The sequence below is a fragment of the Pseudomonas sp. PB101 genome (assembly GCF_009764265.1).
In the GTDB taxonomy this organism is placed as follows: Bacteria; Pseudomonadota; Gammaproteobacteria; order Pseudomonadales; family Pseudomonadaceae; genus Aquipseudomonas.
The window spans coordinates 1-112663 of sequence record NZ_RWIR01000080.1 but is presented as its reverse complement, the minus strand read 5'-3'; the positions used below and the strand labels follow the sequence as shown (position 1 = coordinate 112663).

General features: G+C 60.4%; 113 protein-coding genes, 4 tRNA genes, 1 pseudogene and 1 riboswitch (1 of these 119 cut by a window edge). Of the genes and pseudogenes, 64 read left to right on the top strand and 54 right to left on the bottom strand.

What is annotated here, in order from left to right; genetic code table 11:
• On the top strand, window positions 1-270 hold the 3' portion of the coding sequence (locus tag EI969_RS25410; protein WP_160390188.1) for an MAPEG family protein. 132 nt of this gene lie to the left of the window's left edge; the window shows 270 of its 402 coding nt (coding positions 133-402); its start codon lies off the left edge, out of view; the stop codon is at window positions 268-270.
• A 67-nt stretch (window positions 271-337) separates the two neighbouring features.
• Here EI969_RS25410 and EI969_RS25405 read toward each other — a convergent pair whose 3' ends face one another.
• Window positions 338-601, bottom strand: coding sequence for a hypothetical protein (locus tag EI969_RS25405; RefSeq protein ID WP_160390187.1), 264 nt, complete (start codon window positions 599-601; stop codon window positions 338-340).
• Window positions 602-759: 158 nt separating this feature from the next.
• Here EI969_RS25405 and EI969_RS25400 point away from each other — a divergent pair, with 158 nt between their 5' ends.
• The 4 genes from EI969_RS25400 to EI969_RS25385 all read left to right on the top strand — a co-directional run bounded on the left by EI969_RS25400 (window position 760) and on the right by EI969_RS25385 (window position 4468).
• Window positions 760-1236, top strand: a complete 477-nt coding sequence (locus EI969_RS25400) for a PaaI family thioesterase (protein WP_160390186.1) — start codon at window positions 760-762, stop codon at window positions 1234-1236.
• On the top strand, window positions 1233-1685 hold the full coding sequence (locus tag EI969_RS25395; RefSeq protein ID WP_160390185.1) for a PaaI family thioesterase: 453 nt from the start codon (window positions 1233-1235) through the stop codon (window positions 1683-1685). The genes EI969_RS25400 and EI969_RS25395 overlap by 4 nt, the downstream gene beginning before the upstream one ends.
• A gap of 82 nt (window positions 1686-1767) precedes the next feature.
• Window positions 1768-3672, top strand: a complete 1905-nt coding sequence (gene htpG / locus EI969_RS25390; RefSeq protein WP_160390184.1) for a molecular chaperone HtpG — start codon at window positions 1768-1770, stop codon at window positions 3670-3672.
• A gap of 67 nt (window positions 3673-3739) precedes the next feature.
• On the top strand, window positions 3740-4468 hold the full coding sequence (locus EI969_RS25385; protein ID WP_160390183.1) for a dienelactone hydrolase family protein: 729 nt from the start codon (window positions 3740-3742) through the stop codon (window positions 4466-4468).
• Between the two features lie 150 nt (window positions 4469-4618).
• On the opposite strand, the gene EI969_RS25380 is transcribed toward EI969_RS25385, so the two are convergent.
• The 5 genes from EI969_RS25380 to purM all read right to left on the bottom strand — a co-directional run bounded on the left by EI969_RS25380 (window position 4619) and on the right by purM (window position 8531).
• Complete coding sequence (locus EI969_RS25380; RefSeq protein WP_160390182.1) at window positions 4619-5479, bottom strand: pirin family protein; 861 nt, start codon at window positions 5477-5479, stop codon at window positions 4619-4621.
• Between the two features lie 62 nt (window positions 5480-5541).
• Window positions 5542-5958 (bottom strand): OsmC family protein, encoded by a 417-nt coding sequence (locus EI969_RS25375; RefSeq protein WP_160390181.1) that lies wholly within the window; start codon window positions 5956-5958, stop codon window positions 5542-5544.
• Between the two features lie 142 nt (window positions 5959-6100).
• Entirely contained in the window at window positions 6101-6814 is a 714-nt protein-coding gene (locus EI969_RS25370; RefSeq protein WP_160390180.1) for a DUF3108 domain-containing protein, read from the bottom strand.
• A gap of 8 nt (window positions 6815-6822) precedes the next feature.
• Window positions 6823-7473: a phosphoribosylglycinamide formyltransferase gene (purN, locus tag EI969_RS25365; RefSeq protein ID WP_160390179.1), complete on the bottom strand. Its 651-nt coding sequence runs from the start codon at window positions 7471-7473 to the stop codon at window positions 6823-6825.
• Complete coding sequence (purM, locus tag EI969_RS25360) at window positions 7473-8531, bottom strand: phosphoribosylformylglycinamidine cyclo-ligase (RefSeq protein ID WP_008033526.1); 1059 nt, start codon at window positions 8529-8531, stop codon at window positions 7473-7475. Before purM ends, purN begins: the two co-directional genes overlap by 1 nt.
• 385 nt (window positions 8532-8916) lie before the next feature.
• Here purM and EI969_RS25355 point away from each other — a divergent pair, with 385 nt between their 5' ends.
• The 7 genes and pseudogenes from EI969_RS25355 to EI969_RS25325 all read left to right on the top strand — a co-directional run bounded on the left by EI969_RS25355 (window position 8917) and on the right by EI969_RS25325 (window position 14562).
• Window positions 8917-9969 (top strand): DUF2066 domain-containing protein, encoded by a 1053-nt coding sequence (locus tag EI969_RS25355; RefSeq protein WP_160390178.1) that lies wholly within the window; start codon window positions 8917-8919, stop codon window positions 9967-9969.
• A gap of 36 nt (window positions 9970-10005) precedes the next feature.
• On the top strand, window positions 10006-11079 hold the full coding sequence (locus EI969_RS25350) for an AI-2E family transporter (RefSeq protein ID WP_160390177.1): 1074 nt from the start codon (window positions 10006-10008) through the stop codon (window positions 11077-11079).
• 230 nt (window positions 11080-11309) lie between these two features.
• On the top strand, window positions 11310-12014 hold the full coding sequence (gene hda / locus EI969_RS25345) for a DnaA regulatory inactivator Hda (protein ID WP_007898944.1): 705 nt from the start codon (window positions 11310-11312) through the stop codon (window positions 12012-12014).
• A gap of 221 nt (window positions 12015-12235) precedes the next feature.
• Window positions 12236-12868, top strand: coding sequence for a C40 family peptidase (locus EI969_RS25340; protein ID WP_150715613.1), 633 nt, complete (start codon window positions 12236-12238; stop codon window positions 12866-12868).
• A 165-nt stretch (window positions 12869-13033) separates the two neighbouring features.
• On the top strand, window positions 13034-13570 hold the full coding sequence (locus EI969_RS25335) for a C40 family peptidase (protein WP_150715614.1): 537 nt from the start codon (window positions 13034-13036) through the stop codon (window positions 13568-13570).
• 54 nt (window positions 13571-13624) lie between these two features.
• Window positions 13625-13741, top strand: a pseudogene (locus EI969_RS25330) (hypothetical protein); the annotation flags it as partial.
• Between the two features lie 200 nt (window positions 13742-13941).
• A complete protein-coding gene (locus tag EI969_RS25325; RefSeq protein WP_160390176.1) occupies window positions 13942-14562 on the top strand; it encodes a DUF1120 domain-containing protein in 621 nt (206 codons plus the stop codon).
• Window positions 14563-14671: 109 nt separating this feature from the next.
• On the opposite strand, the gene EI969_RS25320 is transcribed toward EI969_RS25325, so the two are convergent.
• Window positions 14672-15985 (bottom strand): sorbosone dehydrogenase family protein, encoded by a 1314-nt coding sequence (locus EI969_RS25320; protein ID WP_160390175.1) that lies wholly within the window; start codon window positions 15983-15985, stop codon window positions 14672-14674.
• Window positions 15986-16051: 66 nt separating this feature from the next.
• Entirely contained in the window at window positions 16052-16636 is a 585-nt protein-coding gene (locus EI969_RS25315; RefSeq protein ID WP_160390174.1) for a hypothetical protein, read from the bottom strand.
• Between the two features lie 153 nt (window positions 16637-16789).
• Window positions 16790-17023: riboswitch (cobalamin riboswitch) on the top strand.
• Between the two features lie 81 nt (window positions 17024-17104).
• Between EI969_RS25315 and cobO the strand changes: the two genes are divergently transcribed.
• The 14 genes from cobO (at window position 17105) to EI969_RS25250 (ending at window position 28670) form a co-directional block, all read left to right on the top strand.
• Window positions 17105-17716: a cob(I)yrinic acid a,c-diamide adenosyltransferase gene (gene cobO / locus EI969_RS25310; protein ID WP_057715808.1), complete on the top strand. Its 612-nt coding sequence runs from the start codon at window positions 17105-17107 to the stop codon at window positions 17714-17716.
• Between the two features lie 10 nt (window positions 17717-17726).
• Window positions 17727-19109 carry a cobyrinate a,c-diamide synthase gene (locus tag EI969_RS25305; protein WP_160390173.1) on the top strand — a complete coding sequence of 461 codons (1383 nt, stop codon included), beginning with the start codon at window positions 17727-17729 and terminating at the stop codon, window positions 19107-19109.
• A complete protein-coding gene (bluB, locus tag EI969_RS25300) occupies window positions 19106-19756 on the top strand; it encodes a 5,6-dimethylbenzimidazole synthase (protein ID WP_160390172.1) in 651 nt (216 codons plus the stop codon). The genes EI969_RS25305 and bluB overlap by 4 nt, the downstream gene beginning before the upstream one ends.
• Window positions 19753-20661, top strand: a complete 909-nt coding sequence (cbiB, locus tag EI969_RS25295) for an adenosylcobinamide-phosphate synthase CbiB (RefSeq protein WP_160390171.1) — start codon at window positions 19753-19755, stop codon at window positions 20659-20661. Before bluB ends, cbiB begins: the two co-directional genes overlap by 4 nt.
• The gene (cobD, locus tag EI969_RS25290; protein WP_160390170.1) at window positions 20654-21646 is read left to right on the top strand and encodes a threonine-phosphate decarboxylase CobD; all 993 of its coding nucleotides are present in this window, start codon (window positions 20654-20656) and stop codon (window positions 21644-21646) included. The genes cbiB and cobD overlap by 8 nt, the downstream gene beginning before the upstream one ends.
• Window positions 21643-23094 carry a cobyric acid synthase gene (locus EI969_RS25285; RefSeq protein ID WP_160390169.1) on the top strand — a complete coding sequence of 484 codons (1452 nt, stop codon included), beginning with the start codon at window positions 21643-21645 and terminating at the stop codon, window positions 23092-23094. The genes cobD and EI969_RS25285 overlap by 4 nt, the downstream gene beginning before the upstream one ends.
• Window positions 23095-23215: 121 nt before the next feature.
• Window positions 23216-23737 carry a bifunctional adenosylcobinamide kinase/adenosylcobinamide-phosphate guanylyltransferase gene (gene cobU / locus EI969_RS25280; RefSeq protein ID WP_160390168.1) on the top strand — a complete coding sequence of 174 codons (522 nt, stop codon included), beginning with the start codon at window positions 23216-23218 and terminating at the stop codon, window positions 23735-23737.
• Complete coding sequence (gene cobT, locus EI969_RS25275) at window positions 23734-24789, top strand: nicotinate-nucleotide--dimethylbenzimidazole phosphoribosyltransferase (RefSeq protein WP_160390167.1); 1056 nt, start codon at window positions 23734-23736, stop codon at window positions 24787-24789. The genes cobU and cobT overlap by 4 nt, the downstream gene beginning before the upstream one ends.
• Window positions 24786-25361 carry an alpha-ribazole phosphatase family protein gene (gene cobC, locus EI969_RS25270; protein WP_160390166.1) on the top strand — a complete coding sequence of 192 codons (576 nt, stop codon included), beginning with the start codon at window positions 24786-24788 and terminating at the stop codon, window positions 25359-25361. The genes cobT and cobC overlap by 4 nt, the downstream gene beginning before the upstream one ends.
• A 2-nt stretch (window positions 25362-25363) precedes the next feature.
• Window positions 25364-26095: an adenosylcobinamide-GDP ribazoletransferase gene (locus EI969_RS25265; protein WP_160390165.1), complete on the top strand. Its 732-nt coding sequence runs from the start codon at window positions 25364-25366 to the stop codon at window positions 26093-26095.
• 159 nt (window positions 26096-26254) lie between these two features.
• Window positions 26255-26659 carry a MarR family winged helix-turn-helix transcriptional regulator gene (locus tag EI969_RS25260; RefSeq protein WP_160390164.1) on the top strand — a complete coding sequence of 135 codons (405 nt, stop codon included), beginning with the start codon at window positions 26255-26257 and terminating at the stop codon, window positions 26657-26659.
• Between the two features lie 52 nt (window positions 26660-26711).
• A complete protein-coding gene (locus EI969_RS25255; RefSeq protein WP_160390163.1) occupies window positions 26712-27920 on the top strand; it encodes an MFS transporter in 1209 nt (402 codons plus the stop codon).
• Window positions 27917-28039 (top strand): hypothetical protein, encoded by a 123-nt coding sequence (locus tag EI969_RS30685; RefSeq protein ID WP_256678363.1) that lies wholly within the window; start codon window positions 27917-27919, stop codon window positions 28037-28039. The genes EI969_RS25255 and EI969_RS30685 overlap by 4 nt, the downstream gene beginning before the upstream one ends.
• Window positions 28040-28109: 70 nt before the next feature.
• On the top strand, window positions 28110-28670 hold the full coding sequence (locus EI969_RS25250; protein ID WP_160390162.1) for a glutathione peroxidase: 561 nt from the start codon (window positions 28110-28112) through the stop codon (window positions 28668-28670).
• A gap of 81 nt (window positions 28671-28751) precedes the next feature.
• Here EI969_RS25250 and EI969_RS25245 read toward each other — a convergent pair whose 3' ends face one another.
• From EI969_RS25245 to EI969_RS25235, 3 genes are all read right to left on the bottom strand, one after another.
• Window positions 28752-30023: an OmpP1/FadL family transporter gene (locus EI969_RS25245; protein ID WP_160390161.1), complete on the bottom strand. Its 1272-nt coding sequence runs from the start codon at window positions 30021-30023 to the stop codon at window positions 28752-28754.
• Between the two features lie 145 nt (window positions 30024-30168).
• Entirely contained in the window at window positions 30169-30651 is a 483-nt protein-coding gene (locus tag EI969_RS25240) for a hypothetical protein (RefSeq protein ID WP_160390160.1), read from the bottom strand.
• Window positions 30652-30926: 275 nt separating this feature from the next.
• Window positions 30927-31151: a hypothetical protein gene (locus EI969_RS25235; protein ID WP_007898912.1), complete on the bottom strand. Its 225-nt coding sequence runs from the start codon at window positions 31149-31151 to the stop codon at window positions 30927-30929.
• Window positions 31152-32101: 950 nt separating this feature from the next.
• On the opposite strand from EI969_RS25235, the gene EI969_RS25230 reads away from it, so the two are divergent.
• Window positions 32102-32425, top strand: a complete 324-nt coding sequence (locus EI969_RS25230) for a sel1 repeat family protein (RefSeq protein ID WP_160390159.1) — start codon at window positions 32102-32104, stop codon at window positions 32423-32425.
• Between the two features lie 175 nt (window positions 32426-32600).
• Window positions 32601-33965, top strand: coding sequence for a DNA recombination protein RmuC (rmuC, locus tag EI969_RS25225; protein WP_178120819.1), 1365 nt, complete (start codon window positions 32601-32603; stop codon window positions 33963-33965).
• 94 nt (window positions 33966-34059) lie between these two features.
• On the opposite strand, the gene EI969_RS25220 is transcribed toward rmuC, so the two are convergent.
• Both EI969_RS25220 and EI969_RS25215 read right to left on the bottom strand, forming a co-directional pair.
• On the bottom strand, window positions 34060-37530 hold the full coding sequence (locus tag EI969_RS25220; protein WP_160390157.1) for a PAS domain-containing hybrid sensor histidine kinase/response regulator: 3471 nt from the start codon (window positions 37528-37530) through the stop codon (window positions 34060-34062).
• A 218-nt stretch (window positions 37531-37748) separates the two neighbouring features.
• Window positions 37749-38285 carry a TetR/AcrR family transcriptional regulator gene (locus EI969_RS25215; protein ID WP_160390156.1) on the bottom strand — a complete coding sequence of 179 codons (537 nt, stop codon included), beginning with the start codon at window positions 38283-38285 and terminating at the stop codon, window positions 37749-37751.
• 114 nt (window positions 38286-38399) lie between these two features.
• On the opposite strand from EI969_RS25215, the gene EI969_RS25210 reads away from it, so the two are divergent.
• The 4 genes from EI969_RS25210 (at window position 38400) to EI969_RS25195 (ending at window position 43177) form a co-directional block, all read left to right on the top strand.
• Entirely contained in the window at window positions 38400-39590 is a 1191-nt protein-coding gene (locus tag EI969_RS25210) for an MFS transporter (protein WP_160390155.1), read from the top strand.
• Window positions 39591-39637: 47 nt separating this feature from the next.
• On the top strand, window positions 39638-39949 hold the full coding sequence (locus tag EI969_RS25205; protein ID WP_160390154.1) for a cupin domain-containing protein: 312 nt from the start codon (window positions 39638-39640) through the stop codon (window positions 39947-39949).
• A 105-nt stretch (window positions 39950-40054) separates the two neighbouring features.
• Window positions 40055-41206, top strand: a complete 1152-nt coding sequence (locus tag EI969_RS25200; RefSeq protein ID WP_160390153.1) for a TDT family transporter — start codon at window positions 40055-40057, stop codon at window positions 41204-41206.
• Between the two features lie 96 nt (window positions 41207-41302).
• Window positions 41303-43177 carry an MFS transporter gene (locus tag EI969_RS25195; RefSeq protein WP_160390152.1) on the top strand — a complete coding sequence of 625 codons (1875 nt, stop codon included), beginning with the start codon at window positions 41303-41305 and terminating at the stop codon, window positions 43175-43177.
• A gap of 123 nt (window positions 43178-43300) precedes the next feature.
• Here EI969_RS25195 and sugE read toward each other — a convergent pair whose 3' ends face one another.
• The 3 genes from sugE to rdgC all read right to left on the bottom strand — a co-directional run bounded on the left by sugE (window position 43301) and on the right by rdgC (window position 45769).
• Complete coding sequence (gene sugE, locus EI969_RS25190; RefSeq protein WP_110660101.1) at window positions 43301-43615, bottom strand: quaternary ammonium compound efflux SMR transporter SugE; 315 nt, start codon at window positions 43613-43615, stop codon at window positions 43301-43303.
• Window positions 43616-43732: 117 nt separating this feature from the next.
• Window positions 43733-44698, bottom strand: a complete 966-nt coding sequence (locus tag EI969_RS25185) for a bile acid:sodium symporter family protein (RefSeq protein WP_160390151.1) — start codon at window positions 44696-44698, stop codon at window positions 43733-43735.
• A gap of 150 nt (window positions 44699-44848) precedes the next feature.
• A complete protein-coding gene (gene rdgC / locus EI969_RS25180) occupies window positions 44849-45769 on the bottom strand; it encodes a recombination-associated protein RdgC (protein WP_110662726.1) in 921 nt (306 codons plus the stop codon).
• A 159-nt stretch (window positions 45770-45928) separates the two neighbouring features.
• On the opposite strand from rdgC, the gene EI969_RS25175 reads away from it, so the two are divergent.
• The 4 genes from EI969_RS25175 (at window position 45929) to EI969_RS25160 (ending at window position 46471) form a co-directional block, all read left to right on the top strand.
• Window positions 45929-46004 (top strand) — tRNA-Val (locus EI969_RS25175).
• 19 nt (window positions 46005-46023) lie between these two features.
• Window positions 46024-46100 (top strand) — tRNA-Asp (locus EI969_RS25170).
• Window positions 46101-46299: 199 nt separating this feature from the next.
• Window positions 46300-46375, top strand: a tRNA-Val gene (locus EI969_RS25165).
• A gap of 19 nt (window positions 46376-46394) precedes the next feature.
• Window positions 46395-46471, top strand: a tRNA-Asp gene (locus EI969_RS25160).
• Between the two features lie 191 nt (window positions 46472-46662).
• Here EI969_RS25160 and EI969_RS25155 read toward each other — a convergent pair.
• Window positions 46663-47799 carry a catalase family protein gene (locus EI969_RS25155; RefSeq protein WP_160390150.1) on the bottom strand — a complete coding sequence of 379 codons (1137 nt, stop codon included), beginning with the start codon at window positions 47797-47799 and terminating at the stop codon, window positions 46663-46665.
• Window positions 47800-47827: 28 nt separating this feature from the next.
• On the bottom strand, window positions 47828-49630 hold the full coding sequence (locus tag EI969_RS25150; RefSeq protein WP_160390149.1) for a di-heme-cytochrome C peroxidase: 1803 nt from the start codon (window positions 49628-49630) through the stop codon (window positions 47828-47830).
• 269 nt (window positions 49631-49899) lie between these two features.
• On the opposite strand from EI969_RS25150, the gene EI969_RS25145 reads away from it, so the two are divergent.
• The 5 genes from EI969_RS25145 (at window position 49900) to EI969_RS25125 (ending at window position 52596) form a co-directional block, all read left to right on the top strand.
• On the top strand, window positions 49900-50616 hold the full coding sequence (locus EI969_RS25145) for an FKBP-type peptidyl-prolyl cis-trans isomerase (protein WP_160390148.1): 717 nt from the start codon (window positions 49900-49902) through the stop codon (window positions 50614-50616).
• A 292-nt stretch (window positions 50617-50908) separates the two neighbouring features.
• On the top strand, window positions 50909-51364 hold the full coding sequence (locus tag EI969_RS25140; protein ID WP_160390147.1) for a YkvA family protein: 456 nt from the start codon (window positions 50909-50911) through the stop codon (window positions 51362-51364).
• 114 nt (window positions 51365-51478) lie between these two features.
• Entirely contained in the window at window positions 51479-51820 is a 342-nt protein-coding gene (locus EI969_RS25135; protein ID WP_160390146.1) for a helix-turn-helix transcriptional regulator, read from the top strand.
• Window positions 51817-52188, top strand: coding sequence for a hypothetical protein (locus EI969_RS25130; protein WP_003223109.1), 372 nt, complete (start codon window positions 51817-51819; stop codon window positions 52186-52188). The genes EI969_RS25135 and EI969_RS25130 overlap by 4 nt, the downstream gene beginning before the upstream one ends.
• Window positions 52189-52596 carry a sel1 repeat family protein gene (locus tag EI969_RS25125; protein ID WP_160390145.1) on the top strand — a complete coding sequence of 136 codons (408 nt, stop codon included), beginning with the start codon at window positions 52189-52191 and terminating at the stop codon, window positions 52594-52596.
• 103 nt (window positions 52597-52699) lie between these two features.
• Here EI969_RS25125 and EI969_RS25120 read toward each other — a convergent pair whose 3' ends face one another.
• The 3 genes from EI969_RS25120 to EI969_RS25110 form a co-directional block, all read right to left on the bottom strand.
• Complete coding sequence (locus EI969_RS25120; RefSeq protein ID WP_160390144.1) at window positions 52700-55480, bottom strand: RHS repeat domain-containing protein; 2781 nt, start codon at window positions 55478-55480, stop codon at window positions 52700-52702.
• A 148-nt stretch (window positions 55481-55628) separates the two neighbouring features.
• Complete coding sequence (locus tag EI969_RS25115) at window positions 55629-57419, bottom strand: bifunctional diguanylate cyclase/phosphodiesterase (RefSeq protein ID WP_160390143.1); 1791 nt, start codon at window positions 57417-57419, stop codon at window positions 55629-55631.
• A 145-nt stretch (window positions 57420-57564) separates the two neighbouring features.
• Window positions 57565-59646, bottom strand: a complete 2082-nt coding sequence (locus tag EI969_RS25110) for a carboxy terminal-processing peptidase (protein ID WP_178120809.1) — start codon at window positions 59644-59646, stop codon at window positions 57565-57567.
• A gap of 138 nt (window positions 59647-59784) precedes the next feature.
• On the opposite strand from EI969_RS25110, the gene EI969_RS25105 reads away from it, so the two are divergent.
• Complete coding sequence (locus EI969_RS25105; protein WP_160390141.1) at window positions 59785-60747, top strand: zinc-binding dehydrogenase; 963 nt, start codon at window positions 59785-59787, stop codon at window positions 60745-60747.
• Between the two features lie 104 nt (window positions 60748-60851).
• On the opposite strand, the gene EI969_RS25100 is transcribed toward EI969_RS25105, so the two are convergent.
• The 6 genes from EI969_RS25100 to EI969_RS25075 form a co-directional block, all read right to left on the bottom strand.
• Complete coding sequence (locus EI969_RS25100; RefSeq protein WP_160390140.1) at window positions 60852-61505, bottom strand: HAD family phosphatase; 654 nt, start codon at window positions 61503-61505, stop codon at window positions 60852-60854.
• 34 nt (window positions 61506-61539) lie between these two features.
• The gene (locus EI969_RS25095; RefSeq protein WP_160390139.1) at window positions 61540-62529 is read right to left on the bottom strand and encodes an ABC transporter ATP-binding protein; all 990 of its coding nucleotides are present in this window, start codon (window positions 62527-62529) and stop codon (window positions 61540-61542) included.
• Window positions 62526-63326 carry an ABC transporter permease gene (locus tag EI969_RS25090; protein ID WP_160390138.1) on the bottom strand — a complete coding sequence of 267 codons (801 nt, stop codon included), beginning with the start codon at window positions 63324-63326 and terminating at the stop codon, window positions 62526-62528. The genes EI969_RS25095 and EI969_RS25090 overlap by 4 nt, the downstream gene beginning before the upstream one ends.
• Complete coding sequence (locus EI969_RS25085) at window positions 63313-64149, bottom strand: ABC transporter permease subunit (protein WP_160390137.1); 837 nt, start codon at window positions 64147-64149, stop codon at window positions 63313-63315. Before EI969_RS25085 ends, EI969_RS25090 begins: the two co-directional genes overlap by 14 nt.
• A 5-nt stretch (window positions 64150-64154) precedes the next feature.
• Window positions 64155-64961, bottom strand: coding sequence for an alkaline phosphatase family protein (locus EI969_RS25080; RefSeq protein WP_160390136.1), 807 nt, complete (start codon window positions 64959-64961; stop codon window positions 64155-64157).
• A 126-nt stretch (window positions 64962-65087) separates the two neighbouring features.
• Window positions 65088-66152 (bottom strand): ABC transporter substrate-binding protein, encoded by a 1065-nt coding sequence (locus tag EI969_RS25075; RefSeq protein ID WP_160390135.1) that lies wholly within the window; start codon window positions 66150-66152, stop codon window positions 65088-65090.
• Window positions 66153-66515: 363 nt separating this feature from the next.
• Between EI969_RS25075 and EI969_RS25070 the strand changes: the two genes are divergently transcribed.
• Window positions 66516-67229, top strand: coding sequence for a UTRA domain-containing protein (locus EI969_RS25070; protein WP_150715655.1), 714 nt, complete (start codon window positions 66516-66518; stop codon window positions 67227-67229).
• A 13-nt stretch (window positions 67230-67242) separates the two neighbouring features.
• Here EI969_RS25070 and EI969_RS25065 read toward each other — a convergent pair whose 3' ends face one another.
• The 7 genes from EI969_RS25065 to minC all read right to left on the bottom strand — a co-directional run bounded on the left by EI969_RS25065 (window position 67243) and on the right by minC (window position 74173).
• On the bottom strand, window positions 67243-69399 hold the full coding sequence (locus EI969_RS25065) for a mechanosensitive ion channel family protein (RefSeq protein ID WP_160390134.1): 2157 nt from the start codon (window positions 69397-69399) through the stop codon (window positions 67243-67245).
• Between the two features lie 78 nt (window positions 69400-69477).
• Window positions 69478-69654, bottom strand: a complete 177-nt coding sequence (locus EI969_RS30305) for a hypothetical protein (RefSeq protein WP_015096128.1) — start codon at window positions 69652-69654, stop codon at window positions 69478-69480.
• 178 nt (window positions 69655-69832) lie between these two features.
• Window positions 69833-71122, bottom strand: a complete 1290-nt coding sequence (locus EI969_RS25060; RefSeq protein ID WP_160390133.1) for a M18 family aminopeptidase — start codon at window positions 71120-71122, stop codon at window positions 69833-69835.
• A 213-nt stretch (window positions 71123-71335) separates the two neighbouring features.
• Window positions 71336-71971: an RluA family pseudouridine synthase gene (locus EI969_RS25055; RefSeq protein ID WP_150715659.1), complete on the bottom strand. Its 636-nt coding sequence runs from the start codon at window positions 71969-71971 to the stop codon at window positions 71336-71338.
• A gap of 192 nt (window positions 71972-72163) precedes the next feature.
• Window positions 72164-72418 carry a cell division topological specificity factor MinE gene (gene minE, locus EI969_RS25050; RefSeq protein ID WP_007974947.1) on the bottom strand — a complete coding sequence of 85 codons (255 nt, stop codon included), beginning with the start codon at window positions 72416-72418 and terminating at the stop codon, window positions 72164-72166.
• A 3-nt stretch (window positions 72419-72421) separates the two neighbouring features.
• Window positions 72422-73234 carry a septum site-determining protein MinD gene (minD, locus tag EI969_RS25045; protein ID WP_060541535.1) on the bottom strand — a complete coding sequence of 271 codons (813 nt, stop codon included), beginning with the start codon at window positions 73232-73234 and terminating at the stop codon, window positions 72422-72424.
• A 201-nt stretch (window positions 73235-73435) separates the two neighbouring features.
• Complete coding sequence (gene minC, locus EI969_RS25040) at window positions 73436-74173, bottom strand: septum site-determining protein MinC (protein ID WP_150715660.1); 738 nt, start codon at window positions 74171-74173, stop codon at window positions 73436-73438.
• 118 nt (window positions 74174-74291) lie between these two features.
• Between minC and EI969_RS25035 the strand changes: the two genes are divergently transcribed.
• The 3 genes from EI969_RS25035 (at window position 74292) to EI969_RS25025 (ending at window position 79325) form a co-directional block, all read left to right on the top strand.
• Complete coding sequence (locus tag EI969_RS25035; protein ID WP_160390132.1) at window positions 74292-75224, top strand: lipid A biosynthesis lauroyl acyltransferase; 933 nt, start codon at window positions 74292-74294, stop codon at window positions 75222-75224.
• A 63-nt stretch (window positions 75225-75287) separates the two neighbouring features.
• Window positions 75288-76457 (top strand): patatin-like phospholipase family protein, encoded by a 1170-nt coding sequence (locus EI969_RS25030; RefSeq protein WP_160390131.1) that lies wholly within the window; start codon window positions 75288-75290, stop codon window positions 76455-76457.
• A 72-nt stretch (window positions 76458-76529) separates the two neighbouring features.
• The gene (locus tag EI969_RS25025; RefSeq protein WP_160390130.1) at window positions 76530-79325 is read left to right on the top strand and encodes an RHS repeat-associated core domain-containing protein; all 2796 of its coding nucleotides are present in this window, start codon (window positions 76530-76532) and stop codon (window positions 79323-79325) included.
• 44 nt (window positions 79326-79369) lie between these two features.
• Here the strand turns inward: EI969_RS25025 and EI969_RS25020 are convergent, their stop codons facing one another.
• The 9 genes from EI969_RS25020 to EI969_RS24980 form a co-directional block, all read right to left on the bottom strand.
• On the bottom strand, window positions 79370-80155 hold the full coding sequence (locus EI969_RS25020) for an outer membrane protein OmpK (RefSeq protein WP_160390129.1): 786 nt from the start codon (window positions 80153-80155) through the stop codon (window positions 79370-79372).
• Window positions 80156-80532: 377 nt separating this feature from the next.
• Window positions 80533-81318: an outer membrane protein OmpK gene (locus EI969_RS25015; protein ID WP_160390128.1), complete on the bottom strand. Its 786-nt coding sequence runs from the start codon at window positions 81316-81318 to the stop codon at window positions 80533-80535.
• Window positions 81319-81488: 170 nt separating this feature from the next.
• Complete coding sequence (locus tag EI969_RS25010) at window positions 81489-82847, bottom strand: nucleobase:cation symporter-2 family protein (RefSeq protein ID WP_160390127.1); 1359 nt, start codon at window positions 82845-82847, stop codon at window positions 81489-81491.
• 166 nt (window positions 82848-83013) lie between these two features.
• Window positions 83014-84315 (bottom strand): urate hydroxylase PuuD, encoded by a 1302-nt coding sequence (locus EI969_RS25005; protein WP_160390126.1) that lies wholly within the window; start codon window positions 84313-84315, stop codon window positions 83014-83016.
• 51 nt (window positions 84316-84366) lie between these two features.
• Window positions 84367-84870, bottom strand: a complete 504-nt coding sequence (locus EI969_RS25000; RefSeq protein WP_085723223.1) for an ureidoglycolate lyase — start codon at window positions 84868-84870, stop codon at window positions 84367-84369.
• 124 nt (window positions 84871-84994) lie between these two features.
• Window positions 84995-85990: an allantoicase gene (gene alc, locus EI969_RS24995; protein ID WP_160390125.1), complete on the bottom strand. Its 996-nt coding sequence runs from the start codon at window positions 85988-85990 to the stop codon at window positions 84995-84997.
• A 90-nt stretch (window positions 85991-86080) separates the two neighbouring features.
• Entirely contained in the window at window positions 86081-86596 is a 516-nt protein-coding gene (uraD, locus tag EI969_RS24990; protein ID WP_160390124.1) for a 2-oxo-4-hydroxy-4-carboxy-5-ureidoimidazoline decarboxylase, read from the bottom strand.
• A complete protein-coding gene (gene puuE / locus EI969_RS24985) occupies window positions 86593-87519 on the bottom strand; it encodes an allantoinase PuuE (RefSeq protein ID WP_108218982.1) in 927 nt (308 codons plus the stop codon). The genes uraD and puuE overlap by 4 nt, the downstream gene beginning before the upstream one ends.
• A gap of 145 nt (window positions 87520-87664) precedes the next feature.
• Window positions 87665-87847 (bottom strand): hypothetical protein, encoded by a 183-nt coding sequence (locus EI969_RS24980; RefSeq protein ID WP_160390123.1) that lies wholly within the window; start codon window positions 87845-87847, stop codon window positions 87665-87667.
• A 106-nt stretch (window positions 87848-87953) separates the two neighbouring features.
• Between EI969_RS24980 and uraH the strand changes: the two genes are divergently transcribed.
• Window positions 87954-88307 (top strand): hydroxyisourate hydrolase, encoded by a 354-nt coding sequence (gene uraH, locus EI969_RS24975; RefSeq protein ID WP_008017679.1) that lies wholly within the window; start codon window positions 87954-87956, stop codon window positions 88305-88307.
• Between the two features lie 211 nt (window positions 88308-88518).
• Here uraH and EI969_RS24970 read toward each other — a convergent pair whose 3' ends face one another.
• The 3 genes from EI969_RS24970 to EI969_RS24960 form a co-directional block, all read right to left on the bottom strand.
• Window positions 88519-89145 (bottom strand): LysE family translocator, encoded by a 627-nt coding sequence (locus EI969_RS24970; protein WP_160390122.1) that lies wholly within the window; start codon window positions 89143-89145, stop codon window positions 88519-88521.
• Window positions 89146-89217: 72 nt separating this feature from the next.
• The gene (locus EI969_RS24965) at window positions 89218-90567 is read right to left on the bottom strand and encodes an NCS2 family permease (RefSeq protein WP_160390121.1); all 1350 of its coding nucleotides are present in this window, start codon (window positions 90565-90567) and stop codon (window positions 89218-89220) included.
• 329 nt (window positions 90568-90896) lie between these two features.
• Window positions 90897-91331, bottom strand: coding sequence for a MarR family winged helix-turn-helix transcriptional regulator (locus tag EI969_RS24960; protein WP_160390120.1), 435 nt, complete (start codon window positions 91329-91331; stop codon window positions 90897-90899).
• An 82-nt stretch (window positions 91332-91413) separates the two neighbouring features.
• On the opposite strand from EI969_RS24960, the gene EI969_RS24955 reads away from it, so the two are divergent.
• Window positions 91414-92580: a PLP-dependent aminotransferase family protein gene (locus tag EI969_RS24955; RefSeq protein WP_160390119.1), complete on the top strand. Its 1167-nt coding sequence runs from the start codon at window positions 91414-91416 to the stop codon at window positions 92578-92580.
• Between the two features lie 97 nt (window positions 92581-92677).
• On the opposite strand, the gene EI969_RS24950 is transcribed toward EI969_RS24955, so the two are convergent.
• From EI969_RS24950 to EI969_RS24930, 5 genes are all read right to left on the bottom strand, one after another.
• Entirely contained in the window at window positions 92678-93049 is a 372-nt protein-coding gene (locus EI969_RS24950) for a glutathione S-transferase N-terminal domain-containing protein (RefSeq protein ID WP_160390118.1), read from the bottom strand.
• Window positions 93050-93149: 100 nt separating this feature from the next.
• Window positions 93150-93695: a GTP cyclohydrolase I FolE gene (folE, locus tag EI969_RS24945; RefSeq protein ID WP_003204506.1), complete on the bottom strand. Its 546-nt coding sequence runs from the start codon at window positions 93693-93695 to the stop codon at window positions 93150-93152.
• Window positions 93696-93772: 77 nt separating this feature from the next.
• On the bottom strand, window positions 93773-94330 hold the full coding sequence (locus tag EI969_RS24940) for a Smr/MutS family protein (protein WP_160390117.1): 558 nt from the start codon (window positions 94328-94330) through the stop codon (window positions 93773-93775).
• A 78-nt stretch (window positions 94331-94408) separates the two neighbouring features.
• Window positions 94409-94729: a hypothetical protein gene (locus EI969_RS24935; protein WP_150715677.1), complete on the bottom strand. Its 321-nt coding sequence runs from the start codon at window positions 94727-94729 to the stop codon at window positions 94409-94411.
• A gap of 131 nt (window positions 94730-94860) precedes the next feature.
• Window positions 94861-95451 carry a cysteine hydrolase family protein gene (locus EI969_RS24930; protein WP_160390116.1) on the bottom strand — a complete coding sequence of 197 codons (591 nt, stop codon included), beginning with the start codon at window positions 95449-95451 and terminating at the stop codon, window positions 94861-94863.
• Window positions 95452-95690: 239 nt separating this feature from the next.
• Between EI969_RS24930 and prmB the strand changes: the two genes are divergently transcribed.
• Window positions 95691-96599 carry a 50S ribosomal protein L3 N(5)-glutamine methyltransferase gene (gene prmB / locus EI969_RS24925; RefSeq protein ID WP_160390115.1) on the top strand — a complete coding sequence of 303 codons (909 nt, stop codon included), beginning with the start codon at window positions 95691-95693 and terminating at the stop codon, window positions 96597-96599.
• Window positions 96600-96727: 128 nt separating this feature from the next.
• On the opposite strand, the gene EI969_RS24920 is transcribed toward prmB, so the two are convergent.
• Both EI969_RS24920 and EI969_RS24915 read right to left on the bottom strand, forming a co-directional pair.
• The gene (locus tag EI969_RS24920) at window positions 96728-97519 is read right to left on the bottom strand and encodes a hypothetical protein (protein ID WP_160390114.1); all 792 of its coding nucleotides are present in this window, start codon (window positions 97517-97519) and stop codon (window positions 96728-96730) included.
• A gap of 99 nt (window positions 97520-97618) precedes the next feature.
• Complete coding sequence (locus EI969_RS24915; RefSeq protein ID WP_160390113.1) at window positions 97619-98617, bottom strand: alpha/beta hydrolase; 999 nt, start codon at window positions 98615-98617, stop codon at window positions 97619-97621.
• Window positions 98618-98700: 83 nt separating this feature from the next.
• Here EI969_RS24915 and aroC point away from each other — a divergent pair, with 83 nt between their 5' ends.
• From aroC to mtnC, 5 genes are read left to right on the top strand one after another with little or no spacing between them, the layout of a single operon-like run.
• Window positions 98701-99792, top strand: a complete 1092-nt coding sequence (gene aroC / locus EI969_RS24910; RefSeq protein WP_160390112.1) for a chorismate synthase — start codon at window positions 98701-98703, stop codon at window positions 99790-99792.
• A gap of 29 nt (window positions 99793-99821) precedes the next feature.
• On the top strand, window positions 99822-100973 hold the full coding sequence (locus EI969_RS24905; RefSeq protein WP_160390111.1) for an MFS transporter: 1152 nt from the start codon (window positions 99822-99824) through the stop codon (window positions 100971-100973).
• Window positions 100970-101590, top strand: a complete 621-nt coding sequence (locus EI969_RS24900; RefSeq protein WP_160390110.1) for a methylthioribulose 1-phosphate dehydratase — start codon at window positions 100970-100972, stop codon at window positions 101588-101590. The genes EI969_RS24905 and EI969_RS24900 overlap by 4 nt, the downstream gene beginning before the upstream one ends.
• 20 nt (window positions 101591-101610) lie before the next feature.
• Window positions 101611-102156 (top strand): acireductone dioxygenase, encoded by a 546-nt coding sequence (locus EI969_RS24895; RefSeq protein ID WP_160390109.1) that lies wholly within the window; start codon window positions 101611-101613, stop codon window positions 102154-102156.
• A 4-nt stretch (window positions 102157-102160) separates the two neighbouring features.
• Entirely contained in the window at window positions 102161-102844 is a 684-nt protein-coding gene (gene mtnC / locus EI969_RS24890; protein WP_160390108.1) for an acireductone synthase, read from the top strand.
• Between the two features lie 56 nt (window positions 102845-102900).
• Here the strand turns inward: mtnC and EI969_RS24885 are convergent, their stop codons facing one another.
• The gene (locus tag EI969_RS24885) at window positions 102901-103179 is read right to left on the bottom strand and encodes a DUF3509 domain-containing protein (RefSeq protein WP_160390190.1); all 279 of its coding nucleotides are present in this window, start codon (window positions 103177-103179) and stop codon (window positions 102901-102903) included.
• 344 nt (window positions 103180-103523) lie between these two features.
• Here EI969_RS24885 and EI969_RS24880 point away from each other — a divergent pair, with 344 nt between their 5' ends.
• From EI969_RS24880 to EI969_RS24835, 10 genes are all read left to right on the top strand, one after another.
• Window positions 103524-105362, top strand: coding sequence for a long-chain-acyl-CoA synthetase (locus EI969_RS24880; RefSeq protein ID WP_160390107.1), 1839 nt, complete (start codon window positions 103524-103526; stop codon window positions 105360-105362).
• Between the two features lie 97 nt (window positions 105363-105459).
• Window positions 105460-105978 (top strand): ankyrin repeat domain-containing protein, encoded by a 519-nt coding sequence (locus EI969_RS24875; protein WP_126046577.1) that lies wholly within the window; start codon window positions 105460-105462, stop codon window positions 105976-105978.
• A 110-nt stretch (window positions 105979-106088) separates the two neighbouring features.
• Window positions 106089-106619, top strand: a complete 531-nt coding sequence (locus EI969_RS24870; RefSeq protein ID WP_160390106.1) for a hypothetical protein — start codon at window positions 106089-106091, stop codon at window positions 106617-106619.
• Between the two features lie 83 nt (window positions 106620-106702).
• A complete protein-coding gene (locus EI969_RS24865) occupies window positions 106703-106894 on the top strand; it encodes a PLDc N-terminal domain-containing protein (RefSeq protein ID WP_160390105.1) in 192 nt (63 codons plus the stop codon).
• A gap of 255 nt (window positions 106895-107149) precedes the next feature.
• Window positions 107150-108025 carry a polyamine aminopropyltransferase gene (gene speE, locus EI969_RS24860; RefSeq protein ID WP_150715691.1) on the top strand — a complete coding sequence of 292 codons (876 nt, stop codon included), beginning with the start codon at window positions 107150-107152 and terminating at the stop codon, window positions 108023-108025.
• Window positions 108026-108241: 216 nt separating this feature from the next.
• Window positions 108242-108475 (top strand): hypothetical protein, encoded by a 234-nt coding sequence (locus EI969_RS24855; RefSeq protein ID WP_160390104.1) that lies wholly within the window; start codon window positions 108242-108244, stop codon window positions 108473-108475.
• 211 nt (window positions 108476-108686) lie between these two features.
• Window positions 108687-109031: a ribonuclease E inhibitor RraB gene (locus tag EI969_RS24850; RefSeq protein WP_007971898.1), complete on the top strand. Its 345-nt coding sequence runs from the start codon at window positions 108687-108689 to the stop codon at window positions 109029-109031.
• 357 nt (window positions 109032-109388) lie between these two features.
• A complete protein-coding gene (locus EI969_RS24845; RefSeq protein ID WP_056853817.1) occupies window positions 109389-110798 on the top strand; it encodes a circularly permuted type 2 ATP-grasp protein in 1410 nt (469 codons plus the stop codon).
• Between the two features lie 12 nt (window positions 110799-110810).
• Entirely contained in the window at window positions 110811-111761 is a 951-nt protein-coding gene (locus tag EI969_RS24840) for an alpha-E domain-containing protein (protein WP_150715692.1), read from the top strand.
• A complete protein-coding gene (locus EI969_RS24835) occupies window positions 111758-112567 on the top strand; it encodes a transglutaminase family protein (RefSeq protein WP_160390103.1) in 810 nt (269 codons plus the stop codon). Before EI969_RS24840 ends, EI969_RS24835 begins: the two co-directional genes overlap by 4 nt.
• Window positions 112568-112663: the final 96 nt, after the last annotated feature.

The following is a 112663-nucleotide window of genomic DNA, read 5'->3' as shown; positions in this document are numbered from 1 at the left end:
ACGGGCCTGGGGGCCCGGGCACTGGCGGCGCATCAGAATAGTTTCGAAGCATTCATCCTGTTTGCGGTGGGTGTGTTGATGGCGCACACCACGCAGACGGCCGGTTGGCTCATCGATTTGCTCGCGATCATCTTTGTGATCTCGCGGATCATTTATCTGGCGTGTTACTGGAAAGACCTGACCTGGCAACGCAGCCTGGTTTGGCTGGTGGGATTTATCTGTTCGATGTTGCTGATGATTAGTCCGACTTTTAGAACGATTTTGCTCTAACCGTTTTTTTGAGGACAAAAGAAAACCCGCACTTGGCGGGTTTTCTTTTACAGCTCTAAAAACCGTATTAGTTCTTAGGTGCTTCCGGAGCAGCTGGAGTGGCCGGTGCGGCCTCTTTTGCCGCTTCCGCGTTCGATTCAGCCTGATCTTTGGCGGCTTCGGCGTTTTCTTTCGCGGCGTCGTTCACTTTATCCTGAGCTTTGCTCATGTCTTGCTGAGCTTGCTCAGCATGTTTGGCAGCATCTTGAGCTTTGTCCTCGGATTTTTTATCGCAGGCAGCGAGACCGAGGGAAGCGGTCAACATCAAGGCAATAGCTAAAGTCTTACGCATGGGGTGTTTCTCCTGATGAAAAGCATCTACTGGCCTTAAGAACCCACGCATCAGGGTTAAGTTCCTTAATTCTGTGAGATATATAAGTTTTATTCTAATGCGGAACTTTTACCCGACCGTCAGCGCATTGAATGGAGCTAAACAAGAGTGTTTATCAAATGGCGGAAAACCCCATTTTTGAGCGTGCGACGCGCTTCCTGTCGGCGTTGCGACATTGTCAGGTACTTGGACTAAGCGTTCACAGCGCCAGCAGCGAAGGGTTGACGGTCGTGCTGCCATACAGCCGGCAGATCGTCGGCAATCCCGAAACCGGCGTGATTCATGGCGGGGCGCTGACCTCGCTGATGGACACCGCCTGTGGCATGGCGACGCTCTGCGTACTCCCGGAGTTCGAAGTCTGCCCGACCCTCGACCTGCGCATCGACTATATGCACGCCGCCGAGCCACATAAGGATGTCTATGGTTTTGCCCAGTGCTACCGGGTCACCACCGACGTGATTTTTGCCCGTGGCTTCGCCTATCAGGACGACCCCGAACAGCCCATTGCCCATGTGATGGGCACTTTCATGCGCATGGGCAAGGGCATCAAAGGTACCAAGGGCTTTGGTGGCGTGGTAGCCGGAGGGGCGCAATGAGCGAATCCTTGAGGGACCAACTGCAAAAGGCCCACGAGCAGGGCGATTACGCCTCGCTGCTGGATTTGATTCCCTATGCCCGGCTGATCGGTGTCGAGTGCTCCAGGGTGGGAGATGAGCTGCTGTTCAAGCTGCCGGCGAACAAGGACAACATTGGTAACCCTTTGTTGCCGGCAATTCACGGCGGAGTGATTGCCGGTTTCATGGAATTGGCCGCGGCGCTGCACCTGTTGGTGTTTACCGGAACGTCCGGGGTGCCGAAGATCATCGACTTCTCCCTCGATTACCTGCGTGCCGGGCAGTTTCGCGATACGTGGGCCCGATGCCAGGTCTGGCGCCAGGGGCGGCGGGTCGCCAATGTGGCGATTACTGCCTGGCAAAGCACCGAAGCCGAACCCATAGCCACGGCCCGTGCGCATTTCAAACTCGAAGAGCCCTTGAAATCCTGAACTCAGCCCCAAACTCAGATGACAACCCGCCGTCGATCGCTCAAGGTCGCGGCCAATGCCATCTGATTGGAGTTTGATGACCATGAGTGTGGAAACTCAAAAGGAAACCCTGGGCTTCCAGACCGAGGTGAAGCAACTGCTGCACCTCATGATCCATTCGCTGTATTCCAACAAGGAAATTTTCCTTCGCGAATTGATCTCGAACGCCTCTGACGCTGTCGACAAATTACGTTTCGAAGCCCTGGCCAAGCCCGAGCTGCTGGAAGGTGGCGCCGAACTGAAAATCCGCGTGAGCTTCGACAAGGACGCTAAAACCGTCACTCTCGAAGACAACGGTATCGGCATGAGCCGCGAAGATGCGATCACCCACCTGGGCACCATCGCCAAGTCCGGCACCGCCGACTTCATGAAGCACCTGTCTGGCGATCAGAAAAAAGATTCGCACCTGATCGGTCAATTCGGCGTGGGTTTCTACTCCGCATTCATCGTCGCCGACAAAGTCGACGTGTTCAGCCGTCGTGCCGGTGCTGCCGCCAGCGAAGGCGTGCACTGGTCGTCCAAGGGTGAAGGCGATTTCGAAGTCGCGACCATCGAGAAAGCCGAGCGCGGCACTCGCATCGTCCTGCACTTGAAATCCGGCGAAGACGAATTCGCCGATGGCTGGCGCCTGCGTAACATCATCAAGAAGTACTCCGACCACATCGCCTTGCCGATCGAGCTGCCGAAAGAAGTGGCTGCTGCCGAAGGTGAAGAGAAACCGGCCGTTGAATGGGAAACCGTCAACCGCGCCAGCGCTTTGTGGACCCGTCCGCGTACCGAGATCAAGGACGAGGAATACCAGGAGTTCTACAAGCACATCGCCCACGATTTCGACAACCCGCTGAGCTGGAGCCACAACAAGGTCGAAGGCAAGCTCGAATACAGCTCGCTGCTGTACGTGCCGACCCGCGCTCCGTTCGATCTGTACCAGCGTGAAGCGCCGAAAGGCCTGAAGCTCTACGTACAGCGCGTATTCGTCATGGATCAGGCCGAGTCCTTCCTGCCGCTGTACCTGCGCTTCATCAAGGGCGTGGTCGATTCCAACGACCTGTCGCTGAACGTGTCGCGGGAAATCCTGCAGAAAGACCCGATCATCGACTCGATGAAGTCGGCGCTGACCAAGCGCGTGCTGGACATGCTGGAAAAACTGGCGAAAAACGAGCCTGAGCAATACAAGGGCTTCTGGAAAAACTTCGGTCAGGTCATGAAAGAAGGCCCGGCAGAAGATTTCGCCAACAAGGAAAAAATCGCCGGTCTGCTGCGTTTCGCATCGACCCATGGCGACGATGGCGAGCAGGTTGTCGGCCTGGCCGAGTACCTGGCGCGCGCCAAGGAAGGTCAGGACAAGATCTACTACCTGACCGGCGAAACCTATGCGCAGGTCAAGAACAGCCCGCACCTGGAAGTCTTCCGCAAGAAAGGCATCGAAGTGCTGCTGTTGACCGACCGCATCGACGAGTGGCTGATGAGCTACCTCAGCGACTTCGACGGCAAGAGCTTCGTCGACGTGGCGCGCGGTGACCTGGACCTGGGCAACCTGGACTCGGAAGAGGACAAGAAAGCCGCGGAAGAAGTCGCCAAGGCCAAAGAAGGTCTGGTCGAGCGCCTGAAGGCCGCGCTGGGTGAATCCGTTGCGGAAGTCCGGGTGTCCCATCGCCTGACCGATTCCCCGGCGATCCTGGCCATCGGCGAGCAGGACCTGGGCCTGCAGATGCGCCAGATCCTTGAAGCCAGTGGTCAGAAGGTTCCGGATTCGAAGCCGATCTTCGAATTCAACCCGGCTCACCCGCTGATCGAGAAGCTCGACAACGAGCAGAGCGACGAGCGCTTCGGCGACCTGTCGCACATCCTCTTCGATCAGGCGGCCCTGGCGGCAGGTGACAGCTTGAAAGATCCGGCCGCATACGTGCGCCGTTTGAACAAGCTGTTGGTCGAACTATCGGCTTAACTGTGTTGCAGAAAAACCCGCTTCGGCGGGTTTTTTCATTCTGGTGTTCAACAATCAGGAGTCAGAAATGAGCCAAATCACTGTACGTTCCGTTGCCTATCAGATTGATGGTCGGGATTACGAAAGCCGTCTGGCCTTCGACGCCGACCATAAGGGTCCACGCCCGGGTTTGTTGATGGCGCCGAACTGGATGGGCGTCAGCGCCGGTGCCGAGGAGATCGCCAAATCGGTGGCCGCCAAGGGGTATGTGGTGTTGATCGCCGACCTTTACGGGCAATCGGTTCGTCCGACGAACAACGACGAGGCGGGCGCGGCAATGATGCCGTTGAAGAATGACCGTCCGTTGTTGCGCAAGCGCATGCAGGTGGCGTTCGAGCAGTTGCAGAAGCAGGGTGAGGCCCAGATCGATACTTCGAAACTGGCGACCTTCGGTTTTTGCTTCGGTGGTTGCTGTGCTCTTGAGTTCGCCCGTACCGGTGCGCCGGTGAAGGCCGCGGTGTCTTTCCACGGCACGCTGGACACACCGAACCCGGCTGATGCGAACAACATCAAGGGCAAGGTCCTGGTGTTGCACGGTGCCTCTGATCCCCTGGTGCCGAAGGAGCAGTTGCCGGCGTTCGAAGATGAAATGAACGCGGCCGGTGTGGACTGGCAGTTGCTGAGCTACGGCGGTGCGTTCCACTCGTTCACCGACCCGCACGCCAACGTGCCGGGCATGATGATGTATGACGCCAAGATCGCCGCTCGGGCGTTCACGTCGATGCACAATCTGCTGGATGAAGTGTTCAAGGGTTGATCGCAAGCCTGTAGGAGCCGGCTTGCCGGCGATGGCGTTCTCGGGGCCGCCATCGCTGGCAAGCCAGCTCCTACAGTTAACCGAGTCGACCACCATTCCTCTGTGGGAGCGAGCTTGCTCGCGATGGCGATGTAACGGACACCGAAGAGCTTAAGGCAATTCGATCCTCTCACTTTCCCCCGGCACCGTCGGCCAATCCCCGGCCGCCCAGCGCCGACGTGCTTCATCAATTGCCGCCGGATCGCTCGCGACAAAATTCCAGTTGATCCGCCGTGGCCCGTCCAGCGCCGCGCCGCCAAACAACACGGCGTGACTGTCGCTTTCGGCAAACAGCGTCATCTCTTCCCCCGCAGGCAAGACCACCAGCGAATGCGGCTCCACCGGTTCGCCATCCAGCTGCACCTCACCGCTCAAAACATACAACGCACGTTCTTCATGCTCGGTGGGGATCAGCAATGTGGTCGCCGTTTGCAGCTGCAATTCCGCGTACAGCGTAGGAGAAAGCACCGGCACTGGCGATTCCAGGCAAAAGCCCGACCCGGCAATCATGCGAATCTTCACCCCCAGGTTGTCGCTGACCGGCAAGGTCGATGCCGGATGATGGCTGTAATGCCCCGGCCCTTGTTCCTTGTCCTTGGGCGATGCCAGCCAGATCTGTAAACCGTGCATCGTGAAGCCGCTTTCTTTCAGGGCCGCAGGTGTGCGTTCGACGTGGGCAATGGCGCTGCCGGCCGTCATCCAGCTGACATCGCCGGTATCAACGACCTGATCGGAGCCGAGGCTGTCCTTGTGCTGGATTTGCCCCTGGAACAAGTAGGTGAGGGTGGACAGGCCGATGTGCGGATGCTGGCGGATGTTCATACCTTTGCCTGGCGGATAACGGGTTTCCAGCATGTGATCGAAAAACACGAAGGGGCCGACGCTGCGGCACTTGGCGGATGGCAGCGGGCGGAGAATCGGCTGGCCTTCGACATCTTCGGCGCGGGGGCGGATCACGAGTGGAGAGTTCATGGTGCGTTCCAGGCTGGGCGGGTAATGCGTTCGAGCATAACCCGCCTGCGCAAGCCTTGCCGCTATTGGCTGAAGGCGCCTTCGGACAAATGCGTTTCGATGCTGACTTCAGACGTGGTCATCAGCTTGTGGATCGGGCAACGATCGGCCACGCGGTGCAATTCATCGCGCTGGGCGTCGGTGAGCACGCCCTTGAGGGTCAGTTTGACGTGCAGCGCGTATTTGCCTTTTTGCTCTTCACTGTTGTCGCGCTTGACCTCCACACCGACACCGGTCAGTGGGATGTTTTTCTTCCTGGCATACAACTTCAGGGTCAGTGCCTTGCACGCTCCCAGCGCCGCATCGAAATAATCGTGCGGCTCCGGGGCCGAGCCTTCTCCGCCTGCCGTGACGGGCACGTCGGCGAAGAGTTCATGGTCATCGATTTGTACGCTGTGGCGAAAACCTTCGGCGGATACGGTGTTGACGGTGACAGTCATGGCAAACCTCGCAAGCGGCTGGAAATGGCATTCGATCAAAAAAGACCTTGAAGGTATAGAGCCATCACGCTTGTCGGGTGTTCCAATTTTCGCGCCCACAAAAAAGCCCCGCAATGGCGGGGCTTCATGATGTCGATCAGGATCAGCTGCCTTTGACAGCCTTGCCGTTGACCGTGCCGTCCAGGAGCATGATGTTGTACTCCTTGCCGTCGGTTTCGACCTGTTGCAGGCGGACCAGCAGGTAGTCCCAGTCCTTGGCGAACCACATCACGGTGATGCGTTTGCTTTGCGTCGGGTCGCGCACGCGCTCGACCTTGATCGCATCGATCTGGCCGGCCTTGGTGTCGACTTTTTCCGAACCCAGTACGCGGAAGTCATAGGTGTCGACTTCACCGCCATCGACCACTTGATAGCTCATGGTCTTCTTGCCGGCAGCCACATCGTGTTGCAGCGCCAGCTGGTAGGTGGATTTGTCGACCATGCCGCGGTTGAGTGGGAGCTTGACGGCGTCACCGCGATCGGTGCCGGTGACCATCTTGGTGTTCCAGTCGAAATCCAGATCCGCTTTCCTGGCCTTGCCCAGGCCGCCACGTTCAAAGTGGTACGACTGCGGAAGAAGGGTGTCCTTGTCCACGGTCAGGGTGCTTTCCTCGGACAGGCTGGCGATCATCATCGACGCCTTGAAGCTCAGTTTCCATTTGCCGTCGCCGGTTTTTTCCAGGCTGCGCTCGGCGGTGCCGCTCATGGGCAGCTGTTTCCAGTCGGCGGTGTAGCTGGCGGAGAAGGGTTGAAGGTCTGCCGCCTGGGCGAAGGGCAAGGCAAGCAGAGCGCAAGCGAAGAGCAGGGCGCGACGCATAAAATCTCCTAGTTTCGAATCAAGTGGCCGCTGGCCGCGAGTAGCTGTCCATCCAGTAAAGCACCTTGCTCGCCGAGGGCTATACGGCCTTCGGCAAACCAGCGTACGGCCATCGGGTAGATCAGGTGTTCCTGAACATGGACCCGCTGCGCCAGACTCTGCGGCGAATCCTGTAACTCTACCGGTATTACAGCCTGTACGACCAGTGGTCCGCCATCGAGTTCCTCGGTGACGAAGTGCACGGAGCAGCCGTGCTCGGCGTCGCCGGCTTCCAGCGCGCGCTGATGAGTGTGTAACCCTTTGTATTTGGGTAGCAGCGAGGGATGGATATTGAGCAGGCGACCCTGATAGTGGCGCACGAAACCAGCGCTGAGAATGCGCATGAATCCGGCCAGTACCACGAGTTTGGGGTTGAAGGCGTCGATCAGTTCGATCAGCGCGGCGTCGAAGGCCTCGCGACCTTCGAAAGCCTTGTGATCCAGGGTGCGGGTGTCGATACCCGCGTCCCTGGCGCGTTGCAGGCCGTAGGCGTCGGCGCGGTTGGAAATCACCGCAGCGATGCGGACCGGGCTGTCGCCGGTCCGCGTGCTGTCGATCAGGGCCTGCAAGTTACTGCCGGTGCCGGACAACAGCACCACCACATCACAGGTTGCGGACATTAATGAGCCTTAAGGTTCTTCAGTTCTACCTGAGCCGCGCCTTCGGCAGCGGTGGCGATCTGACCGATGACCCAAGGCTGCTCGCCGGCTTCGCGCAGAACGTTCAGCGCGGTTTCAACGTGCTCTTGAGCCACGCAGATGACCATGCCGACGCCGCAGTTCAGCACGCGGTGCATTTCGTTCTCGTCGACGTTGCCTTTCTCTTGCAGCCAGTCGAACACCGCCGGGCGGTTCCAGCTTGCCACGTCAACCACGGCCTGTGCGCCTTTTGGCAGTACGCGCGGGATGTTGTCCAGCAGGCCGCCACCGGTGATGTGGGCCATGGCTTTGACAGCGCCGGTTTCCTTGATCAGCTTGAGCAGCGGCTTGACGTAGATGCGGGTCGGGGCCATCAGCAGGTCGGTCAGCGGCTTGCCGTCGAGCTGGATGTTTTCGATGTCGGCACCGGACACTTCGATGATCTTGCGGATCAGCGAGTAGCCGTTGGAGTGCGGGCCGGAAGACGGCAGGGCGAGCAGGGCATCGCCGGCAGCGACTTTGGAACCGTCGATGATTTCGGATTTTTCCACGACACCGACGCAGAAGCCGGCCAGGTCGTAGTCTTCGCCTTCGTACATGCCAGGCATTTCAGCGGTTTCGCCGCCGACCAGGGAGCAACCCGACAGTTCGCAGCCGGCGCCGATGCCGGTCACGACCTGGGTCGCGGTTTCGACGTTGAGTTTGCCGGTAGCGTAGTAGTCGAGGAAGAACAGCGGCTCGGCGCCACAGACCACCAGGTCGTTCACGCACATGGCAACCAGGTCGATGCCGATGCTGTCGTGCTTGTTCAGGTTCAGTGCCAGGCGCAGCTTGGTGCCGACGCCGTCAGTGCCGGAAACCAGCACAGGCTGCTTGTAGCCGGCCGGGATTTCGCAGAGGGCGCCGAAACCGCCCAGGCCGCCCATGACTTCCGGGCGCGCAGTGCGCTTGGCGACGCTCTTGATGCGTTCGACCAATGCTTCACCGGCGTCGATGTCTACACCGGCGTCCTTGTAGCTCAGGGAGGGTTGCTTGCTCATGATCCAGGCCTTTAGGGGGGATTCAGGGGTAACGACCGAGTTCAGCGGGGCCGCCGAAATCGACGAAGGCGATTGCCTCACGCGAATTTCGAGGGTGCCCGGCTGTTGCCGGTCTGCGAAGGCGCGCGATTTTATCAGGCTTGAGCCGCAGCGGCCATCCTCAGGCCGACAGCAGGGCCATATCCGTTCAAAAAAAACCGTCGATGCGCGGTGTCGGTGGCATCCTGCATGGCTGTATAAGGTATCGCGATTAACCGTCTATCGTTATGACAGTGCGAAAACTTACCCGGGACGCGTGAATGTTTTGCGTCGGGCGATGGTCACAGCCTTGCTCGATCGTCTTCATGCGGTCTGTTCCAGCCGCTCTTGTCGTCAGGAATCTTCCATGCGTTTTTGTAAATTCTTGCTTGTGGGTTGTTTGTCATGGGTCAGTCTGGTTTGCCATGCCGAAACCGTCAAAGGCCTTTATCAGGTGCGCGAGCCGGTGAATGGCCAGTCGCCCGAGGAGCGTGAACAGGCGACCATACGCGCGTTGGACACGTTGGTGCTGCGCCTGACCGGCGACCCCAAGGCCGCTCAAAGTCCGGGGCTGGCCGCGATTCGCAAAGACCCGCAACAGATCATCAGCCAATACGGCTTCGAAGCCGGGCCGCCGGAAGTCCTGAAAGTCGATTTCGATCCCGGCACCACCGAGCAAGCCTTGCGCCGCGCCGGCCTGGCCATGTGGGGGGCCAATCGGCCGTCGATCCTCGGATGGTGGCTGAACGATTCCACCGAGGGTTCAAGCCTGGTCGGCGACGGTCAGGCCAGCGCGGTGCCGCTGCGTCGGGCGGCGCAACACCGTGGCTTGCCATTGCGTTTGCCGTTGGCGGACCTGAACGAGCAGATCGTCGCGACCGCGCCGAATCTTGAGGGCACGGATCCCGCGCCGTTGCAGGCGGCATCGGAACGCTACAACGCCGACGCCCTGCTTGCTGTACACGCCAAGGAAGAGGGCGGGCAGTGGCAGGCCAAGTGGCAATTGTGGCTGGGGGATAAAAAAGAGGCCGGCACCGTGCAGGGCGCCGATCAGGCCGCCGTGGCCGATGCGGTGATGCTGGCGGTCAACGAGCGCCTGGCGCCGCGGTTCGTCGCCAAGCCTGGTGCTTCGAGCGCGCAATTGCTGGAAGTGCAGGGCATGAACCTTGAGCATTATGCGTCCCTTGGCCGCTTGCTGGAGCCATTCGGCGGGCGTGTGCAAAGCGTCGACGGCGACCGGATCGTCTACCGGGTCAATGGCAGTACCGAGCAGTTGCGTGCACAACTGTCGCTGGCAAGGCTGCAGGAAACACCGGCGGGTCAAACCCCGGCTCCGGCCGTGCCGGTTCAGCCTGCCGTCCCTGGTGCCGCGCCTGCCCCGGCACCGGCCCCGACACCGCAACTGCGTTTTCGCTGGTAGTTTTTCTTTCTTTATATAGAAGCAATGGAGTGGTTCATGGCCGATTCGCGGCGTTGGTTCTGGCTCGGTGGGGTGGTCCTGCTTTGCGCGTTTGTATGGTTGTTGCATCCGATCCTGACGCCGTTCCTGGTGGCGCTGCTGTTGGCTTACCTCTTCGACCCGCTGGTGGATCGACTGGAGAAGGCGGGGCTGTCGCGAACCTGGGGTGTAGTGGCGGTGTTTACGCTGTTTACCCTGATCTTTACCGCGCTGCTGCTGGTCCTGGTGCCGCTGCTCGCTCGCCAGCTGTTTCGTTTGTATGAGTTGGCCCCGCAGATGCTCGATTGGCTGCAGCACACGGCGTTGCCCTGGGCGCAATCGAAGTTCGGCCTGTCGGAAGGCTTCTGGAAGTTCGACAAGCTCAAGGCGGCCATCAGCGAGCATATGAGTCAGACCACCGATGTTGTCGGGGTGGTGCTCAGTCATGCTACGGCCTCGGGCCTTGCATTGATTGGCTGGCTGGCGAATCTGGTGTTGATTCCGGTGGTGAGCTTCTACCTGTTGCGCGATTGGGACCTGATGATGGCCAAGATCCGCAGCTTGCTGCCCCGCGATCGTGAAGAGCGTGCGGTGTCGCTGGCAGGTGAATGCCATGAGGTGCTCGGGGCCTTCGTTCGCGGACAGCTGCTGGTCATGGTGGCCCTGGGAGTGATCTACGCGGCCGGCCTGATGCTGGTCGGGCTGGAGCTGGGCTTGCTGATCGGCCTGATTGCAGGGCTGGCGGCGATCGTGCCGTACATGGGATTTATCATCGGTATCGGCGCGGCGCTGATTGCAGGGCTGTTCCAGTTTGGTGGCGATCTGTACCCGATGCTCGGCATTGTCGCGGTGTTCATGGTCGGCCAGGCGCTGGAGGGCATGGTGCTGACGCCGTTGCTGGTCGGTGACCGGATCGGCCTGCACCCGGTGGCGGTGATTTTCTCGATCCTGGCCGGGGGCGAGCTGTTTGGCTTCACCGGTGTGCTACTGGCATTGCCGGTCGCCGCGGTGATCATGGTGCTGGTGCGTCATGTGCATGATTTGTATAAGGACTCCGAGATCTACGGCGGGGTCGACGAGGTGGAGCTGTAAGGGGTGTCGACGGACGCTTGCCGGCTGCCCGGGTTCACGCCGGGTCAGCCTGTTTGCATCGGGTGACTGTCACATGCGCCGCCAAAGAAACTGTCATAAAACCGGTGCATTAACGCAAACCTTTGATTTTGCTTGTGGTCTGTCGCATTGTGCGGCCCGCTTCACGGGTATAAACTTCGCAAACTTTACACAGAGGCCACTAACGGTTCCTTTGGAACTGTTCAGTCAGCATGAAACCGATTCAGCTGCCCCTAGGTGTGCGTCTGCGTGACGACGCCACCTTTATCAACTACTACCCAGGCGCCAATGCCGCTGCACTCGGCTATGTCGAGCGGCTATGCGAAGCCGACGCCGGCTGGACCGAAAGCCTGATCTATCTTTGGGGCAAGGATGGAGTAGGGCGTACGCACCTGTTGCAGGCTGCCTGCCTGCGCTTCGAGCAATTGGGCGAGCCTGCGGTGTACCTGCCGCTGGCCGAGCTGCTCGATCGCGGCATTGAGATCCTCGATAACCTTGAACAGTACGAACTGGTCTGTCTCGATGACTTGCAGGCGGTTGCCGGCAAGGCGGACTGGGAAGAGGCGCTGTTCCACCTGTTCAATCGCCTGCGCGACAGCGGCCGGCGCTTGTTGATTGCCGCGTCGACATCCCCGCGCGAGTTGCCGGTGAAGCTGGCGGACCTCAAGTCGCGCCTGACCCTGGCCTTGATCTTCCAGATGCGCCCGCTGTCCGACGAGGACAAACTGCGTGCCCTGCAATTGCGCGCCTCCCGTCGCGGGCTGCACCTGACCGACGAGGTCGGGCATTTCATCTTGACCCGCGGTACCCGCAGCATGAGTGCGCTGTTCGAGTTGCTCGAGCGTCTCGACCAGGCCTCCCTCCAGGCTCAGCGCAAGCTGACGATCCCGTTTCTGAAAGAAACCCTCGGCTGGTAACCCCGCTGAAACCGTTGGTTTTAATGGGTTTGGCATATTTCAGGCGCCAGAAATCCCGCTTTCCTGCCAGGTTGCAGGCTGCGCACATATTTAAAATAGGCTTAAGCGCTTAGATGTAATCGAGAAACCGGGAAGTCACAAAAAGTTCGATTGAATTTGCAAATGGGTTTGATAGCGGGCATAGTCTCGACTTCTTTACAACTTCAGCCACGGTCGTGCCCATGCTAAATCGCTTCGCACCCCTCGTGCCTCTCGCACTCGTCACCCTGCTGTTCGGTTGCGCTGCCCACACTCCAGTGGTCCAGCAAGCTCCGCAACCGCAGGTGCAAAACTCGGTTACCGCCCAGTCTTCCACTCTCTTTCAGGAAGAGCTGGCTACCGAAAAGGAACTCGCCGACTTCGCTGGCGGCAAGTCCTACCAGCTTCCGGTCCTGGCCGACAGCATCCTCGAACGTGGCATGTCCCTGATCGGTACCCGTTACCGTTTCGGCGGTACTTCTGAAGCCGGCTTCGACTGCAGCGGTTTCATCGGCTACCTGTTCCGCGAAGAAGCGGGCATGAACCTGCCACGCTCCACCCGCGAAATGATCAACGTGGACGCTCCGCTGGTCTCGCGCAGCAAGCTTGAGCCGGGTGACCTGCTGTTCTTCGCAACCAACGGCCGTCGCGGTCGCGTCAGTCATGCCGGGATCTACCTGGGTGACAACCAGTTCATCCACTCCAGCAGCCGCCGTAGCGGTGGTGTGCGCATCGACAGCCTGGGTGACAGCTACTGGAGCAAGACCTTCATCGAAGCCAAGCGCGCCCTGGCAATGGCACCTAACGCGTCGCCAATCGTCACCGCTCGCAAATAAGCGCACAGTTTGTAAGGCAAACTTAAAGTCTTACTTGAAGTTTGCCATATAACCGCTAGAATCCTGATATATGAATGATGGCAAACCGCCTGCGCCCCGCGCAGGCGGTTTTCTTTTCTGCATTCCCGGCAGAAAACGCCGCAGCCAGATCAGGATGCTCTGCTTATGACGACGTCGGCCCGCCTCGCAATCATGTTCTTCGCAGCGCTGCTCAGTGCCTGCGCCAGCCGTACACCGCCACCTGCACCGGTGGTTCGCGCCCCCATCGTGTTTGGCTCCCCGCAAGCATTTTCGCCCGAGGCGGAAGACGTGCTGTTTCGCGCGCTCGGCCTGGTGGGCACCCCTTATCGCTGGGGTGGCAATACGCCGGATTCCGGATTTGATTGCAGCGGCCTGATCGCCTACGTGTACCGCGATGTCGCCGGTATTTCCTTGCCGCGCACCACTCGCGAGATGATCTCCATGCAGGCGGCGAACGTTGGCAAGGAAGGCCTGCAAACCGGTGACCTGCTTTTCTTCGCCACCAATGGCGGCTCCCAGGTCAGCCATGCCGGTATCTACGTGGGAGAAGGGCGCTTCGTCCACGCGCCGGCCACTGGCGGCACGGTGAAACTTGACAGTCTGTCCAAGAATTATTGGCAAAAAGCCTATCTTAGCGCCAAGCGTGTTCTGCAGCCTGAGCATCTGGCACGCAACCCGTAGCGTCTGGAGCTGTTGTTCGAACTGACGGGCGCCAGGCGCTTGCTCGAAGTCGGCACCTGCGCCATCCAGGCGCTCAGTCGTGCCTTGAGGAGCGATGCAAGGGTGGATTTGTCGTTATTGCCGTTAGGCGACGGATTGACGTTGTATCGTAAACGCCAAGTGTCCTTGTGAAAAAAACAGCTCCCTTCGGCAGCTCCCACGCTGCGTGAGCTGGATACCATGCTGGCGCCCAAAGTGCTTTGATACAAAGCGCGCTGCCTTTTCGTATTTGTTGCATTCCTTCCTTCTGCCCCGCTCGCTAGATTGCGCTTATCCAGCAGTCCGGTCGTCTTGGTTCGAGCTGCAATCACCGAAAATACAAAGAGCAGTACATGAAAAAGACACTGACCCTACTTGGCAGCGCATTCCTTCTCGCGGGAGCGACTTGTGCTTTCGCTGCCTCCAGTACGAACCTGACGGTCACCGGCATCATCACTCCGGTTGCGTGTACACCGAGCCTGTCGAACGGCGGTCTCGTGTACAACGGCAAGATCTCGGCAGGGGACCTCAATCCAACCAGGTCGACTCTAGTCGGCAAGCACCCCCTGCAATTGACCGTGGCTTGTGATGCACCAGCTCGGTTCGCACTGGACCCCATCGATAATCGTGCCGGTACGGGAATAGTGTCGGGTATGTTTGGCCTGGGATTGACCGACGATGGGGAAAAACTGGGGTACGTTCAGGTGGCGGTCAAAAACGCTTTGGCGGATGGGCAGCCGGCACAGGCGATCGATTCCGACGACGGCGGTGCGACCTGGAACAGAACTCCGGTCACCAGCCCCGGGTACCTTCTGTCAGTTGGTTCGGCCACCGACTCTAGTGTGCCGATTGCGGTGGCAGACCTCACGATGGATTTCGAGGTGTGGACCCTCATCGCCCCCGCCGACAGCCTGACCCTGACCGACGAAGTCGTCATGGACGGCTCGGCGACATTTGAAATGAAGTACCTGTAAGTCCCCGGTGCTGAACCAGTCACGGTGTCAAAACCGCTGACTGGTTCACCGCTGACTGTCATTTCTCCAGAGCATCCACCGGTAGCTGCCGACACCGCACTTTTTTCGTTCATCTGGCCGCCGACACCCGCCACACCTTGTTCCCCACATCATCGGCCACCAGCAGATCGCCCTGCTGGTCGATCACCACGCCTACCGGTCGGCCCATGGCTTGTTCCTTGTCGTTGAGGAAGCCGGTGAGTACTTCAACCGGTTTCCCCGCAGGTTTGCCAGCGCTGAACGGCACGAAAATCACTTTGTAGCCGCTGTGGGGCTTGCGGTTCCACGAGCCGTGCTGGCCGATGAACGCGCCTTGGGTGAACGGTGCCGGCAGCTTGCTGTTTTGCGCAAAGGTCAGCCCCAGTGACGCCGTGTGCGGGCCGACGGCGTAGTCCGGGGCGATGGCCTTGGCCACCAGTTCGGGGTTTTGCGGCTCGACACGAATATCGACATGCTGGCCGTAGTAACTGAAGGGCCAGCCATAGAAGCCGCCGTCCTTGACCGAGGTGATGTAGTCTGGCACCAGGTCGCTGCCGATTTCATCCCGTTCGTTGACCGCGGTCCATAGCGCGCCAGTGCTCGGCTCCCAGGCCATTCCGTTGGGGTTGCGCAGGCCGGAGGCGAAGATCCGGTGCTGCCCGGTGGCACGGTCCACTTCCCAGATCGCGGCGCGACCTTCTTCCTTGTCCATGCCGTTTTCCGCGACGTTGCTGTTGGAACCCACGGTGACGTAGAGCTTGCTGCCGTCCTTGCTGGCGATGACGTTTTTGGTCCAGTGGTGATTCAGCGGGCCACCCGGCAGGTCGATCACCTTGATCGGTGGAGATTTGATCTGCGTATCGCCATTTTCATAGTGAAAGCGCACAAGGCGATCGGTATCGGCCACGTACAGGTCATTGCCGACCAGCGTCATGCCAAAGGGTGAATTGAGGTTTTGCACAAACACCGTGCGGGTTTCCGCGACGCCATCGTGGTCCTTGTCGCGCAGCAGGGTGATGCGGTTCGGGCTCGGCACCGTAGCCCCGGCACGGCCCATGACTTTTTTCATCACCCAGCCGCGAATGCCTTTGCCGTCCTCGGGTTTGGGCGGTGCGTTGGTTTCCGCCACCAATACGTCGCCATTGGGCAGCACATAAAGCCAGCGCGGGTGATCCAGGTCTTCGGCAAACGCTGCCACTTGAGTACCCGTGGCAGCGACGGGTTTCGCACCCTGCGGCCAGCCGATGGCCGGTGCGATGTTCAGGGTCGGAACCAGGGTCTTGTTGGGTTCGGGCAGTTGAGGTGACGGGCCGGTGCCGTCGGAGACTTGCAGTCTGGAGGTCTCACCACAAGCGGCAAGCCCTCCGGAGAGCGCGATAACGAGAACGAGCGGGATCGTGCGCATGCTGATGTTCCCTATGAATGCCTTGTTCTAATCATAGAGAAGCGTTGCCGTGCGATGGTTCAACCCTTAGCCGCGTGCTTCCTTGAACAGCACGGCAATGCCTGGGTGATAGTTGCCGGCTTCGTTGCGCAACTTGCGGTAGGCATACGGGAAATACCAGGCGACCGCGCAGGTGTGTTCCTTTTGCAGGTCGTCGACCATGTCCTGCAGTTCTTCCGGTGTTGCGCCTTGCTGGGCTTTTTGCGGGGCGACGAACAGGCAACCGAGTTTCAGGTCGCTGGCGTGGCTCAGGCGCTTCGCATCGCTGGCGATGTCGAGCAGGGCCTGGGTCAGGTTGAGGCTGTTGACCCGTGGCCAGCGTTGGCTGGTCTGGATGTAGGCGCGGGTTTCGGCCGAGGCGAGGAGCAGGTCGGCGCGGCTGTTGCGTTCGCCTTCTTCGGTCTGTTTGCGGGTGGGCGTCTGTTGCAGCGTGACCATCTCGGCCATCCAGGCGGCGGCGGACAGCAGTCCGAGATTGGCTTTTTCGTCGTGCCAGTAGGGTGTGTCGCCATCACCGCGAACGGCGTTGTAGCGGTCGATGCATTCGAACCAGCGCTCGAGCACCGGGCGCAGGAATTCCAGCTTTGGATTGCTGATGATCATGCCTTGCATGGGCTCACCCTTATTATTGTGTTGTGAGGTTGTGGCTCTTTGATATCACTGCTGAGGGCGAGGCACAAGATTGACGTCAGTTTTTTGATTGACGACAGTTATTCGGCCGCTGGCCGCCCGGCTTTAATTGACGCTCCACCCCCAACCCTCTAACCTTCGCGGCTTGTTTCAGGTGCTCTGTGACTTGGGTCGACAGAGTGAAACAGGGAAGCCGGTGAGCGAGTCCTTCTGTTGGTCGAAGGCCTGCAATTCCGGCGCTGCCCCCGCAACGGTAAATGAGTGAAAGCTGTGTCTATGCCACTGTGTCGATTCGATGCGGGAAGGCGCACAGTCTGGCCCCGCGGCCACTCATGAGCCCGGAGACCGGCCTGATTCATCCAGCGGCATCACGGTGGGCGATGCCAGGCTTGTTGCCTTCTATTCTTGTGCCTGCCCGCCGTTATTCCTGCCTCAACGGAGAGCTCCCCCATGACTGATACCCCCGATCGTGATGAACGCCACCTGGCGCGCATGCAGCGCAAAAAAGCCGTGATCGACGAGCGCATCGCCAATTCCCCGAACGAGTGTGGCCTGTTGCTGGTGCTGACCGGCAACGGCAAAGGCAAGAGCAGTTCGGCCTTCGGCATGCTTGCCCGCGCCATGGGGCACGGCATGCAATGCGGCGTGGTGCAGTTCATCAAGGGCCGCAACAGCACGGGCGAAGAGTTGTTCTTCCGACGCTTTCCCGAGCAGGTGCGTTTTCATGTGATGGGCGAAGGTTTTACCTGGGAAACCCAGGATCGCCAGCGCGACATCGCCGCCGCCGAAGCTGCCTGGGCTGTGTCGCAGCAGCTGTTGCGCGACCCGTCCATTGGTCTGGTAGTGCTCGATGAGCTGAACATCGCCCTCAAGCATGGCTACCTCGACCTCGATCAGGTACTCAGCGACTTGCAGGCCCGGCCGCCGATGCAGCACGTGGTGGTCACCGGCCGTGCCGCCAAGCCGGAAATGATCGAGATGGCCGACACCGTCACCGAAATGGGTGTGATCAAACACGCCTTCCAGGCCGGGATCAAAGCGCAGAAAGGCGTCGAGCTGTGAGCCGCACTCTATGAATAGCCCTCGTCAATGTCCGGCGGTACTGATTGCCGCGCCGGCTTCCGGCCAGGGCAAGACCACCGTCACCGCCGCCTTGGCCCGATTGCACCGCAATCAGGGGCGCAAGGTCCGCGTGTTCAAGTGCGGCCCCGATTTTCTCGATCCGATGATCCTTGAGCGCGCCAGCGGTGCACCGGTGTATCAACTGGACATGTGGATGGTCGGCGAGCGGGAGAGTCGCCGCCTGTTGTGGGAAGCCGCGGCTGAAGCCGACCTGATCCTGATCGAAGGCGTCATGGGGCTGTTCGACGGTACGCCGTCGAGCGCCGATCTGGCGCGGCATTTCGGTGTGCCGGTGCTGGGTGTGATCGATGGCACCGCCATGGCCCAGACCTTTGGCGCACTCGCTCTGGGGCTGGCGCGTTATCAGCCGGACCTGCCGTTCGCCGGCGTGCTGGCCAATCGCGTCGGCACGCTGCGCCACGCGCAACTGCTCGAAGGCAGCCTGACCGAAGGGTTGCGCTGGTACGGCGCGCTGTCCCGGGAGACCGGGATCGAACTGCCGAGCCGGCACCTGGGGCTGGTGCAGGCCAGTGAGTTGAACGATCTCGACCTGCGCCTCAATGCGGCAGCCGATGCCCTGGCCAGCAGCTGCGAGGTTGCGTTGCCCCCGGCAGTCGAATTCGCCGCGCCTGATGTCATCACGGCCGAACCGCTGCTGGCCGGTGTGCGCATTGCCGTTGCCCGGGATGAAGCCTTTGCATTCACCTACGGCGCGAGTCTGGACCTGCTGCGGGCGATGGGTGCCGAACTACGGTTTTTCTCGCCGATCCGTGATGCGCAATTGCCGGAGGCAGACAGCTTGTATCTGCCGGGCGGTTATCCGGAATTGCACCATGTGGCTCTCTCGCAAAACACGTCGATGCTGAACGCAATTCGCGCGCACCACGCAGCGGGCAAACCTTTGCTGGCCGAATGCGGCGGCATGCTTTATCTGCTCGATTCGTTGACCGATGTCGAGGGCGCTCGTGCGGAGCTGGTCGGTTTGTTGAACGGTGATGCGGTGATGCAAAAACGCCTCGCCGCGCTGGCGTTGCAAGCGGTGGAACTGCCGGAAGGTTCGCTGCGCGGGCACACCTATCACCATTCGCTGACCACCACCGAACTGGTGCCGATTGCCCGTGGCCTGAGCCCCAACGGCGGGCGAGGAGCGGAGGCGGTCTACCGTGAGGGACGGATGACTGCCTCATACGTGCACTTTTATTTTCCGTCGAATCCCGCGGCTGTCGCTGCATTGTTTGCGCCAGACCGTAAGGCCGCCTTCGCTGGCAAGCCAGCTCTTACAAAGGATCACCTAAACCCTGTGGGAGCGGGCTTGCCCGCGAAGAGGCCATGACCGACACCGCATTCTCCGAAGCCGAGCGCGCAGCGGTCTACCGCGCCATCGCCGAACGCCGCGACATGCGCCACTTCAGTGGCGGCACCGTCGAGCCCGAATTGCTGCGGCGCCTGCTCGAGGCCGCACATCAGGCGCCCAGTGTCGGCCTGATGCAGCCCTGGCGCTTCATTCGCATCAGCGATCGCGCCTTGCGCGGGCAAATCCAGCAGTTGGTGGAAGAGGAGCGCATCCGCACCGCCGAAGCCCTCGGCGAGCGCAGCGATGAGTTCATGAAGCTCAAGGTCGAAGGCATCAACGATTGCGCCGAGGTACTGGTCGCCGCCCTGATGGACGACCGCGAGCAGCACATCTTCGGCCGCCGCACCTTGCCGGAAATGGACATGGCTTCGCTGTCCTGTGCGATCCAGAACCTGTGGCTGGCGTCCCGCGCCGAAGGGCTGGGCATGGGTTGGGTGTCGCTGTTCGAGCCGCAAGCGCTGGCCGATCTGTTGCGGTTGCCAGCAGGCGCCAAACCGCTCGCGGTGCTGTGCCTGGGGCCTGTCAAAGAATTTTATCCGGCGCCGATGCTGGTGCTCGAAGGCTGGGCGCAGGCGCGTCCGCTACATGAATTGCTGTACGAAAATTATTGGGGAGTGAGTCAATGAGTGTGGCGTTGTTGAGTGTCGCCGCGGTTGCGCTGGATGCGCTGCTGGGCGAACCCAAACGCTGGCATCCGCTGGTGGCGTTCGGCCGATTTGCCGAGCGCATCGAGCAACGTTTCAACGGCGGTGGTCGCGGCTGGCGCAGCCATGGCGTCACCGCGTGGGTGATCGCCGTGTTGCCGCTGGTGCTGTTGGCCACGGCATTCTCCTGGGCGCCCTACGTTGGCTGGATCGTCGAGATTCTCGCGCTCTATTGCGCCCTCGGCATGCGCAGCCTCGGTGAACACGTCACGCCTGTGGCCCAGGCTTTGCGCGGCGATGATCTTGATGAGGCACGCAAACGCGTGAGTTATCTGGTCAGCCGCAAAACCAGTGATCTGGATGAAACCGAAGTCGCCCGTGCCGCCACCGAGTCGGTGCTGGAGAACGGTAGCGACGCGGTGTTCGCGGCGTTGTTCTGGTTTGCCGTGGCCGGTGCGCCGGGCGTGGTTCTTTACCGCCTGAGCAACACCCTGGATGCGATGTGGGGTTATCGCAACGAGCGCTTCGAACGGTTCGGCTGGGCAGCGGCGAAGATCGACGACGTGCTCAATTACATTCCCGCGCGCCTGGTGGCACTGACTTACGCGTTGCTGGGCAAAACCCGGCTGGCGTTGAAGTGCTGGCGCACCCAGGGCCCGAGCTGGGACAGCCCGAACGCCGGCCCGGTGATGGCGGCTGGGGCGGGGGCCCTGGGCGTCGAATTGGGCGGGGCGGCGATTTATCACGGCGAACTGCATCAACGTCCGCAGTTGGGCGAAGGCGTGCCGGCGGATGCCGACGCCATTGACCGGGGCTGGCAATTGGTCCAGCGCGGGGTATGGTTATGGCTGCTGATTCTCTGCCTGGGGGCCGAATTTTATGCTTGAGCACGGTGGGCGATTGCGCAAGGCAGCGCTCGAGTACGGCATAGATGAGGCCGACTGGCTGGACCTGTCCACGGGCCTGGCACCCTGGCCGTTCCCGGTGCCGGAGATTCCGCTGCGGGCCTGGGCCCGTTTGCCGGAGACGGACGACGGCCTGGAGCAGGCCGCGTGTGATTACTACGGGACTTTGCAGGCGCTACCGGTGGCCGGCTCGCAAATGGCGATCCAGCTGCTGCCGCGATTGCGTCGGGCTGGCAAGGTCGGCGTGTTGTCGCCCTGTTATGCCGAGCACGCTGAAGCGTGGCGGCGCAACGGCTACATCGTGCGTGAAGTGCTGGAGCAGGAAGTCGACTTCTTTCTCGACAGCCTCGACGTGCTGGTGGTGGTCAATCCGAACAACCCCACGGGCCTGAGCCTGACGCCCAGTCGCCTGCTCGACTGGCACGCGCGGCTGGCCCAGCGCGGTGGCTGGCTGGTGGTGGACGAAGCGTTCATGGACAACACGCCGCAACTGAGCCTGGCGCCGTTTGCCCATCAAGTCGGGCTGATCGTCTTGCGCTCCTTCGGCAAGTTTTTCGGCCTGGCCGGTGTGCGCCTGGGGTTTGTGCTGGCCGAACGCAAGTTGCTCAAGCTGCTGGCTGAACAAGTGGGGCCGTGGGCCGTGAGCGGGGCCACCCGGGTCGTGGGCCAGGCCTGCTTGCGCGATACCCAGGGGCAGGCGCGGCAACGGGCACGCACCGACGAGGCCGGCGCACGCCTGGCGACGCTGCTGGAACAACACGGGTTCCAGCCCCAGGGCGGTTGTGCGCTGTTCCAGTGGCTGATCACCGAGCGCGCCGAAGCGCTGCATGAATTCATGGCCCGGCGCGGCATTCTCCTGCGGTTGTTCACGCACAACAGCAGCCTGCGATTCGGCTTGCCCGGTGACGAAGCCGCCTGGGCGAGACTGGCGCAGGCGTTCGAAGATTTTGCCAAGGAAAACCAATGACCACGCTGATGGTGCAGGGCACCACCTCGGATGCCGGCAAAAGCACGCTGGTGACCGCACTCTGCCGTTGGGCTACGCGCCAGGGCGTCAGGGTCGTGCCCTTCAAGCCGCAGAACATGGCCCTCAACAGTGCGGTGACCGCCGACGGCGGCGAGATCGGCCGCGCCCAGGCGGTACAGGCCCAGGCCGCGCACCTCGAGCCACACACCGACATGAACCCGGTATTGCTCAAGCCCAACAGCGACACCGGTGCCCAGGTGATCATCCATGGCCGCGCCGTCACCACCATGAACGCCGTCGCCTATCACGACTACAAAACCATCGCCATGCAAGCGGTGCTGGCCTCCCACGAGCGTTTGAGCGCGGGGTATCCGCTGGTGATGGTCGAGGGCGCTGGCTCGCCGGCGGAAATCAATTTGCGCGCCGGCGACATCGCCAACATGGGCTTCGCCGAGGCGGTGGACTGCCCGGTGGTGCTGATCGCCGATATCAATCGCGGCGGAGTTTTCGCCCATTTGGTCGGTACGTTGGAACTGCTGTCGCCGAGTGAGCAGGCGCGGGTCAAAGGCTTCATCATCAATCGATTTCGTGGCGACCTCGCGTTGCTGCAACCCGGCCTCGACTGGCTCGAAGAGCGCACCGGCAAACCGGTGATCGGCGTGCTGCCGTATGTGATGGACCTGCACCTGGAGGCCGAGGACGGCATCGACCAGCGCCAGACCGATAAGGCCGAACAGGTGCTGAAGGTAGTGGTGCCGGTGCTGCCGCGCATCAGCAATCACACCGACTTCGATCCGCTGCGCCTGCATCCGCAGGTGGACCTGCAGTTCGTCGGTCCCGGCCAGGCGATTCCACCCGCCGACCTGATCATCCTGCCCGGTTCGAAAAGCGTGCGCAGCGACCTCGCGTACCTGCGCGCCAATGGCTGGGAAACCGCGATCGCCCGGCATCTGCGTTACGGCGGAAAACTGCTGGGGATTTGTGGCGGCCTGCAGATGCTCGGTGAGCAGGTGCATGACCCGCTGGGGCTCGAAGGCGCGCCCGGTTCCAGTGCCGGCCTGGGCTTGCTGGCGTTCCAGACCCGCCTCGAACAAGAGAAGCAGTTGCGCAACGTGCGTGGTCGCCTGGCGCTGGAAGACGCACCGGTATCAGGCTATGAAATTCATGCCGGCGTGACCAGCGGACCGGCGCTGGAACAGGCCGCCGTGCATCTGGATGACGGCCGTTGCGATGGTGCACAAAGTGCCGACGGGCAGATCTTCGGCACCTACCTGCATGGCTTGTTCGAATCGCCGGCAGCATGCAGCGCGTTGCTGCGCTGGGCCGGGTTGGAGGATGTGCAGGCCGTGGATTACCACGCCTTGCGCGAGCGTGATATCGAGCGGCTGGCGGACCTGGTGGAGAAGCATCTGGATACCGGGCTGTTGCGGCAGCTCTGCGGGATTTAGGCTGGTTTTGCCGGCCCCATCGCGAGCAAGCTCGCTCCCACATTGGAACGCGGTCAACTGTGGGAGCGAGCTTGCTCGCGATGAGGCCAGGCGCTTCACCGAAGACTTTAAGGAATAAACCATGCTTCAACTGATCCTCGGCGGCGCCCGCTCCGGCAAGAGTCGCCTCGCTGAAAAACTCGCCATCGACAGCGCCCTGGCCGTGACCTACATCGCCACCAGCCAGCCACTGGACGGTGAAATGAACGAGCGGGTCGCTCATCACCGCGCCCGTCGCCCTGCAGAATGGGCACTGATCGAAGAGCCACTGGAACTGGCCCGCGTACTGCGTGAAAACGCCCGTGCCGACCACTGCCTGTTGGTGGATTGCCTGACCCTGTGGCTGACCAATCTGCTGATGCTCGACGATCCCGCGCGCTTGCAAGCCGAACGTGACGCCCTGCTGGACTGCCTGGCGTCGCTGCCGGGTGAAATCATTTTTGTCAGCAACGAGACCGGAATGGGTGTCGTGCCGCTGGGCGAATTGACTCGCCGCTATGTCGATGAAGCCGGTTGGCTGCATCAAGCTCTGGCTGAGCGCTGCCAGCGTGTCGTCCTGACCGTCGCCGGCCTGCCCCTGACTCTGAAAGGAACTGCGTTATGACTCAATCCTGGTGGCTGAACCCGTGCAAACCGGTCGATACCCAAGCGGTCGAACAGGCCCGGGCGCGGCAGCAGCAACTGACCAAGCCAGCCGGCTCCCTCGGTCAACTTGAATCGGTGGCGGTGCAACTGGCGGGTTTGCAGGGGCGGGTCAAGCCGAGCCTGGAGCAGGTGTGGATCGCGATTTTTGCCGGTGACCACGGCGTCGTTGCCGAGGGCGTGTCGGCGTTTCCCCAGGAAGTCACCGGGCAGATGCTGCTCAACTTCGTCAGCGGCGGCGCAGCGATCAGTGTGCTGGCGCGGCAACTGGGTGCTTCCCTTGAGGTGGTCGATCTCGGCACGGTAACGCCGTCGCTGGATCTGCCGGGCGTGCGTCACTTGAACCTTGGCCCGGGCACGGCGAATTTTGTCCAGGGCCCGGCCATGACCGAGGCCCAGGGGCAGCTAGCCTTGCAGGCCGGCCGCGACAGCGTGCTGCGGGCAAAGGCCGACGGTGCGCAGTTGTATATCGGTGGCGAAATGGGCATCGGCAACACCACCGCTGCCAGCGCCCTGGCCTGTGCCTTGCTCGAATGCCCGGTGGACCATTTGACCGGGCCCGGCACCGGGCTCAACGCCGCAGGTGTCAGCCACAAGGCCCAGGTGATCGGGCGCGCGCTGACGCTACACGGTGCGCAGCGTGGCGATGCCTTGCAGACCCTGTTCAACCTCGGTGGCTTTGAGATTGCCGCGCTGGTCGGTGCCTGTCTTGCCTGTGCCCAGGAAGGTGTCGCGGTGCTGGTGGACGGCTTCATTTGCAGCGTCGCGGCATTGGTGGCGGTGCGCTTGAATCCTGAGTGTCGGCAGTGGCTGTTGTTCGGTCATCGCGGCGCCGAGCCGGGGCATCGGCATGTGCTGGAAACCCTGAATGCGCAGCCGTTGCTCGATCTCGGCCTGCGTCTGGGTGAAGGCAGTGGCGCGGCGTTGGCAGTGCCGCTGCTGCGCCTGGCGTGTGACCTGCACGGGCAGATGGCGACCTTCGCCGAAGCCGCCGTGGCGGATCGTCCGGCATGACCTTGCGCCTGGACCTGCTGCGTCACGGTGAAACCGAACTCGGCGGCGGCCTGCGCGGCAGCATCGATGATGCGTTGACCGACACGGGCTGGGCGCAGATGCGCGCCGCCGTGGTCGGGCAGGGGCCGTGGGATCGGCTGGTCAGTTCACCCTTGCAGCGTTGTGCACGGTTTGCCGAGGAACTCGGTGCGCAACTGGCTGTGCCGGTGCAGCTGGATAAAGACCTGCAAGAGTTGCATTTCGGCGCCTGGGAAGGGCAGAGCGCGGCGGCGTTGATGGAAACCGACGCGCAGGCGCTGGGCTTGTTCTGGGCCGATCCCTATTCGTTCACGCCGCCCCGGGGCGAGCCGGTTGTGGACTTCTCGGCGCGGGTGCTGGCCGCGCTGGAGCGGCTGCACACGACCTATGCCGGTGAGCGCATTCTGCTGATCAGCCACGGCGGTGTGATGCGCCTGTTGCTGGCGCAAGCGCGCGGGCTGCCGCGAGAACAACTGCTCAACGTTGAGGTCGGGCATGGCGCACTGTTTTCGCTGACGCTGGAGCCCGCTGGCCTGTTGAAGGAAGTGCTCTGACCATGTTGTCATTCTGGATCGCCCTGCAATTTCTCAGCAGCCTGCCGATTCGCCTGCCTGGTATGCCTGAGCCTCGGGAGCTGGGGCGGTCACTGCTGTTTTATCCGCTGGTGGGATTGCTCTTTGGCGCCATTCTGTGGGCATGCAACTGGCTGCTGCTGGGTACGCCAACGTTGTTGCACGCGGCGTTGCTGCTGAGTGTCTGGGTACTGCTCAGCGGCGGCTTGCATCTCGATGGCCTGGCGGACAGCGCCGATGCCTGGCTCGGCGGTTTTGGCGACCGCGAGCGCACGCTGACCATCATGAAAGACCCGCGCAGCGGGCCGATCGCCGTGGTGACGCTGGTGCTGGTGTTGTTGCTCAAGTTCACCGCGCTGCTGGCGCTGATCGAGCAACAGCACTCGCTTGCCTTGGTCATCGTGCCGTTGATCGGTCGCGGCGCCTTGCTCGGTTTGTTCCTGACTACACCCTATGTGCGTGCGGGTGGGCTGGGTCAGGCATTGGCCGATCATCTTCCGCGCTCGGTGGGCAGGCAGGTGTTGGCGGTCAGTGCACTGGCTTGTGTGTTGATCGCCGGTTTGAGTGGCGTGTTGGCGGTGGTGCTGGCCGTTCTTGGATTTGCCTGGCTACGGCAGGTGATGCTGCGGCGCCTGGGCGGCACGACGGGGGATACGGCAGGGGCGATGCTGGAGTTGATCGAGGTCGGGGTGCTGGTTGGTTTGGCGTTGGCTTGAGGGTGGTGGTGAATGTGCTGGCCTCTTCGCGGGCAAGCCGGCTCCCACATTGGAATGCGATCAACTGTGGGAGCGGGCTTGCTCGCGAAGACTTTCTGCAGAACACTGCTAACCCTCATGTAACTTGATTTAACCGACTCGCGGGTATATACACGCACCATGCTCGATTCCCAATGTTTATGCATCAACCTGCGACGCGCCGCCCGTGGCGTCAGCAGGCATTACGACGGCGCTCTCGATGGCTTCGGGATCAACGTTGCGCAGTATTCTTTGCTGTGCAATCTGCAGCGTCTGGATCAGCCAAGCATTTCGACCCTGGCCGAGGCCATGGGCCTGGATCGCAGCACGCTTGGGCGCAACCTGCGGGTGCTGGAGGGGGAAGGCCTGGTGACGCTGGTCGAGGGTGAGGACATGCGTAATCGCATCGTCCTGCTGACCGAGGCGGGGGCGGAGCGCCTGACGGCCGCCTTGCCGGCCTGGGAAGCCGCGCAGCAGCGCTTGATCGATCGCCTGGGGGCCGAGAAGCGCGAAATCTTATTGAAGCTGCTGGACGAACTGGCGTGACGCCGGTTTTTCCGATTTTAAGCGGGTATATACCCGCTACCGGAGAACAACAATGACATCGATGTGGCGTACGTGCGGTTGGGTTCTGTTGGGGAGTGCGCTGATCCTGGCGCTGTCCCTGGGGGTGCGGCATGGCTTCGGGCTGTTCCTGGCGCCGATGAGCGCGGAGTTCGGCTGGGGTCGTGAAGTCTTTGCCTTCGCCATCGCCTTGCAGAACCTGATCTGGGGCCTCGCCCAGCCGTTTACCGGCGCCCTGGCTGACCGCTTCGGCGCGGCGAAAGTGGTGCTGATCGGTGGCGTCCTGTACGCAGTCGGACTGATTTGCATGGGGCTCTCCGACTCGGCGGTGACCCTGTCCCTGAGCGCCGGCCTGCTGATCGGCATCGGACTGTCCGGTACCTCGTTCTCGGTGATTCTGGGGGTGGTCGGCCGCGCTGTACCGGCGGAAAAACGCAGCATGGGCATGGGGATCGCCAGTGCCGCCGGCTCGTTCGGCCAGTTCGCGATGTTGCCCGGCACGCTCGGCCTGATCGGATGGCTTGGCTGGTCCGCCGCGCTGCTGGCGCTGGGCTTGCTGGTGGCGTTGATCGTGCCGCTGGTGAGTATGCTCAAGGACAAGCCGCTGCCCGTCCTCGGCCACGAACAAACCCTGGGCGAAGCGCTGCGCGAGGCCTGCTCGCACTCCGGATTCTGGCTGCTGGCGTTCGGCTTTTTTGTCTGCGGCTTCCAGGTGGTGTTCATCGGTGTGCACCTGCCAGCCTATCTGGTGGATCAACACCTCCCGGCGACGGTCGGCACCACGGTGCTGGCGCTGATCGGCCTGTTCAACATTTTCGGCACCTATACCGCCGGGTGGCTCGGCGGGCGCATGTCCAAGCCGCGCTTGCTCACCGCTCTGTATTTGTTGCGGGCAGTGGTCATTGGTTTGTTTCTGTGGGCGCCGGTGACCACGACCTCGGCCTATCTGTTCGGCATGGCCATGGGCTTTTTGTGGCTGTCGACGGTGCCGTTGACCAACGGTACGGTGGCGACCTTGTTTGGTGTGCGAAACCTGTCCATGCTCGGTGGGATTGTTTTCCTGTTTCACCAGCTCGGTGCGTTCCTCGGTGGCTGGCTGGGCGGCGTGGTGTACGACCGAACCGGCAGCTATGACTTGATCTGGCAGGTCGCGATTCTGCTGAGCCTGTTGGCCGCCGCCCTGAACTGGCCGGTGCGTGAGCGGCCGGTGGCGCGCCTGCAAACACAAGTGAGTGCGACATGAACAGACTTTGGCCCCGGATCACGGTTCTCGCTGTCTGCGCGCTTCTGCTCGCCCTGGTGTGGTGGGGCTGGCATCAGGGCGGGCTGGCGCTGATGCAGTTGGGCATGAGCATCTGCTAGCAGCAGGCTTGCTAGCAAGCGGGGATGGCGAGTAACGTCGAACTTTGACGATTGCTCAAGGATGCTCGAGATGCTCAAACGCTGGTGTGCCGTTCCCGCGTTGCTGATGGCGTTGTCCGGACTGACCTGGGCCGCTGATTGTCCGGAAGTGCTGCAGGGCTCGCTGCCGAAGTTGCGGGCCAAGGAGTCCATCGACCTGTGCCAGCGTTATGCCGACAAACCGCTGGTGGTGATCAACACCGCGAGCTTCTGCGGTTTCGCGCCGCAGTTCGAGGGCCTTGAAGCGCTCAATCAGCGCTACAAGGGGCAAGGCCTGGAAATGTTGGGTGTGCCGTCCAACGACTTCAAGCAGGAGTCCAGGGACAGCGCCGAGACCGCGAAAGTCTGCTATGCCAACTACGGCGTGACGTTCACCATGTCTGAGCCGCAGAAGGTACGTGGCGACGGCGCCACCCATCTGTTTCAGGTACTGGCCAGGCAGAGCAGCGCACCGAAGTGGAATTTCTACAAGTATGTGATCGACCGCCAGGGTAACGTGATAGCCAACTTTTCCAGCCTGACCAAACCGAACGATCCCGAGTTTCTGGCCGCAGTGGAAAAGGCCATTGCTTCCGCGCCGCTGAAACCCTGATCGAAAGCCACAAAAAAGCCCCGTGTCGGTCACCCGAACGGGGCTTTTTTGTGGGCGAGGGGTCAACCCCGCCATGCAGCATCAGAAGCGGTAGGTTGCGCCAACACCGAAACCGTTTGCCGAGTTTTCATACTTGGAATCGTAGGTCTGGCCACGATCGTTTTCGTTTCTGATCTTGACCGACTCTTCCTTCAGGTACGAGTAGGCAACGTCGATGGTCAGGTCTTCGGTCGGGCTCCAGCCGGCACCGATGCTGAAGATGGTCCGATCGCCAGTAGGGATACGTGGCGAGCGGTCGACGTTGTTGGTCGGCGACTGATCGAAAGACAGACCGGTACGCAGGACCCATTCCTTGTTCAGCTGGTAGGAAGTACCAATGGCGTAAGCCCAGGTGTCGTGCCAGTTTTGCTCTTCGGTAATTTCACCGAACTGACCAGCCAGCACCGGTTGCACGCCATCGTTCTTGACGGTGATTTTTTCCAGCTGGCTCCAGCGGGTCCAGGTGGTACCCGCGTAAGCGGTCCACTTGTCGTTCAGCACCTGGGTGACCGAGAAGTCCACGGACTCAGGCGTGGTGATCTTCAGCGATGCATCGTACTTCTGGTTGGCACCCAGACCGATTGCGCCCAGCACGCCGTAGTTGACCTTGGTATCGCCTTCGAGTTTGTAGTCGACTTTCGAGTGGTAAGTCAGACCCAGGCGGGTGGTATCGGTCGCTTGCACCAGCACGCCGATGTTGTAGCCCAGCGCGGTGTCATCACCCTTGATCTTGACCTTGCCGTCCGGCGCCGCCTGAGTGATCGACAGGTTGGATTCCAGCGTGCCATCGATGCGGTTGATGGTCGGGCCGAAGCCGATCGACACCTTGTCGTTGAAGGCGTAGCTGACGGTTGGCTGCAGGGTGACGATTTGCACTTCGGACTTGCTGCCGAAATAGCGGCCGGCAAAGCCGTTTTCGTAGTCGGTAATCAAGCCGAATGGCACGTACACGCCTACACCGAATGCCCAATGCTCGTCGATTGGCTTGACGTAGAAGCCCATAGGAACGGTGGTGAAGGGCACCATGTCGCCATCGTTGCTACCGCTGTTAGGGCTGGAGCTGGCGTGGCTGATATCGGTTTTTGCATCGAGGAATGCAACGCCACCGGTAACCTGTTCGCGCTTGATGCGCGACATGCCGGCAGGGTTGCCATAAACAGTACTTGCGTCATCGGCAGAAGAAGATCGCCCGGCGTACCCAGTCCCCATCCCGCTGATGCTGTGTTCGTTGATGGCAAAGCCAGCTGCAAAGATCTGGGTGGATGCCATGGCAACGGCGAGGCTAATGGTGGATTTGAGCATTACTTTTTTCATTATTAGAACTCCTGGTGATCACCGGGGCGAAAATTACCAACATTTTCGCCGCAGCGCCATAGCCTGTATGGCTTGATTTAGAGCGGTTTTGTAGGACAATCGGACTAAAATCGCGACGTGTTGCGCGATATTGGATCCAGAGGTGTCAGCAGGCTACCTGATTCAGCGGCGAAACACAGGTTTGCCAGGCGCAAGTGAAATCACGCAGACGTCCCTGAGGCTGAAATGTCTGGCGCCAGATTCTGGCCATGCCCAGCAGATCATCAGGAGCGGGGAGGGGGGTGTTGTGTTCTTCCACCAGCAGCCAGGCGATGGCTGTGGCGTAACGCAGGTTGACGGTCAATTCGAGGTGCGGGCCACTCAGAAACGCATGCTGGCTGGCCAGGCCGCGGACCAGGCTTGCACGTTCCGGATCAAGGGCCAGGTAATGGTCCCAAAGGGCCTGGTGGCGGGGCTCGGCGATGCGGTACAGGCCGTGCCCACGGCGGTCATGCAGGGCGGAACCAAGGGCGGACTGGCTGGCGGCGATGCCCAGCAGCAGGGATTCGGCAGTAGCGCTATGGCGTCCGAGGTAGATCAACGTCGGACGAATCACGTAGCGGCACAGTTCGCTGGCAGCGATACCCATAAAACCCTCGAGACCTGAATTGGACGGCGATACCTGAAGGGGGGCTTGGCAGCTGTGGATCGGCTCAGGCTCGCCGCAAGCGGGTCAAGCCGCTTGAGTTGAAGTGTAGTGTCATATTCGCGCTGTAAAGGCCTGTTTTTAAAATATTTCCAGCGACCAGTTATAACCGTTATATCGGATCGTGCTTAGGCCTGGTTCGAGCGCGGTGAAATATCGGGCAATAAAAAGCCCTGCTTTTCGGGCAGGGCTTTCGGGGTTTCAGCCTTTCTGGCGTTTCAGGCAACCAGTGCCTGACGGGTACGCTCGATCACGGCCTGCAGCGGCTCGGCGCTGGAGTATTGATCGGGGTACAGGCGTTCGCTGTGACGGGCGATGCCGTGTTCGTTGACGAGGGTGAAGCTGAAGCAGCCTTTGCGAGCAGCCATGATCAGGCAGTTCATTGGTGCAAAAGCGTTGGTTAGGGTGCGAATGGCATCCTGAGTGTGGATTTGAGTAGACATTATTGGGTGTTCCTACAAATGACACGGATAAGAACCGTGCAACGTTAAAACGTTCCAGTAACGTCGATCACCATTGATCGAACGAAGAACCCGACTGGAACAAAGCAGCCAGTTTGAAGCGCTGATAAGTTGGCGCGCTTGGGCTGGCAGGTAGGTACTTAGGAGGGCAGGCAACACATCGAGGGCAAAGGTTCTGGGCCCGGGGTGAAGATCCTGATCAATTTGCAGGTTGGTTCGAGCAGAGTAGGCAGGCGGAGCAACATCCTTTGTTTTCGATTCAAAGGTTGTGTCGGCGCAAGATTTACCTGGAAACCATCGAGGTGGTCGATCCCGCTTGTTCGGTGGAGGCTTCCGTCGGGAAGGCTGTCCGGGGGGATTTGTTCGACCAGAATTGACTTTCAGCTTGGTACTAACGCCGCGGATACTAACGGATTGAACTGGCGAATGGAAGTGTGCTAGCGAAAAGATTTGCAAAGCGGATTGATTTGCCCCTGTGTCCGGTCTGAATCCGACCATTGGTCATGGAGATTTTCAGCCGCGCATCGGTCTAAATGCCGGCTTTGCCAGCGTTTATCCCCAGACAGAGCAAAAAATGCGCCGAAAAAGCGCATCGATATAACCGCCAGGAAGGCACTTGTGCACATTAGTTGCAGAGCCTGTCACCCTGCTGTCATCTCCCGTTCAAGCTCAGTGGCTGCCTGTAACCAAAATTTAAGTCAATGAAAAACATCGCTTTTTTTTACTGGTGAAAAAATCGTCAGTTTGACTGCGAGCCCCATTCCACAGGGCTTTGAGCGGGTTCAGGGGCGGTTGTCCACTGAGTTATCCACAGCTTCTGTGGATTGTCCCGAGCGCTTGCTCTAGGACGGGCGTGCCGGGATATTTTCAGCTTTACCTGTAAGAAAAAGAGAGTAAAGTTGCGCGCCTTCCGATCTGCCCCACAGTGCTTTATGAAGTTTCGCTCAGCTCCAGTTTCTTCTTCCTCTACGCCCCCGACTGTTGTCCCTACCAAGCGCTTTTCCATGCGCGTGGCGGAGTGGCTGTTGGACAGTCCGCACCTGGGTGAAAACCGCAACGTCAAACACATTGCCGGACGTCTGCTCAAGCAACCGGCCCGAGAGGGCGTGGTGGCTGCGCAAAGTCGCCTGGGCCAGTTGATGTGCCGCGAATGCGGGAATGCCCGGGACCGTCGGATCGGTCAGGACCTGCTGCGTCAGGCCGCCCGGGCAGGTGATGTCCGCGCTCAACAGGAACTGGGGCTGATCGAAGACTGAGCTGTCCAAGACCGGACGCCTTGGTTAACCTTCAGGCTTTATCCGAATGGCAGGAGTGGCTATGGCAATGGACTTGACCAGCATATTGCTGGGGCTGGCAGCGGCAGGGTTACCGTTGCTGGTATTGGCCTGGCAACTTCAGCGTCGGGCCAGCACCACGCAGGCAGACGTTGCTTTGCTGCAGGAACGCCTGGCCATGGCGCAACTGGCCCAGGACGGATTGAATGCCCAGCTCGAATCCAGCCGTGATGAAGTCGCTGATCTGACCCTCGCCAATTCCGCCAAACAGGCTGATCTGGCTGCGCTGCGTCGTGAAGTCGAATTGCTGCAGATCGAGCGCGACGACGCCCGGGACGCCGCCCATGCCTGGAACATCGAACGCGCCGGCAAAGAAGCCGAATTGCGCCGTCTGGATGCCCAGACCGCGTCGCTCAACGCCGAACTGCGCGAGCAACAGGACAGCCATCAACAACGCCTCAACGACCTGCAAGGTTCGCGGGACGAGTTGCGCGCGCAGTTTGCCGAGCTGGCGGGGAAAATTTTCGATGAGCGCGAGCAGCGTTTTGCCGAAACCAGCCAGCAGCGCCTGGGGCAGTTGCTCGATCCACTCAAGGAACGCATCCAGTCCTTCGAAAAGCGTGTCGAGGAAAGCTATCAGAACGAGGCCCGTGAGCGTTTCTCCCTGGCCAAGGAGCTGGAGCGCCTGCAGCAGCTGAATTTACGCTTGAGCGATGAAGCCACCAACCTGACCCGTGCCTTGAAAGGGCAGAAGACCCAGGGCAATTGGGGTGAGCTGATTCTTGAGCGAGTGCTTGAGCATGCGGGGCTGGAGAAGGGCCGCGAGTACCAGACTCAGGTCAATCTCAAGGGGCCGGACGGCGAGCGCTTCCAGCCGGACGTGATCATTTATCTGCCGGGCGACAAACAGGTGGTGGTCGACTCCAAGGTCAGCCTGACGGCCTATCAGCAATATGTCGCGGCTGAAGACGAGGCTATCGGCCAGATCGCCATCAAGCAGCACGTGCTGTCGTTGCGCAATCACGTCAAAGGCCTGGCCGGCAAGGACTACAAACGCCTCGATGGTCTGCACAGCCTGGATTTCGTGTTGCTCTTCGTGCCGATCGAGGCGGCGTTTTCGGCCGCACTGCAGGCTGAGCCGACGCTGTTCCAGGAGGCGTTCGACCGCAATATCGTGATCGTCAGTCCCACCACTTTGCTGGCGACCCTGCGCGTCATCGACAGCCTGTGGAAACAGGAGCGCCAGAGCCAGAATGCCCGGGAAATCGCCGAGCGAGCCGGGTGGCTGTACGACAAGTTCGTGCTGTTCATCCAGGATCTGGACGAGGTCGGCAATCGCCTGCAGCAACTGGACAAGGCCTACAGTTCGGCACGCAACAAGCTGACAGAGGGACGCGGCAACCTGGTCAGTCGCAGTGAACAACTCAAGCTGCTGGGCGCGCGGGCGAGCAAGAGCCTGCCGGCGGATTTGCTGGAGCGGGCGATGACCGATGTCGATGGGTTGGTCGAGTTGCCGGAGTAGCTGAAAGAGCTTCGCGAGCAGGCTCGCTCCCACATTGGAATGCGTTCTCCTGTGGGAGCGAGCCTGCTCGCGAAAAAACTGGAAGCATCAGTGATTACAACGGTATGTACCGGCTCAACAACGCCCGCAACGCCGCCGGTTTCACCGGTTTGGCCAGGTAGTCCAGCCCCGCCGCATGCACCAGGTCAACGGTCTCCGGTCGGCCATCGGCGCTGATCACCACCCCGGGAACCGGCTCGCCCATTTGCGTGCGCAACCAGGCCATCAGGTCGGTGCCGGTCTCGCCATGATCGAGGTGGTAATCCACCAGCGCCAATTGCGGACGCATGCCTTCGCCTAGTAACGCTGCGCACTCCTCGCGATTGCGCGCGGTCCAGACCTGGCAACCCCAGCGGCTCAGCAGGCTGTTCATACCGATCAGGATGCTGTCTTCGTTGTCGATACACAGCACCTGCGCGCCGTTGAGCAATTTGCCATTGAGCTCGGCCACTTTGATCGGCGCGGCGGTCTGCGCCCGGGCCAACGGCACGCTGACGCTGAATACGCTGCCGCGCCCCGGCCAGGAGCGTACACGCAAGGTATGACCGAGCACGCGACATAGCCCGTCGGCAATCGCCAGGCCCAGGCCCAGGCCTTTTTCAGCCCGTGTCTGGTGGCTGTCGAGGCGCTTGAATTCTTCGAAGATCACCTGTTGTTTATCTTCCGGAATACCCGGCCCACGATCCCAGACTTCCAGGCTCAGTTGTTCCTTGTGCCGGCGAACCCCCAGTAGCACCGGCCCTTTGCCATAGCGGAAAGCATTGGTCAGGAAGTTCTGCAGAATCCGGCGCAGCAGTTTGATGTCGCTGTCGACTCGCAGCGCGCTGCCGCGAACGCGGAACTCCAGTTTTTGTTCTTGCGCCAACACCCTGAACTCGGCGCCGAGGGTGTCGAACAGTTCGTTGATCGCGAACGGCTGGCGATTGGGGTTGATCTTGCCGTTCTCCAGACGGGAGATGTCCAGCAGGTCGCTGATCAAGTCCTCGGCCGAACGCAGCGAGCTGTCCAGGTGCCCGACCAGTTTCTGCGCCTCGCCCGACAAGCCATCGTCCTGATGGGAGAGGGCGGCGGAGAACAGTCGCGCCGCATTCAGCGGTTGCATCAGGTCATGGCTGACGGCCGCGAGGAAACGGGTCTTGGACTGGTTGGCCGCCTCGGCGGTGCCCTTGGCTTCGGTCAGGGCCACGTTGAGCTGCGACAATTCATGGGTGCGTTCGGTGACCCGCTGCTCCAGGCCTTCGTTGGCCTCGGTCAGCGCCTGCTCGGCTTCGCGGAACGCGGTGATGTCGGTGAAACTCATGACGAAGCCACCGCCCGGCATCGGGTTGCCGATCAGCTCGATCACCCGGCCATTGGGGAACAGTCTTTCGGACGTATGCGCGCGGCCCTGGCGCATCCAGTGCAGGCGCCGCGCGACGTGCACTTCGGCTTCGCCAGGGCCGCACAGACCGCGTTCGGCATTGTGGCGAATGATGTCGGCGATGGGCCGGCCGACTCTGATCAGGCCATCCGGGTAGTTGAACAAATCCAGGTAGCGACGGTTCCAGGCCACCAGTTTCAGCGACTGGTCGACCACGCTGATGCCCTGGGTGATGTTCTCGATGGCGCCTTGCAACAAGGCGCGGTTGAACTGCAGCACTTCCGAGGCTTCGTCGGCGATGCGCACGACGTCCTCCAGTTGCATCTCCCGGCCTTCAATGGCGGCTTTTACCACCGCGCGGGTCGAAGAGGCCCCGAGCACGCCGGCCAGCAAGCGTTCGGTATGGGCGATCCATTCACTGTCGGCGTTCTGGTTCGGGTTGAAGCCCTTGCCCTGGCGATAGGCAAAGCGGATGAAGCTTTGACGGGCGCGTTCTTCGCCGACGAAACGCGCCGCCAGTTGCAGCAGGTCGTCGATCTGCACCGCCAGCATCGAGCGGGCGCTGGGGCGGGCGCTGATTTCCTGGCCGATGAAACGGCCCGCCTGCCAGTGCTCGGAAACCCGGGTACGGGACAGCACAGAGACCCAGGCAAACAGCGTGAAATTGCCTGCCAGCGACAACACCACGCCCTGGGTCAGCGGGGTGATCGGCAGGTTCAGTGGATTGCTGTGCAACCAGGCCAGGCCCGGGAACGTGCTCAAGGACAGGCCGAGGCTATTAGCTGCAATCGGCAGGATCAGGGTGTAGAACCAGAGGAAGGTACCTGCGGCCAGCCCCGCGAAAACGCCGCGGCGGTTGGCCTGTTTCCAGTACAGCGCCCCGAGCATGGCGGGGGCCAGTTGGGTCACGGCGGCGAAGGCGATCTGGCCGATGGTCGCCAGGCTGGCGGTCGAGCCCAGCAGGCGATAACTGACGTAGGCCAACAGCAGAATCACCACGATGCTGACGCGACGCACCGACAGCATCCACTGGCGGAACACTTCGAACGGGCGCTCGGCATTGTTGCGCCGCAGCAGCCAGGGCAACAGCATGTCGTTGGAGACCATGGTCGAGAGTGCCACGCTGGCCACGATCACCATGCCGGTGGCCGCCGATGCGCCACCGATGAACGCCAGCAGGGCCAGCGCGGGGTGAGCCTGGGCCAGGGGCAGGCTGATGACGAACGAGTCCGGCAACACCGAGCTGGGCAACATCATCTGGCCAGCCAGGGCGATCGGCACGACAAACAAGGCGGCGAGGGCGAGATAGGCCGGGAACACCCACTTGGCCAGGCGCAGGTCCTGGGGATCGATGTTCTCGACGACGGTCACGTGGAACTGCCGCGGCAAGCAAATGATCGCCATCATCGCCACACCGGTCTGCACCACCATCGACGGCCAGTTGATGGTTTCCTTCCAGTACTGTTCGAGCCGCGGCGCCAGCATGGCCTGGTCGAACAGGTCCTCGAAACCGTCGTACAGGCCGTAGGTCACGAAGGCGCCGACGGCGAGAAACGCGAACAGCTTGACCAGCGATTCGAAGGCAATCGCCAACACCATGCCGCGGTGGTGCTCCGTGGCGTCGAGGTTGCGGGTACCGAATACGATGGTGAACAGCGCCAGCACCAGCGACACGATCAGCGCGGTGTCCTGGGCGCGGGTGCCCATGGCGTCGGCACCGGCGCCGATCAGCAGGTTCACGCCGAGCACGATGCCTTTGAGTTGCAGCGCGATGTAGGGCAACACACCGACCAGGCAGATCAGCGCCACCACCACCGCCAGTGATTGGGATTTGCCGTAGCGTGCAGCGATGAAGTCGGCGATCGAGGTGATGTTCTCCTGCTTGCTGATCATCACCATTTTCTGCAGGACCCACGGCGCGCCGACCAGCAACAGGATCGGCCCGAGGTAGATCGGCAGGAACGACCAGAGCTGTTCGGCGGCCTGGCCCACGGCACCGAAGAAGGTCCAGCTGGTGCAATAGACCGCCAGGGACAGGCTGTACACCCAGGCCCGCACACGCGGCGGCAAGGGCGCGCTGCGACGGTCGCCATAGAAGGCGATGGCGAACATGATGGCCATATAGGCCAGGGCGACGGCGGCTATCAGCCCGGTGGACAGCGACATGGGGACTCCAGACAAAAGACACACGGGCTTCCCGCCCGGACAGACAGTCTCGCACGACCGCCAGCGTTAGTCAGTGTCGACCAAGGTCGTGGCGTGGCGGGGTGTCGCAGGAGGATTTGCAGTGTCTGGACTGGCCTCTTCGCGAGCAGGCTCGCTCCCACAATTAATCTGTGTCGCGCACAAGAACCCCGTGGGAGCGAGCCTGCTCGCGAATGGTTTTACTGATCCAGCGCAATCTCGATCAACCGATGCAGCTCTTCAAGTTCAAGCGGCGCCTCGGAAAACAGGATGCGAAACACGATGGGCGCCGCGATCAGGTTGATCAGCCGGTCAACACCTGACACTGGCTCCTCGGGATAGCGATCCAGAATCGTCTGCAACTGCCCGCCAATGATGGTCGCGCAGTAACTCGGCTTCAGCGCCGCCTGCACGTCGCGCAGCATGTTGCGGCCGGGTTCGGAGCTCATCTCGTCCAGGTACTGTTCTGCCCAGGCCCGAATATCGCCGCGCAGGCTTCCCGTGTGGGTGGGGTCGTTGTCGGGTTGCATGCGGGCGAGGGCGACGTCGGCCAGCAGCGCCGACAAATCGCCCCAGCGACGATAGATGGTCGAGGGTGTAACGCCTGCGCGCGCGGCAATTTGCGGAACGGTCACGCTGGCGCGGTCCTGCTCCTCGAGGAGTTGGCGCACGGCCGAATGAATCGACTCTTGTACCCGCGCACTGCGCCCGCCTGGGCGTAAGGTCGGAGCTGTCATCCTGTGATTCCTGTAAAAGCCATGCTTCGGACCTTAACACAAAGAATTTGCTTTAAGAGAAATCCAGTAGCACACTGCGCAAAAGCAAAAAGTTAGCTTTTGCGGAGTGTGCCCATGTCGAGTTCTCATTCAAACCGTGCCAGCCTGTGGTTTCTGGCGATTACGCTGCTCAGCTTCCTGGCCGCCTCCACTGCGCCGACGCCGCTGTATCACCTGTACCAGGAGCAGATGCAGTTTTCGGCAGCGACCTTGACCCTGATTTTCGGCGTGTACGCCCTCAGCCTGTTGGCGGCGTTGCTGACTGTCGGCTCGCTGTCGGATTACCTGGGGCGTAAACCGGTGATCTTTACGGCGGTGCTGCTGAACATTCTGGCAATGTTGCTGTTTATCTACGCCGACAGCGTTGCGTGGCTGATCAGTGCCCGGGTCCTGCAAGGGTTTGCCACCGGCATGGCGACTGCCGTGTTGAGTGCAACCTTGCTGGACAGCGATCGCCAGCAAGGCCCGCTGATCAATAGCGTCGCGCCGTTGCTCGGCATGGCCCTGGGTGGAATGGGCTGCGGTTTGCTGGCCGAGTTTGCCCCGGCGCCGTTGCACCTGACCTATTGGCTGCTACTCGCTCTGTTCGCGATGCAGGCGGTGTTTGTCTGGCGTTTGCCGGAGAGCGTCACGCGCCAGTCCGGGGCCTGGGCCTCATTGCGACCGACCCTGCATGTGCCGGTTCAGGCGCGTGCGACGTTATGGCGGGTGTTGCCGCTCAACACGGCGACCTGGGCGCTGGGCGGATTCTACGCGTCGCTGGCGCCCTCACTGGTGCGCACGGCGACCGGTTCAACGTCGAACCTGATTGGCGGGGCGACCGTCGCCGCATTGACGGTGACCGGTGCCCTGATGATCTACACATTGCGCAATCAGGCTGCTACCAGGTCGCTGCAACTGGGCGCCAGTTCGTTGCCGGCGGGCGTCGCACTGATTCTGCTGGGTGTGCACAGCGCCAGTCTGCCGCTGTTTTTCCTCGGCACGCTGGTCGCCGGTTGTGGCTTTGGCGCCGGTTTCCTCGGGGCGGTGCGCAGCCTGGTGCCACTGGCCTTGCCCCATGAGCGCGCCGGGTTGATGTCGGCGTATTACGTGCTGAGTTATCTGGCGTTCTGCCTGCCGGCGCTGCTGGCCGGGAACCTGGCGCGGACCTTTGGTCTGGTGGCAACCACCGATGGTTATGGTGCGGTGCTGATGTTGCTGGCTCTCAGCGCAATGGCGAGTCTGCTGCGATCACGTTCGGCCAGGGTCTGCGAGGCCAACCGGTAAAATTGAGTTAGCCTTGGCCCCACTCAGCTCACTCGAAGGATCGGACCATGAAGATCATCCGCAGCAAATCGTTCACTGGCGAGCGTGCCTGGGCCGCGCTGGACATCGCCAGCATGAACGGCATCACCACGCGGCTGCACTGGACCGATCAGCCCTACAAGTGGCACGTCAACGATGGCGAGGAAGTGTTCGTGGTGCTCGATGGCCGGGTGCAGATGCGTTATCGCGAAGAGGGCGTGGAGCGGGAAGCCTTGCTCGAGGTCGGTGACATTTTTCATGCCTCGGTTGGCACTGAGCATGTGGCGCATCCGCTAGGACCGGCCCGGATATTGGTGATCGAATCGGAAGGGAGTGTCTGATGCTATATAGGCGATATCGATAAGATATAGAGATATTACCCGTTATATAGATATTCTTTTCGGATCTAACATGGGCTCTACCTCACGTGAGGACAGGAGTTCGCCATGACATGCGCCAATAGCATCAAGCCCGCAATCAAACCGTTCAGCCACTTGCAGCACCCCCGTGAGGTGATTCGTCAGTTCACCCCCAACTGGTTCGCCGCCACCATGGGCACAGGCGTGCTGGCGTTGGCACTGGCGCAATTGCCGGTCACCATACCCGGCTTGCACGCCTTTGCCGAAGGCCTCTGGCTGTTCAATATCGTCCTGTTTCTGTTGTTTACGGCGCTGTACACGGCGCGTTGGGTGCTGTTCTTCGACGAGGCGCGGCGGATCTTCGGCCACTCCACGGTTTCGATGTTTTTCGGCACCATCCCCATGGGCCTGGCGACCATCATCAACGGCTTCCTGGTGTTCGGTCTGCCGCGCTGGGGCGATGGTGTGATCCACATCGCCGAGGTGTTGTGGTGGCTGGATGTGGCCATGTCGCTGGCCTGCGGCGTGCTGATTCCCTACATGATGTTCACCCGTCAGGAGCACAGCATCGACCAGATGACCGCCGTCTGGTTGTTGCCGGTGGTTGCGGCAGAAGTGGCCGCCGCCAGCGGTGGCCTGTTGGCGCCGCATCTGGCCGACGCGCATGCGCAACTGGTGGTGCTGGTGACCAGCTACGTGCTCTGGGCCTTTTCCCTGCCGGTGGCCTTCAGCATCCTGACCATCCTGTTGCTGCGCATGGCCCTGCATAAGCTGCCCCACGAAAACATGGCCGCCTCGAGCTGGCTGGCCCTTGGCCCGATCGGCACCGGCGCGCTGGGCATGCTGGTACTGGGCGGCGACGCTCCGCTGATTTTCGCGGCGAACGCAATGCCCGGCGTCGGTGAGATTGCCGCCGGGTTGGGGCTGGTGGCCGGCATCACCCTGTGGGGTTTCGGCCTGTGGTGGATGCTGATGGCGCTGCTGATCACCGGGCGCTACCTGCGTGCCGGCATTCCCTTCAATCTGGGTTGGTGGGGCTTCACTTTCCCGTTGGGTGTCTACTCTCTGGCGACGTTGAAGCTGGCCAGTACCTTGAACTTGATGTTTTTCAGTGTGTTTGGCTGTGGGCTGGTCGCGTTGCTGGCCGTAATGTGGCTGATCGTCGGCAAGCGCACGGTGTTGGGCGCCTGGCGCGGAGAGCTGTTTGTCTCGCCGTGCATTGCCGCATTGAAGAAATAACCGGCAAAGATTAGGTAAGGTGTGGCCTGGATCGAGTTTCGATACTCCAATTACAGTATCCAGGCCACTCTCTACATAATCAGGGACACATGGAAGATGAGTCACCCCTCACAGTTCACCTTGCTGCGCACCCGGCGCTTCCTGCCGTTCTTCATTACCCAGTCCCTCGGCGCATTCAACGACAACGTGTTCAAGCAGTCGTTGATCCTGGCCATTTTGTACAAGCTGACCATCGAAGGTGACCGCTCTATCTGGGTCAACCTGTGCGCCCTGCTGTTTATCCTGCCGTTTTTCCTGTTCTCGGCCCTGGCGGGGCAATTCGGGGAAAAGTTCGCCAAGGACGCGCTGATCCGCCTGATCAAGCTTGGGGAAATAGCGATCATGGCGGTCGGCGCCGTCGGCTTCATGTTCGATCACCTGTCGTTGATGCTGCTGGCGCTGTTCGCCATGGGCACCCATTCGGCGCTGTTCGGGCCGGTGAAGTACTCGATCATGCCGCAGGCCCTGCATGAAGAGGAACTGGTGGGCGGCAACGGCCTGGTGGAAATGGGCACCTTCCTGGCGATCCTCGCCGGCACCATTGGCGCCGGGGTGATGATGTCTTCGGCGCATTACGCACCGGTGGTGTCCACGGCGATCATCGGCATTGCCGTGCTCGGCTACCTGGCCAGCCGCAGCATTCCCCGCGCGGCGGCCGCCACACCGGCGTTACGCCTGAACTGGAACATCTTCAGCCAGTCTTGGGCCACGTTGAAGCTGGGCCTGGGGCAAACGCCGGCGGTGTCACGCTCGATTGTCGGCAACTCGTGGTTCTGGTTTGTCGGGGCGATTTACCTGACGCAGATCCCGGCCTATGCCAAGGAGTGGATGCACGGCGACGAAACCGTGGTGACGCTGATTCTGACGGTGTTCTCGGTCGGCATCGCCCTGGGTTCGATGTTGTGCGAGAAGCTCTCCGGGCGCAAAGTCGAAATCGGCCTGGTGCCGTTCGGTTCATTCGGCCTGACCGTGTTCGGGCTGCTGTTGTGGTGGCATTCCGGTGGAATCCCGGACAGCGCCGCCGGCCATGGCTGGATCGAGATTCTCGGTTTTGGCCATGCCTGGCTGGTGCTGTTCGATATCCTTGGCCTGGGCGTCTTCGGCGGTTTCTACATCGTGCCGCTGTACGCGCTGATCCAGTCACGAACCGCGGAGAACGAACGGGCGCGGGTGATTGCCGCCAACAACATCCTCAACGCGTTGTTCATGGTGGTGTCGGCGATTGTCTCGATCGTCTTGCTGAGCGTGGCCAAGCTGTCGATCCCGCAGCTGTTCCTGGTGGTCTCGCTGCTGAACATCGGCGTCAACGCCTACATTTTCAGGATCGTCCCCGAGTTCACCATGCGTTTCATGATCTGGCTGCTCAGCCATTCCATGTACCGCGTCGAGCATCGCAACCTGGATCTGATCCCCGATGAAGGCGCGGCGTTGCTGGTGTGCAACCACGTGTCGTTCGTCGACGCCTTGCTGATTGGCGGCGCGGTGCGTCGGCCGATTCGCTTTGTGATGTATTACAAGATCTACAACCTGCCGGTGTTGAATTTCATCTTCCGTACCGCGGGGACGATTCCTATCGCGGGGCGTCATGAAGACATCCAGATCTACGAAAAGGCCTTCACGCGCATCGCCCGCTATCTGAAGGAAGGTGAGCTGGTGTGCATCTTCCCCGAGGGTAAATTGACCGCCGATGGCGAGATGAATGAGTTCAAGGGTGGTTTGACGCGGATTCTCGAAGAGACGCCGGTGCCGGTGATTCCGCTGGCCTTGCAGGGGTTGTGGGGGAGTTTCTTCAGCCGCGATCCGGGCAAGGGGCTGTTTCGCCGGTTGTGGTCGCGGGTGACGTTGGTGGCGGGGCCGGCGGTGGCGGTTGAGGTGGCGGAGCCGGCGAAGTTGCAGGCGTTGGTGGGGGATTTGCGCGGGGCAGTCAGATAGTCGGTGGCTGTACTGGCCCCATCGCGGGCAAGCCCGCTCCCACAAGGATTGATGGTGTACTCAACATGTGTGGGAGTACACGAAACCTGTGGGAGCGGGCTTGCCCGCGATGGCGGTAGTGGCCTAGGCGCTTACCTTCAGCCCAACCAACCCGAAAATGATCAACGCCACACTCGCCAGCCTTACCAGCGCCATGGATTCGCCAAACAGGATGATCCCGGCGATCACCGTGCCGACGGCGCCGACCCCGGTCCAGATCGCATAGGCCGTACCCAGCGGCAGTTCCTTCATGGCAAGGCCGAGCAAGCCAAGGCTGATCGCCATGGCCGCAACGGTCAAAACGGTGGGGAGCGGGCGGGTGAAGCCGTCGGTGTACTTGAGGCCGACGGCCCAGCCCACTTCGAACAGGCCGGCGAAAAACAGAATGATCCAGGACATGAAGACCTCCATCGTCTGACGGGGTCGTCCCCTGATTAATGACTCGATCGAGCCGCGAGGTCGTCCTCGCGATGCGCAATATAGTGCCCAGCATTAACCCGGGGATCAAGTTTCCAATCAGTCGCTGACTTGCCTGGCGGCCGTTTCCCGATCCTGTTTCTCGCTCATGCGACGGAAATACGTCGAGAGCAGCGCCCCGGAAATGTTGTGCCAGACGCTGAACAACGCGCTGGGCACCGCCGCCAGCGGCGAGAAGTGCGCGCTGGCCAGTGCCGCGCCCAGCCCGGAGTTCTGCATGCCGACTTCCAGGGCCAGGGACTTGCGCTGTGCCAGAGGCAGCTTGAACAGGCGCCCGGTGAAATAACCGAGCAAGTAGCCAAAGCTGTTGTGCAGCATGACCACGGCCATGATCAACAGACCGGACTCGGCAATCTTCGCCTGGCTGGCGGCCACCACGGCGGTGACGATGATCACGATGCTCACCACCGACACCAGCGGCAGCACGTCCACGGCGTGGCGAACCTTGTCGCCGAGCACTCGTTGGGCCACCACGCCCAGCACGATCGGCAACAGCACCACTTGCAGGATCGACCAGAACAGCTCCATGAACGACACCGGCAACCAGGCCGAGGCCAGCAGCCAGATCAGCGCCGGTGTCAGCAGCGGGGCGAGGAGGGTGGTGACGGCGGCGATGGCCACCGACAACGCCAGGTCGCCGCGGGCCAGCCAGGTCATCACGTTCGACGAGGTGCCGCTTGGGCAGCAGCCGACCAGAATCACGCCGACGGCGATTTCCGGCGGCAAGTGAAACGCCTGGCAGAGCAACCACGCCACGCCGGGCATGATCACGAAATGGGCAACCACGCCCAAGGCCACGCGCCACGGATGGCGGGCGACTTCGGCGAAGTCTTCGAGTTTGAGGGTCAGGCCCATGCCGAACATCACCAGCCCCAGCAAGGGCACGATGGCGCCTTTGAGGCCGAGGAACCATGCCGGCTGCAGAAACGCCACGACAGCGAAAATCAGTACCCAGTAGGCGAAGGTGTTGCCGACAAAACGACTCAATGCAGCCAGTGCGCGCATGGCTTGATCCTTATTTTAAGTGACGCTACAAAACCCCTGTAGGAGCGAGCTTGCTCGCGATGGTGTGTCAGACAAAGAGGGGCTACTGACACTCCATCGTCGGAACGCCGCCCGGAGCAAGCTCGCTCCTACAGGAAAGATCACCAGGGTTTAGATCCCCTGCGGAGTCTCTTCCCCACCCAGCGCTTCAACCAGTGCCGGCAGGAAGTCGCCGAAGGTCAGCATCATCAGGGTGAAGCTGGCGTCCAGTTGGCCCAGGGCTTCTTCGCCGCCGTCCTGTTCCGCCTGATCCTGCAGCAGGTCTTCGAACTTCAGGCGCTTGACCACCATCTTGTCGTCGAGGACGAACGACAGTTTGTCCTGCCAGGCCAGGGACAGCTGAGTGACCACTTTGCCGGTGCTCAGGTGCAGCTGGATTTCTTCGCTGGTCAGGTCCTGGCGCTTGCAGCGCACGATGCCGCCGTCTTCGTGGGTGTCGCGCAGTTCACACTCGTCCAGCACGAAGAAATCGTCCGCGGCTTTCTGCGTGGTGACCCACTCGGTCATGGTCGCGGTCGGGGACATCTTCACGGTCAGCGGACGCACCGGCAGGGTGCCGATCACTTCGCGCAAGGTCGACAGCAGGTCTTCGGCGCGTTTCGGGCTGGCCGAGTTGACCAGGATCAGGCCCTGTTTCGGCGCGATGGCGGCGAAGGTCGAGGAACGGCGGATAAAGGCGCGAGGCAGGAAGGCCTGGATGATTTCATCCTTGATCTGATCGCGTTCCTTCTTATAGACCTTGCGCATCTGCTCGGCTTCGATCTCTTCGACCTTTTCCTTGACCGCGTCACGCACGACGCTGCCCGGCAGAATACGTTCTTCCTTGCGGGCGGACACCAGCAGGAAGTCGCCGCTGACGTGCACCAGTGGCGCATCTTCGCCTTTGCCGAACGGCGCGACGAAACCGTAGGTGGTCAACTCCTGGCTTGCACATGGGCGCGCCAGTTTGGTGGCCAGTGCAGTTTCCAACGCCTCGGCATCAACAGGCAGATCTTGGGTCAGGCGATAGATAAGCAGGTTTTTGAACCACATGGGGTGAGTCTCTCCTTTATACAAAGGGGGGCATTATTGACTTCGCCGTGCCATAGGCCAACCTTTCTCTAAGCCTTTGGAAGGCCTCGGAAAATTATTTTAAAAAGTGCTTGCCAGAGGTTGGGTCGCTCCGTAGAATGCGCGCCACACCGAAGCGAAGGGTGATTAGCTCAGCTGGGAGAGCGTCTGCCTTACAAGCAGAATGTCGGCGGTTCGATCCCGTCATCACCCACCATTCGTTTCAAGTGTTTAGCGCAGCGGTAGTTCAGTCGGTTAGAATACCGGCCTGTCACGCCGGGGGTCGCGGGTTCGAGTCCCGTCCGCTGCGCCATATTCGGTAACCTGGAACACTGAACGCCAGGTCACCACGGAAGAACCCGCAAACGCGGGTTTTTTTCTGCCTCAAAGTTTGTACAGTTGTACCCGCGGGATGTGTCGTTTTACCGGTTTTCGGATTTATTTGAAAAAACTTCAATTAAATCAACACTTTACGAAAACTTGTGGCATAATGCGTCCCGTAACGAAGCGAAGGGTGATTAGCTCAGCTGGGAGAGCGTCTGCCTTACAAGCAGAATGTCGGCGGTTCGATCCCGTCATCACCCACCATTCGTTTCAAGCGTTTCGCGCAGCGGTAGTTCAGTCGGTTAGAATACCGGCCTGTCACGCCGGGGGTCGCGGGTTCGAGTCCCGTCCGCTGCGCCATATTCGGTAATCTGGAACACTGAACGCCAGATCACCACGGAAAGCCCGCCTAGTGCGGGCTTTTTGCTGTTCGGGATTTGGCTTTCCTGGCTCTCTGCGGGAGCGAGCTGGCTCGCGAAGGTCGTGAACGATAACGCGTAAATTCAGGTGCCCAGCGGTGCCTATGGGTTTCTCGCGAGCAAGGCTCGCTCCTACAGTTCGGCATTGCGGGCGTGCCGGTAGTCGCTGACGGCTTCGTATACGGCCTTGCGCAGGCGATTGATCCCGCCGATGGGGCGGTGCGCCTCGATGCCGAACCAGGGGTTGAACGACTGGTTGTCGCATTGCAGGTTCAGCGCCGGTGTATCGAAGTCCTGCGCCGCAACCTTGATCCGCGCCACCGTCTCGAAGGGCGCATCGCTCTCGCGCCATTCAATGCTGGTGTCCTCGATCGGCATGTACTTGTTGGCGTCCTGCCGCTGGATTTGCAAAGCGAAACACGCGGGTATCCGGTCGGTCGACAGCTGTTGGTTCAGCGCATTGCGCAGAAAGTTCGGCAGCTTGCGATTTTGTTCCGGCAGGTTGTAGACCGGGCAACTGTCCGGATCGGGCATGACCCGGAACTTCGCATTGGCTTCGCCGAACTTGTAGGGTGAAACCGAAAAATACGTCGTCTGGGTCGGGCTCGACGGAGCCGGGGACAGTGTCGCCAGGGCAATGAACAGGTGGCGAACCTGCCATCCGCGTGGATCCCAGCCGGGGAAGAAGGCCATGATCTTTTTACCGTCGGCTTGAGCGGCGACGTTCTGACGGTATTCGGCGACATTGCTTACAAAGAAGTTCGGATGGCTGAACATCACGAAATCCTGTTCGTTTCGCCCAGGTTGATCGCTCAGCAGTTGTTTACCCGTAACATCGAGCAGTTTGATCGCCATGCCCCGGGCGTCGCGGATGCTGTCGAACTGCGGGTAGGCATTGCCGTTGGACAGGCGCAGCGTCGCTTGCCAGGTTTTCCCCGGCTCGCTGAATACGCCCTGGCGCAGTTCGATTGGCAGTTCCGGCAGCACCTGGACCTCGGCCTTCACACAGCCGTGGGCCTTGGCATGGGCGTCACGCAGGTAGCGGGTGCTTTCGCGGTGCTGGTCGACGATGCGCACCGCCGTCTGGATGATGTCCCGGGTCATCGCGGCTTCGCCTTCGGGAACAAGCTCCTGCGCCGAGACCGGCCCGCGTTGCTGCCAGGCGAACCAGGCGGTGGCCAATGCCCAGCCAAGTACGCCCAGCCCCAGCAGCCACAGCAACAGCTTGCCGAGGAAGGCGCCCAGTCGTAGCCAGAGAGTTGTCAGCATGGGTAAGTCCTTTTGGCTGAGGCTGTGGTCATGGCAATTGCGCTTCCAGCGGGCCGCCCAGCACTTTCAGGTATTCCAGCAGTGCCCAGCGTTCTTGCGGCTCCAACCAGCGGCCGATCACGCCATTGCCGAGTTTGCCGGCACGGAATTCATGACCGCTGTTGTGGTTGCCGGTAATGCGCGTGTCGAACAGAAAACCGTTGGCGAAGGCTTCGGTGCGGTAGCCCAGGTGCCCCGGGTCGTACTCGAACGTGCCTTTGTAGAAGGTGGTCGCACGCTCATCCTGAGGCGACAGCAGTTGATAGATGCTCGCAACCGAACCGTTGTGCAGAAACGGCGCTGTCGCCCATACGCCTGCCAACGGCCTGGCCTTGTACGAACGCAATTCGCGCACACCGATCGGCAGGCCGAAACCGTCCATTTGCGGACGCTCGGCAGGGCTGACCCTGGCGTCTTGATAGGCGCGGTCCTGGACATAGGCGGTGACATAGGCCAGCCCCTTGGTCACGGACATTTTGCTCAGGTCCAGGGGTTCGGTGGGTTTCGGCTCGACATCAAGCTGTTCCAGCTCCGCCTGCTTCCATTGCAGCGCTGTCAGGTCGAAGCGGTGGTCGGCGATGTTATTGGCTGCACCGGGGTCTGTGCCGATGTAATCCACCGGGAGCATTTTCAGGTGTTGAACGTATCGCCCCTCGCCCTGGGTCGAACGCGGTACATGACAACCCGCGCAGTTTTCGGCGAACAAGGCGCGGCCCTGGGCTGCCAGAGGCGTGTCGACCGCACCCAGCAGATCTTCCGGCCAGGCTGGAGGCGCGAGGCGTTGCAGGGTTTCTTCGATCAGGTGCAGGTCGCGCACACGGACGCTGGAGGGGTAGCGGGCATCGCCCATCAACGGCTGGCCGTTCTTGTCGAAGAAGTTCAGTGTGGCGCCGACGCCCAACGCCTCGCCGATGTTGCGGGCCATCGGTTGTTTCGCCGAGCCGTTCCACTGCACCCATTCGAATGTCCACATGTCCCACAACTGCGGATAATCGACCGGAGCGTTGGCCACGCGGTAGTTGTCGGGGGAAATGGCGTCACCGAAGCTGGCGTTGGCAATGCGCCCGAAGGCGTCTGTGCGCCCCGGGCCTTCTTCGGTCGGATAGAGCCCGCGATGGGTGTCGTTCCAGGCCACTTTGAGGAACGTATTGAGCGAGGATTTGAACTCTTTGCGCAACGCTTGGTGGCGGGCGTCGTAGTCCTGACCCAGCACGTTGCGTGCGAAACGTTCGAACTTCCACGGGTTGTAGTAAGTGGAGGCGAGACTGGCTACCAGGGCCTGTCCGAAACTGGCCCCCTTGAGTGTAGGAACAGTGGACGGCAGCACATGCTGCGCCGAGCCGCCGTCGATACGCACGGCTTGACCCTTGAAACGCAGTTCGCCGGTATGACAGGCCGCGCAGGTGATATCCAGAAACATATCCGCGCTGCCGGCATTCTGGTGCCGGGTAAAGCCCACGGGAAGGTTACCGGGGTTGAGCGGTGTCGGTTTCTGGCCAGGGTCGATCAGAAATCCGAAGCGCGCGAGGTATTCGGGGGCGGCGAAGCGTTGTTGCGAAAAGGGCAGTTCGAGGGCGGTGAACCAGTCATAACGCAAGCCTTTGACCTGGGTACCCTGGGGGGTGAAGTAGTAGGTTTCGCGGTCGGCCGCGCTCCATTGCTCCAGATAGTGCACTTGCTGCGCAGGCGACCAGGCCGGCAGTTTCGGGTTGGCGACGTAGTAGAGCACCACGGCCATGACCAGCCCGAGCAGTACTGCGATGAGAACCAGCAAGCGAAGGAAGAGGCGCAAGATAAACATCCTTGTCGAATTATCATGCCGTTATGCCCGAGTGCCCGGGGTGCGGCAAGAGGCCATTACGCCAGATGTTGTAGGCTCAGGATTCAGTCGGCGTGGGAACCCGATGAAAGAAGCTTCATCAGCCGAATTGTGAAATGCGTTTAAACACCTGAACTTATCAATTGTTTCCGGCTCTCATGCCGGTAGCCATTGGTCGTGGCGGCCTGATAAGCTCGCGGCTTTACTCGATTGCCCTTTAGGCGCATGAACAAGGAAATAGCATGAAACAGCATCGGTTGGCGGCGGCGGTGGCCCTGGTTGGCCTGGTACTCGCGGGTTGTGATTCGCAGACCAGCGTAGAGCTGAAAACTCCGGCGCAAAAAGCTTCCTACGGCATTGGCCTGAACATGGGCAAGAGCCTGGCTCAGGAAGGCATGGATGACCTGGATTCGAAAGCTGTAGCCCAGGGCATCGAAGACGCCGTCGGCAAGAAAGAGCAGAAGCTCAAGGACGAAGAACTGGTTGAAGCGTTCGCCGCACTGCAAAAGCGTGCCGAAGAGCGCATGGCCAAGATGAGCGAAGAGTCGGCAGCTGCCGGCAAGAAATTCCTCGAGGACAACGCCAAGAAACCTGGCGTGACCACCACCGCTTCGGGCTTGCAGTACGAAGTCGTGCAGAAGGCCGATGGCCCTCAGCCAAAACCGTCTGACGTAGTGACCGTTCACTACACCGGCAAGCTGACCAACGGCACCGTATTCGACAGTTCCGTCGAGCGCGGCAGCCCGATCGATCTGCCGGTCAGCGGCGTGATCCCGGGTTGGGTCGAAGGCCTGCAACTGATGCACGTTGGCGAGAAGTACAAGCTGTACATCCCTGCTGACCTGGCTTACGGCGCTCAAAGCCCGAGCCCGGCGATTCCAGCCAACTCGGTGCTGGTATTCGACCTGGAACTGCTGGCCATCAAGGATCCGGCAAAAGAAGACGCCGCTGCCAAGTAATCAGCGCCTGCTTCGATAACAACGCCTCGCTCATGCGGGGCGTTGTTGCATCTGGCGTTCGGTACGGGTAAACAAAACGAACAGACGCTCTGGACCGGAGTCTTAGCCATAGTAGCCTCGGCGGTAGACGCACAAGGCCGCCAAGTCAATGAAATTATGGGTTTTTTTTGATGAGTAAAAAACGCCCGATCTGAACGCAGGCCTTGTAAAACGGGGCTTTCAGCGGTGAAAAGCGGCTCTGTTCACAAGGTTATCCACAATTTGTGTGGATAACATTTCAATGGGAGGAATGATGAAAGCACCCTGGAATTTCGCTCGTTTCCTGCCACTGGCCGGACGCCTGCTGGCACGCGGTCGATTGCCGACCCTGTTGTTCGCGGTCGCCAGCAAGGGCGCGAGCCAGGGCTATCGGCTGGGCAAGATCAAGGACGATTTGAAGCTGCTGCAGGCACTCTGCCTTGCGTACTGGCGTGGTGAGTATCGGGCCATCAGCCCCAAGTCACTGATTTCGGTCGTTGCGGGCCTGATGTATTTCCTCAGCCCGGTGGATGCGATCCCGGATTTCATTCCGGTGTTCGGCATGTTCGATGACATCGCGGTATTGGCGTGGCTGATGAAAGTGCTCGACGACGAACTCGATGCCTTCCGTTCCTGGCGCAAACGGCAAGTGCCGGAGAAGCTCGCAGTGGTCGAGCGTCTGCCCGCTACCCCCGAGCAACTGCAACTTCAAGGCCCGAAAAAACGTTGAGTCGATTGCGACCTGCTCACAGATAGATGCCCCCCGCGACCTTGGCCGCTGTTAGGATTACACTTCTAGGGAAAAGTGCCGACGCGCTAAGTGTTTTTGTCCTACGGGGTAGTCATGGATATTCAGATAATTACACGCGAAGGCGAGCCCGAATACGCGGTTCTGCCATGGGCTCAGTATCAGGCGTTACTGAAAGCAGCAGGCATCAAGGAGCAAGCGTCGGCTGAAGCCACGAAGGTTCAGGCGGCAACACCAGACGTGATTCTTCCGGGTCTGGATCAACTACGCAGTTTGCGCGAAGGGAAGGGCATCGCCATCGAGGCGCTGGCCCGCACGGTAGGCATCAGCCCGTCTTACCTGGCCATGATCGAAAGTGGCGAGCGTCTGCCCGACGCCGCGATTCGCCGCAGCCTGGCCTGGGAATTGACGGTGCCTGGGTGGAGGGATGAATCGTGAGCGTACGCATTAGTCGTCAACACTGGGACGGATTGCTGGGCGAACTGGATCAGGCGCGACGCCAGCGCCATCTGTTGACGTATCGGGCATTGCTGGAGCGTTTGCAGTTGCCGACCCCGGCCATGCAGACCCTGACGGCGGCCCTCGAGCATCTGGCGGCCCTGGACGCCAAGGCAGAGCAGCCATTGCGCAGTTCACTGGTGATCAGCCAGGGCGCCAGCCGCTTGCCGCGCACCGGGTTCTTTGAGTGCGTCGAGCGCCTCGGGCGTTTCTCCGGGCCATCGGACGGCGTTGCCGCAGCTTCCTGGCACGCGTCGGAAGTGGTGCGGGTGTTCGAATACGAATACCCGGAATCGGCCGAGGCCTGAGTGTTTTTACAACTCAAGGCGCGGGCCGGCTACTGGCTCGCGCGCAGGCTGTTTCACTGGTCGTGGTTTGTCCGCCAGCCACGAGGCTGGCGCTGGCTCGAAGGCCAGTTCGCACGCATGGCCAACCTGGGCGACGTCGGCGCCCAGAGCTTCTATGGGCACATCCTGACGTTTCGCGGCGTCGGCCTCGGTGCTCGTGAGGAGGGCGTGCGTTTGCTGCGCCTGGCGGCGTTGGCGGGCGATGGCAAGGCAGCGTATCAAGTGGGCGTGATCAGTCTGGCCGGAACGGCGAGCAAGGCGCCGGATCCGGCCGAAGCAGCGCGCTTCTGGGAGATCGCGGCGAAGGCCGGGCATCCGTTGGCGCCGATCAAGTTGCACGCATTGAAAGCTCATGATCCTGGTCATTGATTACCCGTGTTTCGACAAGCAAGCAGGTTGACCTGACAGCCGCGAAAAGCCTTTCATCAACTGTCAGCTCTGGCCAGAGTTAAACTAGCCTCACCTATCCTGTTTATTTTTTTATTAGTCGTGAGAACTCATTGAGTACGTTTGTCTTGTTACTGTTGTATACGCGGATTGTATATTGAGCGATATCGTAGGGGTGCGCTTCCATGTCTACGGGGTAGACCTTGTTGTCTTTCTCGGAGAAAAGAAAATTTTTGCCTTGTATGTCTTGATGGTATAAATCTTTCTTTTCCATCTCGTGGAATGCATCTTGTAGTGCATCTGCGGCCTGTGCTGGCAAAGTGTTTTCTTTGATTTTATGCAGCGGGATTCCGTCTAGTTTTATCATCTTGAGATAGGCGCTGCCATTCTCAATCATTGCTGTTGCTGAGCCCGCTCCGTAATAGGTGTTAAAACCGCTTTCTTCGGGTGCAATATAAGCTGGGATTTTAATGGCGTCTTTCACGTTATGGTATTTCTTGTAAACATGTCGGCCATCCTTGCTTTCATAAATTTCGCCATAACCACCACTGTCGATAGGATCGCGATCACCTATATCTGCCGAGACCGAAATGACGTTATCCCCATTGGCTCCGACTGCTAGTTGCAACTGTGCCATTGATTTCTCAATAGATGCAGACAAGCTGTTTTTTTCAGGCTCCCTTATAAGTGGTTGCGTACCCAGAGACTCTAAGAGGGAGAGAGGGGAGTGTGTCGGTGCAAGCGCATTTTCTTGTGAAGGATGATTCACCAAAGTTTTGTTCTCGGGAGGACTGTCTTCAGACTGGCGCCTGATCATCCGTCCATCTATATCTTCAAAGGTCAGCGGATTGTTTCTCACCATCCTATATAGGTTCAGTCCATCCACCGTTTCCATCGGATCCGAGCTTAACCAGCGCCCTGCCCAAGGTTGATAATAGCGATACCCATAGTAATACAAACCTGTGGCATCGCGTTCCTTGCCCGAGTAGCGGTGGGTTTTGTAATCCGCTTCAATCTGGTTTCGTGTTGTCCATACGGCGGTGCCGCCATATGGATAGTACTCTTCCAGACTAATTATGTTCCCGGCTCCGTCGATCTCCAGCCCGCTGCTACCCACCAGGTTGGTGTAGCTGTAACGGATTTGGTCGTTGCGGGCGGAATCTCGTTTGCCACTTTCCCAGTGCAACATCCGTACTTGGGTTCGTCCCACCTCACCCAGCGTAATGACATGCAGGCTTTCCTTATTCGTGCTGCCGCTTATCGTGGTGCGCAGTTCAAGCCCCGGCAGGTACACCACGCGCTGAATCTGATGGCTGCCTGCGTTTTTTTTCATGTTGATCTTTATCACCCGCTGACTGTGCGCATCGTAGCGATATCGTTCGTTATCACTGGGTTCGCCATTACGAGTGACCGGGGTCACCTGCAGTAATTCCCCGCGCCCTGTCCAGACAAGATGTTGTCCCGGCTGCAACTGGTGCTGATGTCCGCCGATGCTGAAATATTTTTCTACTTGCGCAGGGTCGGCGGTCAGACTGTCCAGCACTCCGCGGTTACTACTATTGGAGACCGTTATACGAGTGGTGTAATTATGATTTGAGGCGGGAGCACGGTGGCAGATCTGGGTCAGGTTTCCACCATCATCATAAGTGTAGTGACGGGTATAGGTGGTGAAGTTACTCTGGTCTGCGGTAAGGGGGGCGGAGAGGCCAGGCAGGCTGTTTTTCTGCTGTGCGATTGCAACTGTTTCCCGGCCGGTGGCGCTGATCAGTTGGTAGAGACTGTCGTAAGTGCAGGTGTTTTCCGGGACTATTTTTTGATTGCGCCAGAACCGGGTGGCTTCGGCATCATTGGTGACACGCAGCACATTGCCAACTGGGTCATACATGTATCGCAGGTCTTGCAGAACTTTTGCACCGCCTGCGTGCCCAAGCGGACGCTCTGTCTTGATACCGGTAAGGCGCTGAGTCTGCGGTTCATACGTATAGGTGGTCAGCACTCCATTGCCATGTTCTTCCCGTAACTTCTGACCGGTCGCCGAGTACGTCAGGGATTTCACGATAATCTGCTCCGTGTCCCCTTTCAGTGTCAGCCAACTGCCTTGTAACAGGCCGGTCACGTCATAGGCCAATCGCTGTACATGACCCATTGCGTCTGTGGTGGTCAGCACTGTGCCTGTAGCATCTGCCGTACTCTTCGTGACGAATGCTTCTGGTGCCAGATGGTCATTCCAGTCTGACTCCCCGTTGCCCTGCCAATCGGCACCTGCGTCATCCGGCAACAATTGCCGTGTAACCGACTGAGGCAGGCCGGTTAGCGTCACACTATTGGTCTGGCTGAGTCCGACCGTGTCGTAATGACAAGCGCATTGCCCGGCGAGGTTCAAGTCTTGCTCTGCAGGACTGTTGCCAGCCCAGACAAAGCGTTCCGTGATACAGGGCTTCTGGCCGGCAACGTGTTCGGTGATGCCCAGCAAGTGGCCAGATAGTGTGTTTTCTTCGTACTGCCAGGTGCGCATGACCCCCGTGGCATTGACGGCCAGTGCTGGCCGGCCTGCACTGTCATTCAGTGTGACCGCATTGCCGGAGTCCACGCTGTCAGAGCCTGTCACACTACCGGTCAGGCTGGTCAGGTAGGTGAAGTTCGGTTTTGCCCTGGCATCCGACTGCTTGAGGGCGAACAGCCTCGGGTCAATACTCTGTGTCAGATGACCTCGGGAATCAAAATTGTGACGGGTAATGCGTGCTTCGGTCGCGGTTGGTGGGCCCGGGAGACGGCGGTACTCGATGGTGCGCACCGACAGCCCGCGGTTATCTATTGACGTGATCAGTGGGGTGTTCCGATGTGTACCCTCATCATTGCTGCGCATGCGTAATCCCTCGCTGGCGGAAAGTGTCAGACTGCTTTAGTTCTGGACAACAAGATCTATCAGACGCAGTTCTTTTCTACCAGCTTGGTTTGAGTACACTGTATTGCCATCCACTAACACTTCCAAACCACGGGGCGGGTCATGGACATCAACGTTGGCCGGCAACCAGTGATTCTCCGATAGCCCGTACCACCAGGCTATCAATCACATGCACGCTACAGCCCTGCACATTCTTCGCATGGTGCTTGGCCTGTGATGCCATCTCGGCCAACCGGCTCGCGTCGAGTTGTGCACAGGCCTGTGGATGCAGGTGCACCACCCCGATCGACAGCGACAACAGCGCAAACTCCTGGCGCACGCCCTGGCGGTTCGGTGCGATGAAGCATCCGGCTTCCAGGTGCTCGCTGCGGTAGAAGCGCCGGCACTGGCTCTGGAAGTCGTCGAGCAACTGGTTCAAGCGTTTGCGCCAGTCTTCCGGGCCCAGCACCAGCAGGAAATCATCGCCGCCGATGTGGCCCACGAAGTCGCGGGAGGGATCGACGCGGTCGTTCAGGCATTGCGCCAGGCACAGCAGGACTTCGTCGCCGCGGCCATAGCCGTAGATGTCGTTGAAGGGTTTGAAGCTATCGATGTCGACGTAGCAGATCACCGATTCCCGTTGCTGTTGCAGCAGTCGCGTCAGGCATTGCTGGATGGGTACGTTGCCCGGTAGCAGGGTCAGCGGGTTGGCGTAGCGGGCCTGCTGGATCTTCAGTTCGGTAATCAGTTTGAGCACATCTATGACACGGCCCAACCCGAGATAGCCGCCATTGAGGCTGATGATGAAATCTTCTTCGATGCGCTGGCGGGCACGGCCCGTGATCAGGCGGCTGACTTGTTGCAGCGACTGGCTCAGCTCGACAGCGAGGAAGTCATCGTTCATCAAGCGACTGATGGGTTTGCGGGCGAACAGGTCGGTGGCAAAGGGCTTGAGCAGGGCATCGGAGAGCGAATGGCGATGGACGATGCCGCAGGGTTGCCCCTGTTCATCCAGCACCGCCAGCGAGTTCAGGTTGGCCTGGCGGCGAAAGGCTTCGAGCACCATGGCGGTCGGGGTGTCCCTGCTCACGGCAGGTTGCTCGTTGAGCAGGGCGCTGAGGTCGCTGCCGTCCTCGCTCAGTACAACGGCGGTGCTGTCCTGTCGGGGCATCAATGCCCGGGCATCCCGTGGCGGGTGTTCCTGGGGCCGGCAGAGCAGGTAGCCCTGCACCAGGTCCACGCCCATTTCGGTCAGCACCGCGAGTTCTTCCGCCAGCTCGATACCTTCGGCGATGACTTGCGCCCGCGAGGCCTTGGCGATTTGCAGGATCGAGCCGACGAACTCGCGCTTGAGCGCATCCTGATGAATGCCATCAATGAAATGCCGGTCGATTTTCACGTAGTCCGGTCGTAGCTCGGACCACAAGCGCAAACTCGAATAACCCGCCCCCAGATCATCCAGCGCAATCGAAAACCCCATCGCCCGGTAGTGATGCAGGGCGGTCTGCAGCAGTTGGAAATCATCCGTCGGTGTCTGTTCCGTGAGCTCGATGACCACCTGGCTCGGCGCAATGCCGAAGTCCTGCAGCAATTGCAGGGTGCGTCCCGGTTGATGCGCCGCTTCGAGCAGGGATTCCGGGGATACGTTCAGGAACAACAGGCCAGGCAGTTGTTGTTCGTTGAAGCGTCGGCAGGCGCTTTGGCGGCAGGCAATTTCCAGCTCGCTCAGGCGTCCGGCCTGGCGGGCGACGGCGAACAGCGCGACAGGGGAGTGCAGAGGGCTGTTGGAGGGGCCGCGACTGAGGGCTTCGTAGCCGAGGATGCGCCGTTCGGAGAGGCTGATGATCGGCTGGAACAAGCTGTGCAAACCGCCTTGAGTCAGGATCGAGCCCAATGCACTCAGCTGTTCGGTTGTGGTCATGGCGATCTCTGGCGATAAAAAAAGGACCGGGCGGCCCTTGGTAAAAGAGGCACGCCCGGTCCTTTATTTCACGACAGAATGATGACTGTTTGATGACGCTCCGGGGAGCGTTAGCATTAAATTGCCATCAGCTGTTTGTGCGCACTCAGTGCTTGGCCACTGCCGTGTTGAGTTTCAGGTAGTCCAGCAGAATCCGCCCGGTTTCGCTCAGGTAGGCATCGTCTTCCGGCTTGGTCTTGTCATCCTCGGCGGCAATGGCGTCCTCGTCTTCTTTCTTCAGCTCTTTGAGCGGTTCTTCGCCCTTGGCCTTGCGACGGATGTTTTCCATTGCCAGCTGTTTGGCTTCGATGTCGGCGTGCTGGGCACGACGCTCGACCTCATTGAGGCTGACGGTTTTTTCGGCCATCAGTTTCTGCGCCAGGGCCAGCTTGTCGCGGATGAACACGAACTCCGCATCCTTGGCCGTACGCAGGTCATGCTCGGACTTGAGCTGCGAAATGTACGGCTTGAACGGGTCCACCGCCGGCTTGATCGCCGCCTTGATAGTGTCCCACGGCATGGCTTCGGGCAGGGCGCTTTCACCGATTTCCTTGGTGTCGATGATCGACGGGTAATCGATGTCCGGCAAGACGCCCTGATGCTGGGTGCTCTGCCCGGAAACCCGGTAGAACTTGGCCAGGGTCAGTTTCAGTTCGCCATGATTGAGCGGCTGAATGGTCTGCACGGTGCCTTTGCCGAAGGTCTGGCCGCCGATGATCAGTGCGCGGTGGTAGTCCTGCATGGCGCCGGCAAAAATCTCCGAAGCCGAGGCGGACAGGCGGTTGACCAGCAACGCCATCGGGCCTTTGTAGAACGCGCCCGGGTTTTCATCTTCAAGCACATCGACGCGGCCATCGGCGTTACGCACGAGCACGGTCGGGCCTTTGTCGATGAACAGGCTGGTCAGCTCGGTGGCTTCCTGCAAGGAGCCGCCGCCGTTGTTGCGCAGGTCGATGACCACGCCGTCGACTTTCTCTTTCTGCAGCTCGGTCAGCAGTTTCTTGACGTCGCGGGTGGTGCTCTTGTAGTCCGGGTCGCCGGCACGGAAGGCCTTGAAGTCCAGATAGAACGCCGGGATTTCGATGACGCCGAGCTTGTAGTCCTTGCCGTCCTGCTTGAGGTTCAAGACCGATTTTTTCACGGCCTGGTCTTCGAGCTTCACCGCTTCACGGGTGATCGGCACGATCTTGGTGGTCTGGTCGTTCGGCGCATTGCTGGCCGGGATGACTTCCAGGCGCACCACGGTGCCTTTCGGACCACGGATCAGCTTGACCACTTCGTCCAGGCGCCAGCCCACCACGTCGACCATTTCCTTGTTGCCCTGGGCAACGCCGATGATCTTGTCGGCCGGTGCAACCTGCTTGGTCTTGTCCGCCGGACCTGCCGGCACCAGGCGCACGACTTTCACCTGGTCGTTATCGCTCTGTAACACGGCGCCGATGCCCTCGAGGGACAGGCTCATGTTGATGTCGAAGTTCTCCGCGTTATCCGGCGACAGATAGTTGGTGTGCGGGTCGTAGGACATGGCGAAGGTGTTGATGTACGCCTGGAAGATGTCTTCCGCGCGGGTCTGGTCCAGACGCGCCAGCTGGTTCTTGTAGCGCTTGGTCAGGGTTTCCTGGATCTGCTTGGAATCCTTGCCGGCGATCTTCTGACGCAGCACTTCATCCTTGACGCGTTTGCGCCACAGGTCGTCGAGCTCGGCGGTGGATTTGAGCCAAGGGGCATCCTTGCGGTCGATCAGCAAGGTTTCCTTGGTGGTGAAGTCGATCTTGTCGACGCCCTTGTTCAGCTCGGCAAGGGCGAAGTCCAGACGCGCCTTCACGCGGTCCAGGTAGCGCTTGTAGATGGTGAACCCGGCGTTGAGGTCGCCGCTTTTGAGGAAGTCGTCGAACTGCGTCTTCCACTTGTCGAATTCGGCAATGTCGCTGGCCATGAAGTAGCTGCGCGACGGATCCAGCAGCTTGAGGTAGCTGTCGTAGATGATCACCGAGCGCGCGTCATCGAGTGGCGGCTTGCTGTAGTGGTGGCGCTTGAGCAACTCCACGACGTTCAGGCTGGCGATCACTTCGTCACGATCGGGTTGAAGCTTGTCCCAGCTATTGGCTGCGAAGGTGTTGCCCGACATCGGCAGCAAGCCGATACCGATGATCAAGGCGAGGGCGGTGCTGGGGAACAGATGCTTCATGCTGATTCGACGCGGGGACAATTGATAACGCATATTAGGCCGTCTTTGAAGTCGCCGGTTCTTTGGGAGCCGGTCGCATAATGCAAAAAGCCCGGCGCTATAGCTTCGGGCTCAGTCCAGACTCACTATGGAGGCACTGTGAAAGCATTGCAAGGCGTTGACGGTCAAGTGGTGTGGGTTGATGAACCGCGTCCCACGTGCGATGTAGGACAAGTTCGTATACGAGTGGCGGCATCGGGTCTAAATCGCGCCGATTTGTTGCAGAAAGCCGGCCTTTATCCACCACCGCCAGGGGCCAGCCAAGTGCTTGGTCTAGAGTGCTCGGGGGTGATCAGCGAGGTCGGCGCCGGGTCTTCCTGGCAGGTTGGCGATCGGGTTTGCGCCTTGCTGGCCGGGGGCGGGATGGCCGAAGAGGTGGTTGTCGACGGGCGGCATGTACTGCCGGTTCCCGACGGAATGTCACTGCTCGAAGCGGCGGCATTACCCGAAGTTTATGCAACAGTCTGGCTGAATTTGTTTCAACTGGCGGCGCTCAAGCCGGGTCAAAAAGTTCTTCTGCACGCCGGGGCAAGTGGAATCGGTTCAGCGGCCATTCAGCTGTGCAAGGCCTTCGGCAACCCGTGCTGGGTCAGTGTCGGCTCCGCCGAGCGATTGGCGTACTGCGAAGCGCTGGGCGCCCAGGGCGGCGTGGTGCGTGACGGTAATCTGGAAAGCTTGCGGGACCTGGGGCCGTTCGACGTGATACTCGATCCGGTGGGTGGCAATTACGCGGCATTGAACCTCAAGTTGCTGGCTCAGGATGGTCGCTGGGTGCTGATCGGTCTGATGGGCGGGCGCGAGGCCAAGCTGGACCTGGCCCAGGTGCTGGCCAAGCGTGTGCAGTTGCTGGGCTCGACCCTGCGCAGCCGTGATGATCAGTTCAAGGCAGATCTGTTCAGCGATCTACGCCTGCACGTCTGGCCGTTGTTTGCCGAAGGGCGTTTGAACCCGCAACTGGCCAGGACATTCCCGATCAAGGATGCCGAGGCAGCGTTTGCCGAGCTGGCGAGCAATACCGTGGCGGGGAAAGTGGTGTTGGTGATTGACGAGAGTCTGAGCTGAATCCTGTCCTGCAGGTGCTGGCTTGCCAGCGATTGAAACGACGCGGTTCATTGGAACCGCGTTATCGTTCATCGCTGGCAAGCCAGCTCCTACCAGGGGCGTGGTTATTTCCAGTTATGGATCGGCCAGCCAGCCTTTTCGGCGTGCTCAAGCAAGACCGGATCCGGGTTCACCACATGCGGGTAATCCACCTTCAGCAACAGCGGCAGGTCGTTGCGAGAGTCGGAATAGAAACTCGCGCCTTCGAGGTTTTCCTCCTCGGCATCCAGCCACTCCAGCAAGCGGGTGATCTTGCCTTCGCGGTAGGTCAGGGTGCCCACGGTTTGGCCGGTGTAAACGCCATTGGCCACTTCCAGTTCGATGCCCAGGATCTCGTCGATGCCCAGGCGTTCGGCGATGGGGCCGACCAGGTGGGTGCCCGAGGCCGAAATCACCAGGATCCGGTCACCGGCCTTGCGATGCGCCGCGATGGCTTTGGTGGCGTCACTGAAAATGATTGGCTCGATGTGGTCTTCCACCCACGGTCCGACCAGGTGGTCGACCTCTTCTGGCGTACGGCCGATCATCGGCTCGAGGCTGAAGGTCATGTAGTCCTCCATGCGCAGCTTGCCGTGGCTGTAGGCGTCCATCATTTCATTGTTCTGCCGCATGAACGACTCGGCGTCGACCCAGCCCAGGCGGCCCATCTGCTCGCTCCAAAGGGTGGCGCAGTCGCCGTGGATCAGGGTTTCGTCCAGATCAAAAATTGCCAGGGCCATCAGTGCAGTTCTCTCTTCAGCATAAGCAAAGGCATCAGGCTACCTCACACAGGGCCGTCGGATCGATGGAAAGCGCCAGGCGCTGGCCATCGGGATGCAGGTCGGCCGCCGAGCGGTTCAGCACATCCACCACCAGTTCAACGCCCCGGGCTTCGACCCGGTAGCGGATTACGTTGCCCAAAAGGCTGTGGCTGCGTACCTGCGCGTCCAGTTCACCGTTGAGGCTCAGTTCGATGGCTTCCGGGCGAATGGCAATGCGCTTGCTGATGGGCCGCTGCAGCAGTTTCGAGGCGCTGTCGGCATCCAGCAGGTTGTAGTTGCCGATGAACCCGGCAGCGAACACATCCACCGGCGCAGTGTAGAGGGTTTCGGCGTCGCCACTTTGTACGATCTTTCCCTGATTCATGAGGAAAATCCGGTCAGACATGGTCAGGGCTTCTTCCTGATCGTGTGTGACAAAAATCGTGGTCAAGCCCAGTTCGCGCTGGATCTGACGGATCTGCTCGCGCAGATGCTTGCGAATCCGCGCATCCAGCGCCGACAGCGGTTCGTCCAGCAGCAACAGGCGTGGCCGCGTGACTAGGGAGCGGGCGAGGGCGACGCGTTGGCATTGGCCACCGGACAGCTGATGGGGATAGCGCGACGCGAAGTCGTTCAGCTCCACCAGCTTCAACACCTCGGCGACACGCTTCTGGCTGTCGTCGGCATTGACCTTCTGCATGCGCAGGCCGAAGGCGACGTTTTGCTCCACGCTCATATTGGGGAACAGCGCATAGCTCTGGAACACCATGCCGATCCCGCGTTTCTGCGGGCTCAGGGGCACGATGTCCTGGCTGTCGAGCAGGATCTTGCCACCATCCACCGAAGTCAGGCCGGCGATGCAGCGCAGCAGGGTGGACTTGCCGCAGCCGGAGGGGCCGAGCAGGGTGACGAACTCGCCTTTCTGGATTTCGCAATTGATGTCGCTGAACACCGTGGTGCCCGCATAGTCTTTTTTAAGGTGTTGGACGCTGACGAAGCTCATTGGCTTTTGTCCTTGTTCAAGATGTTGGCAGCCCAGGTCAGGACCAGCACAAACAAGAAGTAGGAAATCACCAGCGCACTGGTGAAATGACCGCTGCTGTTGCGCATGTTGTTGAGGTAGACCTGCAGGGTTTCGTAGCGGGTGCCGACCAGGATGTTGGCGAACACGAACTCACCGAACAGGAACGAGAACGACAGCAGCAATGCCACCATCAGGCCCTTGCGCAGGTTCGGCAGCACCACCAGGAAGGCGGCTTGAAAGGTGCTGGCGCCGAGCAGTTGGGCGGCGTCCATCAGGTCACGCAGGTTGATTGCCTGCAGGTTGTTGGTGATCGCCCGGTACATGAACGGCAGCGCCACGGTGAAGTAGCAACCGATCAGGATCCACGGCGTACCGACCATGGCGAACGGTCCGGAACCATAGAGCTGCAGCAGCCCCACCGACGACACCACCGGTGGCACGGCGAAGGGCAGCAGGATCAGGATGTTCATCAACGCGTCGAGTTTCGGGAAGTGGTAATGCACCACGAACAGCAGCGGCAGAATCAGCACCACCGCGAGGATCAATGCGCCGACACACACCAACAGCGACTGGCCGAAAGCGCTCAGGAAGCGCGGATCGCTCCACAGCTGTGCATACCATTTGATACTGAAACCGCTGGGCAGAATGGTGGCCGACCAACTGCTGGAAATCGAGTAGATAAAGGTGCCGAGCAGCGGCAGCAACATTATGGCAAACAGCAGGTAAACCACCACACGATGGTAGATGCCGGCGGGCCCCAGTTCAGCGCGAGACATGGTAGCTCCTCTTCAACAGCAGTTGATGCACGATGGTCACCAGCGTCATCAACGCCACCAGTACCACGGCCAGGGCACTGGCCAGATTCGGGTCCAGGGAAATGTCGCCCGAGACCATCGCTGCGATCCGGATCGTCAGCACGTTGAAGTTGCCGGTGGTCAGGGCGTACACCGTGGCGTAGGCGCCGAGGGCGTTGGCCAGCAGGATCACGAAGGTGCCGAGCAGCGCCGGGGTCAGTACCGGCAGACCGATGTGCCGCCAGTACTGCCAGCCGTTGGCACCGAGCAGCGCGGCGGACTCGCGCCAGTCTTCGCGTAGCGCGTCGAAGGCCGGGTAAAGCAACAGCACACCCAGGGGAATCTGGAAGTAGGTGTAGAGAATGATCAGCCCGGTTTTCGAGTACAGGTTGAAATCCTGAATGATCCCGGCCTGCTTGAGCATGATGGTGAAGCTGCCGTTGAAGCCGAGCAAAATGATGAAGGCAAAGGCCAAAGGCACGCCGGAGAAGTTGCTGGTCATGTTGGCGAAGGCGTTGACGAAGTTGCGCAGTTTCGAATCGACCTGACGCAGGGAGTAAGCGCCGAGTACCGCGATGATGATGCCGAACACGCTGGACCAGAAACTGATCTCGAGGCTGTACTGGATCGCCTGCAGGTAGAACTTCGAGCTGAAGATCTTGCTGAAGTTGGCCAGGCCCCAGCCGAACTCTTCCGATTGCAGGCTGTTGATCATCACCCAGGTCAGCGGTGCGATTTCGAACACGAGGAAGAACAGCGCGAACGGGACCAGGCACAGAGCAGCGAGCCATTTACTGCGGGTCATGGCATTCACTTGAGCAACTCCCGGCAGACCGGTTTGTCGTGGGGCACGCCCAGCAACGCGCAGACGGTGCCGCAGATCTCGGTCTGTTTCGGCGCGGCGTCGGCGTCGAAACTGAAGGCGTCACCGAGCACGAACAGCGGCACTTCGCGTTCCTCGCGCAGCAGGCCGTTGTGCGAGCGGTCGTTGTTCATGCCGTGGTCGGCGGTGACCAGCACCTGATAACCGGCATCGAGCCAGCCTTGCAGGTAGTCGGCCAGGATGATGTCGGCCGAACGGGCGCTGTTGCGGTACTGCGGGGTGTCGAGGCCGTGCTTGTGCCCGGCGTCGTCGATGTTCATCGGATGGATCAACAGGAAGTTCGGCGCATGGCGCAGACGCAGGTTTTCCGCGTCGGCGAACAGGTGCGAATCGGGGTAGTGGTCGTTCCAGTAGAAATGCCCGTGCTGGATCGGCAGTGTCGGATCATCGGTATGGCGATCCCGCGCTGCCACGAAGGGCGAACGGTTGTACAGCTCGCTGACCCAGTGATAGGCCGCCGCCGCAGTCACCAGGCCTGCGTCGCTGGCGTAGTGATAGATGCTGCGCTGGTTGGACAGGCGCGAGACGTTGTTGTGGACGATGCCGCTGTCGATCGGGGCAACGCCGGTCAGGATGCATTCGTACAGCGGGCGGGACAGGGCCGGCAACTCGCACTCCAGTTTGTAGAGTGCGGCACGTCCTGCACCGACGTAAGCCTGAAGGTGCCCCAAGGCGTGGCGGGCGACCTCGTAGTTGAGGCCGTCGAGCACGACAAGGATGACGTTGTGCTTCATAGGGGCAAAACTCCGTGGGTTCTCTCAATCCTGCAGGAGCCGGCTTGCTGGCGATTGGATCGCCACGTTGTTCAAAGTGACCGTGGTGATCCAATCGCCGGCAAGCCGGCTCCTACGGATGAAGCATTACTTCATTTCTACGATGACTTCTTCGTTCCACTTCTGCGGAAGGGCCTTGGAAGTCTTTTCCCACGCATCCGCGTCCTTGATCGGCGTCACTTTCTTGTACTGCTCGTTAGGCAGCAGCTTGGCCTGCACCTCGGCCGGGAGGGTCAGGTGTTCGGCGCGGATCGGACGGGCATTGCCCTTGGCCAGGTTGATCTGGCCGGCGTCGCTGAAGATGTATTCGCGGGTCAGCTTGGCGGCGTTCGGGTTTTTCGCGTACTTGTTGATGATGGTGGTGTAGCCGGAAATCACCGAGCCGTCGGACGGGATCAGCACCACGTAGTCATCCGGATTGGCCATCTTGGCCTTGTAGCTCAGGCCGTTGAAGTCCCAGACCACGCCGACTTCGATCTCGCCTTTTTCCATGGCACCAATCACCGGGTTGGACATCGACAGGCGACCCTGCTTGGCGATGTCGGCGAACAGATCCAGGGCAGGCTTGAGGTTTTTCTCGTCGCCACCATTGGCCAATGCAGCGGCCAGTACGCCGTTCGCAGCCTGGGCCGCCGTGCTCACGTCACCGATGGAAACCTTGTACTTGCCGGTTTTGAGGTCAGCCCACTTGGTCGGCACTTCGGAGCCGTGCAGCAACTTCTTGTTGACGATGAAAGCGATGGTGCCGGTGTAGGCCAGCGCCCAGTTGCCGTCCTTGTCCTTGGCCCAGGCCGGAATCTGCTCCCAGGTCGAAGGCTTGTAAGGCTGGACCACGCCTTGCTTGACCGCGATCGGGCCAAAAGCGGCACCGACGTCGCCGATGTCGGCGCTGGCGTTGTCTTTTTCCGCGGCGAACTTGGCGATCTCCTGGGCCGAGCTCATGTCGGTGTCGATGTGCTTGAGGCCATACTTGTCGCTCAGGTCTTTCCAGGTGCCGGCCCAGTTGGCCCAGTCGTCGGGCATGCCGACGCTGTTGACGGCGCCTTCCGCTTTCGCAGCGGCTTCCAGGGTTTTCAAATCATCAGCCGCCATGGCGGCGGTGCACATGGCAATGGTCGAGCCTAACAGTGATGCCAGGAAAAACTGTTTCATTCCGAAGCTCCTTGGGTCGTGTTCAACGCTGCGATTGCGGTTTGAGTTGGTCTAGGTCAGCAATACCTGAGCCAATTTAAGGGGGCTGGATGACACTTTGATGTCGTTCGTCGCCCGGAATGACTATTTGTTCGGCGGTATCGCCAGTGGCCTGCTAAGCGTAGACCATGGTCAAGGCCCCGGCTGGCAAGGGAGATGGCCGATGAATTGCAAGTCGTTGACGGTTGAGAGCGGCGACCGTTGGGCGCCTTTGTCACACCTCGGTCATCTGCACTGCCTACGCTTGCAGGCTATTGAATGAACCGGTTTGCGCTGCGGTTCTGCCCCGAATTGGTGCTGGTCTAGTCCAGATAGGAAACATTGATGCGTGACGAGGCAACAAAAGCGGTGACCGCCATCGGCCAGGTGCTTCAGGAACAGATCGATCACGGACTGTTGGCTCCGGGCAGCAAATTGCCGGCCGAGCGCAAGCTCAGTGAGTTGTTCGGCACCACGCGGATCACGTTGCGTGAGGCGTTGTTGCAGCTGGAGTCACAAGGGCAGATCTACCGCGAGGAGCGTCGCGGCTGGTTCGTCTCGCCGCCACGCCTGGCGTACAACCTGATGCAGCGCAGCCACTTTCACGCGATGGTCAGCGCCCAGGGGCGGGTGCCGTCCACCGAGGTGGTTTCGGCGCGATTGCAACCGGCCTCGGCGGCGGTGTGTGCCTGGCTGCAATTGCCGGCGCTGTCGAGCGTGATCCAGATCTGCCGCTCACGGCGCATCGACGGGCGACTGGTGCTGTATGTGGAGCACTATCTGAACCCGCAGTACTTTCCCGGGATCCTCGATTTCGATTTGAATCAGTCGATCACCGAGCTGTACGCGCGGCATTACGATTTGCATTACGGGCGGGTGCGTTTCGAGATTGTGCCCACGGCGTTGTCGGTGGATGCGGCGGCGGCGTTGAAAGTGTCGGTGGGCAGCCCGGGCCTGCGGATTGCCCGGGTCAACTATGACCAGCATGAACGCTTGATCGACTGCGACCTGGAGTTCTGGCGCCATGATGCGATTCATGTCGGGGTGGATGTGGTCTAGCGTCCGACACGGGCTATTCGTTTTGCGGGCCACCACCGGCGGTCATCACCTGAATGCTCATCCGCGGGGTCGCCAGGTCCAGCCCGGCTTCATCCATGTGCCGCTTGAGCGACAGGTTGAACGCTCGTGACACTTCCCATTGCTTGATTGGCGCGGTCTTGAAGCGGGCGCGAAGGATCGCGTTGCCCGACTCGAAACTTTCCACGCCCTGAAACTCCAGCGGCGACCAGATGTTGCGCCGTTGCAGCGGGTCGGTGCGCATTTTCTGGCCGACTTCGCGCATCAGTTTGATCGCGTTGTCGATGTCCATGCTGGCCGGCACCGCGACCCGGAAGATCGCGTAGCCGAACTCCCGGGAGTAGTTCTTGATGCTTTTGATTTCGCTGAACGGAATGGTATGGACGATGCCGTCGATGTCCCGCAGGCGCACGGTGCGGATGGTCAGGCCTTCGACCGTGCCGAGGTGGCCGCCGACGTCCACGTAGTCGTCGATGGCCAGTGAGTCTTCGATGATGATGAACAACCCGGTGATCAGGTCGGCAACCAGCGACTGCGCACCAAAGCCGATGGCCAGGCCGATAACGCCGGCACCGGCCAGCAGCGGCGTGACGTTCATCCCCATGTTCGCCAGGGCGACGATCAGCGCGACGATGAAAATCGCCACGAACAGCACGTTGCGGATCAGCGGCATCATCGTCTGCGCACGGGCATTGGCCAGGCCTTTGCGCGAGCGGGTCAATGCGTGATGCACGGCGGTGTCGCTGAGAATCCAGATCAGCCAGGCGAACAGCAGCGTGCCGGCGAGGCTGAACAACTTGACGCTGACTTCGTGGCCATCGCCTTCGGTAAAGCGGATCAACGACATGCCCCAGACCCGCAGGCCGAGTTCGATAAACGCCAGCCACACAAACAGGTGGAGGATCGTGTAGAAGAAGTTTTTCAGACGCTCCGAATACACGGCGTAACGCCGGACGCCGCGCTGGGGTTTGAGGGCGTGGCGGCGTACAAGGCCGTTGATGACCATGCACAACACCAGCAGGACGGTGCAGATCAGCGACTGGCGCAGGGCGGTGCTGGTGTCGCCGGCGGAGATGAACGTCGCGAACAGCGAGATGGCCACCAGCACCAGCGCCGGCACGTACCAGAAGGTGCCGAGAATCGACAGGGTGTCGTTGAGCGCGCGGCGGGTCAGGCGTCGGGACAGCGGCTGATTGCGGATCAGGTGGGCGATCGGCCGGCGGAAACGCAGGATGAAGCGCCCCGTGGACAGCGCGGCGAGGACATTGGCGACGGTCGCGGCGGTATGGGCCAGGTGGCTGCCGAGGCTGTCGACCAGTTGCGGATCGCTCAGCGCTTCGCCAAACGCGGCGAAGCTGCCGATCAGCCACAGCGGCCGGAACGCCTGGTGCCGCAGGATGTACAAGGCGCGGTGGCGATGCGGGCCGTCGAGCAGCGAAAAGGCAATCACACAGATGGCCGAGAAGCAGGTGCCGACCACCAGTGCATAGGCCAGCACCATGGCCAGGCTTTTGCCCAGGGACGAGGGCAGGGCGTAGCTCATGTAGACCGTGATCACCAGGGCGATCAGCCATGGCCCGAGTTTGCGCAAGGCGAAGCGCAACATGTCCAGGGCCCGAGGGTGCTGCGGCAGTTCTTCGGTCAGGCCGAAACGCATCCGCACGCGATGGCTGATCCAGATCAGTGCGGCGGCCAGCAGGCTCCAGACCATCAGGATCATGGCGAAGGCGAACAGCATGGGCAGCCATTCATTGGCCGGCAAGGCCAGAGCCGCCAATTCTTCGCCGGCCTGATCGAACTCGCTGGACCAGCGCGTGAGTGGGCTGTCGTCGCCGGAAAACTTCTTCTCGATATTGGTCAAGGTTCCGCCAATCAGGCCCAGCACGCCTTCTTCGGCAGGCGGCTGGGCTTTTTTGGTGGTGTCCCGGAGCTTTTTCAGGTCGGCCAGCAGCTTGGCGCGCTGCTGGTCGTTTTCCAGTGACTTGATCACTTCGTCCAGGGATTGCCCCAGCGGTTCCTGGGCTTCGGGCTGTGCCTTGGCCTGGCTGTTGAGCAGGCTTGGCAGGCCGGCCGCCTGGACAGGCGCGACCGACAGCAGCGTCATCAGGCAGACCAGGAAAATACACGGGAAGGCAAAAAGACGAGCGAACACTAGGCGGTCAACCTCGCAGGGAGCGGATCGACCGAGTGTACGAGCCCGTCAAATTCAATGCGAGCCAAGGGCGATGATTTATTCGTTGAGTTTGGCGAGGATCTTGATCACCACGGTCGCGAGAATGGTCAGCATGCCGATCCACATGGCGAACACACCGGCATTTTTGTCGCGAAAGTTGAAGCCAACGGCCAGCAGGAGCATCCCGGCGAGAATCGGGATCAGCATGGCGTGGAAGGAGGACATCGAAATCATGGAGACAGCCTTGTCGAAGGGGTATTTGAAGTCTAGGCGGCTTTTTTGCCTGGTGTTGTCTGTCTGTAGGAGCGAGCTTGCTCGCGATGGACTAGAGAGCACCGCGGGGTGTCAGACGTCCAGCGTCATCGTTCACGTCCATCGCGAGCAAGCTCGCTCCTACAGAGTATTGCGGGGGTTACGGCAACTCGCGGCAGGCGTAGAACGCGTTCAGCACCTTGACCAGGTGCGCCAGGTCATGGCTGCCGCACAGTTCGCGGATCGAGTGCATGGCGAAGGTCGGCAGGCCGATGTCCACGGTGCGCACGCCCAAGTGGCTGGCGGTGATCGGGCCGATGGTCGAGCCACAGCCCATGTCGCTGCGCACCACGAAGCTTTGCACCGGCACTTCTTCAGCCATGCACAGGTGACGGAAGAACCCGGCGGTTTCGCTGTTGGTGGCGTAGCGCTGGTTGCTGTTGACCTTGATCACCGGGCCGGCGTTGAGTTTCGGGCCGTGGTTGGCATCGTGCTTGTCGGCGTAGTTCGGGTGCACGCCGTGGGCGTTGTCCGCCGAAACCAGCAGGGATTTCTGAATGGTGCGTACGAACTCATCGCCCTCGGGCAGCAGGCGACGCAAGGTTTGCTCGAGCATCGGACCGTCGGCACCGCAGGCCGAGCAGGAGCCCACTTCTTCGTGGTCGTTGCAGACCAGCACGCAGGTCTCGTCGGTCTCGGCGGTCAGCAGTGCTTGCAGGCCGGCGTAGCACGACAGCAGGTTGTCCAGGCGCGCACCGGCGATGAAGTCGCCGTGCAGGCCAATGACCGCAGCGCTTTGGGTGTCGTAGAAGCTCAGCTCGTAATCGAGCACCACGTCGGCGTTCAGGCCGTGTTCGCGGGCGAGTTGATCGGTGAGCACTGCACGGAAGTCCACGCGCTCGTCACCGGCGAACTGCGCGAGGATCGGCGGCAGTTCGGTCTGGGCGTTGATGGCCCAGCCCATGTTGGCTTCACGGTTGAGGTGAATCGCCAGGTTCGGAATGATCGCGACCGGTGCCTTGAAGTCGATCAACTGGCTTTCGACCTTGCCATCACGCCGGAAGGTTACGCGGCCCGCCAGGGACAGGTCACGGTCGAACCACGGCGCCAGCAGCGCGCCGCCATAGACTTCCACACCCAGTTGCCAGAAACCCTGGCGTTGCAGTTCCGGTTGCGGCTTGACCCGCAGGCACGGGCTGTCGGTGTGGGCGCCGACCAGGCGAATGCCGCCGTGCAGCGGCGAATGACGGCCCATCTTGATCGCGACAATCGAAGAGTCGTTGCGGGTGACGTAGTAGCGACCGTTGGCTTCGGTATTCCACGGTTCGCGCTCGTCGAGGCGTTGATAGCCCGCCGCTTCCAGGCGCTGAACGAGGCTGGCGGTGGCATGGAACGGGGTAGGGGAGGCCTTGAGGAAATCGATCAGGCCTTGGTTCAACTCTTCGCGCATAAAGTAGCTCCAGACAGCAATGGCGCCAGTTTAACGTATTGGTCAGGGAATTGGCGGTGGGCTGATGTTGGAGCCGGCTCTGATATTGAATCTGAAGAAAAACCCTGTGGGAGCGGGCTTGCCCGCGATAGCGGAGTGTCAGTCAGCATCAATGCTGGATGTGCCGGCCTCATCGCGGGCAAGCCCGCTCCCACAGGTGTTGTGTCTTTATGCTTAAAACGGGGCAGGGCACTCGAAGCGCAGGCGCTCGCCGGTTTGCGGGTGGGTGAAGCTGAGCATGCTGGCGTGCAGGCACAGGCGCGGCCAGGCCGCCAGGGCCTGCTCATGGGCATAGAGCCCGTCGCCCAGCAGCGGATGACCAATCGAGAGCATGTGCACGCGCAACTGGTGGGAGCGACCGGTGATCGGCGTCAGCTCGACGCGGCACCAGTCGCCGCAACGTTCCAGCACTTTCCAGAAGGTCAGCGCATGTTTGCCGAATTCATGGTCGACCACATGCCGCGGCTTGGTCGGTGGGTCGTAGCGCAAGGGCAGGTCGATGCTGCCGCTGTCCAGTTCCGGTTGACCCCAGCACAGGGCGGTGTAGGCCTTTTCGGTTTCGCGGTCGTGAAACTGCCGGGACAGCTCGCGATGAGTGTCCGGATCGCGAGCCAGCAGGATGATGCCGGAAGTTTCCCAGTCCAGGCGGTGGACGATTCGCGCTTCCGGGTAGCCGTTTTCCTGCAGGCGGGTAATCAGGCAGTCCTTGTTGTCGTCGGCCCGGCCAGGGACGGAGAGCAGCAGGGTCGGTTTGTTCACCACCAGTACGGCGGCGTCCTGATGGATGATGTGAATGTTGGACAACGGCATTAAAACAGCCTCGTAACAAACGCCAACGGCGGCTCGATCATTCTCACGCCCCTCTTTGTAGGAGTCGGCTTGCTGGCGATGCAGGCAACGCGGTCTGACTGTTGCAACGCGTTGAAGCTATCGCTGGCAAGCCAGCTCCTACAGGGAGGGCGTTTCGAATGATCGAGCCGCCGTGGCTCCAGCCGGATCGACTCAGCGATCAGGCAGGGTGATATTGAGTTCCAGAATCGAACAGCTGCCCTGGCTTTCCAGTGCGACATGCACGTCATCGGACCCGATATTGACGTACTTGCGAATCACCTCGACCAGTTCCTTCTGCAAGGCCGGCAGGTAGTCCGGGGTGCTGCGTTGGCCGCGTTCGTGCGCCACGATGATCTGTAGACGCTCTTTCGCTACCGACGCGGTGCTTTGCTTTTTGTTGGCACGAAAGAAGTCAAAAAGGTTCATTGCTTAGTTGCCTCCAAACAGGCGCTCGAAGAATCCCTTCTTCTGTACATCGAGGAATCGATGATCCACGGTCTTGCCCAGCAGGCGGTCAACGGTATCGCTGTAGGCCTGGCCGGCATCGCTCTGGTCGTCGAGAATCACCGGAACACCCTGGTTGGATGCCTTGAGCACCGCCTGGGATTCAGGGATCACGCCGAGCAGGGCCACCGAAAGGATCTCCTTGACGTCTTCTACGCCGAGCATTTCGCCTTTGCTCACACGTTCCGGGTGATAACGGGTAATCAGCAGGTGTTCCTTGATCGGGTCTTCACCGCGTTCGGCGCGACGGGACTTGCTGGCCAGCAGGCCGAGCATGCGGTCCGAGTCACGAACGGAGGACACTTCCGGGTTGGTCACGACGATCGCTTCGTCAGCGAAGTACATGGCCAGGTGGGCGCCTTTCTCGATGCCCGCCGGGGAGTCGCAGACCACGAACTCGAAGTCTTCCTTGAGTTGCATCAGGACTTTTTCCACGCCTTCGACGGTCAGCGCGTCTTTGTCGCGGGTCTGGCTGGCGGCCAGCACGTAGAGGTTTTCCAGGCGCTTGTCTTTGATCAGGGCCTGTTGCAGGTTGGCTTCGCCGTTGACCACGTTGACGAAGTCATACACCACGCGGCGCTCGCAACCCATGATCAGGTCGAGGTTACGCAAGCCCACGTCGAAGTCGACGATCACTGTTTTGTGGCCGCGCAGAGCGAGGCCGGTACCGATAGCGGCGCTGGTGGTGGTCTTACCCACACCACCCTTGCCGGATGTAACCACGAGAATCTTGGCCAAGGTGTTTCACCCCTAAGGAAGAAGGACTTTCCAGCCCCTGAAAAACATCTCCTGAAAACTACTGCAGTCGGACAGCCTTGGCTGGAATTCGGTTTATAGCGGCGTTTACCCCCGGTAAACACTGCTTTTGGCCTTTTTCCTACTTCGTTTGAGCCGTATTCGCTACGTTTTAGAGATGCTTGGAAAATGCGGCAGTATCCGTTAAAGCCGAATGATGTTCAACACGTCGCCGGACAGGCTGACCTGCACGCCCGAACCCCATAGCGGGTCGCGGCGCAGATCTTCGGAAACCTTGTAATGCCCGGCGATGGAAATCAGTTCAGCACTCATTTGCTGACAAAAAATCCGCGCCTTGGTGTCGCCCTTGACGCCGGCCAACACACGACCACGCATCGGGCCGTATACATGGATGTTGCCATCGGCGAGAAGTTCCGCCCCCGGGCTGACCGAGGAGATGACCACCAGATCGCAGCCCTGGGCATAAATCTGCTGGCCGCCGCGTACTGGCGAAGTGATGATTTTCGTCGGTTTGACGGTCGGCTCGGGCGGCTTTTCCGGTTTTTTCTTCGGTTCGCCTTCGCTCAGGTCCAGTGGACGCTCGCGGGCACCGGACGGCGGCAGCACCGGCAGGTCGACCGCAATGGCGGCGGCGATGTCTTCGATGCGGCTGGCGCGGATCGCCAGGGTGCGCAGGCCATGCTGGCGGCACACGCGCATCAGCCCTGGCAGATCGACCGCGCCTTCGTTGGCCGGGAGTTTGTCCAGGGCCAGTACCAGCGGCGCGTTGCTGAAGAAGTTGGGCGCCTGGGCGACTTTGGCGGCCAGTTGCCGATCAAGGCTTTCGAGGTCGTTACGGGCCAGTTCCAGCACCGTAATGGCCAGCATGCTGCCCTTCAACTGGAACACGGGATCTTGGTCTAGCGGTTCGGTTTGGCTCATGGTCGGCATACAACGACTTGTCACTAAAAGTGCCGAGACTTATAACGAGAACGCCCGCAGGCCGCAAGCCGGGTCGAACGATGTAGAATGCGCGGCCATTGTCATTCCGGAAGCATTAATGGACCGCCCGCGTTTTCGTAAAGCATTTCTATCTCCACGTTTCTGGCCGCTGTGGTGTGGTCTGGGGCTGTTGTGGCTGATCGTCCAGTTGCCGTATCCGGCACTGTTGTGGGTCGGTCGTGTCCTGGGCGCTTTGATGTATCGCGTGGCCGGCGACAGACGGCGCATTGCCAAGCGCAATCTGGAACTGTGTTTCCCTGAAAAAACCGCCGCCGAACGCAAACGCCTGCTCAAGGAAAACTTCGCCTCTACCGGTATCGCGTTTTTCGAGATGGCCATGAGCTGGTGGTGGTCGCGCAAACGCCTGGCGACTCTCGCTCACGTTGAAGGGCTGGAATATCTGCAGCAGGCCCAGCGCGAAGGCAAGGGCGTGATCCTGATGGCCCTGCATTTCACCACCCTGGAAATCGGCGCGGCGCTGCTTGGCCAGCAGCACACCATCGACGGCATGTACCGCGAGCACAAGAATCCATTGTTCGACTACATCCAGCGCCAGGGCCGCGAGCGGCACAACCTCGATTCGCTGGCCATCGAGCGCGAGGACGTGCGCGGCATGCTCAAGTTGCTGCGTGCCGGCCGGGCGATCTGGTACGCACCGGACCAGGACTACGGCGCCAAGCAAAGTGTTTTTGTGCCGCTGTTCGGCATTCAGGCCGCGACCGTCACCGCCACGAGCAAGTTTGCGCGGCTGGGCAAGGCGCTGGTGGTGCCGTTCACCCAGGAACGTCTGGCGGACGGCAGCGGCTATCGCCTGGTGATCCATGCGCCGCTCGAAGGCTTCCCCGGCGAAACCGAAGAAGTCGACTGCATTCGCATCAACCAATGGATCGAAAGCGTGCTGCGCGAGTATCCCGAGCAATACCTTTGGGCCCACCGCCGCTTCAAGAGCCGCCCGCCGGGCGAGCCGAAGCTGTACGCCAAGCGTCGTTGAATCCCGATACAGGGGAATGGGTCGAAACAACCAAATCCCGTCAAGCACCATGGAGAGTTGCGCATGAGTCCAGGCGAACCGGTTACAGGCTTGATTCTTTCCGGTGGCGGGGCTCGGGCGGCCTATCAGGTCGGGGTTTTGGCGGCGATTGCCGAATTGCTGCCGCCGGGGGCGAGCAATCCGTTTCCGGTGATCGTCGGCACCTCGGCGGGCGCGATCAACGCCGTCAGCCTCGCCAGCGGGGCAATGGACTTTCGCAACGCCATCGAACGCCTGACGGCCTTCTGGCAGGGCTTTCGCAGTCATCTGGTGCTGCGCAGCGACTGGCCCGGGGTGATCCGCCAGGCCAGCCGCTTTGTCAGCCACAGTCTGCTCGGCATCGGCAGGCACATGCCGGTGGCGCTGCTCAACAGTTCTCCGCTGCGCGATTTGCTCAACGACAAGCTGCACATGGGCGGCATCGCTGAAGCGATCGCACAGAAGCAATTGCATGCGGTGGCGGTCACGGCATTCGGCTATGAGTCCGGCCAGGCGGTCACCTTCTATCAGGGCGGCGGCAAGATCGACCCCTGGTTGCGCCATCGCCGCATTGGCGTTCCCACCCAACTGTCCGTCGAGCACTTGCTCGCCAGTTCGGCGATTCCGCTGCTGTTCGCCCCGGTGAAAATCGGCGAAGAGTATTTCGGCGATGGCGCGGTGCGTCAGTCGGCGCCGATCAGTCCGGCGCTGCACCTGGGGGCCAGTCGGGTGCTGGTGGTGGGCGTCAGCGGCAACCCCCGCGGCGTCGACCCGCAACAACCCTTGCAGCGCAGCTACACCGGCCAGCAGCCGACCCTGGCGCAGATCGGCGGGCACATGCTCAACAGTACGTTCATTGACAGCCTGGAAAGCGACATCGAGCTGTTGCAGCGCCTGAACCAGTTCAGTCACCTGATGCCCGACGGCACGCCGACCCGGGCACTGGGTGTGGCGCCAGTGGACGTATTGGTGATTTCACCGAGCCAGCCGATCGACGAGATTGCCGCGCGCCATCGCCAGGAATTGCCGGCGGCGTTGCGCCTGTTCCTGCGCGGACCGGGCGCGACCAAGACCAGCGGGGCAGGGGTGCTGAGTTATTTGTTGTTCGAGGCGGGGTATTGCAGCGAGTTGATCGAGTTGGGGCGGCGGGATGCATTGGCCAAACGGGGGGAGTTGAGTCGGTTTCTGGGGCTCTCGGTGGCTGAAACCGTTTGAACTGTCAGATCTGACAGTAGATGTTGCCGAGTTTTTCGCACAGATTGGACCCGATTTGTTGAGGGTTCGAAGATGGCGGCTGCGCAATGGATTGATGCTCACACACCAACCTTGTCGGTGTCGGATTCGCGCGGTTTGGCTGTGCGAAATGTCGCGTATTGCCGTCATCCGCTGAACCCGTCCATTGAGACTCGCATCACCCGCAATCACTTTGACGCTGCCGGACGGCTGGTGGCTTCCTGGGATCCACGATTGTGGGGCACGGCGCCAAGACCGAACCTCGCCACGACGCACAATCTACAGAGTCAGCCGCTGCTGGTGGACAGTGTCGATGCCGGTTGGCAACTGAGCTTGCTGGATCAGGCCGGTATGGCCCGTTCCTTTTGGGACGGTCGCGGGAGTCAGCGGCATACTGAGTGCGATGAGCTTCAGCGTCCGACGACCGTGACAGAGCAGATGAAGGATGAGTCGCCGCGTGTCGCTGAGCATTTTGCTTACGCAGGGGCGGGTGCTGAGTTTGCGCTGCACAACCAGTGCGGCCAACTGATTCGTCATGACCATCCGGCTGGCAGGCGCAGCCTTTGCGAGTATGGTGTGGTTGGATTGCATCTGACCGAAGAGACCCGTTTCTTGCTTGATCTGGCCCCGCCGGACTGGTCATCTGAATCTGCCGATACACGGCTGGAGGACGAAGTTTTCAGGACGGCTCAACAGTATGGGCCTTCAGGGCAAATGCTTTGCCAGACGGACGCCGGGGAAAACCGCCGGACCTTCGATTACAACCTGTCTGGCGAGTTGTTTGAGATCCGACTGAGGTTGGCTGGCGCTATCGATCCTCCTCAAGTGTTGGTGGGTGACATCCGTTACGACGCCCTTGGCAAGGTTAATAGTGAGCGTGCGGCAAATGGTGTTCTGGCTACTGCCCGATACGCGGCTGAAGATGGGCGGCTGACCGGATTGCTGTCTTGCGATGCCCGAGGCACGCCGCTCCAGCACTTCGAATATGCCTACGATCCGGTCGGCAATATCTCCAGCGTCGAAGACAAGGTGGCGGTGACCCGCTACTTCAACCAACGGCGCATCGAGCCGATCAATCGCTATCGTTATGACAGCCTGTATCAACTGGTCGAGGCCACTGGCCGGGAAGTCAGCCAACCCGGTCATGGCCCCGCTTTACCTGCTTGGCAAACCACGCCACTGGACCCCAACCAGTTGCGCAATTACACCCAGACATTCAACTACGACGCTGCCGGGAATCTGCAAACCCGCCACCACAGCGGTGTGGAAACCTTCGAGATGTTTACTTCGCTTGGCAGCAATCGCAGCGTTGCGGATGAAGGCAATCTGGCGGATGGCTTTGATGCCAACGGCAATCAGCGGGAGCTGTTGCGCGGCCAGGAAATGAATTGGGACATTCGTAATCAGTTGAGTCGCGTGACGATGGTCCGGCGTGAAGATGGATCTGACGATACCGAGTGTTATTTCTACGACAGTCCCGGGCATCGACTGAGAAAAGTCCGACTCACGGAGACTGCTTGTCGCACGCTGCGAGCTGAAGTTCGTTACTTGCCGGGGCTGGAGATCCATCGTGATACAGCTACCGGCGAAGAGCGGCAGGTGCTCGGTGTCGAGGCGGGGCTTAGCCATGTGCGGGCCTTGCACTGGGTTGGGAAATTGCCCAAGGGCGTGCGCAATGACCAACTGCGTTTTTGCCTGAATGACCACCTGAACTCGTGCACGCTGGAACTGGATGAGTTGGGAGCACTACTGAGTCGGGAGGTTTATTACCCGTTTGGCGGGACCGCGTTGTGGGCGGGTACCAGTGAAATTGAGGCCAAGTACAAGACGATTCGTTATTCGGGCAAGGAGCGGGATGCGACGGGGCTTTATTATTACGGGTATCGGTACTATGCGCCGTGGCTGCAACGGTGGGTCAGTGCGGATCCAGCCGGTGAAGTGGATGGTCTCAATCTGTTCCTCATGCTGTTCAATAATCCGCTCAACTGGATGGACACAGAAGGCCAGAATGCTGTGCCGACTATCGCTCATTTTTTTTGGGCTGGAAGAAATATAGATGCTCATTATCTCGGCAATATGCTGATTTTCAAGAGGTTTAATCCCAGCTATCAAATCAAGGTCTGGACAGACAAGCCTTCCCATATTCTCAATACGTTGTCTGTCATGGAGTCTGGTGATGATCCGATTGATCGTGGGCTTGCAAAACACCATGGACATCATCTGGAAATTAACGATCCGGATGAGATGTTTAAAGACCTTGCTACAACATTCCCTGACGCTCATAAAGTGCAATCAATATTTCAACGCGAAAGTAATGGCCCGTACCGAAACCTCGCTGCAGCAAGCGATATTTTCAGAATGGCTGCATTACATTTCTATGGCGGTTTGTACATGGATGTTGATGTCGCAACGCGTGGGGAAATTGATTCTATCAATGCGCCGGAGGGATTTCTGGCTCACGTTTACGATGACTCTTTGGTGGGTAATTTTGTACTGGCGGCGACACCCGGATCCTTACATTCGTCCAGTTTTCTAAAAAAAATGATTGATCACTACAGGTTGGAAGAAGAGGTGGGTTGGGTAACCAAAAGAACTGAGGAAAAGTCCCGTGAGCGTTTGACATCGGACTGGACAGGGCCGGGTTTAATTATGAGCGCTGTGGTGAATCCGACGTTGAGTGTTGAAATCCAGGATTTTGGTAGCAGGGTTCCCTATCAGCCTGGACAAAAACTTATCCAAAGTGACTACGAAGTAAACGAGTTGCTTCGTCGCGGCCATCGGGTAGCGACTGCTGATCATGATGGCGGCTGGACATCAGTCAAGCCCCGGCGCAGGGCATCGGTTGCCTAGATGGTCCCAACCTGCCTACCCGACAGATTGGGACGTACATAGCGTTAGAAGTGAACCTTGACCAGGAAACTGGTCACACTCTGGTCAGTCTTGAAGCCCTGGCTGTCTTCAATCCCGTACTTGTTTTTCCAGTAGTCATACTCGACACCGACGTACAGCTGCTTTTCGCCCAGGTTGAGCGCCTTGCCCAGGTCGTATTTGACCTGTGGATTGAAGTGCAGGTTGGCGTGGTATTCGCCTTTGTCGTTGACGTCGTTGTCGACCACCCAGTCCATGAAGCCGTCGATCAGGATGTTCGAGTCGCCGACCGGAACGGTGTAGGACCAGACTGGCGTGACCTGCCAGATGTTGTCGCCCGGGCGGTCGCCTTCGGTGTGACGGTTGTAGAAGTTCAGCTGGAAGTAGTCGAAGCCCGGGATGGCCAGGTCGAAGCCAGGACCGATCAGGTAGGACTCGGTGTCGTCTTCGCCGAACTCGTAGGTCATGGCCAGCAGCACGTCCTTGATCGGGCCGAGCTCGAACTTCTGGTCGAAGATCTTGTTGAACGACAGGCGCGGGCTGAGTTCGCCGTAGTGGGTGTTCTCGCCAGCGAAAGCGTCTTCCTTGCCGTTGTAGAAAATCTTGTCGATGAAGAAGAAGTTGTCGCCGTACTTCCAGCCATCGGCGTGTTCGAAGGTCACCGTCTGCTGGATGCGCGGGTTGACCTGGAAGTCCTTGCCATAGAGGTAGGTCAGGCTGTTGTTCTGCCACTGCAGCAAATCGCCGGCCATGGCCTGGCCCCCTGCCAGCATCGATCCCGCGAGCATCAGGCTAGTGCACGTACGTTTCATTCGGTTGCTCCCAAAAAGTAGGTGGTTCCACGTTGTTTTTTTAAGGTCGGCGCTCTGGTGTGGCACCTGTTCGTGTAACGGTAATAAATCATCCGTTCGGTCAGCTTTAGTGCTGTTAGCAAGAGCTGAGCCAAGGCTTTCAAAAAGCAAAAAAACTCCCGTTCGGCGGCTCAAGAGCAGTCGATTGAGAGGGGGTTTGGAGTGCCTTGGTGCCTGCCAGCGCCGGGATAAGTTGGCCTGCTGGTCAGGTTTTACATCCGGGCTTTTTTTTAAACCGGATTCGGGCGGCCGCGGAGAATACTGACTCCTCGGCCAGGTCTCAAGTGCTCCGCAACGGCGCACCGACGACAGGTTTGGCGCACGGTTGCGGGGCAGCATCAGAAATGCACCTTCACCAGCAGGCTGGTGGTGTTTTCATTGGTGTCGAACTTGCCGCTGTTTTCGATGCCGTACTTGTCTTTCCAGTAGCTGTATTCGGCGCCGACGTACACCTGTTTTTCCCGCCAGCCCATGGCCTTGCCCAGGTCGTACTTGATTTGCGGGTTGAAGTGCAGGTTGGCGTGATAGGTGCCATGGGCGTTCTGGTCGTTGTCCACGACCCAGTCGATGTAGCCGTCGATCAGCAGGCTCGAGTTGCCCACTGGAATGGTGTAGGACCAGGCCGGGGTGATCTGCCAGACATCGTCGCCGGGGCGCGAGCCTTCGGTCTGGCGGTTATAGAAGTTCAAGGTGAAGAAGTTGAAGCCCGGGATCGCGAGGTCGAAGCCAGGGCCGATCAGGTAGGCCTCGGTGTCGTCTTCGCCGTTCTCGTAGGTCATGGCCAGCAGCACGTCCTTGATCGGGCCGAATTCGAAACGGCGGTCGAGGATCTTGCCCAGGGAGAGGCGCGGGCTGAACTCGCCGTAATAGGCGTGGACGCCTTTGTTGCGGTCTTTCTCGCCGTTGTAGTAGGTGCTGTCGATGAACATGAAGTTGTCGCCGTACTTCCAGCGGTCGGCGTGTTCGAAAGTGATCGTCTGCTGGATCGACGGGTTGACCGCGAAATCCTTGCCGTACAGGTAGCTCAGGCTGTTGGTCTGCCACAGCAATAAATCGCCGGCCATGGCCTGACTCGCGGCCAGCAGGCCAGCACCCAACAGCAGGTTGGTTTGTGTCCGAATCATCTGTTGCTCCCTCTTGTTTTTATTTTTTCAAGGCGCAGGCAGCCGCTGACCCTGTAGGAGCGAGCCTGCTCGCGATGAACTACAGAGCGCCGCGTTTATCCAGAAAACACGCGTTATCGTTAGCGACCATCGCGAGCAGGCTCGCTCCTACAGGGTTTGTGATGTGTCTGTTAATGCGTGTGAGCCTGGCAATCATTGACGGCCGCGCGTTCGGCGCCGCCAAGGATGTTGAACAGCAGGTTCAGCGTCAGTGCGCTGAGCGTGGCCATGGCGATCCCGCTGTGGGTGATCGGGCTCATCCACACGGGCAGGTGGGCGAAAAACTCCGGGCGCACCACCGGGATCAGGCCCATGCCAATGCTCACAGCCACCAGCAACTGGTTGCGACGGTCACCGATGTCCGCTTCCTGGAGAATCTTGATTCCGGTGGCGGCGACCATGCCGAACATCGCAATCGCTGCGCCGCCCAGCACTGCTGGCGGAATCGAGGCCACCAGGAACGCGGCCTTGGGCAGCAGGCTCAGGACGATCAGCAGCCCGCCGGCGACGATGGTCACCGAGCGGCAGCGCACGCCGGTCATCTGCACCAGGCCGATGTTCTGGGCGAAGGAGGAGTGGGTGAAGGTGTTGAAGAATCCGGCGAAGAACGAGGCGCCGGCATCGCACAGCAAGCCGCGACGCAGCATGCGTGGGCAGACTTCCTGGCCGGTGATCTTGCCCAGTGCGAGGAACATCCCGGTGGACTCGACGAAAATGATCACCACCACCAGGCACATCGACAGGATCGGCGCGAGTTCGAATTTCGGCATGCCGAAGTGCAGCGGGGTGACGAATTGCAGCCATGGCGCCTGCGCCATGCCACTGAGGTCGACCATGCCGAGCAGGCCGCAGAGCACATAGCCCAGGCACATGCCGATCAGCACGGAAATGTTGACCCAGAAACCGCGCATGAAGCGGTGCACCAACAGGATGGTGCCAAGCACCAGCGCGGCGATGGTCAGGTAGATCGGAGAGCCGAATTGAGTGGCGCTCGCACCACCGCCGGCCCAGTTCACGGCCACGGGGAACAACGATAAACCGATCGAGGTGATGACCGTACCGGTCACCAGCGGCGGGAAGAAGCGTACGACCTTGGACATGAACGGGGCGATGATCATGCCGAAGAACCCGGCGGCGATGGTCGCGCCGAAGATCCCTTGCAGGCCGATGCCGGGCATGCCGGCCATGGCGACCATGCTGCCGACGGCGGCGAAACTGGCGCCCATCATCACGGGCATGCGAATGCCCATGGGGCCGATGCCGAGGGACTGGACGATGGTGGCGATGCCGGCGACCAGCAGGTCGGCGTTGATCAGGAAGGCGATTTCTTCACGACTCAGGCCAGCGGCCTGTCCGATGATCAGCGGCACCGCGATGGCGCCGCCATACATCAGCAGAACATGTTGCAAACCGACCAGGATCAGTTGCAAGAGGGGCAAACGCTGAATGGCGGGTGCGTCGGGGATGCGCGCTTTGGAGAGCTCGGACATGCAACACCTCGGATCTTTTTTATTCTTGTGATTTTGTGCGTCAGGCAACCGCTTCGCGGTTGATCGCCAGCAAGCCGGCTCCTACAGGTTTTGGGTCGGTCGCATCATTTGTGAACGACATAAATCCGTAGGAGCCGGCTTGCTGGCGATGCTTTTCAACGATGAATCAGTTGGTCTGGGCTCCCTGCGCAATCCAGGCACCGATCAGGTCACGTTCCTGCTGGGTCATCTGCGTGATGTTGCCCAGTGGCATGATCTGGCTGGTGACGGCTTGTGCCTGAATCCGCGGTGCGTTCTGGCGGATCTGCTCGGGGGTGTCGAACATCACACCGGCAGGGGCCGCACTGAACAGCGGGCTGGTTGGCTTGGCCGAATGGCAAACCGAGCAACGTTCCTGAATCACGCTGTGCACTTTGTCAAAGCCAGGGCCTGCGTTGGACGCTTGCGCCGGTGCAGCGGCTGGCGCTTCTGCAGGTTTGGCTTCAGCGGGTTTCAAACCACCGCCCACTGCTGTTTCCGGCAGCGGCTGGTATTCGATTTTCGCTGGGGCCTTGGCCACTTCCGGGCTGTTCAGCGGCGCAGGGCCGGTGACGTAGGCCAGGCTGATCATGCCGACGGCTGCGACTGGAAGCGTCCAGGCAAACTTGTGGCTGTCATGACGGGTGTTGAAGTAGTGACGCACCAACACCGCCAGTACCGCGATCCCGGCCAGGATCAACCAGTTGTACTGGCTGCCGTAGGTACTCGGGAAGTGGTTGCTGATCATGATGAACAGCACGGGCAAGGTGAAGTAGTTGTTGTGACGCGAACGCAGCAGGCCTTTGGCCGGCAGTGCCGGATCCGGCGTGCGGTTCTCGGCGATCGCCGCCACCAGTGCGCGCTGTGCCGGCATGATGATGCGGAACACGTTGCCGACCATGATGGTGCCGATGATCGCGCCGACGTGCAGGTACGCACCACGACCGCTGAACACCTTGCTGAAGCCATACGCCGCGCCGATGATCAGCACGAACAGGATGCCGCCGAGCAGGGCAGGGCGTTTGCCCAGGGCCGAGTCGCACAGGAAGGAGTAGATGAACCAGCCGAGGAACAACGAGCCGATACCGATGGCCACGCCTTCAGGGCCGCTCAGGGTGCTGCCGGGAGCCAGCAGGTAGAGCGTCGGGTTGGAGTAGAACACCACGCACAGCAGCGCGATACCCGACATCCAGGTGAAGTAGGCTTCCCATTTGAACCAGTGCAGGTTGTCCGGCATGGTCGGTGGAGCCAGTTTGTATTTTTCCAGGTGGTAGATACCGCCGCCGTGGATCGCCCACAAATCACCGGCCAGACCACTTTTCGGGTTGACCCGATTGAGGTTGTTTTCCAGCCAGACGAAATAGAACGACGCACCGATCCAGGCCACGCCAGTAATCATGTGAACCCAGCGCACGCTCAGGTTCAGCCATTCCAACAGATGTGCTTCCACAGTCTTTACCTCTCGCCTGTCACTTTGTTGATCAAGTGATCAGACCTTCTCTTATTGGTGGGGGGCGAGGATCAAACGCTCATCCTCTTTGAAAAAATGCTCATCGCAGTTATTGCCTGTGCCACTGCGATCAACCACCAGGAAGTCATCCCGCTTTTCGATCGTCAGCACCGGGTGGTGCCAAACGCCGCGATGGTAATTAATGCCCTGCCTGCCGTTGGTGACGAAGGCGCGGACCAAGCCTGATACAGGTTCATCGCCAAGTGGCGCGACCACGATCAGAAAGGGGTTGCCGAGCAGCGGAATGAAAGCCTGGCTGCCCAGCGGATGGCGCTCCAGCATGCTCACGGTCAGCGGCATGTCCTGCGCGTCCGCGCGGAAGATGCTGATGATCGCGTTGTCCTCTGGCGTAGCGGTTTCGACCACAGCCAGTTTATGGAAGCGCATGGTTGAACCATTGTTGATCATGAAGTGATCGCTGCCGTCGGTTTCGATCACGTCACCGAAAGGGGCGAAGGCTTCTTTGGTCAGCGGTTCAATCGTCAATGTGCGCATGCTGTTCTTTTCCGAATTCTGTGTTGTTGGTTCTATCGTCATCGCTGGCAAGCCAGCTCCCACAGGATCTATGTACACCTCAGATCCCTGTGGGAGCGGGCTTGCCCGCGATTGGGTTCAGCGCTTATTTAGCGACCTTGCCCAGTACGCGCAGGCGGCTCACACCGCCATCCGGGAACACGTTCAGGCGGATGTGGGTGATCGGGCCCAGTGCCTTGATCTGCTCGGCGAAGGTGTGTTCGGCGTGCATTTCCAGCTTCTGTGCCGGCAGCAGTTCGCGCCAGAACAGCGATTGGGTTTCGATCTGGCTGTCGGTACCGCCCTTCACGAACGCGCCCTGGATCGAGCAGGTATCCGGGTAGTTGCCCTTGAAGTGCAGGGTGTCGACGATGACTTTCTCGACTTCACCGGCATGACCCAGCGCGACGATGACCCAGTCATTGCCCGGGGTACGGCGACGCGCGGTTTCCCAGCCGTCGCCCATGTTGATGCCACGGCCCGGGTTGAGGATGTTGCTCATGCGGCCGAAGTGTTCGTCGGAGCAGGCGAGGGCGCGGCCACCGTTCAGGGCGGAAGCCAGGTCGACTTGCTCGTTGTCGCCAACAGCTGACCAGTCGCGGTGCGGGATGCCGTACACGCGCAGACGGGCCACGCCGCCATCCGGGTAGATGTTGAAGCGCAGGTGGCTGAAGGCCTGGTCGTTGTTGATTTCGTGGAAGTGGTGGCTGTTGCCTTGCAGCTCGACGGCGGACAGCACTTCAGTCCACTGGGTGTTGTCATCAGGCTCGCCCGACGCCAGGAAGCACGCTTCCAGGGAGGCCGATGGCGGGAAGTTGCCGGTGAAGAATGAAGTGTCGATGTCGACGCCCTTGATCGAACCCGGTACGCCCAGGCGGATCACGGCGCTGTCGAAGCCTTCGAAGCGCTTGCGGCGCGATTCCCAGCCGTCCATCCACTTGCCGTTGTCATCGAACACGCCCTCCTTCCATACGGCCGGGGTCGGTTGGAACAGACGATTGGCGTCTGCGAACCAGTCATCGGTGACCGAGATGATTTTGGTGCCCAGGCGGGCATCGGCCAGGTTGACGAACTTCTCGAAAGGTACGGCGTAAGCTTTCATTCTTCTTGTCTGCCTTTAAATAAGTGGCTTGGGATGCTCTCGGGGCCCTGGGCGCGTTCGGCGTTCTTGAACGTGCTCGGGCCAGGATCGCTATAGGGTCAGTAATCGGAACAGGGCGATCTTGTTGATCTCCGCCAGCGCGCATTTGAATTCGGTATCTGCCGAGTTGTGAATGCGCGTTTCGAACGCCGCGAGGATCTGATGCCGGTTGCTGCCTTTTACCGCCATGATGAAGGGAAACTTGAACTTGGCTTTGTAGGCGTCGTTCAGCTCGGTGAAGCGCTGGAACTCTTCGGCCGTGCATTGGTGAATACCGGCGCCAGCCTGTTCATTGGTGCTGGCTTCGGTCAACTGGCCCTGGACGGCCGCACGGCCTGCCAGGTCCGGGTGAGCATTGATCAAAGCCAGCTGGCTTTGGTGATCAGCGCTCAACAGGATGTCGCTCATGCGCTGGTGCAGGGTTTCGATCTCGTCGATCGAAGCGTCCTGGCCCAGGTCGAAGGCCTTCTCGGCCACCCATGGCGAATGTTCGTAGATGTCGGCGAAAGCGGCGACGAAGGCGTCTCGGCTCAGGGTCGATGGTTTTACGGTTTGAAAGGTGCTCATTTGGCAGCCCCTGTGTACGGGTGGGTTTCTTGCCAGTGACGCGCGATGTCGACGCGACGGCTGAACCACACCTGTTCATGACTTTTAGCGTATTCGATAAAGCGCTTGAGCGAAGCCAGACGCGCCGGACGGCCGATCAGGCGGCAGTGCAGGCCGATCGACAGCATCTTCGGTGCTTCGGCGCCCTCGGCGTAGAGCACGTCGAACGCATCCTTGAGGTATTCGAAGAAATCGTCGCCCTTGTTGAAGCCCTGGACCTGGGTGAAGCGCATGTCGTTGGTGTCCAGGGTGTACGGGATCACCAGGTGCGGCTTGCCGGTCGGGTTGTTCGGTTCCCAGTAGGGCAGGTCGTCGTCGTAGGTGTCGCAGTCGTAGAGGAAACCGCCTTCTTCCATCACCAGGCGACGGGTGTTCGGGCCGGTGCGGCCGGTGTACCAGCCCAGTGGGCGCTCGCCGGTGATTTCGGTGAGGATGCGGATCGCTTCGAGCATGTGCTCGCGTTCCTGGGCTTCGTCCATGTACTGGTAGTCGATCCAGCGATAGCCGTGGCTGCAGATCTCGTGGCCGGCATCGACCATGGCGCGGATCACGTCCGGGTGGCGCTGGGCGGCCATGGCCACGGCGAAGATGGTCAGCGGAATGTCGAATTCCTTGAACAGCTTGAGGATCCGCCACACGCCGGCACGGCTGCCATACTCGTAAAGGGATTCCATGCTCATGTTGCGCGCGCCTTGCAGCGGCTGGGCGGAAACCATTTCCGAGAGGAAGGCTTCGGACTCTTTGTCGCCGTGCAGGATGTTGCGCTCGCCGCCTTCTTCGTAATTCAGTACGAACGACAGGGCGATGCGGGCATTGCCCGGCCAGTGTGGATGAGGAGGGTTACTGCCGTAACCGACCAGGTCGCGTGGGTAGTCAGCGCTCACTGCAGGCTTCCTTCTTGTTCGATGATGACGGTTGGTGTGACGCAGCTGAAAATTGGATGGCAGGCTGGCGTCACAGCGATGGGCTGATTGTATACAACTTTATATTCACTTTGTAAGCCTGAATTTTCGCATTTTTCACCGACTGTCATCTTTTACTGCTATTGGCGTGAGCCTGCAAGAAATCTGCCTGAATGGTCAGTAATTCGCTGAAGGGTTCATAGGGCGTGCGGTTCGGCGGTAAATCGACGGTAAATGTACCGGTGGCGGGGGTGATGCGAAAAATGTCGTTTTTATTGTGTACAATTTTTTTAAAAAGTGTCTTAATCAATCGCTCGCCGCAGCTTTTCGTGCTCCGAATCGGTGCGGTCTCCTTTTCAACTGACTTCGGGAGGCGCGAAGTCTGACTGCTCCATGCAGGCAGGCGCGCAGAATCAATGGGACGTTTGACTACACACGTTTTGGACGCAGCACACGGTTGCCCGGGCAGCTCGATCAAGGTCGAGTTGTACCGCGTTGAAGGTTCGCAGCTGGAATTGGTCGCCACTGCAGTCACCAACAGCGATGGCCGTGTCGATGCACCGCTGCTGCAAGGCGATGACTACCGCACCGGGGTCTATCAGGTTCAGTTTCATGCCGGCGATTACTACCGTGCACGTGGCGTCAAGCTGCCGGAGCCGGCCTTCCTGGATGTCGTGGTGCTGCGTTTCGGCATCTCTGCCGAGCAGGATCACTACCACGTGCCGTTGTTGATTTCGCCTTACAGCTACTCCACGTACCGCGGCAGCTGATCCCCCAGGCAGCTGCTGCACCCTGGAAGCGACTGCGCATATAGCTTCTTTGGTCTTTCGCCCGCTCACACTGCGGGCTTTTTTTCGCCTGGAGAAAAGTGGCGACCGGGCTGGCGCCATCGCTGGCAAGCCAGCTCCCACAGTGTCCGGGTCGTACACAAAACATGTGAACACCCCTGAACCTGTGGGAGCTGGCTTGCCAGCGATGCTTTTAGCGGCTCAGCAGGGACGCTGCCCCTGCGCCACTGAACAACCCAGCACTGATCCGGTTGAACCAACTCTGTCCCTTGCCGCTGCGCAGATACCGCGCCGCACCATGGGCGCCCAGCCCGTAGGCCAACTTGCACAGCAGGTCGAGCACGGTCCAGGTCGCAATCATCACCAGCAACTGCGGCAGGAACGCCTGTTCGGCGTTCAGGAACTGCGGCAGGAAAGCGGCGAAGAACAGAATGTCCTTCGGATTGCTTGCGCCGAGCATGAACGCACGGCCGAACAATGCGCGAAAACGCGGCACCGGCGCAGCCTGTGGCACTTCAGCGCCATGGGAGGGCAGGCGCGATTGCTGCCAGCTCTGCCAGGCGAGGTAGAACAGGTACAGGGCACCGACGATTTTCAGGGCGCTGAACAACTGCTCCGACGCCAGCAGCAGGGCACCCAGGCCCAGCGCCGAGGCGCTCAGCAGGCAGATCGAGGCAATCACGCCGCCCAGAAACGCCGGGTAGGAACGGACCAAACCGTAATTCAGACTGTTGCTGATCATCAGCAACGACAGCGGTCCCGGGATCAGGATCACTATCAGCGCAGCGCCGCTGAACAGCAGCCAGGTTTCCAGACTCATCACTTTCCTCCATTTGCACAAAAGCCCCACCCGACGGGGTGAGGCTGTTTTCAAGCGGGTCCCGCGTAAGGTTTACAAGAAGATGAACTTCGCGATGAAGATCGCGCAGAGCACCCACAGACTCACGGAAATTTCCTTGTACTTGCCAGTGCCTGCCTTCATCGCCACGTAGGTGATGAAGCCCAGCGCGATACCGTCGGCGACCGAGAAGGTCAACGGCATCATGATCGCGGTAACGATGGCCGGAATGCTGTCGGTGGCTTCGTCCCATTCGATGTGGGCCATGCCGCCCATCATCAGCATCGCTACATAAATCAGTGCACCCGCGGTTGCATAGGCAGGAATCATCCCGGCCAGCGGTGCGAAGAACATGGCTGCAATAAATAGCACACCTACGGTCACTGCGGTAAGACCAGTCCGACCACCCGCTGCAACACCGGCAGCACTTTCCACATAGCTGGTGACCGGTGGAACGCCGACTACCGCACCGAATACACTGGAAGCACTGTCGGCTTTCATGGCGCGGGAGAGGTTTTCGATGCGACCGTCAGCGCCGACCAGGTTGGCGCGCTGGGCAACACCCATCAAGGTACCGGCGGTGTCGAACATGTGTACGAAGAGGAATGCCAGCACCACGCTGACCATGCTGATATTGAACACACCGGCGACGTTCATGGCCATCCAGGTCGGCGCCAGGCTTGGCGGGGCGGACATGATGCCCTCGTAGTGCACCAGCCCGAGGCCCCAACCGGCGAGGGTCACGGTGATGATGCTGATGAGGATCGCGCCGAACACCTTGTGGTAGCTGAGGATGGCGATCATCAGGAAGCACACGGCGGCGAGCAGCGGGCCGGGTTCGCGCAGGGAGCCGAGCTTGATCAGCGTGGCCGGGCTATCGACGACGATACCCGCGGTTTTCAGGCCGATCAGCCCCAGGAACAGACCCACGCCGGCGCCCATGGCGAAGCGCAGGCTGACCGGGATGCTGTTGAGCAGCCATTCGCGAATCCGCGAGAAGGTCAGGATCATGAACAACACACCGGAGACGAACACCGCACCGAGGGCGGTTTCCCAGTTGTAGCCCATGGTGCCGACCACGGTGTAGGTGAAGAAGGCGTTCAGCCCCATGCCCGGTGCCAGGCCGACCGGCCAGTTGGCGTACAGGCCCATCAACAGGCAACCCAGGGCCGCAGCGATACAGGTGGCGACGAATGCCGCGCCATGATCGATCCCGGCGTCAGCCATGATGTTGGGGTTGACGAAGATGATGTAGGCCATCGTGATGAAGGTAGTCAGACCGGCAATCAGCTCGGTCTTCACCGTGGTGCCGTGCAAACTGAGTTTGAATAGACGTTCCAGCAAGCCATTGCGTAGTGGCGGCGAGAGATCCAGCGTCGATGCTTCGGATTTGCGGCTTTCCACAGCGAGTACTCCTCAAGAGTTTTATTTTTATTTCCAGGGCCGGATCCGAGAGGGGTGGCAGCGGCCCTTTGAGGTACTTGCGAATTTGTTGACCGTCTGGTCAGGAACTCGCACGAAGTGGATTATGCTTTTGTATACAAAGAAAGCAAATAATGTTTTTGGTTTTGTTGACGATTTTTTTGGCGAAGGGGATATATCGTCTGTTCGGACGCCATCGCGGGCAAGCCACGCTCCCACAGGTTTTGTGTCGCTCACCGACCGTGTGAATGACGAAGATCCGGTGGGAGCGTGGCTTGCCCGCGATGACTGACTTGAGGACTGGTAGATTTTTACTGACTTTTCCCCAATGCCAGATTCACCGCCAACCAGCCATTCACCGCCGTCTCCCCAGCCTCGGAAAACACCCGCTCCAGCAGTTTCACCTGCTCGCGGCGTAATGCTTGCTCAAAGCGAACGCCTTCGGCGGTCAACTCCAGCAACCGCTTGCGCTTGTCGGTCTCGGACGCAACGCTCTCGACCAGATGCATCTCCAGCAATTGGCGCAACGGCATGTTCAGCGCCTGCTTGCTCACCCCGAGCAACGCCAGCAACTCCTTGACGCTCAGGTTCGGATAGCGGGCGATGAAAAACACGATGCGCTGATGTACCCGGCTCAGGCCGCGACGTTCGAGCATTTCATCGGCCTTGGCGGTGAAAGCCTGGTAGCCGAAGAAAAACGCTTCCATCGCCTGCTGTTGGGAAAGCGGGTTTTTAAGGTCAAGCATATTGACGTATCCGTTCGGGGAGGCGTAATTTCAGTCAACAAGTTTGACTCATTTTCCTCATGTCTCGCTACCGGTGACCTCCATGGCTTTTTCCGAACGTGTCTCGCGCCTTAAAAGTTCCTTGATTCGTGAAATCCTTGCCGCCGCCCAGCGTCCGCAAGTGATGTCGTTCGCTGGGGGGCTGCCGGCGGAAGCCATGTTGCCCAAGGTCGATTGGGCCGACATGCCGGTGTCCATCGGCCAATACGGCATGAGCGAAGGCGAGCCGGCGTTGCGTGAAGTACTGGCGGCAGAAGCGCGGGCGTTGGGAGTGGCCTGTGAGGCGAGCCAGGTGTTGGTGGTCAGCGGCTCCCAGCAAACCCTCGATCTGGCGGCCAAGTTGTACATCGACAAAGGCACCGAGATTTTGCTCGAAGCCCCGACTTACCTGGCGGCGCTGCAAATTTTCCAGTTGTTTGGCGCAGACTGCATCACCGTGCCGCTGGAAGCCGATGGCCCGGATCTGGCGCAGCTGCGTGCGCGTCTGGAAAAACATCGCCCGGCGTTCATCTACCTGATCCCGACGTTCCAGAACCCATCAGCGGTGCGTTACAGCGAAGCCAAGCGCGATGCGGTGGCGGCGCTGCTCGATGAGTTCGGTGTGACCCTGATCGAAGACGAGCCTTACCGCGAACTGACCTTCGACGGCGGCAGTGCCACGCCGATTGTCAGCCGTCTGAAAAAGGCCAGCTGGATCTACACCGGCACCGTGTCGAAAACCCTGTTGCCCGGTTTGCGTGTCGGCTACCTGATCGCCAGTCCGGATCTGTTTCCCCATCTGTTGAAACTCAAGCAGTCAGCGGACTTGCACACCAATCGGGTCGGCCAGTGGCAGGCACTGCAATGGATCGGCAGTGAGAAGTATCAGCAGCATCGTAGTGAGTTGCGCGATTTTTACCGGGTGCGCCGGGATGCGTTCCAGGTGGCGCTGCACACCCACTTTGCTGATCTGGCGGACTGGAACGAGCCGCAGGGTGGGCTGTTCTTCTGGTTGAGGCTCAAGCAGCCAGTGGATACGCGAACCTTGCTCAATGATGCGTTGGCCAATGACGTGGCGTTCATGCCGGGCGAGCCGTTCTTCCCTGAGCCGGACAAGCATCACGGGCATCTGCGGCTGAATTTCAGCCATATCGACCCGGCGCGATTGGATGAAGGTTTGAAGCGATTGGCGGCGGTGGTGCGTCAGGCGCAGATTACGGTGGCGGCCTGATCGCCAGCAAGCCGGCTCCTACAGGGAAGGGCGACGGTCGCCACTTTGTAGGAGCCGGCTTGCTGGCGATGGCGTCCGCAAGAACACCGCAAAAACCTCAGGCCGCAGCGAAACGCTTGTCCAGATAATCAATGATCACCTTGGATTCATACATCCAGGTGGTCTGGCCATTCTCTTCAATGCGCAGGCACGGCACCTTGATCTTACCGCCTTGCTCCAGCAGGGTCTGGCGATCCTGTTCGTTGTTCTTCGCATCGCGAAGGGCCACCGGTACATTCAGGCGACGCAGGGTGCGGCGGGTTTTCACGCAGAACGGGCAGGCGTGGAATTGATACAGGGTCAGGCCCTTGGCAGCGGATTCGACTTGAGCCTGAGCAGCGGCTGGGCGATTTTTCTTGCCTGGGCGAGTGATGAAGTCGATGAAGATGATCAGTTGGCCAAGGCCGACACGAAGCGCTTTTACGAACACGTTGAAAGCCTCACGGTGCGAATGAAAGGCGCGCAGCTTACCTGATTTTTTGCGGACGAAAAAAAACCGGCGATGAACGCCGGTTTTTTTATGCCGCGAATTACTTGATGAGGCTGAGGAATTCGCTGCGGGTGGCGGCGTTCTCGCGGAACTCACCGAGCATCACCGAGGTGATCATCGACGAATTCTGCTTTTCCACACCGCGCATCATCATGCACATGTGCTTGGCCTCGATCACCACGGCAACGCCCAGGGCGCCGGTGACTTGCTGGACCGCGTCGGCGATCTGGCGGCTGAGGTTTTCCTGGATCTGCAGGCGGCGGGCGTACATGTCGACGATGCGCGCCACCTTCGACAGGCCCAGGACCTTGCCGCTCGGGATGTAGGCGACGTGAGCCTTGCCGATGAACGGCAGCAGGTGGTGTTCGCACAGCGAGTACAACTCGATGTCCTTGACCAGCACCATTTCGCTGTTGTCGGAGCTGAACAGGGCACCGTTGGTGACCTCTTCCAGTGTCTGTTCATAGCCGCGGCAGAGGTACTGCATGGCTTTGGCGGCACGTTTTGGCGTGTCGAGCAGGCCTTCGCGGGAAACGTCCTCGCCGAGCTGGCCGAGGATCGCCGTGTAATTCTGTTCCAGGGACATGAAACTACCTGTGGGATTTTACGCAAAGGGCAAGGGTACGGTGACGGACACGACGCTGCAAGCGTGGCGCATCAGCTTTACTCGTCGCGACCTTCCATCATGGTGCGTTTGAGCATCACATAAACCGCGCCGGCACCGCCATGTTTCGCCTGGCAGGAGGTGAAGCCGAGCACTTGTGGATGCTGGCGCAGCCAGGTGTTGACGTGGCTTTTGATCATCGGCCGCTTGCCGTCCAGGCGCACGGCCTTGCCATGGGTGACGCGCACGCAGCGGATTTCGAATCTGGTTGCTTCGGCGAGGAACGCCCACAGGGTTTCCCGGGCCTTTACCACGTTCATGCCATGCAGGTCGAGGCTGCCTTCGAACGGAATCTGGCCGATCTTGAGCTTGCGCATCTGGCTTTCCTGCACGCCGTCACGCGCCCACATCAGTTCGTCTTCCGGGCCGACGTCGATGACGAACTGATCGGACAGCCCGTCGACGGTGGTGGCATCGGTGCGCACAGTGGCCGCCTGGCGCAGCTTGGCAATCTGCGCTCGGTCAGCCTTGGGTTTGCCGGTTTCGGCGCGATCGTGCTTGATCGGCTTGACGCCTTGGATCGCGCTTTTGAACAGGGAAAAATCGTCGTCTTGCATGTCAGCCTCCGCGAAGGGCGGCCAGTTTACCCAACTCGAGGCGAATCGGGCGCGACAAAAACGCGCGCGGCGCTTGGCTCAGTCGTGTTTTTTCATCAGGTGCGGGGACATGGCCAGTTCCCGCGACTGGCGCGAGCGGCGACGGCAACGGCGCCACAGCCACACGCCGAGGTACAGCACGAACAGGCCGATGACCAGGATCACCGCCGCACCCGTACGGCTGGTGTTCAACTCGCCCAGGGCCGGTACGTGGCCAAACAGGCTGGCGGCACCGGCCATGGCCAGCAGCACCCCGCAGGTCGCCAGCAACGCAGCGAATGCCAAGCCGAATCGAAAACGCCAGTTGCGTTGGCCTTTGGGCCGCAAGCGGCGAGCGTCAAAACCATCGGATAACTTCATTCCGACCTTCCTCAATGGGTATCGGCCCTTCGACCGGGAGTTGACCGGGATGTTCCTGAGGCTAAGACAATTACGGCTAATGAGAGGCTTTTGCGGATGAGCGGCGTTTCAGGCCGCTCATTGAGCGTCGATCAGATCAGTTCACAGGTCTGCGCCAAGGTGGCGAAATTGTCGCCCATGATCGCCATTTCGGTCTGGTGAACGTGCGCGGCGCTCAGGACGCCGCCCTTGTAGGGCAGGTCGCGGGTGGCGCAGGCGTCTTCGATAAGGGTGCAGCGGAAACCCAGGTTCTTCGCTGCGCGCACGGTGGTGCTGACGCTCGAGTGACTCATGAAGCCGCAGACGATCAGGTCAAGGGCGCCCAGATCCTCCAGGCGTTTGGCCAGTTCGGTACCGTGGAACGCGCTCGGCAGCAATTTGCCGATGATGGTTTCGTCGCTCTGTGGCTCCAGGCCCGGAATGAATTCACCACCGACGCCTTGCGGGTTGAACATTCCACCGAGCGTTCCGAGGTGGCGGACATGCACGATCGGCCGGCCGGCGGCACGCGCCGCGGTGAGTAACTGCTTGATGTTCGCGACGGCCTCATCCATGCCGCTGAGGGCCAGCGGCCCGCTCAAATACTCTTTCTGGGCATCGATGATGATGAGGGTCGCATGACTCAGTTTGGCTGCCGGATAACCGCGACCGCTGAGTTGAAACATCGTTTTTGGAACGGACATTCTGGGGCTCCTTGGAGTGGGGCTTTTGCGACATTGTCCTCTGGCTGAGCGGTTCTGTGAATCGCTACGATCGTAGGTGCCGTCGTTGCTGGCCTGTAGCCTTGTCAAGAGTCGCGTTTTGTTCAATAGCCAGGCACAAAAACGGATAATTCCTACATTTGAGCCGGTAGTTTTCCCGCGTCGTCGTGGCGCCTTTTGACTGGTAGAATCGCCAGTCGATTTTTCTGGAGTTTGCCGTCGTGATCACTTCCCGCCTTCGCACCCTGCGTGACCATATCCGTTGGGCCGTCAGCCGCTTCCATGGGGAGGATCTGTTTTTCGGCCATGGCACCGACAATGCCTGGGACGAAGCCCGGCAACTGGTGTTGGGTGCGCTGCACCTGCCGTGGGAAATCGCCGACAGCTACCTCGACTGCAATCTGGAAGAAGACGAAGTGGTTCACCTGCAGCTTTTGCTCAAGCGCCGCATCGAAGATCGGGTGCCAACCGCGTATCTGCTGGGCGAGGCCTGGTTCTGCGGCATGTCGTTCATCGTCGATGAGCGTGTGCTGATCCCGCGCTCACCCATTGGCGAGCTGATCGAAAACCGCTTTACCCCGTGGCTGGCCAACGAGCCGGCGCGGATTCTCGACCTGTGCACGGGCTCCGGCTGCATCGGCATCGCCTGCGCCTACGAGTTCCAGAATGCCGAGGTGCTGCTGGCCGACCTGTCGTTCGAAGCGCTGGAAGTGGCCAACCAGAACATCGAACGCCACGGCGTCGACGAGCGTGTCTACACCGTGCAGGGCGATGGTTTCGAGGGCTTGCCTGGCCAGCGTTTCGACCTGATCGTGTCGAATCCGCCTTACGTCGATGCCGAAGATTTTGCCGACATGCCGGACGAGTACCAGCACGAACCGGAACTGGGCCTGGCCTGTGGTGATGACGGTTTGAACCTCGTGCGGCGCATGCTCGCCGAAGCGGCGGATCATCTGACCGAGAAGGGGCTGCTGATTGTCGAAGTGGGCAACAGCCAGGTGCACGTCGAGGCGTTGTACCCGGAAGTCGACTTCGCCTGGCTGGAGTTCGAGCGTGGCGGGCATGGCGTGTTCATGTTGAGCGCGCAGCAATGCCGGGAGCATCAGGCACTGTTCGCTTCTCGCGTTTAACCCCCTCCTGTAGGAGCGAGCCTGCTCGCGATGGTCGTTAACGATGACGCGTGTTTTCTGGAAAAACGCGTCGCCCTTAAGTCCATCGCGAGCAGGCTCGCTCCTACAAGGAATGGCCGCACCGCCAACTATCGGTGTGTGGCAATCCAGATCAGCAACCCCGCCTGAAACACCGCAAACGCCACCAGACAGGTAATCGTGAAGCGCAGCCCAGCGTCTTCACGCTTGTACTTGCTGACTTTCTCTTCGTGTTTCTTCAGTTTGACTTCCTGCTCGGCCAGGTTCTGCTCGGCCTGCTGGAGCATCTGCGCCGCCTCGAGAATTTCCACGACCTGCAGTTTTTCGCTGTTCCAGTCGCCGGAAAGGTCGCCGACCTTGACCGCCTTGACGCTGCCTTTCAGATGCTGGGCATCGGCATACACCACGTCGAAACCGTGCACACGCAAAAAATGGTCGCGGCGCAGGCGGGTGTCTTCGTTCAGGGCATCCTTGTTGTTCAGGTCAAAGCCGTCGACGGTGTAGGTCGGCCAGCGCTTTTTCGCCCAGTTGATGCCCTGGGCGGCCAGGTAGCGGCCAATGCCACGGTTCAGCGGTTCAATCTGCAAGCCGCTGTCCGGGCCGAAATGCACACGCTTTTCGTCGTGATCGACCCACACGTCCAGATGATTCTGTTCCTTGCGTACTCGCTGGGCGGGCAGGGTGATGCTCATGCGCAACAGGCTGCGCGCCTTGTCGTTGCGCTCGGCATAACCGAACTCGACAAAACGCAACGGGCGCCCGCCGGTATTGCGGTCAGTCTTCAGCGGCGCCAGACGGAGCATCTTGTGGTGCTCGACGTCGACGTCCGCCCAAGGCAGCTCGACCGCTGGCGGTGCGTCTGTTTCAGCGCTGGTGTCGGGTGAAGTCTGGGTGTCAGTCATAACGGCGAGATCCTGTCCAAGCTCAACTTGTCGCCAACCAATGTGTTGGCGACAAAGTCTTATCGGCCGTTTTTTTCAAGACTGGAGAGCAAACATCGCTTAACTGGTGCGAAGTCCGTCAATAAATCCGAGGATTCGCGTACCCAGTTCCGCTGCCAGGGGCAATTGGGGGTCTTTATAGGAGGCCAGTTGGCGCTTGACGTCGTAGGGCACGATGCGCATGACGTGGTTCATTCCTTCGATCAGCGCCAGTTCGGCGTCCGGCTTGGCGGCCTTGAGCAGCCTGGCGTCATTGACGCCGACCTGGATGTCGTTGCTGCCCTGGATGATCAGCGCCGGCATCTTCAACCTGGCAAACGCTGCGGCCGGGTCCTGGCGGAACAGGGAAATCAGGTACGGCTGCACGCTCGGGCGGAAAATCACCTGCAAGGCTGGCGGCACGTTGGCGTCGGGTTTTCCAGCCTTGAGGCTGTCGAGCAACTCATTGCTGCGCAGCAGTAGCGGCGGGGGCAGGCGATTGCCCAGTTGCTGGCGGATGACCTGATCGACCGGCCTCGCGCTGCCGGAGACCGAAATCACCGCGTCGGCACCGATGCCCGGCGCTGCGAGGCTGGCGATCAAGGCGCCCTCGCTGTGACCCAGGACAATCAGTTTGCCGAAGCGTGGATCGGCCTTGAGTTTCTGGCCCCAGGCCTGGGCATCGGAGACATAGGCCTCCACCGTCAGGTTGCGCTCGTCCGGGGTCGCCGCCAGGCTCGCGGCCACGCCACGCTTGTCGTAGCGCACGCTGGCGATGTTGTGTTTGGCCAGCACCCAGGCCAGGCGCTTGAGGCTGTCATTGCGCCCGCCGTCGGTGTTGTTGCCGTCGCGATCCGTAGGGCCGGAGCCGGAAAGGATCAGCACAACCGGGACCGGGTTGTCGGATTTTGGCAGTAACAGCGAGCCAAAAAGCTCGCCGGTACCCGTATCCAGCGAGATCGGACGTTGCAGGACGGTCGCCTGGGCGAAGCCGGAAATCAGGGTAAGGCTCAAGGCTAAAACTCGCAGCATCATCGCGCCATCATCAAGAAGATGCCGGTTGGACTCACGGGCACCCATAAGGTTCGAGGATGAACTACTTGGGTAGCCTGCGTATACTGGCGCGCATTACGTATTCAGGTTCATTTCACGGAGCGTCCTGCATGTCCGGCAATACCTACGGCAAGCTGTTCACTGTCACCACCGCGGGCGAAAGCCATGGTCCGGCGTTGGTCGCCATTGTCGATGGCTGCCCGCCTGGCCTGGAGATATCCCTGGAGGATCTGCAGCGTGACCTCGACCGTCGCAAGCCCGGCACCAGCCGCCACACCACCCAGCGCCAGGAAGCCGACGAAGTCGAAATCCTCTCCGGCGTGTTCGAAGGTCGCACCACTGGCTGCTCGATCGGCTTGCTGATCCGCAACACCGACCAGAAGTCCAAGGACTACTCGGCGATCAAGGACCTGTTCCGCCCGGCCCACGCCGACTACACCTACCACCACAAGTACGGTGAGCGTGACTACCGTGGCGGTGGACGCAGCTCGGCCCGCGAAACCGCGATGCGCGTCGCGGCCGGTGCGATCGCGAAAAAATACCTGGCCAGCCAGGGCATCGTCATTCGCGGCTACATGAGCCAGCTCGGGCCGATCGAAATCCCGTTCAAGACCTGGGATTCGGTGGAGCAGAACGCTTTCTTCAGCCCCGATCCGGACAAAGTGCCGGAGCTGGAAGCCTACATGGACCAGTTGCGCCGCGACCAGGATTCGGTCGGCGCAAAAATCACCGTGGTCGCCGAAGGTGTGATGCCGGGCCTGGGCGAGCCGATTTTCGACCGCCTCGACGCTGAACTGGCCCATGCGCTGATGAGCATCAACGCGGTCAAGGGCGTGGAAATCGGCGCCGGTTTCGCCAGCGTCGCCCAGCGCGGCACCGAGCACCGCGATGAAATGACTCCGCAAGGTTTTCTCAGCAACAACGCGGGCGGCATTCTCGGCGGCATCTCCTCCGGGCAGCCCATCGTTGCGCACCTGGCGCTGAAGCCGACGTCGAGCATCACCACGCCGGGCCGTTCCATCGACATCCATGGCAACCCGGCGGAAGTGATCACCAAGGGCCGTCACGATCCGTGCGTCGGCATCCGCGCCACGCCGATTGCCGAGGCGATGATGGCTATCGTGCTGATGGATCACCTGCTGCGTCACCGTGGGCAGAACGCCGATGTGCGTGTGAGCACGCCGGTGCTGGGTCAACTGTAAATGGCTGACCTCATGGCCGCAGCCGTCTGATGGCGACTGCGGCGCTCCCGTACTGGCGGCTCTCCAGTTTCTATCTGTTCTATTTCGCCTTGCTCGGTTCGACGGCGCCGTTTCTGGCGCTGTATTTCGACCACCTGGGATTCAGTGCCGCGCGCATCGGCGAACTGGTGGCGATCCCGATGCTGATGCGCTGCGTGGCGCCGAACATCTGGGGCTGGCTGGGCGACTACACTGGTCGACGGCTGGCCATCGTGCGCTTGGGCGCGGTGTGCACGCTGCTGACCTTTTCGCTGATTTTCGTCAGCAAGACCTACGCCTGGCTGGCGATGGTCATGGCCTTGCACGCGTTCTTCTGGCACGCGGTGTTGCCGCAGTTCGAAGTCATCACCCTGGCGCATCTGCAGGGACAGACCTCGCGCTACAGCCAGATTCGCCTGTGGGGCTCGATTGGTTTCATCATCACCGTGGTCGCGCTCGGCCGGTTGTTCGAATGGTTGAGCCTGGACATCTACCCGGTGGCGCTGGTGCTGATCCTGGCCGGCATCGTGGTCAGCAGTCTGTGGGTGCCTAACGCGCAACCGATCCAGGGTGAACGGTTGACCGGGGAGGGGTTCCTCCAGCAATTGCGCAACCCTGGTGTGTTGGCGTTTTACGGCTGCGTGGCGCTGATGCAGATGAGCCACGGGCCGTATTACACGTTTCTGACCCTGCACCTTGAGCACCTGGGTTACAGCCGTGGTGTGATCGGCATGCTCTGGGCGGTCGGTGTGGTCGCCGAAGTGTTGATGTTTTTGGCCATGAGCAGGATCCTCGCGCGTTTTTCCCTGCGCCGGGTGCTGATGGCCAGCTTTCTGCTGGCGGCGCTACGCTGGTTGCTGCTCGGGTCGTTGGCCGAATTCCTATGGATTTTGCTGTTCGCCCAGATCCTGCACGCGGCGACGTTCGGCAGCTTTCACGCCGCTGCCATTTCGTTCGTGCAACGTAGCTTCGGTGCGCGCCAGCAAGGCCAGGGCCAGGCGCTGTATGCCGCACTGGCCGGCACCGGCGGTGCGTTGGGCGCTTTGTATTCCGGCTACAGCTGGAACACCCTCGGCGCGGCATGGACCTTTAGTATTGCCAGTCTCGCAGCCGTCGCGGCTGCCGTTATCATTGCCACACGTATGCAAGAGGACAGGCCATGAGCCTTACCCGTGAACACCTCGCCCAGGAAATCATCGACGCCGGGCGTTTTCTGTACGGCCGCGGCTGGTCGCCGGCCACCAGCAGCAACTACTCGACCCGCCTGTCGCCGACCCAGGCCTTGCTGACCGTGTCCGGCAAGCACAAGGGCCAACTCGGCATCGACGATGTGCTGGCAACCGACCTGTCGGGCAACAGTCTGGAACCGGGCAAGAAACCGTCCGCCGAAACCCTGTTGCACACTCAGCTTTACAGCTGGCGACCCGAGATCGGCGCGGTGCTGCACACCCATTCGGTGAATGCCACGGTGTTGTCGCGCCTGACCCCGCAAGACTTCATCGAGTTCGAAGACTACGAACTGCAAAAAGCCTTCAGTGGCGTGACCACCCACGAATCCCGGGTGCGCGTGCCGATTTTCGACAACGACCAGGACATTGCGCGCCTGGCCGCCAAGGTGCAGCCTTGGCTGGACGCCCATCCCGATTGCGTCGGCTACCTGATCCGCGGCCACGGCCTGTACACCTGGGGCGCGCGCATGAGCGATGCCTTGCGGCAGATCGAGGCCTTTGAATTTTTGTTCGAGTGTGAGCTGAAGATGCGCTCGCTCTCTAAAGCATGAACCGTTAAGGAGTTGCCCTGATGAGCAGCCTGTCCGTCTATCACGTCTCCAGCCCTGAAATTCCCAACAAGGTGCTGACCCATCTCGAAGACATCCAGTCGACCCTGGCCGAGCAAGGCGTGCGTTTCGACCGCTGGCAAGCCGCCGCGAAGCTCCAGCCCGGTGCCAGCCAGGAGGAAGTGATTGGCGCCTATCAAGCGCAAATCGACCAACTGATGACCGAGCGCGGCTACATTACCGTCGACGTCATCAGCCTCAACAGCGATCACCCGCAAAAAGCCGAGCTGCGCGCCAAGTTCCTCAACGAACACCGCCATGGCGAAGACGAAGTGCGATTTTTCGTCGCCGGGCGTGGCTTGTTTACCTTGCACATCGACGATTACGTCTACGCCGTGCTGTGCGAGAAAAACGACCTGATCTCGGTGCCGGCCGGTACCAGACACTGGTTCGACATGGGTGAGCACCCGCATTTCATTGCGATCCGCCTGTTCAATAACCCGGATGGCTGGGTGGCCAATTTCACCGGCGAAGACATCGCCGACCAATTCCCGCGTCTGGAGGACTGAGTCGATGCCGATCAAAGCGATTCTCACCGACATCGAAGGCACCACCAGCGCGGTGAGTTTTGTGTTCGACGTGCTGTTCCCCTATGCCGCCAAACACTTGCCGGCGTTTGTCCGTCAGCACGCCGAACGCGCCGATGTGGCGGAGCAACTGGCTGCCGTGCGCCGCGACAGCAACGAACCGCAGGCCGACGTCGAACGGACCATCGAGATCCTGCTCGGCTGGATTGCCGAAGACCGCAAGGCCACGCCGTTGAAAGCGTTGCAGGGCATGGTTTGGGAGCAGGGCTATCAGGCCGGGCAGTTGAAGGGACATGTGTACCCGGACGCCGTTGATGCGCTCAAGGGCTGGCACCAGGAGGGCTATCAACTGTTCGTTTATTCCTCGGGCTCGATTCAGGCGCAGAAGCTGATCTTCGGTTGCTCGGAGGCGGGGGATTTGACGCCGCTGTTCAGCGGTTACTTCGACACGACGTCGGGACCCAAGCGCGAGGCGCAGTCCTACGCCAACATCACCCAGGCGATCAACGTCGAGGTAGGGCAGATTCTGTTTTTGTCGGACATTGTCGAGGAACTGGATGCTGCGCGTGCAGCGGGGATGGCCACGTGCGGCCTGGCTCGCGAAGGCGGGGAACTGGCAGGGCATGTCACCGTGGACAGCTTCGCGCGGATACATCCCGCTAATTTCTAAACGCCACATCACCTGTGGGAGCCGGCTCGCTCCCACAGTGTTTTTCCCACAACTGTTTACAGCGAGTGATAGGTCGGCAACGCAAACCGTTGCTGGCTTTGCAGCAAGGAAATCTGCGGCAGTTCACTGGCTTGTTCGGCGAGGTCGCGGCGAATCGCACTGATGACCCACGTCAGTTGGTCGCCGTTGTGCAATTGCTGGTAGGAAATGGAACGCTTGAACACTCTGCCTTCGCTGCCGCTCAGGGTCAGCAGGATTCCGCCGTCAGGGCGGGCCTGGGTGATGACCTTGTAGTTGGAGAACAGGGACGCAAATTTTTCCTGGATCAGGCTCATGTCGTTCGGCTCCGTGATGACTTGAATAGCAAGCATGGGGAGACCGTTGCAGCCTTTGTGCCAGTGTTTTTATTCGAGTAATTTTAAATAAAATCAACAAGTTACGATTTTCAGTGATTTTTGCTTTCGTGCAATCTGCATGAATGGCCATCGTGCATCCTGCATTTTGCAGGTAGGTCGGCGACTCGATGGAACCAAAGTACGTGCACGGGATCGTCTAGATCGCAGATCAAGATCGCGGATACAAAACATTTCAAAAACCGCGTGTACAGCTCAAGAACCCTTGACGTATTTTCGGGCTCAGTCATCGCCGCCCGACAATAAAAAGAGCCAACGGGAGCATCATGAGCCGCACGTCGAACGACACGATTACCTGGGGCATGATGCTCCGCAAGCTGCCTGCCATCGCCAAAGCCATCCCCCGGGTGGTGAAGGGCATGAAGGTCGCCAACGTCAAGGACCCGACCCAGGCGTGTGGTTTGGGCTGGAGTTTCGAGCAAGCCACGCTGCGTAACCCGGATGGCCCGGCGCTGTTGCAGGACGACGTAACGCTCAGCTACAGCGAGGTCAACCAATGGGCCAACCGCATTGCCCATCACCTGATCGATCAAGGCATCGGCAAGGGTGATGTGGTGGCGGTTTTCATCGAGAACCGCCCGGAACTGCTGGTGACGATTCTGGCGGTGGCCAAGGTCGGCGCGATCAGTGCGCTGCTCAATACCTCACAGACCCGCGACACCCTGGTGCACAGCGTGAATCTGGTGACGCCGGTGGCGATCATTGTCGGTGAGGAGTTGGTGCCGGCGTACCTGGCGGTGCGTGATCGGGTGTCGATCAAGGCTGACCGGACCTGGTTCGTCGCCGATCAGGACACCTCGCGCCAACCGGGCATCGCGCCTGAAGGTTTCATCAACCTGATGACTGTCAGCCTCGACGACAGCAACGACAACCCGGCGAACAGCCAGCGGATTTTCTTCGACGATCCCTGCTTTTACATCTACACCTCGGGCACCACCGGGCTGCCCAAGGCCGGCGTGTTCAAGCACGGCCGCTGGATGCGCAGCTCGGCGAGTTTCGGCATGATCGCCCTGGACATGCACCCCGACGATGTCGTCTATTGCACCTTGCCGCTGTACCACGCCACGGGCCTTTGCGTGTGCTGGGGTTCGGCCGTCAGTGGGGCCAGCGGGTTCGCCATCCGCCGCAAGTTCAGCGCCAGTCGCTTCTGGCACGACGTGCGCAAGTACCGGGCAACCACCATCGGTTACGTTGGCGAACTGTGCCGCTATCTGGTCGATCAACCGCCGAGCGTCGACGACAGTCGGCACGCTGTGACGAAGATGATCGGCAACGGCCTGCGTCCCGGCGCCTGGAACGAGTTCAAGACCCGCTTCGCGGTCAATCACATCTGCGAGCTGTACGCCGCCAGCGACGGCAATATCGGTTTCACCAACATCCTGAATTTCGACAACACCATCGGTTTTTCCCTGATGTCCTGGGAGCTGGTGGCGTACGACCACGACAGCGGCGCGCCGATTCGTGAGACCAATGGCCTGATGCGCAAGGTCGCCAAGGGCGAACAGGGGCTGTTGCTGGCAAAGATCGACGACAAGGCACCGCTGGACGGTTACACCGATCCGCAGAAAACCGCCAGGGTCGTGCTGCACGATGTGTTCGCCAAAGGCGACCGCTACTTCAACACCGGCGACCTGTTGCGCAACATCGGTTTTGGTCATGCGCAGTTTGTCGACCGCCTGGGCGATACCTACCGCTGGAAGGGCGAAAACGTCTCGACTACCGAGGTCGAGAACATCCTCCTGCAGCACCCGCTTATTTCCGAAGCCGTGGCCTATGGCGTGGAAATCCGCAACACCAATGGCCGCGCCGGAATGGCGGCGATCACCCCGTCCGAATCCTTGGCCACCCTGGACTTCAGCGAGCTGCTGGCCTTTGCCCGCCAGCAAATGCCGGCCTATGCGGTACCGTTGTTCCTGCGGGTGAAGGTGAAAATGGAAACCACCGGCACCTTCAAGTATCAGAAGACCCGGCTCAAGGACGAAGCCTTCGACCCGGGCCGAACCGGTGACGACCCGATCTTTGCCTGGCTGCCGGGCACCCAGACTTACGTGCAGGTTACGCAACAGTTGCTGTCTGACATTCACGCCGGCAAGTACCGCTATTGAATCCGGCTATGACGGCCCATGAGAAAAAACAAGTGACAGTGCCGGGGTCGCTCGGGAAACTGTCGGCTTTTACGAATGACAGAAAAGGGAGTGCCCAATGTCAGACAAAAGCCGCCAGATGACCCCCGAAGAAGCCGCCGAATTTGCCGAACAGGTATTCAACAAGGCACGGGAGGGCGATGCGGCGATGATGGCCGCGCTGCTGACCAAGGGGTTGCCGCCGAACCTGCGTAACCACAAGGGCGACACCTTGCTGATGCTGGCCGCGTACCACGGTCATGTGGACACGGTAAAAGTCCTGCTCGAGCACAAGGCTGACCCGGAGATCCGCAACGACAACGGCCAGAGCCCGATTGCCGGCGCCGCCTTCAAGGGCGACCTGGCGGTGATCAAGGCCCTGGTCGAGGGCGGTGCGCAGGTTGAAGGCTCGTCCTTCGATGGCCGCACGGCGTTGATGATGGCGGCGATGTTCAACCGCGTCGAAGTGGTCGACTACCTGATCAGCAAGGGCGCCGACCCGAAAGCCAAGGACGCCAATGGCATCACCGCGCTGGAGGCTGCCAGGACCATGGGGGCTTCCGATACGGTTGCTCAGCTGGAAAAATTGCTGGGTTGACGTTGAATCCTGTGGCGAGGGGGCAAGCCGCTTGCCACAGGTCCGCATTTCACCCGGTAATGCGGTATCCTTCGCGCCCTCAAATTTCACCTCGCTACAGGATCCTCCCCATGAAAGCCGCACTCGTCGAACTCATCAGCAAAATCAGCTCCGGGTGCATGGGCGAAGACGAAATCCTCAAGGTCGCAGACGAAGCATCCCAGGCCTACGCCGATCCACAGGCTTTTCTGGCCGCCAATCCGGACATCAACTACGACGACACTTTCCCGATCCCGCTGGGCGAGTGGGTGGTGGTCGGCAGCCTGCCGGAAACGGTGCTGTTCCAGGCGGACACCTACATGGACCTGTTCGCCCAGATCGTTGCCTCGTTCGGCCCGGGCGTGGACTTCAATCTCAAGCCCAAGCAACTGGCCAAGACCGAAGCGCTGACGGCGCTCAACCGCATCCAGGTGCAGATGAGCAGCCTGAACAAGGAAAGCGGTGGCTACACGCTGATGAACTTCAGCCAGTTGCTCGATGACGAGCTGCAGGTAGTGCTGGTCTACGGCAATGACCTGCCCCGCGTACTGGAATTGTGCGCGCAAGCCGGCATCAAGGCCGAACCATCCCTGGAAGCCCTGAAAGTGGCGATCCACGTCTGACTGCCAGACACTGTCAATAAAGAGGGAGCCCTCGCGACGACCGTCTATCCTGAGAGGGCAAATCACTCATCAGGAGCGTCACCATGGGTTCCACGTTCAACAGTCTGGTTGCCTTGATCATCTTCGCCCTGGACATCTGGGCCATCATCAACGTATTCAAAAGTAGCGCCGGGACCGGGATGAAAGTCGTCTGGGTACTGCTGATCGCGCTGTTGCCGGTGCTGGGGCTGATCATCTGGGCCATCGCCGGGCCGCGGGGCAATGTCAAGCTCTGAGCAGGCGACACTGAACCCTGTGGGAGCGAGCCTGCTCGCGAAGAACGATGACGCGCAGCCACTGAAGCACCGCATCGCCCGCTTCGCGAGCAGGCTCGCTCCCACAATGTTCTGCGGGTACTTCGATGACGAAGGTTCGACCTGTCATGTTCCGCGACGTAGAATGCGCGCCTTTCCCGGTCAATCGAGACAATCGAATGGCCATCATGGGCGGGTAACCGTCCGTTGCCACCCGCATTCATCGGAGCACTTCCCATGAGCAACACCCCTGCCAACGACTACCTGGAAACCCTCTACGAAGGCTATGGCCAGCGTTTTCGCATGGAAAAACTGCTGCACGAAGTGCGCACCGAGCACCAGCACCTGGTGATCTTCGAAAACCCGCGCATGGGCCGTGTCATGGCGCTGGACGGCGTGATCCAGACCACCGAAGCCGACGAATTCATCTACCACGAAATGCTCACCCACGTGCCGATCCTCGCCCATGGCAGCGCCAGGCGCGTACTGATCATCGGCGGCGGCGACGGCGGCATGCTGCGTGAAGTGGCCAAGCACCGCGGTGTCGAGCACATCACCATGGTCGAGATCGACGGCACCGTGGTCGACATGTGCAAGGAATTCTTGCCGAACCATTCCAAGGGTGCATTCGATGATCCACGCCTGAACCTGGTGATCGACGACGGCATGCGTTTCGTCGCCACCACCACTGAAAAATTCGACGTGATCATTTCCGACTCCACCGACCCGATCGGGCCGGGCGAAGTGCTGTTCTCGGAAAACTTCTACCAGGCCTGCCACCGCTGCCTGAACGAAGGCGGCATCCTGGTGACCCAGAACGGCACGCCGTTCATGCAGATCGAAGAAGTGAAGACGACCGCCGGTCGCCTGCGCAGCCTGTTCCCGGACTGGCACTTCTACCAGGCCGCCGTGCCGACCTACATCGGTGGCTCGATGACCTTCGCCTGGGGCGCGACCAATACCGCTTATCGCAAGTTGTCCCGCGAAACCCTGCAACAGCGCTTCACGGGCAGCGGCATCATCACCCGCTACTACAATCCAGAAATCCACATCGGCGCGTTCGCCTTGCCGCAGTACGTCTTGCAGGCAGTGAACAAACCAAGCAACGACTGATGGATTGAAACGCAGACCTGTAGGAGCGAGCCTGCTCGCGATGGACGTGAACGATGACGCGGGTTGTCTGATTTAACGCGGCGTTCTCAAGTTTTTCGCGAGCAGGCTCGCTCCTACAGAGATCTGCGATGGGGGCAGATCCACCGGAACAATTAGCCAGCTAACAAGGTCGAGATAGGTGTAAGCCCGTCCATGGGTTTTATCGAGGAGGCACCAATGCAAAAGTGGAGAGTCACCTTCGTAGATGATCACGGCGAACAAGTTGACGAAGTCTTCGAGAGCTCGGAATGCCCGAACAACGAGCAGGCCGCCAAACTCATCCTCGCGCGTCGCCTGCCGGTTGCCGCCGAACTCGACCTCAATGATCTGGATGGCCGCACCGACAATCCGACGGTCAAAAGCCTGAAATCCCAGAACAGCATACAAATCCTCAGTATTACCCCGATCTGATACACCTCCTGTCACATTCACGGCCAGGCCTTGGCAGAGGCTCTATCTTGGGGCTACTCTGCAAGCGAGATCAGCGAATGGATCGCTAAGGTCTGGTCTTGTCAGCTCCATGCTTGTTTCCCGCCGGCACATCGGTTGCCGTCGCTCGCGCTGTTCGGTTGCGGGTGAGGGAGTACGGAAAGTCTATCCATCGTTTTGAGGAGGACGTTTCATGAGCACAGCCTATCAAGAAGACATCAGCAGCAGCGTGCTGCGCCGCATGAAAGAAGGCGGTTTTGACTTTTCCCGGTTTCATCCCATCGAGTTCTACGCCATTTTCCCGGACGAGGAGCGGGCACGCAGGGCGGCAGGACATTTCCATCGTGGTGAATCCCTGGATGCGCAAGTCAGTGTGCGTGACGACGGTGCCTGGGCGCTGGAGTTGTGCAAGGTCATGTATGCCACCTACGACGACATCGGCGACTTCGAACAGGGTTTCGAAGCGGTAGTCGAGCCATTGGGCGGCATCATCGAAGGCTGGGGTGTGAAACAGGAGGTACGAGGGCGACTCGCATAACCTTATGAACAGTGACAAACAGCGTTGACGGCTGACCCTCGGGTCGGCCGTTTTCATTTTCGCCGACAATTAATTCAACACGACCTTGTAGGCGCTGGCTTGCCAGCGATGGCGTCCTCGAAGAACAACACATGACTTAACGGCCCTTCGCCAGCAAGCCGGCTCCTACAGGCTATGCTGGTGAAAGGCGATAACCACGCCTTGCAATGAAGCGGGGGAGATCAGGTTGGGGCATTTACCGCACAGGATTGGTGCGGTGCCTGCGTGTTGATTATCCAACCGATTGAAATCTAAGCGTTTATGCCGATGGCACGGGCCTTGCGAAGGTCTGGACGTCCGAGTGACAAGGAGTACGGCATGATCCGCACCTATTTTGATGAGATGTACGATGCCGGCGGCCAGGTCCGCCCGCATTATCGGGAGTTTGCCCGTTGGCTGGCCGAGACGCCTGACGAGCTTCTGGCGCAACGGCGACGCGAGGCCGATCTGTTGTTTCATCGCGCCGGTATCACCTTCACGCTCTACGGGGACGAGCAGGGCACAGAGCGCCTGATTCCCTTCGACACCATTCCGCGCAGCATTCCTGCCAGTGAGTGGCGGGTCGTCGAGCGCGGCTGCATCCAGCGGGTCAAGGCGTTGAACATGTTCCTCGCCGACCTCTATCACGAGCAGCGCATCATCAAGGCCGGCATCATTCCGGCCGAACAGGTGCTGGCCAACGAGCAGTACCAGTTGGCGATGCAGGGCCTGGATTTGCACCGCGACATTTATTCGCACATCTCCGGCGTCGACCTGGTGCGTGATGGCGACGGCACCTACTACGTGCTCGAAGACAATCTGCGCACGCCCAGCGGCGTCAGCTACATGCTCGAAGACCGCAAGATGATGATGCGCCTGTTCCCCGAGCTGTTCGCGGCGCAACGCATCGCGCCCATCGATCACTACCCGAACCTGCTGCTCGACACCCTGAAAAGCTCAAGCCCCATCGACAACCCCAGCGTGGTGGTGCTGACACCGGGTCGCTTCAACAGCGCGTTCTTCGAACATGCGTTCCTGGCGCGGGAAATGGGTGTGGAACTGGTGGAAGGCGCGGACCTGTTCGTGCGTGACGACAAGGTCTACATGCGCACCACGGACGGGCCGAAAGCGGTCGATGTGATTTATCGTCGTCTCGACGACGCTTTCCTCGATCCGCTGGCCTTCAACCCGGATTCGATGCTCGGCGTGCCGGGGCTGCTGTCGTCCTATCGTTCCGGCAACGTGGTGCTGGCCAATGCCATCGGTACCGGGGTGGCGGACGACAAGTCGGTGTATCCGTTCGTGACCGACATGATCCGTTTCTACCTCGATGAAGAGCCGATCCTGAAGAACGTACCGACCTGGCAGTGCCGCAATCCGTCTGAACTTTCCCATGTACTGGCCAATCTTCCAGAACTGGTGGTCAAGGAAACCCAGGGCTCCGGCGGTTACGGAATGCTGGTGGGGCCGGCGGCCACGGCGGCGGAAATCGAAGCCTTCCGCGCGCGGATCATCGCCAAGCCCCATGCGTACATCGCACAACCGACGCTGTCGCTGTCGACCTGTCCGACCTTTGTCGAAAACGGCATCGCGCCACGCCATATCGACCTGCGGCCGTTTGTCCTGTCGGGGCGTGAAACCCGGGTCGTGCCCGGCGGCTTGACCCGTGTCGCCCTGCGCGAAGGCTCCCTGGTGGTCAATTCCTCCCAGGGTGGCGGAACCAAGGACACCTGGGTGGTCGAGGATTAAAGGAAGCCTGCCATGTTAAGTAGAACTGCCTCGGATTTGTATTGGATGTCGCGTTACCTGGAGCGGGCGGAAAACCTCGCACGGATGCTCGACATCAGCTATTCGCTGTCGCTGATGCCGCAAGACGGGCGTGGCGACGGTTTGCACGAGCTGGCCATGCCGCTGTTGATCACCGGCACCCTCGACGATTACCTGGAGCGCCACGGCGAGTTGCATGCCGAACGGCTGCTGCATTTCTTCGCCCTGGATGCGGCCAACCCGGCGAGCATCTACAGCTGCCTCGGTGCCGCGCGGGCCAGCGCCCATGCGGTGCGTGGGCGCATCACCGCCGACATGTGGGAAAACATCAACGCCACCTGGCTGGAGATTCGCGGCATTGCCGAACAGGGCCTCAGTCGCTACGGCATGAGCCGTTTCTGCGAGTGGATCAAGGAACGTTCCCACCTGTTCCGGGGCGCGTCCTACGGCACCATCATGCGTAACGATGCGTTTCGTTTCATTCGCCTGGGGACTTTTATCGAACGGGCGGACAACACCTTGCGCCTGCTCGACGCCCGCTACGAAATGGCTGGCGACCAGGCCGAAGCGGTCAGCGATGGCACCGCTCACGCCTATTACCAATGGAGCGCCTTGCTGCGGGCGTTGTCGTCGTTCGAGGCCTACACGGAAATCTATCGCGACGCTCCCGGCGCCCGGCATGTCGCCGAGTTGCTGTTGCTGCGCGCCGACGTGCCGCGCTCCCTGCGCGCCTGCACCGAAGAAATCGACCAGATCCTCGCGCAATTGCCGGGGGCCAACGGTCGTCCCGCCCAAAGACTGGCGGCAGAAATCGACGCACGCCTGCGCTACACCGGCATCAGCGAAATCCTCGACGAAGGCCTGCACGCCTGGCTGACCGAGTTCATCCCACTGGTGCGCCAGTTGGGTAACGCGATTCACAGTTCTTATCTGGAGGCCGCATGAGACTTTCCATCAGCCACGAGACCACCTATCACTACGAAGACAAGGTGCGGGCGAGCATCCAGTATCTGCGACTGACGCCCCATGACAGCGAGCGCCAGCACGTGCTCAGCTGGCAGCTCGACCTGCCGCGCCCGGTGCGGGCGCAACTCGATCCGTTCGGCAACATCCTGCATGTGCTGACCATGGATGAGCCGCACGAAGCGATCATCATCGGTGCCCGCGGCCAGGTCGACATCGACGAGTTGCGCGAGGCCGAGCACGAGAGCCAGTCGGCGCTGCCGTTTCTGCGCTTCACTCGATTGACCGAAGCCGACGCGGCCTTGCGTGCGTTCGCCGAGCAGGCGTGCAAGCAACGCCGCGACCGCACGGCATTGATCGATCTGATGCATGGGCTCAACCAGTACATGACCTACACGCCGGGCTCCACGGAAGTGGACACCAGCGCGGCCCAGGCCTTCGCCGGGCGCTCCGGCGTGTGTCAGGACCACACCCATGCATTTCTTGCCTGCACCCGCAGCCTGGGCATTCCTGCGCGGTATGTGTCGGGTTATCTGTACAGCGAGAACAGCGAACACCTGGCCAGCCATGCCTGGGCCGAAGCCTGGCTGGATGACGCCTGGTACAGCTTCGACGTGACCAATGAACTGGCCCGGCCGGAACGTCACCTGAAACTGGCGGTGGGCCTGGATTACCTGGATGCCTGCCCGGTGCGCGGCATGCGCCGGGGCGGCGGGTGTGAGCAGATGCACGCCAAGGTGCTGGTGTCACCGACGCCGGCGCCGGTGATTTCGGTGCAACAGCAGTAAGCGAGATCTGATTCGAGACACCCACCACTGTAGGAGCCCGGCTTGCCGGCGATGGCGCTCTCAAGGACGCTATCGCCGGCAAGCCGGGCTCCTACA

Coding starts and splice junctions, on each gene's coding strand:
- EI969_RS25315 (WP_160390174.1), bottom strand. CDS start 16,636: ATGCAAGGCATGATCATCAGCAATCCAAAGCTGGAATTCCTGCGCCCG.
- EI969_RS30305 (WP_015096128.1), bottom strand. CDS start 69,654: ATGATTTCGATGTCCTCCTTCCACGCCATGCTGATCCCGATTCTCGCC.
- EI969_RS24850 (WP_007971898.1), top strand. CDS start 108,687: ATGAGCACAGCCTATCAAGAAGACATCAGCAGCAGCGTGCTGCGCCGC.
- EI969_RS25100 (WP_160390140.1), bottom strand. CDS start 61,505: ATGGCCCTGGCAATTTTTGATCTGGACGAAACCCTGATCCACGGCGAC.
- minE (WP_007974947.1), bottom strand. CDS start 72,418: ATGAACCTTTTTGACTTCTTTCGTGCCAACAAAAAGCAAAGCACCGCG.
- EI969_RS25235 (WP_007898912.1), bottom strand. CDS start 31,151: ATGTCTACTCAAATCCACACTCAGGATGCCATTCGCACCCTAACCAAC.
- EI969_RS24885 (WP_160390190.1), bottom strand. CDS start 103,179: ATGAGCCTGATCCAGGAAAAATTTGCGTCCCTGTTCTCCAACTACAAG.
- cbiB (WP_160390171.1), top strand. CDS start 19,753: ATGAGTGTGGCGTTGTTGAGTGTCGCCGCGGTTGCGCTGGATGCGCTG.
- EI969_RS25400 (WP_160390186.1), top strand. CDS start 760: ATGGCGGAAAACCCCATTTTTGAGCGTGCGACGCGCTTCCTGTCGGCG.
- EI969_RS25010 (WP_160390127.1), bottom strand. CDS start 82,847: ATGTCCGAGCTCTCCAAAGCGCGCATCCCCGACGCACCCGCCATTCAG.
- EI969_RS25355 (WP_160390178.1), top strand. CDS start 8,917: ATGCGTTTTTGTAAATTCTTGCTTGTGGGTTGTTTGTCATGGGTCAGT.
- bluB (WP_160390172.1), top strand. CDS start 19,106: ATGACCGACACCGCATTCTCCGAAGCCGAGCGCGCAGCGGTCTACCGC.
- EI969_RS25110 (WP_178120809.1), bottom strand. CDS start 59,646: ATGAAGCATCTGTTCCCCAGCACCGCCCTCGCCTTGATCATCGGTATC.
- EI969_RS25335 (WP_150715614.1), top strand. CDS start 13,034: ATGACGACGTCGGCCCGCCTCGCAATCATGTTCTTCGCAGCGCTGCTC.
- EI969_RS24905 (WP_160390111.1), top strand. CDS start 99,822: ATGGCGACTGCGGCGCTCCCGTACTGGCGGCTCTCCAGTTTCTATCTG.
- EI969_RS25195 (WP_160390152.1), top strand. CDS start 41,303: ATGAGTCACCCCTCACAGTTCACCTTGCTGCGCACCCGGCGCTTCCTG.
- EI969_RS30685 (WP_256678363.1), top strand. CDS start 27,917: ATGAACAGACTTTGGCCCCGGATCACGGTTCTCGCTGTCTGCGCGCTT.
- EI969_RS25140 (WP_160390147.1), top strand. CDS start 50,909: ATGAAAGCACCCTGGAATTTCGCTCGTTTCCTGCCACTGGCCGGACGC.
- aroC (WP_160390112.1), top strand. CDS start 98,701: ATGTCCGGCAATACCTACGGCAAGCTGTTCACTGTCACCACCGCGGGC.
- folE (WP_003204506.1), bottom strand. CDS start 93,695: ATGTCCCTGGAACAGAATTACACGGCGATCCTCGGCCAGCTCGGCGAG.
- htpG (WP_160390184.1), top strand. CDS start 1,768: ATGAGTGTGGAAACTCAAAAGGAAACCCTGGGCTTCCAGACCGAGGTG.
- EI969_RS25340 (WP_150715613.1), top strand. CDS start 12,236: ATGCTAAATCGCTTCGCACCCCTCGTGCCTCTCGCACTCGTCACCCTG.
- EI969_RS25220 (WP_160390157.1), bottom strand. CDS start 37,530: ATGTCGCTGTCCACCGGGCTGATAGCCGCCGTCGCCCTGGCCTATATG.
- EI969_RS25015 (WP_160390128.1), bottom strand. CDS start 81,318: ATGATTCGGACACAAACCAACCTGCTGTTGGGTGCTGGCCTGCTGGCC.
- EI969_RS25325 (WP_160390176.1), top strand. CDS start 13,942: ATGAAAAAGACACTGACCCTACTTGGCAGCGCATTCCTTCTCGCGGGA.
- minC (WP_150715660.1), bottom strand. CDS start 74,173: ATGAGCCAAACCGAACCGCTAGACCAAGATCCCGTGTTCCAGTTGAAG.
- EI969_RS25215 (WP_160390156.1), bottom strand. CDS start 38,285: ATGACAGCTCCGACCTTACGCCCAGGCGGGCGCAGTGCGCGGGTACAA.
- speE (WP_150715691.1), top strand. CDS start 107,150: ATGAGCAACACCCCTGCCAACGACTACCTGGAAACCCTCTACGAAGGC.
- EI969_RS25405 (WP_160390187.1), bottom strand. CDS start 601: ATGCGTAAGACTTTAGCTATTGCCTTGATGTTGACCGCTTCCCTCGGT.
- EI969_RS25095 (WP_160390139.1), bottom strand. CDS start 62,529: ATGAGCTTCGTCAGCGTCCAACACCTTAAAAAAGACTATGCGGGCACC.
- EI969_RS25395 (WP_160390185.1), top strand. CDS start 1,233: ATGAGCGAATCCTTGAGGGACCAACTGCAAAAGGCCCACGAGCAGGGC.
- EI969_RS25380 (WP_160390182.1), bottom strand. CDS start 5,479: ATGAACTCTCCACTCGTGATCCGCCCCCGCGCCGAAGATGTCGAAGGC.
- EI969_RS25145 (WP_160390148.1), top strand. CDS start 49,900: ATGAAACAGCATCGGTTGGCGGCGGCGGTGGCCCTGGTTGGCCTGGTA.
- EI969_RS24840 (WP_150715692.1), top strand. CDS start 110,811: ATGTTAAGTAGAACTGCCTCGGATTTGTATTGGATGTCGCGTTACCTG.
- EI969_RS25070 (WP_150715655.1), top strand. CDS start 66,516: ATGCGTGACGAGGCAACAAAAGCGGTGACCGCCATCGGCCAGGTGCTT.
- EI969_RS25255 (WP_160390163.1), top strand. CDS start 26,712: ATGACATCGATGTGGCGTACGTGCGGTTGGGTTCTGTTGGGGAGTGCG.
- hda (WP_007898944.1), top strand. CDS start 11,310: ATGAAACCGATTCAGCTGCCCCTAGGTGTGCGTCTGCGTGACGACGCC.
- EI969_RS25080 (WP_160390136.1), bottom strand. CDS start 64,961: ATGAAGCACAACGTCATCCTTGTCGTGCTCGACGGCCTCAACTACGAG.
- sugE (WP_110660101.1), bottom strand. CDS start 43,615: ATGTCCTGGATCATTCTGTTTTTCGCCGGCCTGTTCGAAGTGGGCTGG.
- EI969_RS25210 (WP_160390155.1), top strand. CDS start 38,400: ATGTCGAGTTCTCATTCAAACCGTGCCAGCCTGTGGTTTCTGGCGATT.
- EI969_RS25245 (WP_160390161.1), bottom strand. CDS start 30,023: ATGAAAAAAGTAATGCTCAAATCCACCATTAGCCTCGCCGTTGCCATG.
- EI969_RS25260 (WP_160390164.1), top strand. CDS start 26,255: ATGCTCGATTCCCAATGTTTATGCATCAACCTGCGACGCGCCGCCCGT.
- EI969_RS25030 (WP_160390131.1), top strand. CDS start 75,288: ATGAGTCCAGGCGAACCGGTTACAGGCTTGATTCTTTCCGGTGGCGGG.
- EI969_RS24915 (WP_160390113.1), bottom strand. CDS start 98,617: ATGGGTGCCCGTGAGTCCAACCGGCATCTTCTTGATGATGGCGCGATG.
- EI969_RS25230 (WP_160390159.1), top strand. CDS start 32,102: ATGAAGTTTCGCTCAGCTCCAGTTTCTTCTTCCTCTACGCCCCCGACT.
- EI969_RS25320 (WP_160390175.1), bottom strand. CDS start 15,985: ATGCGCACGATCCCGCTCGTTCTCGTTATCGCGCTCTCCGGAGGGCTT.
- EI969_RS24935 (WP_150715677.1), bottom strand. CDS start 94,729: ATGAAGTTATCCGATGGTTTTGACGCTCGCCGCTTGCGGCCCAAAGGC.
- EI969_RS25075 (WP_160390135.1), bottom strand. CDS start 66,152: ATGAAACAGTTTTTCCTGGCATCACTGTTAGGCTCGACCATTGCCATG.
- EI969_RS25375 (WP_160390181.1), bottom strand. CDS start 5,958: ATGACTGTCACCGTCAACACCGTATCCGCCGAAGGTTTTCGCCACAGC.
- EI969_RS25060 (WP_160390133.1), bottom strand. CDS start 71,122: ATGCGCGAAGAGTTGAACCAAGGCCTGATCGATTTCCTCAAGGCCTCC.
- EI969_RS24855 (WP_160390104.1), top strand. CDS start 108,242: ATGCAAAAGTGGAGAGTCACCTTCGTAGATGATCACGGCGAACAAGTT.
- cobD (WP_160390170.1), top strand. CDS start 20,654: ATGCTTGAGCACGGTGGGCGATTGCGCAAGGCAGCGCTCGAGTACGGC.
- cobT (WP_160390167.1), top strand. CDS start 23,734: ATGACTCAATCCTGGTGGCTGAACCCGTGCAAACCGGTCGATACCCAA.
- EI969_RS25285 (WP_160390169.1), top strand. CDS start 21,643: ATGACCACGCTGATGGTGCAGGGCACCACCTCGGATGCCGGCAAAAGC.
- EI969_RS24870 (WP_160390106.1), top strand. CDS start 106,089: ATGAAAGCCGCACTCGTCGAACTCATCAGCAAAATCAGCTCCGGGTGC.
- EI969_RS25020 (WP_160390129.1), bottom strand. CDS start 80,155: ATGAAACGTACGTGCACTAGCCTGATGCTCGCGGGATCGATGCTGGCA.
- EI969_RS25135 (WP_160390146.1), top strand. CDS start 51,479: ATGGATATTCAGATAATTACACGCGAAGGCGAGCCCGAATACGCGGTT.
- EI969_RS25120 (WP_160390144.1), bottom strand. CDS start 55,480: ATGCGCAGCAATGATGAGGGTACACATCGGAACACCCCACTGATCACG.
- EI969_RS24960 (WP_160390120.1), bottom strand. CDS start 91,331: ATGCTTGACCTTAAAAACCCGCTTTCCCAACAGCAGGCGATGGAAGCG.
- EI969_RS25205 (WP_160390154.1), top strand. CDS start 39,638: ATGAAGATCATCCGCAGCAAATCGTTCACTGGCGAGCGTGCCTGGGCC.
- EI969_RS25350 (WP_160390177.1), top strand. CDS start 10,006: ATGGCCGATTCGCGGCGTTGGTTCTGGCTCGGTGGGGTGGTCCTGCTT.
- EI969_RS25035 (WP_160390132.1), top strand. CDS start 74,292: ATGGACCGCCCGCGTTTTCGTAAAGCATTTCTATCTCCACGTTTCTGG.
- cobO (WP_057715808.1), top strand. CDS start 17,105: ATGACTGATACCCCCGATCGTGATGAACGCCACCTGGCGCGCATGCAG.
- EI969_RS24845 (WP_056853817.1), top strand. CDS start 109,389: ATGATCCGCACCTATTTTGATGAGATGTACGATGCCGGCGGCCAGGTC.
- alc (WP_160390125.1), bottom strand. CDS start 85,990: ATGAAAGCTTACGCCGTACCTTTCGAGAAGTTCGTCAACCTGGCCGAT.
- EI969_RS24930 (WP_160390116.1), bottom strand. CDS start 95,451: ATGTCCGTTCCAAAAACGATGTTTCAACTCAGCGGTCGCGGTTATCCG.
- EI969_RS24875 (WP_126046577.1), top strand. CDS start 105,460: ATGTCAGACAAAAGCCGCCAGATGACCCCCGAAGAAGCCGCCGAATTT.
- purM (WP_008033526.1), bottom strand. CDS start 8,531: ATGAGCAAGCAACCCTCCCTGAGCTACAAGGACGCCGGTGTAGACATC.
- EI969_RS24865 (WP_160390105.1), top strand. CDS start 106,703: ATGGGTTCCACGTTCAACAGTCTGGTTGCCTTGATCATCTTCGCCCTG.
- purN (WP_160390179.1), bottom strand. CDS start 7,473: ATGTCCGCAACCTGTGATGTGGTGGTGCTGTTGTCCGGCACCGGCAGT.
- cobU (WP_160390168.1), top strand. CDS start 23,216: ATGCTTCAACTGATCCTCGGCGGCGCCCGCTCCGGCAAGAGTCGCCTC.
- EI969_RS24955 (WP_160390119.1), top strand. CDS start 91,414: ATGGCTTTTTCCGAACGTGTCTCGCGCCTTAAAAGTTCCTTGATTCGT.
- EI969_RS25200 (WP_160390153.1), top strand. CDS start 40,055: ATGACATGCGCCAATAGCATCAAGCCCGCAATCAAACCGTTCAGCCAC.
- EI969_RS24880 (WP_160390107.1), top strand. CDS start 103,524: ATGAGCCGCACGTCGAACGACACGATTACCTGGGGCATGATGCTCCGC.
- EI969_RS24970 (WP_160390122.1), bottom strand. CDS start 89,145: ATGAGTCTGGAAACCTGGCTGCTGTTCAGCGGCGCTGCGCTGATAGTG.
- EI969_RS24920 (WP_160390114.1), bottom strand. CDS start 97,519: ATGACTGACACCCAGACTTCACCCGACACCAGCGCTGAAACAGACGCA.
- EI969_RS25370 (WP_160390180.1), bottom strand. CDS start 6,814: ATGCGTCGCGCCCTGCTCTTCGCTTGCGCTCTGCTTGCCTTGCCCTTC.
- uraD (WP_160390124.1), bottom strand. CDS start 86,596: ATGAGCACCTTTCAAACCGTAAAACCATCGACCCTGAGCCGAGACGCC.
- EI969_RS25155 (WP_160390150.1), bottom strand. CDS start 47,799: ATGCTGACAACTCTCTGGCTACGACTGGGCGCCTTCCTCGGCAAGCTG.
- EI969_RS25240 (WP_160390160.1), bottom strand. CDS start 30,651: ATGGGTATCGCTGCCAGCGAACTGTGCCGCTACGTGATTCGTCCGACG.
- EI969_RS25090 (WP_160390138.1), bottom strand. CDS start 63,326: ATGTCTCGCGCTGAACTGGGGCCCGCCGGCATCTACCATCGTGTGGTG.
- EI969_RS25185 (WP_160390151.1), bottom strand. CDS start 44,698: ATGCGCGCACTGGCTGCATTGAGTCGTTTTGTCGGCAACACCTTCGCC.
- EI969_RS25000 (WP_085723223.1), bottom strand. CDS start 84,870: ATGCGCACATTGACGATTGAACCGCTGACCAAAGAAGCCTTCGCCCCT.
- EI969_RS25055 (WP_150715659.1), bottom strand. CDS start 71,971: ATGCCGTTGTCCAACATTCACATCATCCATCAGGACGCCGCCGTACTG.
- rdgC (WP_110662726.1), bottom strand. CDS start 45,769: ATGTGGTTCAAAAACCTGCTTATCTATCGCCTGACCCAAGATCTGCCT.
- EI969_RS25085 (WP_160390137.1), bottom strand. CDS start 64,149: ATGACCCGCAGTAAATGGCTCGCTGCTCTGTGCCTGGTCCCGTTCGCG.
- uraH (WP_008017679.1), top strand. CDS start 87,954: ATGGGACGTTTGACTACACACGTTTTGGACGCAGCACACGGTTGCCCG.
- EI969_RS25250 (WP_160390162.1), top strand. CDS start 28,110: ATGCTCAAACGCTGGTGTGCCGTTCCCGCGTTGCTGATGGCGTTGTCC.
- EI969_RS25305 (WP_160390173.1), top strand. CDS start 17,727: ATGAATAGCCCTCGTCAATGTCCGGCGGTACTGATTGCCGCGCCGGCT.
- EI969_RS25265 (WP_160390165.1), top strand. CDS start 25,364: ATGTTGTCATTCTGGATCGCCCTGCAATTTCTCAGCAGCCTGCCGATT.
- mtnC (WP_160390108.1), top strand. CDS start 102,161: ATGCCGATCAAAGCGATTCTCACCGACATCGAAGGCACCACCAGCGCG.
- cobC (WP_160390166.1), top strand. CDS start 24,786: ATGACCTTGCGCCTGGACCTGCTGCGTCACGGTGAAACCGAACTCGGC.
- EI969_RS24835 (WP_160390103.1), top strand. CDS start 111,758: ATGAGACTTTCCATCAGCCACGAGACCACCTATCACTACGAAGACAAG.
- EI969_RS24900 (WP_160390110.1), top strand. CDS start 100,970: ATGAGCCTTACCCGTGAACACCTCGCCCAGGAAATCATCGACGCCGGG.
- EI969_RS25025 (WP_160390130.1), top strand. CDS start 76,530: ATGGCGGCTGCGCAATGGATTGATGCTCACACACCAACCTTGTCGGTG.
- EI969_RS25115 (WP_160390143.1), bottom strand. CDS start 57,419: ATGACCACAACCGAACAGCTGAGTGCATTGGGCTCGATCCTGACTCAA.
- EI969_RS24895 (WP_160390109.1), top strand. CDS start 101,611: ATGAGCAGCCTGTCCGTCTATCACGTCTCCAGCCCTGAAATTCCCAAC.
- EI969_RS24940 (WP_160390117.1), bottom strand. CDS start 94,330: ATGCAAGACGACGATTTTTCCCTGTTCAAAAGCGCGATCCAAGGCGTC.
- EI969_RS25385 (WP_160390183.1), top strand. CDS start 3,740: ATGAGCCAAATCACTGTACGTTCCGTTGCCTATCAGATTGATGGTCGG.